Origin of the sequence: Glutamicibacter sp. NPDC087831, assembly GCF_044742845.1 — a bacterium.
In the GTDB taxonomy this organism is placed as follows: Bacteria; Actinomycetota; Actinomycetes; order Actinomycetales; family Micrococcaceae; genus Glutamicibacter.
On sequence record NZ_JBIUVH010000004.1, the window covers coordinates 167,775 to 281,040 of the forward strand.

The following is a 113,266-nucleotide window of genomic DNA, read 5'->3' on the forward strand; positions in this document are numbered from 1 at the left end:
GCTGGTTGATCGCCATCGCCAGCAGCGACATCGAGATGCGTTCGCCAGCGGAGAGCAGCATGTCCATCTCGCGGGCTGGTGCATCATCGGTAAGCTGGCCAGCCAGGTCCAGCAAGTCATCGGTGGTGTCGCCCATTGCGGAAACAACGACAACGACGTCATGGCCCTTGGACTTAGTATCAATAATTCGGCGCGCTACACGCTTGATGCCTTCGGCATCTGAAACGGAAGAACCGCCAAACTTTTGAACAATTAGGCCCATGGGCACTCACTCCACCTGTTGAAAGCTGTGCCTCGCCGCCGGTGGTTTTTGATGGAACTGTGGCGCGAGACATCTACCAGATAAATATTGTGACAGCTACGGGGCGACATGTCCTAGTTGTGAAGGTAACCATTGGTCATATTGCCTAGGAACCTCAATGCAGGTTGTTGAAAAACACTGGCTACCCCTTGAATTCAGCCAAAATTTGTCGCCAAAAGCTCTTCCATCCAGACACCTGTTCAGGTGTTCCAGCCTTAGTAATGTTTATGGCAACCGAGGATTTTCCACCTTTGAGGCCAATGTCTACCTGTGTCTTGGTTCCGTCGCTGAAATCAGCTCGCCAATAGCGCCATCGCTCTGAGCCGCTGGTGCGTGCAGGCTCGGAAAGCTGGTGGCCGTTGAACTCCTGGAGCCCCTGGACGCAGGCGATCCAGCGTTCCAGCGTGGTATCCAAATCAGCATCGATGGTGCTGCTCACCGAACCTTGGAAGGTGCCGTCTTGGGATTGGCCGGGCAGGCGTCGGCCAATATGCTGCTCATAGGCAACAGCCACGGATTGAGCCCACCAGCCCGGAGTATCCACGGTTGGGGGCATGTGGGTGAAAGCCAGTTCGGCTATCTGCTTGTGCGTAAGTTGATCGGCTCCGCCAGCGCGCAGTTTGGCGCACCACTGATCCCATTCAATGCCGGTGGCCTTGGCGATGGCCGGGAGGTTGCTGCTTTTTATTGCCATGAGGACAGTCTATGGCGGACTTGGAGCTGTCGGTATTCCGAAGCGATGCGCCGGGCCCGCAGGAGCCTGCCGCTTTTCTGCGGGTCCTGCAGCAGCGGAAGCAGCCTCTGAACCCGTTCGTTCTGCGTCATGTCGCGCAGGCCCGCGGCATCCATGATGCCTGCCCAATCCTCCACGCTTGAACCAGTGCGGATTTCGATTTTCCCTGATCTGCCCAGTGAAGTGCTCATGTGCCGAAACCTGACGCGCTCCAACAACAAGGTGGCCGCGGCGCCGCTGTCTGGCGCCGGGGAATGGGCCTTGAGCGAGGGCGCTGTGCGAAGCCGTGAACTGCCGGTGCATGTAGTGGGCTTTAAAAGCCCCTGGCCGGTCTTCTCGGTAATTCCGAGAAGAACGGCCAGGGATTGGACCGCTCTAGAGGGACTTGATTTCCAAATTCAATCGGCTCAGGAGGTCGATGAGTGCCGACAGATCCTCATTGTCCCAATTGGTCATGCGCGAGCGGAGCTCTGTACGCCACCCTTGGAAGCATTCATGCCACCTTTCAACCGCAAGCTCGGTAGGCAGGATGTGGAACACTCTCCGGTCTTCCGGGTCGACTTCACGCTTGACCAGCGCCAGCTGTTCCAGCTTGGTGATCATGCGCGATAGCGCAGCTTTATCGACCAGCAAGTGTTCGCAGATTTCAGACTGGGTGATGCGTTGGCTGCGCAGAATCATCCCGAGCACGGGCAGGTATCCCGGGGTGAGCCGGCTGTCGAGCCGAGTGGCCAGTTCCCGCTTGGCACGCGCCGTCAGCGCGATCAGTGAAAATAATTCCTGTTCGGCTGACGCATAGAGATCGGGGCGTTGAGCGGCGGGAACGTCTTCGGCTTTGCTTGAAACCTGCACCGGATCTCCTAGTTGCCAGCTGGCGTTTCTGCCTTGGCTGCGTCCTGGTCCTCAGCAGCCAGCTCCTGCATGCGTTCACTTGCAGTCTGGGTCTTCAGCGACTGGTTGGGGATCAGGCAGACAGCCACGACGATGAGCAGCGACAGCGGAGCGGCAATGGTGAACAGCGAAGGCACTGCGTCGCCGTAGATCGACTCGAAGATCACGCGGACCGGTTCAGGCATCGCGGCCACTGAAGGCAAGGTGCCCGATCCCAATGCTGCGGTCAGCTCCTTGGCTTGGTCGCCCAGGGAAGCCAGGGCTGCGGCCAAATCGGATTGCCGGTCGGCGATCATGTTCGGCACAGTGGTCGCCAGTATGGCGCCCAGGCCTGCGGTACCTGCAGTGCCGCCCAAGGTGCGGAAGAAGTTCACGGCCGAGGAGGCTACACCTAGTTCCTTGACGTGGACCGAGTTCTGCACCACCAGCACCATGTTCTGCATGACAAGGCCCATGCCGGCGCCGAGGATGAACATGTAGGCGGCGACCAACGCGTAGTTGGTGTCGTAGTGGATGGTTCCCAGCAGGAACAGCCCAACGACGATCAGCACCGAACCGGTGACTACCAGTGCCTTCCACTTGCCGGTGCGCGAGATCATCGCACCGCCGATGGTGGAGATGACCAGCAGGCCGCCCATCAGCGGGAAGGTCATCAGGCCGGCCATGGTGGCTGATGCGCCACGGGCCATGATCATGTACTGGCTGAGGAACACCGAGGTGCCGAACATCGAAACGCCAACGGCCAGCGAGGCGATGACCGCGAAGGTGAAGGTGCGGTTCTTGAACAGGCCCAGGCTCAGCAGCGGCTCGGAGGACTTGGCTTCGACCAGAATGAACAGCGCCAGCAGGATTACCGCACCGGCAATCATCAGGTAGCTGGTCGTCGAGGCCCACTCGAACTGCGAGCCTCCCAGCGACATCCAGATCAGCAGCAGCGAGACGCCGGAGGAAAGCAGGACGATGCCCCAGTAGTCGATCTTGACCTTGCGCTTGGCCATGGCTGGAAGGTGCAAGGTGCGCTGGATCAGGATGACCGCAGCGATGGCGAAAGGCAGGGCGATGAAGAAGTTCCAGCGCCAGTTGATGGTGTCAGTAACGAAGCCGCCGATCAGCGGGCCGCCCACGGTTCCAACGGCCATGACAGCGCCGAACAGGCCCATGTACTTTCCGCGTTCGCGAGGGGAGAGGAAATCGGCCATGACGATCTGCGCCAAGGCGCCAACGCCGCCACCGGCCAGTCCCTGGACAACGCGCATGGTGATCAGGAAGCTGGTGTCCTGCGAGAAACCTGCGGCGGCCGAGGCCAGCACGAAGATGCCGAGCGAGATCTGCAGCAGCAGTTTGCGGTTGCCCAGGTCGGCGAGCTTGCCCCAGATCGGAGTGGAGATGGTGGTCGCCAACAAGGTGGCGGTGACCACCCAGGTGTAGGCGGTCTGGCTGCCGTTGAGATCGGAGACGATCACTGGCAGCGAGCTGGAAACGACGGTGCTGGCCAAGATGGAGACGAACATGCCCATCAAAATGCCCGTGAGGGCAGTGAGGATTTCGCGGTGAGTCATCTTGGGCTTGGCGACCGGTGCGGTTGCGGTCATGGAAGCTCCAAAATTTAGGGTCAGGCATAGAGGGCCTGAATGGTTGATTGATATCAACTATACGGCGATAGTTGACTATTATCAACTAAGCGTGTTTCACCACACATCACCGTGCGGGCATAGAAAAACGCCCTGCGCTCAAGCCGGCGAACCGGAAGAGTGCAGAGCGTTCCAAGGCAACCAGAACTACTGGCTGCGACGGTTATCCATCTCGGGAACTACCGGATGCGAAGGCCCTTCGCCAGCGTTGCTGGAAGGAACCGGCGCACCGCCAACGTGCAGCAGGCGAGGTTCGGATAGCTGGGCTTTTGGCTTCTCTGCAGGTTCTCCGGACTGATCTTGCGGCGCCTGCTCCTCGGATCCCTGCTTCTGGGCCTTGGCGCGGGCCGGACCCGGCGCGGTGCGGCCGGCAGCGCGACGTCCCTCGAAGGCGCGGGCCAGGGTCACTTCATCGGCGTATTCCAGATCGCCGCCCACCGGCAGGCCGGAGGCCAACCGGGTGATGTGGATGCCCAAAGGGGCTAGCGCGCGCACCAGGTACACGGCGGTGGCTTCGCCTTCGAGATTCGGGTCGGTGGCCAGGATCAGTTCGGTGATCGAGTCATCGGCCAAGCGGGTTACCAGCTCGCGGATGTGCAGCTGTTCCGGGCCAATGCCTGCCAGCGGATTAATGGAACCGCCGAGCACGTGGTACTTGCCGGAGAACGCCCGGGTGCGCTCAATGGCCAGGACGTCCTTGGACTCCTCCACGATGCAGATCTTGGTGCCATCGCGGCGTTCATCGCGGCAAATGGCGCAGGTTTCCTGCTCCGAGATGTTGAAGCAGATCTCGCAGAACTTCACCTTTTCCTTGACCAGCTGGATCGAGGCGGCGAGCCGGGTCATGTCCTCGGCATCGGCGTCAAGAATGTGGAAAGCAATGCGCTGAGCCGACTTCGGGCCGATGCCAGGCAAGCGACCGAGCTCGTCGATCAGTTCCTGTACAGCACCTTCGTACACGTGCGCCTACTTTCTAGCTTGCTTCAATACCGTGAAATTGTTCCGTGGTACACCCTAGTGTCTCACTCCGACAGTTCGCCGTGGTGCCGGCTACAAGCTTCGTTTGATTTCCACTACATTCCCGTTGACGTCGCGCTGCTCGATGACCATGCCGCCGAGCAGGCGTTCCACGGCTGGAACACCGATCAGTGCCGAATCCTCGACCTCGATATCATCGTCGCTCGGGACAAATTCCTCGGGCTCTTGCACCGGAGCAGGCGCGGGAGCCGAAGCAGGACCGCCCCAGCCGCGCGCCGCCTGGGCAGGCGCCGGCGCACTGGGTGCGTTCTTCGCCTGGTCCATCAGCTGCTGGTATCGGCTCATGCGGCCTGAGGCCGCCGGTGCCGAGTCCGCAGGATCTGGTGCCGGTTCAGCCTGTGGAGCGCCCCATCCCGGAGCGGATTCAGGGGCCGGCTGCGGGGCTGCCGGGGGTTGCAGCGGTGCGGCCGGCTCCTGGCGAGGCTGTTCCTGATGCTGGGGGCGGACCTGCGGCTGCGTTTGGGCAGTCCGCGGCGCCGGGGCTTCCGGAACCGATGGAGCTGATGGCGCCATAGATTGTGGAGCCTGCTGCTCGGATTCACCAACCGCTAGATTCCCGAAGGAATCGGTGGTGCTTTCCGGGTGCAACGGGGTCGAAGAAACCGGACGTGCAATGTTCGGAACACCGCCCTCAGCCTGGCGCGCCGTCATGCCAGCAGTCATCCGGGGCTTGGGAGCCACCGGAGGCCCACCGAAACTCCGTGGTGCACTAGCCGCCGGCGCTGGCGCTGCCGGGGTCGGCTGCGGAGCCACGGCCGGGACCGGAGCCTGTTGCTGCGGCTGCACCTGCTGCGCTTCCGGAACAGAACCAGCTGGCACGTAGTACGGGTCATCTGGGAACGGTGGCTCGTCGAAGTAGGGTTCATCCGCTGGAGGCGGGACGTCATCGTAGGAGCTGTCGTACCCGTCATGGGCGCGTGGTGCAGGCGCGACTGGTGCCGAGCTTGGCACAGCGGATACCGGACGCTGCTGCGGTGCCGGAGCGGCAGCTTGGGCCCGTGCCGCAGCGCGCGCAGCCGCCCCAGCAGAACTTACAGCCTTGGTGAACTTAGTTGGTGCTGGGGTTGGCGCCGGGATTGGCCGGCGCTCACCTTTTGGGGAACCACCACCGTTGGGGTTGGAGCCGCCTTCGGTGAGGACCACTTCGATCGGTGCACCGGTGACCTGGGACAGAACCCCGGTCAGCGTATTCATCAGATCCGGCCGGTTGCGCAGATTCACGATTGGACCAGTATTGCTGAACGCCAAGGTGAGGGTGCGGCCATCGAAGCCTGCCACAGAGCCATAGGTGGCAACCATGGAATGCAGGACGCGCGAGCTGCCCTGCAACTGCTGCAAGATCGTTGGCCACGCTTGCTGGAACATCGCCACCGGTGAGCCGGTGTCCTGTGGTGCTGGCTGGCTCTGCGGCATCCCGCTAGGGGCACCATGTTGAGGTTGCTGAGCACCCTGTTGTTGCTGTTGCTGTTGCGGTGCTTGAGCGCGTTGGGCTTGTTCTTGTGCGGCGCGCTGTTGTGCTTCGCGTTCAGCTTGTTCGCGTTGGGCTTGTTCTTGTGCGGCGCGCTGTTGTGCTTCGCGTTCAGCTTGTTCGCGTTGGGCTTGTTCTTGCGCCTGGTGGGCAGCATGGCGCTGAGCATCCACGCCAGCCTGGCTAGCTTCTGGTGCCTGTTGCGGCTGTGCCGACTGCGGCGCCTGCTGTGGCTGTGCCGACTGCGGTGCTTGTGGTGTTCGGTTGGCAGCTGCACGACGTGCGAATTCGGCCATGGCAGGATTTTGCTTCACGTCATCAATGGAGACCCCGGTGCCGAATGACAGGTCTTCACCGCTGGAAGGATCGGGAACCAAGCTGAATGGTGCCACGCCTTCCGGACGAGCTGCCGGAATACTCGGACCAGGCTGCACCTCGGTGGTCACCGAGTAGTTTTCGCCCTTTGGACCCCAAGTTGCGCCCCAGTCAGCGGCTTCACCAGTGTTCAGCGACGCTGCCGCGCCTGGATCCAGCGGAGCATTTGGATCATCATCATGTGGCTGTGGCTGTGGCTGTGGCTGTGGCTGTGGCTGTGGCTGTGGCTGTGGCTGTGATGGCGCGGACTGCTGAGGATGCGTTTCCTGCGGGGCAGGAACTGGCTGCGGAGTCTCTTGAGGCTGCTCGGTGCGCTGAGCTTGAACTGGTTCTGCGTGCTGCACGGGCTGCTGCATTTGCGCTGGAGCCTCGGGAGCCTGCGGTTGCGGCTGGGCATGATTTGGCTGAACCTGTGGGGCCTGTTCGCCAGCCACTGGTTCGCCCTGCGCTTCAGCCGGTTCGGGTGCACCCTCACGACGGGATTTGGCGGCGGCCAAGGCTTCGCGTACTGCGGCAGCACCCTGACGCGCGGCGCCCGGGTTAGGAGTGGCGTTCATTGAGGCACCAGCACTTGCAGCGTCGTCCTCATCAAGCGCAGGCAGCACTCCACCGGTCATCGCATGGCGCTCCAACCGATCCAGCCGAGCGGCAAAAGCGCTGTCGGAATTCTGCGAACCGGGCAGCATCAAGCGCGCGGCCAGCAATTCCAGGTGCAGACGAGGCGAGGTTGCGCCGGTCATCTCGCTCAGGGCCTTGTTGGTTACATCGGCCCAGCGCGATAGTTCGCCTGCGCCGACCAGGCCAGCCTGCAAGCGAAGGGATTCAAGCTGGTCTTCGGGTACGCCGCGCAAGATCTTCTCAAGGCCTTCTGGCATGGCCTTGGCGATGATCAGATCGCGGAAGCGCTCCAGCACGTCTTCAACGAAGCGCCGGGGATCCAGACCGGTCTGGATGATGCGGTCAATCGCACCGAACAGACCAGCGCCATCGGATTCGTGCAGCGACAAGGTGACCTCATCGAGCAGTGTCGAGTGGGTGTAGCCCAGCAGTGCAATGGCCGTCTCGTAATCCAGGTTGCCATCGCGGGCACCAGCGATCAGCTGATCCAGCACCGAAAGAGTGTCGCGGACCGAACCGCCGCCAGCACGGATCACCAGTGGCAGTACACCTTCGGCTACCGCGACGCTTTCGCGTTCGCAGAGCACTTGCAGGTACGCCAGCAATGCCTCTGGCGGAACCAGGCGGAATGGGTAGTGGTGGGTACGCGAGCGGATGGTGCCGATGACCTTTTCCGGCTCGGTAGTCGCGAAGATGAATTTGATGTGCGCCGGTGGCTCTTCAACGATCTTCAGCAAGGCATTGAAGCCTGCCGCCGTGACCATGTGGGCCTCATCGATGATGAAGATCTTGTAGCGGTCGCGAGTTGGCGCGAAGGTTGCGCGCTCGCGCAGATCGCGGGCATCATCGACGCCACCATGGCTGGCCGCGTCAATCTCGATGACGTCCAGCGAACCCGGGCCACCATTGGCAAGGTCCACGCAGCTTGGGCAGGTGCCGCAAGGAACGGGCGTAGGGCCCTGCTCGCAGTTCAAGCAACGGGCCAAAATGCGGGCAGAAGTCGTCTTGCCGCAACCGCGCGGACCGGAGAATAGGTAGGCGTGGTTGACGCGGTTCTTCTCCAGCGCCGTCATCAAGGGCGCGGTAACGTGCTCCTGGCCGATAACGTCGCCAAACGTATCGGGACGATATCTGCGATATAGCGCTGTACTCACACCGGTTCCCTATCAGTTGCCTGATGCTTTAGGCATCAGCTGTTGGACAATATTCAATGGTTCGACGGTCCACGGTTCACGTGGCAGATTCGCCGGATCGAAAGCTTCCAGGGCTGCCTGCAAACTTGTGCTGGGCAAGCCCAATGACTCTAGCAAAATCGCCACAACGTTGGCTGGATGCACACCTTGTTCGGTGATCTCTTCGAGTGTTACTGCACCGTCGCGTTTAGCCAAGCGCTGGCCCTTGGTGTTCAGTGCCAGCGGTACGTGCGCGTAGGCCGGGACCGTGTAGCCCAGTAGCGTTGCCAGGTAGGCCTGCCGCGGCGCAGAAGAGAGCAAATCATCTCCGCGCACGACCTGGTCGATGCCTGAGAACGCATCGTCGACGACAACCGCAAGGTTGTAGGCGGGAGCTCCATCGTTGCGGATCAGGACGAAATCATCTACCGCACCGGTGTAATCGCCGAATAGTTCGTCATGAACAGAAAATTCGTTTACTTCTGAACGTAGTCGCAAGGCGGCTGGACGGTTCTGTGCTTTAGCCGAGCGTTCGCTGGCGCTCAGATCGCGGCAGGTTCCCGGGTAGGCGCCGGGCGCAGCATGCGGAGCACTTCCGGCTTCGGCGATGTCCTTGCGCGAGCAGAAGCATTCATAGACCAAGCCGCGGGCCTTGAGCCGCTCAACGGCCTGGAGATAAATCGGAAGGCGGTCGGACTGTCGGAGAATTTCGCCGTCGAAATCAAGGCCCAAGGACGATAATTCAGCAATTTGGGTGGCTTCGGCGCCGGAACGAACACGATCCGAGTCTTCAATGCGCAGTAGGAATTTGCGTTGCGAGGAGCGGGCGAAAAGCCAAGCGAGGATGGCCGTGCGCAAATTGCCAAGGTGGAGTGGCCCCGAAGGGCTAGGGGCGAAACGGCCAGCGCCCACGTGGACTCCATTCGGCTTGCGTAAGAAAGTAAAAGACCCCTCATGCACCTGCCAGAGCCCATCTACCCTTGCTACCTTCCGGTCCTGGGGGAGTTCAACAGGATGACACCACACGAGGGGTCACCAAAAATACTACCCGAGGTTGGCGCTTGGATGAAAATCGGCAGGCGTGCGCTTGCTCTCAGCTTGCAAATCATGGCTCAGAGATCTTGACCAAAAATGCTGTTCGTCCTCAGCCGGTCGCTTCTTCAGGCGGTTCTAGCCACCCAAGTACGCGTCGAACGCGGTCATTGAGCTGGACGGTAGGCAACATGGGCGTCTGCTCCTTCTCGAAGTCGAAGTTCTGGACGCTGGTGACGCTGCCGGGAAGCTCAACACAAATCATGCCGTTGGGGGAGCGCCAGTTCACTGAACCGTCCGGAAGATAGGTGGCTTGCCATCCCAGCACGTGCTTGAACATCTGATGCCGCTTGCACAATAAATGCGTATTGCTGCGCGTGGTGTGCCCGCCCTTTGCCCATGCATCGATGTGGTCAATCTCGGATGCTTCGGCGGGCCGATTGCACCCGGGGAAGCGGCAGACGATATCCCGATTTCGCAGCAGATCACGCAGCGCCTTGGACGGACGGTACTTTTCGCGGCCAACGTCTATAGCTGCCCCCGACCAAGGATCGGTGAGCACCTTGATGAAAGACGGGGCGTCTTTTGCGATTAGCAGCGCTGTCCCTACTGGGATCGGCCCGTAGCCCTCAAGGTCAGCTAGTGCGCGTTTAGGGTTGGCCAGCATTTCCAGCGCAGGAATCGTGACAGCTACACGAGCTTTGAGCGGGGTCCCTTCGGTTGCGGGCCAACCATCGAGCAACGCATCGCAAACAATGTCCAGCCGTCGTTGCTGTTCGGTCCGGTTATCAGCTGGATCAACATTGCGTACGGCATGCCAATTGACCGTATTGATAATGCCCAACGCCTTTTCCACCGGCAGATGCAGCTGAATCACGCTCATTCCATTGGCCTCGTGCCAATAGGTGATCTTGCGGTCCTCCGCACCTTTCTTGTGGCGTTCTTCAATGGGCTTTGGATGCAATCGCTCACGCATTTTCCTGGCACGTAGGGCTATCGCGGAGTCAGCGGCCTGCCGCGCTATCGGCAGCAAGGTTCGTTGCATTAGTGCCACGTCCTCGGGTGCCAGATCCTGAGAGTGCTTGACGATATCCTGCGCGGATCTGGTCGTGATCTCACCGACGCTCAGGGCGTCCAAAGTGTCTGCGCAAAGATGGCGCAGTCCTTCGGCGAAGAACAACTTGTCCTGGACTTTCTTTTCCGAGGAGCGCATTGCCACCGATGCCTCGGCAACAAAGGAAGAACGGATCAGCGACTCGTCGGAGCGATTGACACCGTAGAAGTAGGCAGAATGAGTTTCAGCTGTTTCTTCCGTTGTGCCGGGGTCATCCAGCAGCGGCTCTTGGGTTCCATGGCTGATCGTCTCGGCGATCGAATATTCGTAGCTATCGGCCAACACCGCTGCCTCGGCAGCATCCAGCATGCTGTGCAGCCGGGCAATGGTCTTCAGCCGCTCCAGGCCCTGGGCGGATGCAGTGACCGGCGACTGGTCATAAAGGTTTATGGCGGTAGCGGCGATCTGGGTAAAGAGATTGTCTTTGTCCAGATTCGCGGCCCAAAGACCATCGATTCCGGGGATACTCCTTGTCCCGGGCGGGCTGATAGGCAGTCGGCGAGGGTCGTCTTGGCTGTGAAATACCTCTCTTTTACTCATGTTTACAGTATTGATCTGTTCAAACGACAGCCTTTGGAGAAAAGATCGGGATGGTGAAAAGGTGCAAAATGACCGAATTTCAGGGGTTTGACGCCTCAAGAATGAGCTGGGAAGCAACGTGGAAACGTCCGATTCGTGATTGAGCGAGAATTTAGATATGCTGGATCCTGCTCCACGGAGCAAACTGAGGAGGATTCGCCTAGCGGCCTATGGCGCACGCCTGGAACGCGTGTTGGGTTAACGCCCTCAGGGGTTCAAATCCCCTATCCTCCGCCGAATGTAATGTCCCGGATCATCGTGAAAACGATGAGCCGGGACATTATTTTTTTGCGCTTACCGGCATTGCCAGAAACTGGCAGGTAGTATCCGTGGCAACTGTTCAGCAATCTTTCGGCAAGGTAAGACTATGGCAAGTGTATTAAGCGAAATCGCCGTCGACTGCGCGAACCCGATGCTGGTGGCGAGGTTCTGGTGCGAAGCGCTGAATTATGACGTATTGGAAGAAGAAGCCGGCTTGGTCAGTATTGGGTCCAAATCCCAAGGCCAGGGCGGGCTGAAATTGACGTTCGCGCAAGTGCCCGAAACCAAGAGCATCAAGAATCGCCTCCATCTGGACCTGCGTCCTCAAAACGCCCAGCAGCTAGAAGAAGCTGATCGCCTGATCTCTTTGGGGGCCAGCTACGCCGATGTGGGCCAGCGGGAGGACGAGAGCTGGATCGTGATGGCTGATCCTGAAGGCAACGAATTCTGCGTGCTTTCCGGCGTCGAATAAGCGAGGCGCTTTAAATGCCTATTGGCGCCGGGCCGGTAATCTCTCACCAGCTCGACGCCAACAGGTTTTGCGTGTGCAGCTCCTGATCCCTGCAGAAGCTCACGGCCTAGGCGCTTTTGCGCCCCTTGGCCAGCTCTGGGTAGTGGATGGCCGCGGTCTGCGGGTGGGCTCGCAGCCATCCCTTGAGCACATTGGCGCCGTAGGAAGCCAGCATTGGGTTTTCCGGATCATCGGAGACGCCGCGAGCTTCGGCAGCCAGCTCGGCTGGCAGTTCGACCTTGTCGATCACTGCATCCAGTCGAGGGGAGTAGAAGAACGGCACCGAGTAGCGGTCAACGCCAGCTGGTGGCGCAATGACGCGGTGGATGGTGGCCATCAGGTAGCCGTTGGTCGCGACTTCGAGCATCTCCCCGAGGTTCACTACCAATGCACCCGGGGTCGGCGGCACCTCGATCCACTCTTCCTGGCCGTAGGGTTGCACCTGCAGCCCTCCAACCTGGTCCTGCAGCAGCAGGGTGACGAAGCCGTAGTCGGCGTGCAGGCCAACGCCCTGGTTGCCCGACTCTGGTACGACGTCGCCCGAAACGTAGTGCACCAACTTGCCCATCCATGACGGGGTGTTGGCGAATGGCTCGTCGAAGTGGCCTTCGGGCAAGCCCAGCCCCACACCGATGGCCGAAAGCAGCTCGTGGCCGGTTTTGTTCATCAGCTCGGCCCACGCCATGGCGCGCTCTTCGAGCTGGGGGAAATCGGCAGGGAACTGGTTCGGGCCCTGCAGGTTCAAGTACGGCTTGTCCTCGGGAACGACCGCCAACGTCTCGCGTTCCGGTCCGTAGTCGATCTGTTCGCGGGCATCGGCGCGGCCGCGGGTGATTTCGGTGCCCATCCGGGTGTAGCCGCGGAACTGGGCGCTATTGCGGTTATCGAGCTTGATTTTCTGCTCAACGGGCTTCTGGAAGAATTCTGCGATGGTGTCGAGCAGTTCCTGGTCCTGCCCGGCATATGCGCTGTATCCGACGATCTGGAAGAAGCCGACGCGGTGTGCGGCGTCGCGAATCGCGGCAACGAAATCCTTGTTGAAGGAGCCGTCAGCATTGCGTGCGGTAGAAATATCGAGCAGTGGGATCTCGGTGACTACGTTGTTCATAAACCCAGAGTGCACCTTATGACGCGATTGTTACCAGCTAAAGTTACGCCCGGTTCCTCCAAGTTTCCCTTGGCGTAACAATCCTTGCTTTTTCGCATTGCGTGTCTGATTATTCGCATTCGCGTGTAGCATTCGCCCGGCAACTGCGCGGCGAGTCCGGCTGCCACCCGGCTCAATCGGCGCCGTCTCGGGAGGTGGCCTTCCTGCGGCCTGCCAACTAGCGCCTGATCTGCAGGTCTGTGGGTCTGGAGAGTTTGTCCGTATGCTTGAATAGTGATTTTTCGAGCGGTAGGTGAAGGCCGTCCATACCCGGACCACGGCTATTCTTCGGCGCGTGATTGGAGCGGACTTCCCCCGCAGCAAGTGAAACTAGCTGACTTGGTCACCACCAAAGCCACCTTGGATCTTGAAACATTGCTCTCTGAGGATTCCACCTTCTATGGCGACTTGTTCCCGCATGTAGTGCGCTATCGGGGCGTGTTGTATCTGGAGGATGGGATGCACCGCGCGCTGCGCTCGGCGCTTCATCATCGCTCGGTAATACACGCACGCATATTGGATCTGGACGCTAGTTAGATAAGCTAGCGCCACGAGGATGACGATGACGTCGCCTTCAGGCCAGCAGCTGCCGAAGGCTGACCAGAGCAAGGTGGAATGATGCGTGATCGCGATGACCCGGGGCAATGGCACGGTGCGCATATTGTCGACGAGCAAGAATTAAGTTTCAGCTCGGACGGCCAGGCTAAGCGGCGTGCCCGCAAACGCCAGAACATTGTTTTCTCCGTGATGGCCCTGCTGGTGATCGCGGTTTTGGCCGGCGCCGTACTCGTTTTCAATGGAACGCTGAAGTTGGGTGGCGAGCCTGCCGCCGTTGCGAGCCCGAAGCCAAGCGAGACGAAAATCGAAAACCCCAAGTGCCCGGCCATCGATTTCAAGTACCAAAAACCTTCAGATGTCGAAATACGCGTGCTGAACACTACCGATATTTCGGGTCTTGCGGGTGACACTGCCGAGGCACTGGAAAAGCGCGGCTTCAAGATTTCGTCGCTGACTTCCGGGTGGAAGTCGCTCTCCGAAACCACTGGCGCGGTCATTGCCGGGCCTGATGGCTATGCCCAGGCTTTCACCGTGCAGCGCCAGATCCCCGGCATCGTTTTCATCTACGACGAAAAGAAGTGGGGCAGCCGGGTGGACCTGGCGCTGGGGGAGAAGTTCGACGGCCTGGAAAAAGAACGCAAGCTCGATACTTCTGAAGGCAAGCTGGTCTGCAGCAAATAGCTGGCTATGGGGTCTGCATATCTCCGGAATGCACTTGGGCCAGCGCATTTGCGAAGACCTCGGCTGGCTGGGCGCCGGAAATGCCGTACCTTCCATCAATGATGAAGAAAGGAACACCGCTGATGCCCAGCTCGCGTGCCTGGACGATATCTGCGTTGACTTCCTCAACGTAGGATCCGGACGAGAGCTTCGCACGCAGTTCCCAGGTATCCAGCCCCAGCGTTCCGGCCAGTTCGAGCAGCGTTTCTAGGTCTCCGGTGTTCAGGCCCTTCTCGAAGTGGGCAGAAAGCAGCGCTTCCTTCATCTCGTTTCCGGCACCATGCTTCTTGGCGTATTCCAGTACGCGTAGTGCAGTGAAGGAATTAGCGACCTTCAAGTTGGCGAAGTCGTAGTTCAATCCTTCGGCAGCAGCCTGGGCGGTGACATGGTCAAGCATTTGGGCGACCTGTTCCTGGCCCAGTCCCTTCATCTTGGAGAGGTATTCGGCCTCGCTGCCGTCATAGTTCTCAGGCAGGCTCGGGTCCAGCTGGTACGAGTGCCAGTAGACATCCACGTTCTGGGAGTATTCGAACGCCTCGACACCCCGCTCAAAGCGGCGCTTGCCGATGAAGCACCAAGGGCAGGCAATATCGGAGAAGATATCCACGCGGATGCGCTTGTCTTCCGGGGACTGGACAGCAGTATTTTCGCTCATGCTTGAGGTAACAACTTTTGCTCACCGGGCATTCCTTATTCGCAGCTGCTGATTTCGGGGGAGATAATGGCAGGGCTCCTACGGAAACCGGATGGTGCTGATGGCGAGAGAAAGCAGGGCAAGTGGCAAAGAACCTTCGATGGCGCGGAATCCTCTTCGCCGGAACGATTACGGCGATGGCAGGCTTTGTTGATGGCGTCGGATTCGTGCACTTCGGCGGCTACTTCCTCTCCTTCATGTCGGGAAACTCCACACGTTCCTCCGTGGCGCTGATGACAGGGGACCTTGCCGGATGGGCGATGGCGATGTCCTTGGTGGGCTGCTTTGTCGCAGGTGTCATCCTCGCAACGCTGGTTACCTTCCGGCTCGATAGGCTGCGCCGGCCAGTGGCCATGTATTCCAGTGCGGCACTGCTGCTCGCTGCGGCCATCTCCGGGAATTTCTTGCCGCAGCTGACGGCTCTGCTGCTGGCCGCCGCGATGGGCGTGGTCAATGTTTCCTACACTCGTTCGGGAGAGGTTTCCCTGGGCCTGACGTATATGACCGGCACGTTGGTCAAGCTCGGGCAGGCACTCGGTGGAGCAATCATCGGGTTGGCCACCGGGTCGGACCGCGGCGGCTACCGGATGCTATGGATGCGCTACGCAGTGCTTTGGCTGATGATCACCATGGGTTCCCTGGGTGGCGTCTTGGCCTACCTGCGGCTGGGGCTCGGCAGCTTGTGGATCGTCGCAGGCGGCATGCTCGCGTGGGCCAGCCTGGCGTTGTTCCAGGAGCTGCGCACACCCCATGGCCTGGAGCCGCCCTCGGAGCCTCAGGCCGGAACCTCCACCGGGATCAAGTAGAAAGACATAAAAAATATGCCTGGCTTCGCTTTATGCGAAACCAGGCATATTTTAGTGCGCGGTGGCTAGCTCAGCAAGGAGTCGCTGTCCTGCTTGATCGGCGCCGCTGGGCGTACCAGCAGCTTGAAGAGCACGGCCAGAAGCACGAGCCATGCGATTCCGGTGTACAGGGCTACACGCGTCGTCGGGCTCAGGGCCAAGAGCACGACAACGAAGACCATGAAGGCCAAGGCGATCCATACGGCAACGGTGCCGCCGGGCACAGCGTATTCGCGGGCGACGGCCGGTCCGCGGCCGGCTGCGGCTTCCTTGCGTCGCATGGCCAGGTACGAAGTCAGAATCATGATCCACACCCAGACGGTGGCGAAGGTAGCGATGGAAGCGATGATGGTGAACAGCGACTCCGGGAGCAGGGCGTTGAGCACCACGCCGACCAGCAGCACGATGGCCATGATGACCACGGTCATCCACGGCACGCCGTTACGCGAGATGCGGCCAAAGGACTTCGGAGCATGGCCGATCTCGGACATGGCGTAGAGCATGCGGCCAGCCCCAAAAGTATCGGCGTTGATCGCCGAAACGGCTGCGGTGATCACCACGGCGTTGAGCACGTGGGCGGCGGCCGGGATGCCCAGGCCGTCGAAAATCTGCACGAATGGCGAAGCTGAGCCGTCGATCTGGCGCCAGTCAAAGAGCATCATGACTATGGCCAGCGAAGCTACGTAGAAGAGCAGGATGCGCCATGGCACGGTATTGATGGCGGCTGGAACCGACTTGGCAGGATCAGCTGCTTCACCAGCGGTGATGCCGATGGTTTCGATGCCGCCGAAGGCGAACATCACGACGGAGAACGAGAGCAGCAGGCCCACGAAGCCGTTGGGGAACAGGGTGCCAGCGCTCATCAGGGTAGCGATGCCGGTTGCGGTTTCGGTCTCAGGGGCGTTGAAGCCGAAGATGATCAGGGCGGCGCCGCCAATGATCATGGCGATAATTGCGGTCACCTTGATGATAGCCAGCCAGAATTCGGTTTCACCGAAGACCTTGACCTTCATCAGGTTGATCGAAGCGATCAGCAGGACGACCGCCAGCACCCAGATCCACTGCGCCACCTGCGGGAACCAGAAGCCCATGTAGATGCCGAACGCGGTCACATCGGCGATCGCGACAATGGCCATTTCGAAGGCAAAAGTCCAGCCGGTGACGAAGCCGGCGAAGCGGCCCAGGTAGCGCGAAGCGTAGTGAGCGAAGGATCCGGAAACCGGATGCTTGACAGCCATCTCGCCCATGGCACGCATGACGATGAAGACGGCAGCGCCGCCAATCATGTATGCGAAGAGGACGGCAGGGCCAGCAGCCTGGATAGCAGAAGAGGAGCCGTAGAAAAGGCCCGTTCCGATAGCTGAGCCGAGGGCCATGAAGCGGATGTGGCGGGCAGTCAGCCCGCGGGCGAGAGACGCCTTTATTTCGTTCACGATAGTAATGCTCGGATCCTATAAGGGGTGCGTTCGATGGGGACGGGCCCGCGCCAAAGGCAGGGCACAGCCGTGAAAATCTTATGCGCTCCAGGCATCCATGGCGCGCTTAAGTGTTGCAGATCTATCGTGAGCTTGGCCACCAGCGGTTGCTGTTGGCCACCTGCCGGGTGGGAGAATGGGCTTATGAAACTAGGATTCGTCCGCCACGGACAGACGCAATGGAACCTCGAAGGCCGCTTGCAGGGTTCCAGCGACATCCCCCTGAACGATACCGGGCGAGCCCAAGCCCGCGAGGCTGTCTCGGTGCTGGACGGCGGCCAATGGGACGCTATCGTTTCCTCGCCGCTCTCGCGGGCACGCGAGACGGCACAGATCATTGCCGACGGGCTGGGACTGGAACTTGGTCCTAGCTACGACCTGCTGATCGAGCGCGACTACGCCCAGGGCGAGGGCATGGTTGAGACCGAAGCGCTGGCGCTATGGCCGGACAAGAACGGTGGTGGAATTGAACCACTGGAATCTGTAGTTGACCGTGGCCTGCGCGCAATCAACCAGATTGCAGCAGACTACCCGGGCAAGAACGTCGCGGTAATCTGCCACGGCACCATTATCCGCTACACGCTCTCGCACTTCGCCGGCTACAAGCTGGACACCATCCGCAATGGCTCGGTTGCCATTATCGGCAATGAGCCCGGCGATTGGCAGCTGGAACTGGTCAATGACCAGGTGCCCAGCAAGGTCGCGGGCTAGGCCGCACTAGATGCCGGAAGGAACAATCCGGCGGATGCTGGAGGCCACCAGCGAATCACGCTGCCGGTTCTTGACGACCGCAAGCCATGAGCCCAACGCCATGTAGGCCTTGGAGCGGATCTTTGGCGAGGAGAGGAACACGTCGTGCAGTGCGCCGGGCAGGCGCATCAAATGCAGTTCCCGACCCAGGTCGATGCTGCGCTGGGCGACGACCTGCACATTCAAGGCCACGTCGGCGCGGGTGGCGGTGTCGTGCCAGCGAGGCAGCAAATAGTCTTCCGCCGAAAGCATCACCAGGGTGGGCATCTGGAGATCCAGCCCCTTCTTCACCTTGGCTTGCGCATTGAAGACTGCAGAGATGAAACCCGCGGTGAGCTTGAAGCCGTTGACCGGGCGCCAACCCAGATCGTAATCCCATTCGCCGGAAAACTGGCTGGAGACCGTGCGGGTGTAGAACCCTGGATCCACCGTCGGCAAGAAGCGGTGGGGGTTGCGGCTGCTGGCCGCCTGGACGATCCTCGCCAAGGCGGTGCGCCCGATCTCGCTGGCCTGGAATTCCAGCCACGGGCTGTTCAGCGCCAGCGCATCAACTTTCTGCGGGTTGGCTGCCGCATACAGCGAAGCGCTGAGCCCGCCAGTGGAGTGGGCGAGCAGGACAAAGCGGGTGCCCGGATGCGCGCTGGAAATGATGCGGTGGGCCGCGTCGAATTCCTCGAAGTACTCCTCCAGATCGGTGGTGAAGCCCGGGCTTCTGTGCTCGGCGATTTTGGTGGCCTGGTCTACCGGCAAGTTCCGTCCATAATGGCGCAGGTCCAGTGCGTAGAAATCCGCTCCGGCTTCGGAGAGGAATCCAGCCAACTCGGCCTGGAAGAAGTAGTCCGACCAGCCATGCACATAAAGCACCGCGATCCCGCGCAATGGCGGCGGCAGGCGCAGCGTTCTGCGCGGACGGTGCCTGATCAACGTCGCGGTCGAACCGTCCGACATCGGCAGCGGCCGTTGCGAGAAATCCTCGCCCAGCAGATCGGGCTGCCACAGGTCCTCGGCCGGGTTCTTGAACTGGAAAGCCATGGCTACAGCCTAGCCACCGCACACGCAAAACGGCATCCACCCGCTGGACTGGTTACCAACGGATGAATGCCGCTTTGCGTGGCCGACGTTCAGGGACGACTGTTTTCTATCGGCCGGGTCTCGGGTACTGCCTAACCTGCCATTTCCAGGGTGCGGGCTGGCGCATCCAGGTAGCGCAGGTAGGCGTTCTTGGTCAGGAAGGTCGGGAAGTCATCGCGCAGGGCGCAAGCTTCGAAGATTTCCACGGCTTCCTCGAAGCGATCGCCCTCGAAGCGCTCCAAGCCCTCCATGGTCTCCTCGGCCAGTTCCTGGACCCAGCGACGGGTGATGATCTCGCCCTCATCGGTGATCGCCGACTGGTGGATCCACTGCCACAGCTGCGAACGGGAGATCTCGGCGGTAGCAGCATCTTCCATCAGGTTGCGCAGCGCCACAGCACCGTTGCCGCGCAGCCAGGACTCGATGTAGCGGATGCCGATCTCGATGTTGTCGCGGATGCCGCGTTCGGTGATCTTGCCGGTGACACTCTCGATGTTCAGCAGGGCCGGGCCGGAAACCTCGACATCTTCGCGGGTGCGCTGCAACTGGTTGGGGTTCTCGCCGAGCACCTCGTCGTACACCTCCCGGGCAACCGAAACCAGGTCGGGATGGGCAACCCAGGAGCCGTCGAAGCCATCAGCTGCTTCGCGGGCCTTGTCCTCGCGGACCTTGCCGAAGGCCAGCTCGTTGATCGAGGCGTCCTTGCGGTTGGGAACGAATGCGCTCATCCCGCCGATGGCCGAAGCCCCGCGGCGGTGGCAGGCACGCACCAGCTGCTCGGTGTAGGCCCGCATGAACGGGGCGGTCATGGTCACGGTGTCGCGATCCGGGAAGACGAAGCGCGGTCCGCGGGAACGGAAGTTCTTGATAATCGAGAAGATGTAATCCCAGCGGCCAGCATTCAGCCCCGAGGAATGCTCGCGCAGCTCGTAGAGGATCTCTTCCATCTCGAATGCGGCGGTGATGGTCTCGATCAGCACGGTGGCACGGATGGTGCCGCGCTCGATATCCATCAGATCCTGGGCCATGTTGAACACGTCGTTCCACAACCGTGCTTCCAGATGGTTCTCCAGCTTCGGCAGGTAGTAGTACGGGCCGCGTCCGGCTGCCAGCAGGCGCTTGGCGTTGTGGAAGAAGTGCAGTCCGAAGTCCACCAGCGCACCGGACATCGGGGTGCCGGCAACCAGCAGGTGCTTCTCCGGCAGGTGCCAGCCGCGGGGACGAACCACGATGGTTGGCAGCTGCTGCAGATCGTAGCTGTTCAGCTTGTACTCGCGGCCATCCGGTGCGGTGAAGTCCAGGTCCTGATCCAGCACCCGGATCAGGTTGACCTGGTTCTTGATGACGTTCTGCCAGGTTGGCGAGGATGCATCCTCCATGTCGGCCAGCCAGACCTTGGCCCCGGAATTCAGCGCATTGATAGCCATCTTGCGTTCGATCGGGCCAGTGATTTCCACCCGGCGATCTTCCAGCCCCGGAGCGATCGGGGCGACCTGCCATGAATCGTCTTCGCGAATAGCGCGGGTCTCGTCCAGGAACTTCGGATCGCGGCCATTGGCAATGCGCGCCCGGTTGACCTGGCGGCGCTGCATCAACTCGGCACGGCGCGGTTCGAATGCGGTGTGCAGGGCCGAAAGGAAGTCCAGGGCCTCGCTGGTCAGGATCTGCTCCTGGTAGCGAACGGGGGTAGCGGTAATGGTGATGTTGTTCAGGGTGATGGGGGAGTTCATGGCAGCGTCCTTAAAAATCTTGGAAATGGTGCTGGTGCTAGCCGGCGCCTTTGCCGGCTAGCACCATCGACCCATCAGGGTCTAATGGAATTGGCCTTCTTCGGTGGATCCCACCAAGGCCAGGGTTGAGGCGTTAGGGTTCAGCGCCGTGGAGATCGCATCGAAGTAGCCGGTGCCGACTTCGCGCTGGTGCCTGGTGGCGGTGTAGCCGGCGGCCTCGGAAGCGAATTCGCGTTCCTGCAATTCGACGTAGGCGCTCATGCCGTCCTTCGCGTAGCCGGAGGCCAGGTCGAACATCGAGTGGTTCAATGCGTGGAATCCGGCCAGGGTGATGAACTGGAAGCTGAAGCCCATGGCGCCCAATTCGCGCTGGAACTTGGCGATGGTCGCATCGTCCAGGTGCTTCTTCCAGTTGAACGACGGCGAGCAGTTGTAGGAAAGCATCTGGTCCGGGAAGTCCTTTTTGACCGCTTCGGCGAACTTGCGGGCCAGCTCCAGGTCAGGGGTGCCGGTTTCCATCCAGATCAGGTCCGAGTACGGTGCGTAGGCCTTGGCCCGGGCGATGCATGGCTCGATGCCGTTGGTGACCTTGTAGAAGCCTTCCGGGGTGCGCTCGCCGGTGATGAACTGCTGATCGCGTTCATCGACATCCGAGGTGATCAGCGTTGCCGCTTCAGCGTCGGTGCGGGCGATAACTACGGAAGGGGTGCCAGCCACGTCGGCGGCCAGGCGGGCCGCGTTCAGGGTGCGGATGTGCTGCTGGGTCGGGATCAGCACCTTGCCGCCGAGGTGGCCGCACTTCTTTTCGCTGGCCAGCTGGTCTTCCCAGTGGACGCCCGATGCGCCAGCGGTGATCATGGACTTCATCAGTTCGTAGGCGTTCAGCGGGCCGCCGAAGCCGGCTTCTGCATCAGCGACGATGGGGACCATCCAGTCTTCGACGGTCTGGATGCCTTCGGAGAACTCGATCTGGTCTGCACGCTGCAATGCGTTGTTGATGCGGCGCACGACCTGGGGAACCGAATTGGCCGGGTACAGCGACTGGTCCGGGTAGGTCTGGCCTGAAAGGTTGGCATCTGCTGCTACCTGCCAGCCCGAAAGATAGATGGCTCGAAGGCCGGCCTTGACTTGCTGCACTGCCTGGTTGCCGGTCAGTGCGCCCAACGCGTTGGTGTAGCCGCCGGTGGGGGTTTCCTCGGTGAGCTGCTTCCACAGCTTCTCGGATCCGCGTTTGGCCAAGGTGTGCTCTTCCTGGACCCGGCCCTGGAGCTTCACGACGTCGGCAGCGCTGTAGTCGCGGGTTACGCCGTTCCAGCGGGGGTTGTTTTCCCAGTCGCTCTCGATGGCTGCGATGCGGTTGTCGATCGAGGTTTCGTTGGTGTTTTCAGTAGTCATTGCTTCGGCTCCTTCGCACAAGCTGCGGGTTCATGTCGATCGGAAGGTGATCTTGTGAACTTCTTCGTGACAACTACTTTTCCGCAGGTGCGAGGGCTTCAACAGAGGTTTTTTGAATTAAGATTTCCATTTCTTCACAAAAATGGAAATTTATCGCTTCTTGCGCTGAATGTGAGTCAAGGCATGGAAATTTGCCGATATTGAATCAATCCCTAGCGAAGAAGAGTGAAATTTAACAGCAAGCCTGGATAAGGGCGAAGCCAAAGCAGACCGATTCCGGGGTCTGCGAGAATCGGCGAATCACTGATGAACTGGGATTTTATGGAAACCGCAGGTGCTGATTCGCCACGGCAGGCGTTGTGTATCGGGCCAGGAAACGTGAAGTATCAGAGCCTGGACTGGTAGCTGGCTTTTGCCAGATGGGGGCCTGGACTTGTCGCTATGGCCGATATTCTTGGCCGGCAGTGCAGTTTCTGAGTGCGAAGATTTATGGATCTTGCGACCATGGCTGATTGAGCCGGAACGGGCTAGGGCTGGTCGAAAGAAACCACAGCCATGAAACCGCGGCCGGAGATGCGTGGTTCACCGGCGTCAGAGCCAACGACGGTGTCACGCAGGTTCAGCGACTGTTCGCTGTCGCCGAGCAAGAGCTTGGCGGAGCCCTGGACCAAAAGGCCCAGTTGCCCATCAAAGAGGTATTGCTCGCGCTTTTTGGACAGCTCGACAATGCGAACGGTGGCTCGTACCTGCTCTGGAACGGCGGCCACGTGCACGATGAGCAGTTCTTCGGCGGGCTGGCTCGCCCGGACAGAATTTCTCGTTTCGAATTTCAACGGGCGCAGCGGTTCCAATCCGTGCTCTTGCCCGTCTACATCCAGCTGCACGAAATCGCCGGCGATCAACGTAAAGACTTGAGCCGAAGGCGACGGAGTGAAGGCTGCAGATTTCTCGATAGAGCGAATCGACAGTTGCCAGGTTGATTCCCGCAGTTCGCTGGACCACAACGTTCCGTCCTGCGCCAGAATGCCGCTCGCAATGAGCCGGACCTGCCCTAGCTCCCATTGCTTCTTGGTGCTTTGCGCCAATTCGAGAATGGAACCCGGTGCAAAAGATGCTTGTGCTTCGCTCATGGGACGAGTCTACTTGCCGATGACCAAGCGAAGTTGTTCAACCAGCTGGGATGTGGGCAGCGAGGCATCAAGAGTTATCCAACCGTGCACTTGCGCAAGACGCAGATACTCATTTCGACTGTCCCTGAGATACTCCATGCTTTCGTCGTCTTTGCCACGGGAATTGATCCGCTCAAAGGCAAGGATGGGGTCGATGTCGAGCAAGACAATTCTCGCGTGCTCGGTACTTTTCGCCGCAAGCCAGGGGAGAAGCAGTCCCGGAGGATGGCCACGTAAGCGCCGCAGCACTAATTGGCAATACAGGTGCCGGTCCATCACGCTGAGTCCGGGAGAGCGGGCCGCGAAAAGCATATTGCGGGCAACATTGAAGCTGCGAATGGAAGTTTCGAAGAAATCCTGGGTGAAAGTCGGGAACGTCATTCCCAGGGCGCGAGAGAATTTGGTAAGCCAGCTCCGCGCGGCGACGTTTGCGAGCCTACGAGCCTGAATGCAATCGTTGCGCAGCTGCTGTACTAAAGCTTCAATAGTGGTGCTTTTGCCTGCGCCATCGGTGCCGACGATGACCAAAGTCCGGGGTGGATCGTGGGCATGGCGCGGGGCCGGTAGGGGGCGGGTGGAGACTGCGTGCATGGTGCTCCTTGCTGGATCTCTTTGTAGTTTCAACGTTTGCGCTTCGCTGAAGATTCCGCAGAAAGGCTGTGCATTTGTTGAGAGTAGCTCGCCGGGGAAGCAAGGAAAGAACCGTGAATATTTGCTTCCGCGTCACTGCTGGGCGATTGAATTACGGGTTGAATCCGGAAGATCTAGAAATTTTCACGATCCTTGGCATAACCTTGTCATGTGACTGCAACCACATGGAATCGCTCAGTGAACTCAGCCGGCAATGGCGCTGGCAGCGAAGATACAGAACTCGACGCCATTGCTCTCGGCCGCAGAATCCGCTTTCTGCGCAAGGGCAAGCAACTGACCTTGGATGATGTCTCGGCGCTCGTTGACACCGCGCCGAGCCAGTTGTCGCTGATTGAAAACGGCAAGCGCGAACCGAAGCTATCGCTGCTTAAGTCCCTGGCTGGAGCCATGGGGGTTGGCGTCGACGATCTGCTGGGCACCGAACCGCCATCGCGCCGTGCTGCTTTGGAGATCGAATTGGAACGTGCCCAACGCGGTCCACTGTACGAGTCCTTGGGATTGCCTACCGTTCGTGTTGGCACGCGTCTGCCCATGGACGTCCTGGAATCCCTGGTGGGACTGCAGCATGAATTGGAACGCCGCCTGAACGAGCAGGCCGCGACCCCTGAAGAAGCCCGTCGGGCCAATACCGCGTTGCGCCATGAGATGCGCCAACGCAACAACTACTACAAGGATATCGAGCAGGAAGCCGCCAAAGTCCTCTCTGCAGTTGGCCACGATTCAGGGCCGCTCTCGCATCATCGTGCAGCAGATATCGCCGAGCATCTGGGATTCAGCCTGCGCTTTGTGGGCAATCTTCCGCATTCCACGCGTTCGGTGACTGACCAGAAGAACAAGCGTATCTATCTGACGCAGGCGAACCGCTCGGAACATGATCCTCGTTCGGTGTTGCTGCAGGCGCTAGGGCATCACGTATTGGGTCATAGGACTCCAACCGATTATTTCGATTTCCTCTCGCAGAGGGTCGCGACCAACTACTTTGCCGCGGCGTTGATGATGCCGGAAAAGTCCACGGTGGACTACTTGCGGCGAGCTAAGAACAACCGTGAGTTGGCCATCGAGGATCTGCGCGATGCTTTCGCCGTGTCCTATGAGTCCGCAGCCCACCGGTTCACCAACCTTGCCACCGAGCATCTGGGGATGACCTGCCACTTCCAGAAGGTCCACGAATCGGGCATCTTGCACAAGGCTTATGAGAATGACCGAGTGAACTTTCCAGCCGATCACACCGGTGCCATTGAAGGACAAACCATTTGCCGGTATTGGACAAGTCGCGTGGTCTTCGAGCAGATGGATAAGTTCCGTTCCTTCGAGCAGTACACCGATACCGTCAATGGGACCTTCTGGTGCACGGCGCGCACCGAGCGCCATTCCTCGGGACTGTATTCCTTGTCCATTGGCGTGCCTTTTGAGCATGTGAAGTGGTTCCGCGGGCGGGATACCAAGGAGCGCTGCCAATCCACCTGCCCGGACGAGAACTGCTGCCGCCGTCCACCTGCTGACCTATCCAGCCAGTGGTTCGGCAATGCGTGGCCGGCTACGCGCGCCAATACCCACTTGCTGGCGGCCATGCCAACCGGAGCCTTTCCCGGAGTAGATGAAACCGAGGTCTACCGATTCCTGGAAAAGCAGGTGGACTAGGACCGTTGGACTATGCGATGTGCTTGGAGATGAAGGCAAGAGCAGTTTCCGCCAGCCACGCGCCATCCTGGGCAACGGTGCGGCCGGAGCGGGCTACCTTGAAGGAATGGTTGCCACCTTCGAACCAGGAAAGTTCGCTGTGCTCGTTCAGCTTGCTGGCGACTTCTTCCATCTTTTCGGGGTTGGCAAAGGGATCTCGGGTGCCTTCGAGGAAAAGCATCGGCACCGCAATCGGGTAGAGATGCTCATCGCGTAGCTTCTCTTCCTTCTTAGGCGCGTGCAACGGGTACCCCAGGAAGATCAACCCTGCCGAGGGCATGCCCTCGGCAACTGACAGGGAAGCGATGCGCCCGCCAAAGGACTTTCCTGCCGTGAAGATTGGCAGGCCTTCAGCCAAGTGTTCTTCAACCCAACGGCGGACCTGGTGCCACACTGCGACCGCAGCTGGCGCTTTGTCGGGAAACTTCTTTCCAGCATCCATGTAGGGGAAATTAAAACGCAGGACGCTGGCACCCAGATTCGCAGCGGCTAGCGCAAAGCCGGCCATGAAGTCATGATCCTTTCCAGCACCTGAACCGTGTGCGAGCACGATGACGGCCTTCGCCGCCTTTGCTCGGTCCCAGAGCGCGCTGAGTTCCAGGTCTTCGTATGGAATGGAGAGTTCTTGGGTCATAGGTACCACCCTAGGGGCTGAGGGCCCATCAACTGATCATGAAAGGAAATGAACTACATTTCCCAGTCCTTGCGGAGTGCCGTATCGGTGTCATCGCCATTTCTGGCCAGTACCGTCAGCTTTTCAACTTTTTCGCCGGTTGCCGCACGCTCGTTGATCTTGAGCATCATATTTCCCGAGACGAAGATCGATGCGGGCATGTCGTATTCGCCGTCGATCCATGGACCGTCTGCGAGGGTGACGACGAGTTCGCCAAGCGCAGGCGACTCGACTTTCTCAACGTAGGCGTGGGGGTCAGCGGGCAGGCATGTGCGGTAGATTTCCAGCTCAGTGATTTCAGCGCCGCATAGGGATTTGTAGGTATCGTTCATGGCGGACAGCCACTGCGTGTACTTTTCCGAGGCCCAGGCTTTGCGGTCCTCGGGATCGGCACCAGTACGAGCCCGGGTGAAAGTTCCTGAGTTATTGCCGTCTTCAGTAGCGAAGGTGACAGATTCCAATTCCGGCGAGGCCTCGCCTACGCTTTCGAACATGATTCGGCCCATCATGCGCAGCTCATCCTCGTTGGTTTCGTAGCTTTCCCGCATCTGGGTTCCAAACTTCATGCTGTTATCCAAGAAGATATTGATGGCACCAGGTGCTGGAGATTCCCAAGAAGTCATTAGGTTGTAGGGATACAAGAAGCCTTTGGTGGACTTGATGCCAGAGTTTTCTTTCCACATCTCAATTTTGGAATCTGCCCAGGCCTGTCCCGAATTGGCGTTGGCGTCCAACTCCGCGGGTCCAGGCTCGGGGGCGGTTTCACCGGGTTCACCGGTTTCGGCCGCGGGCTGTGCCGCCGGAGTGGAGCCAGCGACGGAAGCCGCCGTCGAATCGGCTGGCGCTGCTTGTTCGGGAGCTGCATTGCACCCTGCTAGAAGCAAAGCCAACGATGACAGGGCAATGACCGAACGGGTGCGCAAGAATAACTCCTCATTATCGATGAATGGTCAGTCTATACAGGCCAGGCAGCGAAGGGAGAGCTGTTACGAGAATTTGGCAAAGGTCCGGATCGCACCGGGACGGAAATCCGACGCTTCCGTGAGCCCCATGGATTCGTAGAAGGCACGTTGCCCGGGTTCATCATCGGTGATCAGGACCAGCTGACGCACATGCTCATATTTCACTAGTACGGCAGAGAACAAAGCACGGCCTACGCCGGTGCGATGCGTAGATGGACGCACCAGGATGTCCTGGACGTAGCAGATGGTGGCATTATCCGAGACCACGCGCACAAGGCCGATTAACTGGTGGTCTACGTCGTAGGCGTAGATTACGCATGCTGAATTCTTCAGGCCCTCAAATAGTACGTCTGGGTTGTCTGTATAGGCGCTCCAGCCCACCGCGTTGTAGAGCGAGAGTATTTGTTCCTCGGAAGGCACCTTAGTGGTGGAGAGTTCCATCGAGTCCTTTTACTGTTGCGGGGAAACCGAAAGGATCTCTGCGTTGCCCAGCAACGGATGCTTCACCAGTTCTGTTTCCAATGTGTGGATGATGGCTTGGGCGGAGTCGCCGTTGTAAACGAACACCGGGCCATCATGCCGGTAGTAGACATCCTCATGCCATCCGATTTCGCCGTCACCCAATGCATGCTGCAGGGCCCTGACTGTTGGCTCCAGATCCGATTCCGATTCGGCCCCAAGCCTGGTTCGAAGCAAAACGTACTCGCTGCCGCCTACTTCGGTGCGTTGTCCATCAATAATCAGCCAGGAACCATGCCCCAGTCCTCCATCGATGAGCGAAGAGAGCAATTCGGAAAACAGCTTCTTCGGTTCGGGGGTGGCCACTTCAAGGTTAATGTCGCTGGAGATCGGCTCCTCAGCCGCGTCCAATGTGGTCTTGGCGCTGATGATGGTTCCGGAAGACTTGTATTTGGGCAACAATGTATCGAGCAGGCCCGCCTCATGATCTTTGCGCAGGCGTTCGGTCATCGGCTGGGCAAAATGGATCTGCACCCGGTGAGTCGAAGCCTCCGATGATTTCCTGGCGAACAGCGACATGTCCTCAGTCCTCGTGTGGGTCGGAAATGCAAAAGACGATTCCGTAAGGATCGCGCATAATGGTCCAGCCAAAAGTGGGATCTTCGGTGTGGTCCTCAACGCGTGTTGCGCCAGCAGCCATGCAACGGGTGACTTCCTGCTCGCGGCTGGTGCTTGCTTCCAAGTCGAGATGAACCCGGTTCTTGCCGGCAGTGATCTCATCAACTTTTTGGAACCCCAACCGAGCGCTGAAGCCAGGGACGCTGATCATGGTGAACCCCGGGTACTGGCCCAGATATTTCCCGCCCAGAACAGCCCTCCACCAAGCCGAGGCAGCTTTCTCGTCAAGGGCATCAAGGGTGATCATTCCAATGTTCGCCATGCAGTCAAAGGTACCGGGAGTCTTCCTGCTTAGCTAGAGGTTGACTGCATTTCTGCCGCTGACTAGCGCACTTTCTAAGTGAAGAAAAGGGGCTTGCTTGGCCGGGACGGAAGTCCCGACCGAGCAAGCCCCTTTATGGGCTATGCCGGCCTAGCTATCGAAGTAGTTTGGCGCGTGCTCGTTGTGAGCAGGTGGAGTCGGCATCTCGACTTTCTTCTGCACCTTCAGCATGCCAGCGGCGTAGTCCACCGAAACGGTGTCACCAGCGGCAAGCGAATCACAGATCAGCAGGTCGGCAATGGCATCCTGTACCTTCCGCTGTACCAGCCGGCGCAGCGGGCGAGCACCGAACTCGGGGTCGTAGCCTTCGTTTGCCAGCCACTGTACGGCAGCGTCGCTCACCTCCAGCTTCAGCTCCTGGTCCACCAAGCGAGCTTCGGTCTCGGCGATGACCAGCTTGACGATCTGGCCAATCTCGGACTGCGAGAGCTTGGAGAACAGCAGTACCTCGTCCAGCCGGTTCAGGAACTCTGGGCGCATGAACTCGCGTACCTTGCCCATGACCTTGGCCCGGATTTCTCCAGCCTCACTGGTGGCATTGGCGGAGGTGAAACCGAAGTTTCCGGCCTTGTTGGCCAAGTACTCGCCGCCGAGGTTGCTGGTCATCAGGATCAGCGTGTTGGAGAAATCGACAGTGCGCCCGGCTGAGTCGGTCAACCGGCCGTCATCGAGTACCTGCAGCAGCACGTTGAACACGTCCGGGTGGGCCTTCTCGATTTCATCGAGCAGCACGACCGAATACGGGTTGCGGCGGATCTTCTCGGTCAGCTGGCCGGGCTCGTCATGGCCGATGTACCCCGGAGGTGCTCCGATCAGGCGCGCCACGGTGTGCTTCTCACCGTATTCGCTCATATCGACGCGAACCAGCGATTCGGCCGAACCGAAGAGGTTTGCAGCCAGGGCCTTGGCCAGTTCGGTCTTTCCGACGCCGGTGGGACCCAGGAAAAGGAACGAGCCGATGGGGCGACCTGCTGGCGACATTCCGGTACGGTTGCGACGCACGGCGCGTGCCACAGCGGCAACGGCATCGTGCTGGCCGATGACCGAAGCATGCAGGGAATCTTCCAGCGAAGCCAAGCGTGCCTTGTCATCTCCCGAGATGCGCGAGGTGGGGATGCCGGTGGATCGGGAGATCACTTCCGAAATCTGCTTCTCATCCACTACCCGGGTGACCCCTGCATCGCCGGCCTCCTCAGCAGCCTTGATGCGCGCGGTCATCTCCACGATGTGGTCACGCCATGCGCCAGCTTCTTCGAATCGTTCCTCGCCGATAGCGCGTGACTTCTCGCGCTCGGCGTCTACCAATTCGGCACGCAGGGACTGCACATCCTCGGCATCTCCGGCAGCGATGGACCGCCGGGCACCGGCGATATCGATCAAGTCGATGGCCTTGTCAGGAAGCTGGCGGTCGTTCAGGTAGCGGGCAGAGAGCGTCACCGCGGCCTTGAGCGCTTCGGGGGTGTACTGCACCTGGTGGTGATCCTCGTAGGATTCGCGCAGGCCGTCCAAAATGGCCAGTGCAGTTTCCTCCGACGGCTCGGCGACAGTAACCTTGCCGAAGCGCCGAGCCAGCGCGCTGTCCTTCTCCACCTTGCGGAACTCATCGAGCGTAGTGGCGCCGATCATGTGCAGCTCGCCACGCGCCAAACGCGGCTTGAGGATATTTGCGGCGTCCATATTGCCGGACTCGCCAGAGCCTGCACCGACCAGCAGATGCATCTCATCGATGAATATCAGCACCTGCCCCTCGGCTGCGGCTACCTCGTCGAGCAGGCCGGTGAGCCGCTGCTCGAAATCTCCGCGGTAGCGGGTTCCGGCGAGCATGCCCGGAAGATCAATGGAGATCAAGGCCGCATTGCGCAGTTGGGCTGGTACCTGGTCATCGATGATGGCGCGGGCCAGGCCTTCGGCAATGGCGGTCTTGCCCACGCCGGCCTCGCCAATCAGCACAGGGTTGTTCTTGGTGCGACGGGCCAGGATTTCAATAACCTGATCCAGTTCCTCCTTGCGTCCGATCACCGGATCAATCTGGCCGTCGGAGGCCAGCAGGGTCAGATCGGTTCCGTAGCGTTCGAGCATGGACACGTCGGACTCGGAATCGGACTGGTTCTGGGCATCGTTTTGGCCACGCTGGGCCTGCTCCATGGCGGCTTGCTGCAAGGACTGGCCGGTGATGCCGTGCTGCGCCAGGAGCTGGCTGACCGGAGATTCCGGGTTGAAAACGAAGGCCAGGAAAAGATGATCAGGGTCGATGTAGGTCGAACCGTAGTTACGAGCAACCTGATAGGCGTCAAAGAGGCTGCGCTGAGCTGCCGACGATAGGTGGGATGGTTTCTCGCCCTTCTCCTGGGACTTGGGCATGCGCGCGATGGCATCTGCACTCAAAGCCTCGATGTCGATACCCATGGCGGTCAGGTGCTCGCCGACTGGTTCGGTGCGCAGCAGGGCCATCAGGAGGTGCAGCGAATCAATCTCGTCGTGGCCATGCTCCTGGGAAATCGCTGCCGCGGTGGCTACCGCTTCGTGGGTGCGGGCGGAAAGCAGGCGCGTGAGGTCGATGGGACGTGCTGCCTGGGCACGTGAAGACAGGAATCGAGAGAGGAATTCCTCAAACGAGCCATCTGACGGTGCGCCGAAAAATGCTGGCAAGTGAGCCTCCTAATAGAAACTTGAGCGGTCTATGCTCATGTTCAACGCATATGGCGCGCAGATATTCCCGAACCAGCCGGGCAAGGTGTCAAAGAGGTTGACTTCACACTAATAGCTGGAAAGCAGGCGCTAGTCTTTCGGGATTTCGATAAGGCCCATACGCGCGGCCGCAACCAGGGCCTGGACCCGATCGCGAACATTCAGCTTAACGAAAATCTTCGCCATATGGGTTTTAACCGTGGTTTCGGAAATAGTCAGAGTTCTTGAAATCTCGGTATTGTTTAGCCCGCGTGCGAGCAGTTTTAGAATCTCGAATTCCCGATTGGTAATTCCCAAGTCATAGGCCAGTTCTTGAATGTCTTGGGAATTATCCCGGTAAGCTTCGCGAACCGCAGAAACTAGATCAGAAGAAACCGACGGGGAAATGGCTGCAGTTCCTTGGTGAACGGCATGGATCGCATGAATAATTTCATCTGGTTCAGAGTCTTTTACCAAGTATCCGCTGGCCCCAGCGGTCAGTACCGGAACCAGATAGTCGTCCGAAGAAAAGGCGGTAATGGCAAGCACTGAGGGGCTGTCTTCGGCAGATTTGATTGCTTTAGTAGCGCTAACCCCGTCCATTATCGGCATCTGCAAATCCATGAGCACAACGTCCACTTGATTGCCGCTGCAATACTCGACGGCGGCCTGTCCATTTTCAACAGAATTAACCGTTACAATTCCGGGGTCTGTTGCTAGGATTGTGCCCAACGCATGCCGAATTAGAGGTTCATCATCGACAATAAGGACCTTTATTTGTTCCATCTGATTCCTCTGATTCGATGTGGGTGGCCTCATGTTGGCCTGTTCACCTGAAAGTATATAAGTTGATCTGATGTGGAGTTTGTTATGAAGGGTTTGAAAATGCTGGCCGTAGCAGCATTAGTTCTGGCACCATTGACCGCCGTGGCAGCTCCTGCATCTGCTGCGAGCTCTCCAGCCTCCAGCAGTGGCAACGTTGCTACTCCTGCTGGCTTTGGCTCAGCCTTCTCGGAGTGGTTCTGCAAACGCTACGGCGTCGCCTGCCCATAACGCGGTTTATTTGACTTGATCATCTGAGCCGGGAATTATTCGGCATATGAATGGACGACTAAAGGACACCCTGACCAAGCTCTTCGCTGGTCGGGGTGTCATTGTTTGGACTGGTATTGCGGTTCTGATCGCGGTTTCCAGTAGTGAGTTCGTGACTCTGCTGGAAGACGGATTTAGTGGTTCGTCGGATATTTCGGTTCGAGGCGCGTTGCTCGGCGTAGGACTGTGCGCAATTCTTGCGCTTGGTCTTCGCTGGGTTGCCGTATCCGTCGGATTGTTTGTGGCAGTTGCCTATTTCTTCCTCACGGACGGCGCCTTGTTCTTCTGGACTGTCGTTTCATTCATGATTTTTTCGGCGCTGGCAGCTACGGCCAGTGCCATGAGTGTTAGGGCCTTATTCCTAACCTTGTCCGCAGCGTGGATGGTGCAGTTCGGCATCCAGTCCGGGCAAGACGCGGTTCTGCTTGTCGGGATTGCCCCGTTGACGGCGATGGCGTTCTTCTTAACGAGGAATATTTACTTGCTGCGCGAGAAGAACGAGCTCGCTCTTCGGCAAATGCATACGGTCAAAGAGCAGACTCGTCTTGCTGTCGACCGGGAGCGAAAGAACATTGCCCGGGATCTGCACGATATTGTCGCGCATGACATCACGGTCGTGGCCATGCAGTCGAAGGCCGCGAAATTCGCAAACGATGGGCAGAAGGCCCTCGAAGCTCTGGATGTCATCGCCAAACTGAGTACTGAGACTTTGCACGATTTACGCCTGATGCTCAATGTCCTGAGGGCTGATGGGACCATGGCAGATCCCTCGTCCCAGGGCATTGATAAGCCGGCCGCTACTACTGTTTACGCGCTTCAGGGTGCAGAACTTTTCGTTCAGAGGCTAAAAGAGGCAAATTTCGAGGTGAGCTCCACCACTGACGAGAAAATTTCCGAATTGCCCCGTTCTGCACAGACTGCGATTTATCGGGTCATGCAAGAAGGTACAACAAATGTGATAAAGCACGGTGCCTTGGGCGGGAAGTGCACCTTCGAACTCACGGTCCAAGGGGCAGAGGGCATCCTGGAAATTACTAATCAGATAGGGAATTTCGACAAGAAGGCGAGTGGGTTGCCCGAAGGCGGGACAGGCCTGATTGGCATGGGTGACAGGATGCGTGCATTTGGTGGAAAGTTTGCAACCAGTTCCGAAAACGGTGTTTGGGCACTGCGCGCAAGCATCCCGTTCTGACCCCTGCCCTCCTACTAAAGTATGATTTCGGATTTTCGCAGGACGCGATAAGTTAGACATGTATCGGTGAAGACCGATCACCGGGAAGGTACTTGGTGGTGTTTTGCGAGTGGCATCACTAAGGATCCGAGGGTGATTAAAAGGTACGTTGCATTGCGTAAACGGACTGATCTTTCATCGGCGCTGTGCCCCCATCGCACGCCGTTGTCTGTCAGTAATGCAACGTACCTTTTATAACTTAAACCCAGCCCGTGTTTCTGCGTTCTGCCTCACACCTCAGGCCGGAATGGGCCTGCGTGGCGGGGTGTTGCGCCTATGGAGAGCATTTCCTGTCTGGGAAGCGAGAGCGCATGAGTACCCAGGCGGATACGGTTGTTTGGCAACAATAAGGCCTGGCCGTGGAGCCTAAGGGCGGCTTTGATAGCAAGACGGCAGATGCTGCGATCAACGCAGAAGCAACCGCAGATTCTTTGGCCGTGAAGGCCGGCGAACCAAGCGGGGCCCATGGTTCGATCGCCTGCCGTGGCACGACGCCGAGCTGGCCACGCGCAGCGCCTAATCGATGAATCAACGGCAAAGGGTGCGAGAACTCGAATTAGCTCTCGCACCCTTTGCCGTTGCTGGTGGTCTAAACCTCGGAGGCCTCTGCCTCTTGGGTGTCTTTCAAAACGTGATCAGAAACCTTGGCCAGCGCTCGTTCCAGTGAAGAACGCAAGACCACAGGAATCGTGATCTCGTCATTAATCTCGACAAGGCCTTCGCGTTCGAAGACGCGCAGCAGGGACTCGACCTGGGGGACAACCTCCTCAAGGCTGGCAATCAGGTGATGCTGCTCGGCGGGAAGGTCATCTTCGGTCGGAACTTGCAACGCGAACTCGGCACGTGGCGGTGTCGATGATGCGGCATTGCTCAACACGCCGGCCAACATCTCGGCGATCTGCGCCTTGCCCGGCTGCTCCAAGGTGTTGATCAGGATGTGCGAGTAGAGAACCTCTGCAATCAGCTCCTTGACCAAGCGGGCGCCTTGTCCGCTGGATGCCAGCAGCGCATCGCTGAGCGACTCGGTTGGGGTTGCGTTCGGTTCCTGGTAGCGCAGCATGGCCGTGCCGATCAGGGCGTCCCAGTATGCCGATAGGCGTGGAATGTCGGCCAGCGAAGAAACGGCAGTGCCGTCTTCCGGCTCCCACTGGGCATCTTCTGGAACGCCGGCGGATTCATCGACCTTGACGAACAGGCCCAGCGCGCTGGCCGCATCCTGCAGCGTATCGCCGGTGAGTACGCCAGCTGGGGTGGTCGGCTTGCCTTCGCCAACCCAGCTGATCAACTCGCGAGCCGCAAAAACGAAGGGCATCGCTTCGAGGCTGCCGTTGGCCTCATCATCTTCGAGATAGGGCGCCACGATGGGTGAATCGCCAGCCATGCGGGAGAGGAACTCGAAAGTCTGCTTGAAGTCATCCACGCTTCCGCCGAAATTAGCGGTCGTGCCCAGGAAAGTCAGGTAATGCTTGAGGATCGCAGCGCTGGCTTCCGAAACTTCCTTGCCCAGCGACGTCAAGTGGCCCAACTGTTCACCCAGAATCGTCGGATCCAGGGTTTTGACGTCAACGCTCTGGCGCAACTGGGCATGCACGGTCAGCAGGGTAGTGAGCCCTTCGAGCGCTGCGCGGGTCTCGCTAGCTGCCTGGCCCTCTTCGTGGAAGTGGCGGAAGAGCGAGGACTTGAACGGCTGAAGAGCTTGGCGCACTTCGGATTCAAAAGGCACGCTGCTGGCGCCGGAACGGCGGGCTGGATGACCCTGGGCAGGCTTCTTCTTGGCTGGTTTACGTGAGGCCATGAGTGTGGTGCAGTTCCTTAGAAATGGCTGATCGGCGGGATTGGTAATTCGCTTCTCTCCAGTCTACGCAGGACGCGCTGGGGGCGAAGTTCCCGATGGGCGATAGTGATGCAGCCTCTGGGGAAAGTGCCCGTACGGGAGGAAGTACTTGTTGAAAGTTCGGAATAGGCAATCATTTACCGCAAGAAACACGAACCTCCTGCCGGTGTGGTGGCGCTCACCGTCGAATCGTCAGGACGCGTTGATTTTCCCTGAGGATCGCGCGACAGTGAAGACATGCGGGCTCGTGTGGAGAGGCCGTCGAAATGCTAGGAGAGTGGATCATGGCTGGAGTAGGCGTGCCAGATCATGTCGTTGTTGTAGGCGCTGGCTTTGTTGGCCTGTCGACCGCTTGGTACCTGCAGGAAGCGGGCATTAAGGTCACCGTCGTGGATCGCGGCGGCGTCGCGTCCGGTTCCTCTTGGGGTAACGCCGGCTGGTTGACCCCGGCCCTGACCCTGCCCATCGCGGAGCCTGCAATTTTCAAGAACGGCCTGAAGATGATGCTCGACCCGGCATCCCCGCTGTACATTCCGCTGAAGGCCGATGCCAAGTTGCTCCGCTTCCTGATCGGTTTTGCCTGGCACTCGACCCCGAAGAAGTGGGAAGAAGCCATGCGGGTCTACTCGGAAATCGGCGCAACCGGTTTGGATGCCTTCGACGAAATCGCGCAGGCGACTTCGGCAGGGCCGGGCGTGCAGGAGCCGACCAAGCCGGCAAATCCATTCTTGACCGGATTCACCTCGCTCAGCGACCGCGATGCGCTGCTGCATGAATTCGAGATGATCGAGAAGACCGGCGGCGAAGTTGATTACGAATTGCTCACCGGCGACGAGTTGCGCGGCATCGAGCCGACCCTGTCCAATAAGGTCGCTGCGGGCGTAGCCATCAAGAACCAGCGCTACATCAACCCGCCGAAGTTCATGGATTCACTGGCCGAATCCGTCATCGCCCGCGGCGGCGACATCATCGGAGCCTTCAACGTCACCGATGTGCGCGACAATCGCGGCTCGGTCACCGTCATCGGTTCCGAAGGCCGTTCAATCACCGCGGATCACGTGGTGCTGGCTACCGGTGCTTGGATGACCGACATGGCCAGCAAGTTCGGTGTGAACGTTGTGGTTCAGGCAGGCCGCGGCTACTCGTTCACCGTGGAGCCGGAACACATGCCAACGCACCCGATCTACTTCCCGACCCAGCGCGTTGCCTGCACCCCGCTGGGCGATCGTTTCCGCATCGCCGGCACCATGGAATTCCGCGACGCCAACCACAAGCTGGAGCCGAAGCGCATTGAGGCCATCGTTGCCGCTGCGACCCCGGTCTACCAGGGGATTAACTGGGAGAACCGCAAAGAAGAATGGGTGGGTGGACGCCCATGCACCGCGGACGGCATGCCACTCATTGGCCAGACCGGATCCTCGCGCGTGTCGGTTGGCGGCGGCCACGGCATGTGGGGCGTTGCGCTGGGACCGCTGACTGGCAAGATCCTGGCTGCCCAGATTGCTGGCCAGCAGGTTCCAGGCATCGCCCGGCACTTCAACCCCTTGCGCAAGGGGTTCTAAGCGTTTCGGTCCACACCCGGAACGAAATAAAACAACCGGCTTGCGGTGCATCATGGCGATGCGCTGCAAGCCGGTTTTCCTTTAAGGCTGTCTTTTACGCGCTTTAGGCATGGCGGGTTGATGTCCCGGCAAGGATCGCGCGGTAGCCTTCGGCAAATCCTGGATACTGCAGTTCAAGCCCGCTGGCTAGCAGCTTGGAATTATCGAGCCGGCGGTCGGCAGCACGTCGTGCCGGGGCTTGTCCTGCCTCTTCCGGCGCAGGCAAACCAAGTTCCTTGGCCAAAAACTGGTAGACCTCGCCTAGCTGGGCTGGGGTGCTGTCACTGGCCAGGTAGAGGCCAGCGGCTTGCTCTCCCAGCGCCGCAACGTGAACGATGGCCGCGGCCAGGTCATCGCGGTGGATGCGGTTGGTCCAATGCGAGCCCGCGGGAATCTGTGCGGCTCCGGCAGTGACGTGATCGATGAGCCGGGTGCGGCCCGGGCCGTAGATTCCCGACGCCCGCAGGATTGTTACCGGCAGGCCGCTGCCGGCGAGCGCTGCCTCGGTGTGCGCAAGGACCTGCGCGGCGGGGCTAGCTGGGGCAAGCGGTGCTGATTCGTCGACGAGTTCTCCGTTGGCGCCGCCCATCACTGCGGTGGAGGAGATGTAGATAAGCCGGCGAAGATTGGGGCATTGGGCTGCCAGCCGTGAAGCCAGTTCTTTGGCGACCTGCAGATAGCCGCGCGTGTAGCCATCGGCATCGCGGGTGGCTGGCACGGGAGTGAGCACGACGATTTCGGTCTGCGGATCGATGCTTGGCCACTGGGCGGCATCGAGCAGGTCTACGGCGTGGCCGGTAAATCCTGCGGGCAGCTTCTGGCTGTTGCGCCGCCAGCCGGTGACGCGATGGCCCTCCTGCTGGAGCCGCAGTCCTGCCTCGGTGGCGACATCTCCGCAGCTGACCAGTAATACTTTCACGAGACTCCTTTGGTGCGATATGTCCTCGGAGGCGAATCCCCCTACCCATAGACTAGAACCTTTAGGCCAGCGTGGCATGCGCGCGGAGGAAGGGGGCCAGGTGCAGTCTTCGGTGCGTTGTGTCCTGTTCTGCGTGGTTGCATTGCTCTCCATGCTCGGCGAGGGCATGGCGGTCTTTGCCTTGACCCTGGAATCCGCGGATCAGTTGGGGTCCTGGGGCGTAACCGCGTTGTTCCTCGCCGGCTTGGTTCCGCCGACCCTTGCCGCCCCGGCTATAGGGCGTTGGGTGGACGGGGCAGCCCTTTTCAGGGTGTGGATCCTGAACCTGTGCGTGCATGTGGCGATTTTCGCGGTGATGGCCATTGCCTCCAATATCTTCGCGAGCCTCGCCTTGATGCCTGTGGCCAGTATTTGCGCGGTGGTTAACGGAGCGGTCATTTTCAAGATCATTCCGCGCATCCGCGGAGGCTTCAGCATTGCTCGTGCCAGCAGTTTCCTTGTCGTAGCGACGTCCCTGGCGGGAATCATCGCGCCGGCGATAGCTTCACTCGTCTTCGCGAAAGCGGGGATCGGCGCGGTGCTTTGGTACGCGGCGGCAGGATTCCTGGCACTGGCCCTGGCGGCCATCTTCCTGTCCCGCTCGCAAGCCGCCAACGGGAAAGGAGCAGACGCAGGGAACGAGCCGGATCCGGGTGGACCGGTATCGCCCGGTGGAGCTGCCTTGACGCGCAATCCACAATTGCGGATCTTGCTGCTCCCGGTGGCAGCGATCGTGCTGTTTACCGCAGCAGAAGGCGTTTCGGGGGTGTTCTACCTGCGCGGGATCACCGATAACGACACTGGATACGCGGTATTGCTCGGTGCCTGGTCCGTGGGCGCAGTGTTCGGTTCCCTGCTGGGAGGCAATCGCCGCTTCGGTACCCGAAGCGCCTTGCCGATTCTGCTCGGTGGAGGGCTGGTGGGCGCCGCGATCCTCACGGAAGGGCTCTGGTCCAACGCGGCTGGCCTGGCCTTGGTGTTCCTTGCCGGCGGGCTGGGCAATGGACTGCACAATACTGGAGTGCGAACAGCCATTTACGAATACGTGCCGGAATCCCGCCATGGTGCTGCTTGGGCGCAGCTGCGGATGCTCATCAACATCATGGTCGCATTGGGCTATCTCATCGGCACCCCGGGATTGCTGATTGGCCCGGCCAGGGCAATTATCGTGGTCTCCGGTGCCGCGACGCTGCTGGTTATCGTTGTATCCGCCGCGCTGTACAGCTGGAAAGCACAGGCCAGGGTCCATGGGAGGACCTCTGCCACGGAATCCCGGGGCTAGCGCGCTCGCCGGAAACATGAAGGTTGCTGGATAACACGCTACAATTCAAGTATTCGAATATTTGTACTAGAAAGTGGTGGGGTGTGGCTGAAGAGCAGGAGCTGATGCCTCCGGGAGCAACCCAAGGGCCGGTCCAAGCGGTATCCGCGATGGGTTTCCCCTCGCCAGCACGCGATTATTTTGACGGCGGACTGGACCTGAACCGGTTGCTGGTCCGTGACCGTGTCTCCACTTTCATCATGCGCGTCTCGGGCCACGCCATGCGGTCAGCTGGTATCTTCGACGGCGATGAAGTGATCGTGGACCGATCGCTGGCCGTGCGCCACGGCTCTGTGGTCATCGTCAACCTCAACGGGCAGATGCTGGTGCGCCGCTGGCAGATTGACGGCCACGAGGTTGGGCTGCTCAGCGATGAATCGCCCCTGCCCGTAGTACTGGCCGAAGGCGATGAGGTCAGTGTCTTCGGCGTCATTACCAGGTGCCTGCATCATGTCCGCTGACCACGTATCCCTGGTGGACGTCAACAATTTCTACGTCTCCTGCGAGCGGGCCTTCGACTATTCGCTGCGCAATCGTCCCGTGGTGGTGCTGTCGAACAATGACGGCTGCGTGGTGGCCCGTTCCCAGGAAGCCAAGGATCTGGGCATTCCTACTGGAGAACCCTTCTTCAAGGTCCAACGCTATATGGACTCCCACAACCTTGCGGTGCGGTCAAGCAACTATGAACTGTACGGGGACATTTCTGCCCGGGTCATGGAATTGCTCGGACGCTTCGGGACCTGGCACGAGGTGTATTCCATCGATGAATCTTTCGTCGGCCTGGAAGGCAACCTGGAGCAGGTGCGCAGCACCGCGGCCCAGATCCGTGCCGCCATTGACAAGACTATCGGGGTGCCAGTCTGCGTGGGTGTCTCATCCACCAAGACCCTGGCGAAGCTGTCCAACCATATTGCCAAGCACAATCCGGGACTGGGCGGAGTCTGCGTCCAGCAGCTCATGGATCCCGAGGTCCTGGGCAGTATCCTGAACCGGGTTCCAGTCACCGATGTCTGGGGCGTGGGCCGCAAAACCGGTGCCAAGCTGGCAGCCATGGGCATTGAATCCATCGCGGACCTGCAAGCAGCTGACCCTTTGGCGATCCGCAAGAAGTTTTCTGTCGTCTTGCAGCGCACGGTCTTCGAACTCAACGGGCAACGTTGCATCGGTCCGGTGGAGGAGCGCGCGGACCGCGGCCAGGTCATGTTCACCCGTTCCTTCTCCACGCCGGTGCGCACCTATGAAGCGATGGAAGAAGTCATGTCCATCTATGCGCAGAAGGCTGCCGGCCGCTTGGCGCGCGAAGGCCTGTACGCTTCATTGCTTACCGTCACCGCGGGCACCAGCCGCTTCGCCCGGGGAGAAGCCTCATTCCCCAGTGCCCAGGTGCGCCTGTCGCGTCCGACGCGGGATCCCATCGTGCTCAGCAAGCTGGCAATTGCCGCGATGCGGGATCTGATGAAACCGGGGATGGACTATGTTCGCGGGGGAGTGATCCTCTCCGGGCTCAGCGATTCTCCGGGCGAGCAACAGCTGGACCTCTTTGGCCAGAGTCCCGATCCGGCTGCCGAGGAACAAGAAAACGTCTCGTCGGTAGTCCAGGACATCTCCCTGCGATTCGGTGCCAAATCCATTGGACTGGGGCATGCCGGAATGGCCAAAATCCCTGAATGGTCGATGAAACGAGAGCATATTTCGCAGCGCTACACCACCGACTGGGATGAACTGCTGGTGGTGCGTGCCTAGCGTTCTGCCAACGGCAAAAGGTTCTCGGCTCTTCGGCAACTTCGCAGTTTACGGTGGGAGGATGATCTCATGACTACCCGTGCCAAGCAGCTCATGTCAGTCGGAATCCTGATGACGGTGATGCTCGCTAGCTGCAGTGCGCCGAATGCCCAAGAAGCAGCTTCGAGCACGTCCGCTGGCAGTTCCAGCAGCCCGAGCAGTACGAGGACTCCTGCGCAGCAGGCAACTCCCAGCCCGTCCGGCAACTCCGGGGCTGAAGAAAGCCCATCGCCTAGCCGCAGCCAGGAACCCTCGCTGCGCCAGCAAGCAGAAGCGCTGGCCGACGAGCTGAGCGCCAGCGAACAGGCAGCGAGCCTCGTGATGGCCGGTGTCCCGGCAACAGGAGCAACCGCTGCGGAAATTTCTGCGATGAAGAAGCAGGGAATTTCCAATGTCTTCCTGCGTGGCCGTTCGCAACTGCCGGTGAAGCAGACCGCCGCCCAGGTCCAGGAAATTACCCAGGGCTTGGAGTCCGGCATTCCCGGGCAATTGCCGGCCTGGGTGGCCACCGATCAGGAAGGGGGCTTTGTCCGGGTGCTCCAGGGCCCCGGTTTCACCGAACTGCCGACTGCGTTGACGCAGGGAGGGTGGCCTGTATCGAAGCTGGAGCGTGAAGTGGGCGCCGCCGGGAAAGAACTGGCTGAAGCCGGCATCAACGTGAATCTGGCTCCGGTGGCGGACGTTGTTCCGGCCAGTATCGGCACCGGCAACGCACCCATCGGCTACTTTGGCCGCGAATACGCGCATGACGCCGCGGGGGTCTCCAAGGCCATTTCGACGGTGAACGAAGCGCTGCGCTCCGAAGGCGTGCAACCGGTAGTCAAGCACTTCCCCGGATTGGGCCGGGTCGCTGGGAACACCGATACCAGTACCAAAGTGACCGATACGAAGATCGATGCGGACTCCAGCGATCTGCAGCCATTCGAGCAGGCTATCGAGCAGGGCAAGTCCTGGGTCATGGTCTCCAACGCCCGCTACTCCCGGCTCGATGGAAAGAACGATGCACCGTTCTCTTCGAAGATCATCACCGGATTGCTGCGTGAGCAAATGGGGTATGGGGGAATCGTGATTTCCGATGATCTCTGTGAAGCCAAGCAGGTCGGCTACCTGCCGGTGGGCGAGCGCGCAGTGAAGTTCGTGGCCGCCGGCGGAACTGTTCCGCTATGCGTTAAATCGGCTCCGGCCATCACCATGGCGAAGGCCCTGGCCGCCGAGGCCAAGGCCGATGGGAAATTCGCGGCCCAGGTCAGAGAAGCCGCAGTACTGGTTCTCGAAGAGAAGCTGCGCATGCAATAAGCTGCACGGCTGGATCTTAAAGGTGTAGGCCCGGGGCTCTTCCTTACTCGCTAGGAAGTGCCCCGGGCCTGCTCTTGGGAGGTGGAAGGCCTACTTCTTGCCCTTCTTCTTTCCGTCAGTTACTTCCAGAACCTGTGCACGGTCATCATTGCCGTTGTGCAGGTGAAGCAACAGTGCCTTCGATGCCTTGGTGCTGTCGGCAACGGTCACCGGGATCTGGGTACCGGACAGATCGGTGAACAAGGTGCCTTCTGCACCGAAATCAACCTGTGGCGCTGCCACGTTGAAGTCGATCCAGTCGGTCTGGTCAACGGGGATCATTGAGCCGTTCTCATCGGTGTTGTACCAGGAGTAGCCCAGCACACGGTAGGAGATCTCCGACGAATCCTCATCGAGCCCCAGGGCTGACAGGGAGATCGGGAAGACCGCTGCATTGGTGTCGAAGGTGTTGGTATCGACATCGCCGAGCATGCCGTTCACTGGCTGCAGATCAACTTGCTCGCCGGTGGCGAGGTTGAAGGTTGCTGCCAGGTCAAGGTCAACTTCGTCGAATGCGGCGTTGAAGGTAACGAAGTCGGCTTCGCCGTCGCCATTGGTATCGATCTCGACATCCAGCTCGGTGCCGCCAGCCAGGTGGGCCCAGTTGGCCCAGGTGGAGATGCCGACGTTCAGCAGGCCGTCAGCCACACCGGTGCGGGCAGCGGTGCTCGATGCGCCAACGTGCTGCAGGTCCACGGAACGGGCCGCCGGGATGCTGTCCAGCGAATCGTCGCCGCGTTCACTCGAAGCGCCCAGTTCGAAGGCGCCGAGCAGGGAGGTGACCGAAGTAGCGCCCTCGCCAGCAGTGATGTCCTTGCCCTTCAGGCTCAGGGTGGTGGTATCCGCGCCCTTCTTCATCTTCTTGAGCTTGCCCTCCATGTCAGCAGCCAGCTTGGGTGCTGCCTGGACTGGAATGCGCAGGGTCGGAGCATTGCTGGCAGTCAGCTCGACGCGACCGCTGGCATCGGCAACCCAGGCACGAGCCAGACCGGACTGGCTGGTAGCCATGGTTGGATCGATGGTCTTGGCCCACTGCTGCGGGTCAACGCTCAGGGTGACGTTCAGCTTGGCGCTGCCGCCGGCCGGCACGGTGACACTGCTGCGATCCAAGGTGAAGCTTGCGCCTGGGATCTCGGTAGCGGCCACGTAGTTGGCGTCGTAGCTCTGCGCCTTGCCGCTGGTGTTCTCAATGGTGATTTCGCGCTGCGCGCTGAACGGCTTCTTGCCTCCCAGCTCGATAACGCCGAAGACCACGCTGGTCAGATCCGCTGCCTCGGAATCGTAGGCGAAAGCAGGGCTCTGGAGTGCTGCATCGGCCATCACGCGACCGGAACCAACACGGTTCGGACCGTAGGCTTCGCCATTGGCGGCCTTGATGTCGGTGGCCGCGGTGTTCATGATGATGCTCTTGGCTTCATATGGGGTGTAGTCGCTGTCTTCCAGAACCAGCGCGGCGATACCAGCAACCAATGGAGTGGCCATCGAGGTACCGGTCATCACGGCGGTGCCGGTACCGGTGCCCACGCCAACCGAGCCGATCTGGGTACCTGGGGCAGCCACATCCGGCTTGACCACGCCGTTGGAACCGTGGACGCCACGCGATGAAGAGGAATTCAGCGTGTCTGCAACGCCGGACTCGCTGGAGGAACCGCCAACGAATTCGGGGGACAGGGTAACCTGCAGCGTGCCAGCTTCAGCTGCTGGGCGCAGCTTGTTCGACTCGTCCAAGGTGAACTGCGCACCTGGGATGGTCGCGTTGCCGGCGATGCCTGCATCGAACAGGTTGCTTTCTGCATCCAAGAGGACGCCGGTGGCACCGGCGGCTTCAGCGTTGTTGAAGCGGGCGCCGGAACCGCAAGGGAACTCGCCGTTCTCGCTCCACTGCAGCCAAACCCACTTGCCTTCCAGTGAACCTTCTTCGAAAGCGTCGCAACCGAATGCGTTATCGGCCGGAGCCATCACTGCTTCTCCGGACAGGGCGGCCGGATCAGCATTGGTGTAGTTGAAGTTCGCCGAGTACTGGCCCGAGGCCGAACCGGCGACATTGTCGGGACCATCGACCTGGATCTTGTCCAGGGTGACGTGCGAGCCAACGGAGTTGGCTACGGTCAGCGAGGAACGCGAGTTGCCCGGCGAACCGCCCACGTCGGTGACATCGCCGGCATTGCCGGAAGCGACAACCGAGAGGATGCCGGCTGCGCTCAGGGCGTCGACAATGTCATTTTCAGGGTCGTTGGCCGGGGAATGATCCGAACCAAGGGACATGTTGACCACGTCGGCGCGGTCCGAGAAGTCGCCGTCGCCGTTCGGATCAAGTACGTAGTCCAGTGCTTGGCCAACCACGGAGGAGGAGCCGCCGCAACCGAAGACGCGGATGCCGATGAGCTGTGCGTCAGGGGCCGAGCCCGGGCCGACCTTCATCTGCGCCAGCGCGTCGGCGTCCAGCGAGGAATAGTCCCCGGTGAAGGTCGAGCCATCGGCGTTGACGCCATAGCCTGCGGTGGTTCCGGCAACGTGGGAGCCGTGTCCGGCAGCTTGGCAGTCAAGCGGGTTAGGGTCCGGATGCGGAATTGGCTGGTAGGTGGGATCGTCGGAGTCGGCGTTGTAGTCATCGCCAACCAAGTCCCAACCGCCAATGAACTTGTTGGTGTCGATCAGGCCCGAATCTGCACCGGGCAGCTCATCGGAGGCCTGGGCTTCCTTGTAGCCTTCCAAGGTGCCCGGGCCGCCGAAGCTGGCATGGGTGTAGTCCACGCCGGTATCCAGTACAGCCACCTTGACGCCGTCACCGGTCTTGTCCAGGGACTTCCACGATTCCAGGGCGCCGGTGTCAACGACCGAGCTGCGGTTGGAGGGCTTCTTGGGAACGATGGAGCTGATCTTGGCAACGTCGCTACGCTGTGCAAGCTTGCGCAGATCAGCGGCATCACCGGTCAGTGCGACACCCTGCAGTGCGTTGTGCGTGGTGTAGATGACCTTCGAGTTGGCCTCGGCTGCCAGCTGCTTGCCCTTGGCCTTGACCTCCTTGCCGATCTTCTTGACCTTGGCAGTGTCCTTCTTCTTGCCGGACTTCTTCACCGTCTCGAAGGCGCCATCACCCTGGAACTGAACGAAAACAGACACTTCACCAGTTGATTTGGCAAGAGGTCCGGAGACTTTCAGGTTGGACAGCGCTGATGAACTGGTGATTGGCAGGGGCGCGGCATTTTCGCCGTCGCCTGGTTGGGGGATTCCTGCTGCGCTTGCCGGTCCTGACAAGGTAACAGCCAGTGCAAGCGCAGTGGCTGATCCCAAAATCAGGCGCGGCACTCTCTGCGTGCGGCGAGTGACCATGATTCTCCTAGCTGGGCTGGATAGCGGTGCTGCTCCCGTCATGGGCGGGCGACATAAAAGCGGTGCGAGCCTTGATGATCGTCCGAGGTAAACGTCCGCTAGTGCGTATACCCATAGCTGGAATCTTAGGTGACGTAGCTCATATATCAAGGGGTTATTGAATAGTAACCTTTGGCTGGATATTGTGCTGGCTTGGGAATTTCACAATAAAATCCGCGAACCACTGCGACAAACCCGCCCAGCAAGGCCTGATGGGCCCGTCCATTTTTGAGAAAATTTGGACGCTTTGTTACTCATCAGTTCGCTACTTGCTGGGCGGGCGGCGCCGGAATCGGCTTAAAGGCTGCGGTTGCCTAGAGGCGGTTCAGGAAGCTATGCACGCGCTCGTCGAGCAGCTGGATGCGCTCGGCAACGACAACCATTGGGTCCGGGTAGATCGGATTCTTCGGAGGCGGGATCCGCACATTGCGGGAGCACTCGAAGTTCAGGCAGATCAAGGTTCCCAAGGTGTTGCCATCACGTCCGGCCTGGCCAGCGCGTTTGGTCGTCCACATGCCTACCGCGCAGGGGATGTTCACATCGCGGCACATCTCGCACATCGTGGCGTTGGTCGGCTTGCGGCCACCGTCGGTGGGGCGCAAGAGGATGCCGCGGGTCTGCCCCGCTTCGTCGGTGTGGAGCAGGTAGCCGCGCTGCATCATTTTCGGGTCGCGCCAACCCAGGTACTCCAGCGAATCCCACTCGAGGGAGGCAAAGTTTTCGGGAAGGGTCAATTTCTTCGCTTCTTGGCGGCTGGCGTTGATGAAGGAAGAACGGATGGTTTTTTCGGTCAATGGCTGCATGGGAAATCCTCAAATAGTCCGCACGCGCTTCATGGGCGCGCGGAATCACGAATCGTCAAGGTGTTGAGGTCTGCAAGGGAACGAAAAATTGGGGGCACTGGAACATTGCCTAAGGCAGGAGCCTTAAGCGGAAAATGTGTTGCCAACCCCGTTCGATACGCAGACGAACGGGCAGAGCGTCAAAGTGGCTTGCATAGCCGACCGCTCCTTCCTGTGGTTCTCCACGCATTGATTCTGAGCACTTCCGGAATAACCATAACAAGTGCGGTTGGCTTAGGCCAATGACTGGGATCACGGTTAAAGCAGTTTGCTGGCCACCGCCGTGAACGGCAGTGGCCAGCAAACACTCCAGCAGCCAGGGCCTAGCGGCGGCCGCCCTGCCAGAGTGCGTCAAACGGGGTGTTGCCAGAAACGCGGTTGCGGATGCCTTCGGTGACAAACGCCTTGGCTGTGCGGGCTGCCTCCAGCGGGGTAGCGCCCTTGGCCAGCTCTGCAGTTACGGCTGCGGCCAGCGAGCAGCCCGCGCCGGAGACCGCAACTTCGCCGATCTTCTTCTCGCGCAAGACCTCGAGGGTCGTGCCATCGTAGAAAACGTCCACGGCGTCTTCGCCAGCGATGCGGACTCCACCCTTGGCCAGGACCGCCGCGCCGGAGACCTCGTGGATCTTCTTGGCAGCTTCGATCAGATCATCTTCAGTGGTGATCTTGATTCCCGAGAGCTGTTCAGCCTCGAAGTGGTTCGGGGTGACGAACGTAGCCAAGGGCAGCAAGGCAGCCTTGAGGGCTTCGTCGGTGTCCAGTGCGTGGCCTGGTTCCTGGCCCTTGCAAATCAGCACCGGGTCGAGCAGTACGTTGTCCCACTGCTGGGACTTCAACGCGGTGGCAACGGTGTTGATCGTTGCTGGCGAGCCCATCATGCCCAGCTTGACCGTGCTGAGCTTGTCCTCGTAGCAGGCCTGGATGGCTTCGAGCTGATCGGCAATTACCTGCTGGTCAACGGGCACGAAGCGGTGGTTCCAGGAGTCCTTGGGATCGAAGGAGACGATGCAGGTCAAAGCCACGATGCCGAAGGTTCCCAGTTCCTGGAAGGTCTTTAGATCGGCCTGGGCGCCTGCGCCGCCAGTGGCTTCGGAACCAGCGATGGTCAGGGTCAGGGCTGGAGAGGCAGTGTTTGTATTAGTCATAGTCTCAATTGCGGGTAGTGCGGGTAGGGAATGGGATTAGCCGTGCTGCCAGAAGCTGAGCGTGGTCGCTTTGGACCAGCCTTCGGGAAGCTGCTGGGCGTGTTCTGCGGTGGCTACCAGCAGCAGCCAGGGCAGCCCGTGGCCGAAGGCTGCGCCTGCAAAGTTAGCCAGTACCGCGCGGCGAGCCGCATCGGGATCAGTGGGGGAGAAAAGGTCCGGGTCGGTAAGCAGGCCGTAGTTTTCGCCGTAGCGCATGCGTCCTCGGGCGACCGGACGGTCGAAGTCGGTCACCTCAACGACGTCATAGTTCTCCATTGGAGCCTCGAAAAGCCCGGACGTATCGGCGAGCTTGACTACCTGCTCGACGTCGTCGGGCTTGCCGGCCAGCAGATGCATGGTCGTGCTTGGCTGCCAACCCGAAGTGGCGAGTTCTGCAGCGGTGCTGTCGTTGGGAGTGCCCAAGAGGATCAAGCGCTGCGCGTCCTTTGGCGCGGACCAGGAAGCATCAGGCCAGTAGCGGAGGATTTCCACGTCTTCACCGTCTTGATTCACCGAACGAATCTCGTGCTGGTTCGGGAAGGAAGCAATGCGATCACGCAGCGTGGCGTAGTCGTGGGTCCAGCTTGGCAGTGCTCGTGCCATTGCGCTCATAGTGCTGCATTCTCCTTTGGTTCGCTAGGGATCACCTATCGGCATGTTTGACTTTACGCCTTAAGGCGCGGTGATACGGAACTCTGTGTCAGGGTGTTTGCCGGCTCGCGCAATCCGCAGCTTTTCAGGAGGCTTTCGGCCGTCTCAGCGGTGAAGGATCTGCCATGGCCACTTCATCAATCCCTGCTGGCCCTGGATCCATCAGTGCCAGCACATCTTCAAAGAGCGAGCGCACCACAGGCAAGCGGCAGAGCACCGCGAACTTGGCGGCAACCGGTGCCATGTTCTTCATCAGAAGCCTGGATCGGCGCTGCTGCGGTGACTGGTCGAAAGCCCACGCCGAGAAGATCTGGCGGGAAACCAGCAGTAAGAACTTCGGCAGATCGCGTCGTATGCCCAATGGGGGCAACGGGCGGGATCCGGAAACGACCTTCTCCCATATCTCCAATTCAATGCTGGAAATCTCGTCGTTGCCCATATCGCGCGCGAGCATCAGACGCAGGAACGCAGGCCCGAAATCGTGATAGGGAGCCAACGCTTCGACGCCCGTGTCGAGTACTGCGCGGATGTTGGCTTCGAGGGTATTTCCCTCTGCGAGCATCCCCGCGCAAAGATCATATTGTTCCCTGCGCAGGTTCAGCAGGAGCTGGGCAACGATCTCCTCTTTGGACTTGAAGTAGTAGTACGCATGCGACAGGGAAACCCCTGCGTTCGAAGCAATGGCACGCATGCTCGAGGCTTTATATCCGTCCGTGGCAAAGCACTCCAAGGCAGTTGCCAAGAGCTTGGCTTGGGTCTGCTGGCCTTTTTCGGTGCGTGGTTGCGTTGTCATGGAGCCTTTGGATGGAAGTGGGTGGATCCGATTCTACCAATTATTTGAACGCGTTCAAAAAAGGAAAATTTTCATGCTGATGTACGGGAGGACGGTCACTGCACTATTTGTTTCCTCGAATTTATAATTCGAAGACATTCAAGTGAGATATGAATTTTGGAATTCTTTGATTTCTGAAACATGGTTGGTCTTCAATAGGTGAGAACGTGGCCGCAGTTATGCATGGGATACTTGTTGCGTAAGTGCTAATACAGCGGGACAGCGCGCAGGCATGGAACCTCCACCCTTTTGATTCGTGGGCAGGGCCGCGCCTTTTAGCGATGTTCTGGCGAACCACTTTGACAAGGAAAATTTCATGGGCGATTCCAACGCCAGCAACAATCTGATTCGAACCAAGAACGCGGTTTTCGCTTCTTCGGGTTCTCCCTACTTCTCCACGGTGCTCACCTTGATGGGCGCGGTCGTGATTCTTTCGAACATCGGCGCCTCCAAAGGTGTCAGCTTCGGTCCGCTGATCACCGATGGCGGTTTCTTCCTCTTCCCGCTGGCCTACATTCTGGGCGACGTCATTGCGGAAGTCTACGGATTGAAGGCGGCTCGCCGTTCAATCCTGGTGACTTTCGCCTTGGCGTTCTTCGCAGTGTTCTGCTTCTGGGTCATGATCCAATTGCCATCAGCCGAGTTCTACGACGGGCAAGACGCATTTGAGCGCACCCTTGGCCCGATCTGGCAGATCGTCGTCGCCTCCGCTTGCGGCTTCCTGGTGGGGCAGCTGGCCAACTCATGGGTGCTGGTCAAGCTCAAGGAACGTACCGGCGAGCGCGGGCTGATTCTCCGCTTGATCGGCTCCAGCGGTGTTGGGGAGTTCCTGGATACCCTGATCTTCTGTGCCATTGCAGCGCCAGTTATCGGCATCGCCGATGCACCGACATTCATCAACTACGTGGTGGTGGGCTTCATCTACAAGACTGCCGTGGAGGTCCTGTTTGTTCCGGTGACCTCGATGGTCATCAAATGGTTCAAGAAGCGCGAACCTGGCTACAGCCAAGCGGCCGTCGCAAGCTAGTGATCCTGTGGGCATCATCCGTGAGGGCGATGCCCACAGCTGTATCCGGACACTAGAATCGATGGCATGCAGACAGGTCAAAGCGCTGAAGTTCAGCTAGAAGCACGCGACTTGACCATTGGCTATCCCAATCGCGTGATCTGCGGGCCGATCAACCTGCAGCTGGCTCCCGGTGCTGGCTTAGGAATTATCGGTGCCAATGGCAGCGGAAAATCAACACTGATCCGCACCATCCTGGGACATCTCATTCCGGTGGAAGGCACCGTCGAGTTCCAAAGCCTTCCCGTGAATGAAAGCTCGGAGCATTTTCGCCGTACCGTCGCAGTACAGGTCACCGACGGCGCCTTCTTCGAAGAACTCACCGTGCGCGAACATCTGGAAATGGTCGCTCGTGGACACGGACTGGATGATTGGGCCCAGTTAGTCCAAGCAGAACTCGACTTCTTCGAAATCACTGCTGCTGCCGATCACCTTCCCGGCGAGCTGTCTTCTGGCCAGCGCCGTAAGCTGCTGCTCGCCGCGGCCTTGATCCGTCCGGCAGAAATGCTGATTCTTGACGAACCGGAACAACGCCTGGACCTGCGTATCAGGCAGAAGCTGTACCAGCGGCTTGCCGGGGTACGCGCCAGGGGAACAACTTTGCTAGCGGTGACCCATGATCCGCTGATGGTGCGAAGCTGCGTGGACCAAGTGCTGCTTCTGGATGAAGACGAGGGTGAACTGCTTGATCCGCAGGCAGGGGCGCAGTGGCTTGAGCGCTAGCCGGGTTGCAAGCCATGCCGTTGATTTCAATCCTCGAGAACTGGTCAATAGAGCCAAGAAGCGGCGGAATTTCTCCGAGAAATTCGACAGCTTTTCCGATGCCTATGTCTGGGTGCTGGCCGCGCTGGTGGCGTTGGCCTACCTCTTCAGCGCACTCTTTGGCATGCTGTTTGTGCTCTTGGGCGAGGGCGTAGCGCACCAAGAGCTGCCCAGCGCCGTCTGGCGCTTGCAGGACCTCTCTTTCGTGCTATTGGCCTTGGCCGGCTTGGCAACCTTTCGGCTCATGCTCTACCTGGGGCCTTGCGGGCTCAGTGCGGTCAAGGCCGACTGGTGGCTGCCGCTACCGGTCAAGCTCCGGGCTATCCGCCAGCCGACTTGGCGAAATGCGGTGCTCATCGGTCTTTTCGCGAGCAGCTTTGCCGGTGCGTTGTGGCTGATCGTGATGCTGGGGCTGGCCGGATCGCTCCCGGTACCCGTTGCAGTCCTTGGGCTCGCCTGCTTCGCAGTGGCCGGTGTCGGGCTTGCCAACGCGGCCACGGCGATCCAGGGGAAGAACCACCAAATAGCTGCGCGACGGATCTGCGACTGGGTGGGCCTCGGGCTGCTCATCGCCTTGGCCGTGCTGTGGATGCTCTTGATGTTCCAGATTCCTTGGGCCCAAAGCCTGGTTGGCGCTATGGCTGCGGCCACCTTGAAGCCGGCTGCCTGGGTGCTCGCCTTGCTCGTTATCCTGGTACTTAGCGGCGCGAGTACGTACGGTGCGTTTCGCCATTTTGACCAGATTCCGGGCCAGGCGTTGCGTTTTGCCGGAGAGCACCAGCAATTCGCCGTGGGGGCTTTGATGCAGGGCGACTCGCGAGGCCTCTCGGCTCCGGCGACATCCGCTATTAGCCGCAGGCGCGCACGCGGTGGCAAGCTCACCGCCAAGTTGCCGGTGGCGTGGCGCATTCTCTGCCTCCGTTTGCTGAGGGGAGGCCGTTGGCATTCGGTGGCCGGGTTCCTGCTCCTGGCTTTCGCGTTGGCCGCCACGGTTCAGCGAATTGCCAACCCGCTGAGCGCAGCGGCCTTTTACCTGGTGCTCTGCCTGGTTCTCACCTTGAGCTTTTCCGCGACCATTGCACCGCTCGTTTCCGAACGGCAGCTCACCCAGCTTCTAGGGATTTCGGAACAGCGCCTGATGCGGGCAGCAACGCTGTATGCAATGCTCTTTTCAGCCACCGCCTTGCTGTTCTTGACCGGCGGGCTGGGAATGCTGGGCATGATCCAGCTGGATCGCATTTGGCTTTGGATCGCCGCAGGCCTGGTCGCCGCGTTGGGGTGTGCTGCGGCAAGCAGTGCCCACGCCAGCAGGGAAGAACGGGACTGGGATGCATTACTCGGGGGAGCCACCAGCGAGTCGGCCGTGGCCACGTATCTTTTCCTGGAAACAGCGACTTTCCTTCGGGCAGCTGCCACGTTCTCGCCAATTTTCTTCTTGGTGCTCAGCCCCGGTACTCCCATTCCCTTGTTGCTGTGGATCGCGGCAATGCTCTTTGGTGCAAGTGCCCTGGTTCAAGTTTCCGGCAGGAAGCTGGGCGCGGGGGCGTAGGTAGTCTTGGAGGATGAACGATTTGATTTCCATCCACGAGCCCGATGGGCTTTCCGCAGAATTGCTCTACTCAATACTGAAACTGCGTGCCGAGGTATTCATCGTCGAGCAGCGATCGTGCTACCCGGACATCGATGGCCGCGATCTGGATGCCGGCACTGTGCATCTGGTGGCCACCGAGAACGGGAAAGTGCTGTGTACTGTGCGAATCATGGACAGCGCAAGCGGCACTCCGCGCATTGGGCGGGTTGCAACGGCCGCAGAAGCCCGAGGCCGGGGCCTGGCCGGGGAACTCATGCAGCGTGCCGTGGCGCTTTGCGCTCCGGAGGCGGAGATCCAGCTCAGCGCCCAGACCCAGCTGGAGGGCTGGTACGGAAAGTTCGGTTTCCTCCGCTCCGGAGAAGACTATGACGACGACGGGATCATGCATTTGCCGATGACCCGCGCAGGGCAGAGGGCTTCGGCTTAGAAAAGCCAGAGGCATCGATTCTCCTTGCACTGCCCAGTGCGTGGAGAATCGATGCCTCGACTGCTTTGCGGCCCTTGGCTACAGGGCGGCCGGCTGGCCCTGCGGATCCGGTTCGCCAGCGTAGTAGCTGGAGAGCACCTTGTCCTTGAGCTCGAAGAAGGTTCCATCTTCGATCGCCTGGCGCGCGGATTCAACCAGCGAAACAGTGAACTGCTCGTTGTGGATGGAAATCAACGTGTGGCTGAGCAGTTCCTTGGCCTTGTACAGGTGGTGAATGTACGCACGGGTGAAGTTCTTGCAGGCATAGCACTCGCAGCCTTCCACCAGCGGAGTGAAATCCCGCTTGTAGCGTGCGCCGGAAAGATTGAAACGGCCCCAGGGGGTATAGAACGCCGAGTTGCGCGCAACGCGAGTGGGCGAGACGCAGTCGAAAGTATCGGCACCATTCTCAATCGCGGTGAAGACGTCATCCGGCTCGGAAATGCCCAGCAGGTGGCGCGGCTTGTTCTCTGGAAGCTCTTCGGCGCACCAGCCGACGATGGTTCCCAGATTTTCCTTCTCCAAGGCGCCGCCGATGCCGAAGCCATCGAAGGCCATGGCCCCCAGGTCCTGGCAGGCCTTGCGGCGCAGGTCCTCGTACTGGGCGCCCTGGATGACGCCGAACAAGGCTTGGTATTCCTTGCCTTCGCGGGAGTCGGTCAATGCAAAGTGCTCGGCAATGCAGCGCTCGGCCCAGCGCCGGGTGCGCTCCAGGGACTCGACCTGGTAGCCGCGGGAATTCTGCAAGGTGGTCAGCTCGTCGAAGGCGAACATGATGTCCGCGCCGATCCGGTGCTGCACGCCCATGGAGATCTCAGGGGAGAAGCGGTGCTTGGTGCCGTCGAGATGGGACTTGAACCAGACGCCGTCCTCGTCCACATTGGCCAGGCGTTCCTTGCCCGGGGCCACGGCGTCGTCCGGACCAGACTGGTCTACGGACTTCATGTCGATGACCTTCTTGAAGCCCGAGCCCAGGCTCATGACCTGGAATCCGCCGGAGTCGGTGAAGGTCGGCCCCTGCCAGCCCATGAACTTGCCTAGTCCGCCAGCTTCATCGAGGATATCCGCGCCCGGCTGAAGATACAGGTGGTAGGCGTTTGACAGCACAGCCTGCGCGCCAAGCTCCTGAACCTGCACCGGGGTGACTGCCTTGACGGTAGCTTTGGTGCCTACCGCAATGAACGCGGGCGTCTTGACGTCGCCGTGCGGGGTACGGATAACGCCGGTACGTCCCAACATCGGGGAACCGTCCGGAGCGGTCAGCCGGGTTCCGACTTCAAAGCCGAATTCATCCTGGCGGGCATGCGGGGCACTGGGGTCAAAGTTCTTTTCGGACACGTACCAAGTGTGCCGTATTAACCGCGCGGTGAGGAAAACGACAGGGGCAATGTGCGCCAAAACCTAACGCTTCACAAGGCAAAGCGCGAATAATGGAGCGTACGTGTTGTGTCCAACGCGACGGAAGGAAGATGTGGGTCTGGAGAATCTGAAGGAATCCGCCAAGGCGCTCATTACGCTGGGGCCTGCCCGCAAGGACCATTGGATCGGCCTGCGCACCGGCATCGGTGTTTTTGCGCCTCTGATCACCCTCTTCGCGATTGAACGGCTGGACCTTGTGGTCTTTGCCGTGTTCGGCGCCTTTACCGGCGTGTATGGGCGCGTGGACGGCTACTGGAACCGGTTGCGGATGCAGGTGCGTTCCGGGGCCTTGTTCTTCGCGGTAATCGCCCTGGCGCTGGCCGCTTCGCACTGGTGGATCGACCATTCGGACCCTGGAATCAAGCAGTGGCAAGTAGTTGGCGCGACGACTTTCGTGGCCGGTGCCTGCTCGGTGCTGGTGGGTTTCATGCGGCTGCGGCCCGGCGGTTCGCTGTTCCACATCTTCGCATTCGCGGCAATTGCCTCGATCCCCGTCCCCGCGCCAATCGGCGAAGCCCTGCTCGTGTCGGCCCTGACGATCTTGTTGTCGGTAGCCATCGGTGCGGCCGGTGCACTCGGGCAGTGGACCAGCTTGTGGAAGCGCACCCCGCTGCCGCCACTATCGGATAACGTCCGCAAGGCCATCTGGTGGGAAGGGCTGTTCTACATCCTGACAGCCGGTGTGGCCGGCGCCTTGGCCAATACCGTGGGCAGCAGCCTGGAAGCCGGGCACAACTACTGGGCGATGGTGGCCGCGGTGGTTCCCCTGGTCGGGCACACCACGACCTTGCGCATCCGGCGCGGCGTGCACCGAATGCTCGGCACCCTGGCAGGCATGGTCCTGATGGCGGTCTTGATCTTCCTGAACCCGCAGGTCTGGATCCTGCTCGCCTTCATCGCCATATGCCAATTCATGGCCGAGCTGCTGGTCATGCGCAACTATTTCCTGGCGCAGGTTTTCATTACCCCGATGGCGCTCGTGGGCGTCTCGCTGGTGACGGGCCTGAGCGGCTCGGTGATGTACGACCGCGTGGTCGAGACCCTGATCGGCTGCACCGTGGGCATGCTCGGGGTGCTCTTGGGAAGCTGGGTTGGATCAATCATCAAGCGCCGGCAGGGAATCATTCCAAATAGCGGGCAGCAGGGCTAGATATTCACTCCGACATGGGCTAATGCCTGACGGAGAATATTTTCTCGACCGCCAGCGAACTCGCCCTGGATGTCCGAGCTGAGCGCTTCGCTGGGCGAAAGCCAGGTCAGCTCCAACGCATCGGAGCGAGGGCTGGTCTCGCCGCGAACCGGCACGATGTAGCACATGGATACGGCATGCTGCCGATCATCGGTCAGGCCGGTTTCGCTCGGCGCCGGGAAGTATTCTGCAACGGTGAAGGGCACCGGTGAAGCAGGAAGCTGCGGAAGCACCATGGTGCCCAGGTCCTTTTCGATGTGGCGGATCAACGCGGCGCGTATGGTCTCGCGGTACATCACTCGCCCCGAAACGAAGGTGCGCAGCATGCGCCCGTCATCATCGCCGGTGAGCAGCAGGCCCACCTCGTTGACGTAGCCCAGCGGGTCCAGGCGCACGGGAATGGCCTCGACGTAGAGCATGGGCAGGCGCTGCCGTGCCTCGTAGAGGTCTTCTTCGGAGAGCCATCCAGGGTATGGGTCAGGAGTGCGCACGTTCATGGTTCTATCTTCGTACACAAACCCTCGACATTCCGTGAAGCTGGATCTGTGTTGCCGAACTCACCTATAAGGTTTCCTGCACCCCTAGTGCACCGCAATCCCAAGCGATAAAATCGATAGAGCTATTTGAACTTCCTTGCCCGGCGAAGCAGCCGCAAGCGTCAGATAGCGTTTCCTTTTCCGAATCCTCGTGGAAGCAGATTCCTGCCGTGACGAACGCTCCAGAACGACTGAGCAAACAGAACTTCACCACGATTGCGGTGCTGATTGTTTCCAGCTTCGTGGTCATCCTGAACGAGACCATCATGAACGTGGCCCTGCCTGTTCTGATGGATGAATTCAATGTCACCGCTGACGCGATTCAGTGGCTGTCAACCATCTTCATGCTGACTATGGCCGTGGTCATTCCAATGACCGGCTTCCTGCTTCAGCGGATGAGCATCCGCAATGTCTTCGTCTTGGCCATGGGCCTGTTCACTCTGGGCACCCTGCTGGCTGCCCTCGCGCCGGGCCTGAGCGTCCTGCTGGTGGCCCGCGTGATCCAGGCCAGCGGCACCGCCATCATGATGCCGCTGCTGATGACCACCATCTTGCATCTGGTCCCGGCTGAGCGCCGCGGCGTGCTGATGGGCAATGTCTCCATCGTGATCTCCGTAGCCCCGGCCATCGGCCCGACGGTATCCGGACTGATCTTGCAGTACCTGTCGTGGCGATTCATGTTCATCGTGATCATCCCGATCGCGGTTGCGGCTCTGCTGATCGGCACCCCTCGACTGTCCAAGGACGTTGACGGCGCCTCGACGCCGCTGTCCATTCCTTCGCTGATTCTGGCCATCCCGGGTTTCGGTGGCCTGGTCTACGGCCTCAGCGGCTTGTCGGTTGGCGTCACCCCGCTGAACCTGGGCATCCTTGTTGGCGCGATTCTGTGCCTGCTCGCTTTCGTTTTCCTGCAGCTGAACCTGCAGAAGGAAGACAAGGCGCTGCTGGATCTGCGTCCGCTGAACTACAGGGCTTTCACCCTTTCGCTGGTGCTGATGATGTTCTCGATGATTTCGCTGTTCGGCGTGATCATCCTGCTGCCGATGTTCTTCACCAACGTGTTGGGCATTGAAACCCTGACCACCGGTTTGATCATGCTCCCGGGCGGTCTGCTGATGGGTGTCCTGGCGCCATTGGTCGGAAAGCTCTACGACAAGGTCGGCGCCCGTCCGCTGATCGTTCCCGGCGCCCTGGTGCTGCTGGTTTCGCTGCTGGGCTACGCGGTGGTCCTGGATGTGGACACTCCGATCTGGCTGCTGGTTGTCATGCACCTGGTGATGAGCTTGGGCCTGGCCTTCATCTTCACCCCGGCCTTCACCACTGCGCTGAACCCGCTGCCGCACAGCCTGCACTCGCACGGTTCGGCCCTGCTCTCGACCTTGCAGCAGTTGGCGGGCGCCATGGGCACCGCCCTGCTGGTTGGCGTTGTCGCCTCATCCACCGCCGCGAAGATCGCAGCTGGCGGCGATCCGCTGACCGCTTCGGTCGAAGGCTTCCAACCTGGCTTCCTGATCGGTGCCGGCTGCAGCATCGGCATCGTGGTGATCGGCTTCCTGCTTGGCGGCAAGAAGAAATCGGCTGGAGTCGAAGCCGAGCCTGCGACGGTTCCGAGCCACTAGGCTGCAGGACAGTGCAAGAGCCGCTGGATCCCATCGCGGGGTCCAGCGGTTTTTCCATGCCCGCGGGCAAGATTCTTCGCCTCCACGCAACTGGCCAGTAATGTAGATCACAGGACCACTGTCTACAAAGGGGTAAACATGCAGTTGCAGGATTCAGTCGCTCTGGTCACCGGCGGCCTATCGGGATTGGGACGCGCCACGGCGCAGAAGCTGGCCACCGCCGCCAGGCATGTGGTGGTACTCGACCTGCCGCGTGAGGATGGCGATGAAATCGCCGCCGAGATCGGCGCGAATGTCCGCTTCGTGCCAGCTGATGTCACTGACGCGCAGCAGGTGGCTGCCGGCATCGAACGTGCCAAGGAACTTGGCACCCTGCGGGTGCTGGTCAATTGCGCCGGTGTGGCAACACCGGGCAAGGTGCTGGGCCGCGACGGAGTGCTGCCGCTGGAGCGCTTCGCCAAGGTGCTGGACATCAATGTCAACGGCACCTTCAACGTGATCCGCCTGGCCGCAGAAGCCATGGCGCATAGCGAAGCGCTGAGCGATGAGCAGGGAACCACCGAACGCGGGGTCATCATCAACACCGCGTCGGTGGCGGCCTTTGACGGCCAGATCGGGCAGCCGGCCTATGCGGCCTCCAAGGGAGCAGTAGCGGCCATGACCCTGCCGCTGGCTCGCGAGCTGGCGAACCACCAGATCCGCGTCATGACCATCGCACCGGGCATTTTCCACACGCCGATGATGGCCGGCCTGCCGCAGGCTGCCCAGGACTCGCTCGGAGCCCAGGTGCCGCATCCTTCGCGTCTTGGACGTCCGGAAGAATACGCGGAATTGGTGGAGCACATCGTGGCCAACCCGATGCTCAACGGCGAAACCATTCGCCTTGATGGAGCCATCCGCATGGCGCCACGCTAGGCACCCGTGGCGGGCGCGGCCAGTCCTAGAACTCTATGGGCTTGCCGCGCTGCGCACGGTGCTCGGCATGGCTGATCTGGAACCGGCGGTTCTCGGCCATCAGGAAGACCAGCAAGGCCATGAAGATCCAGACTGCGCAGACCCACAGCGGTGCGGACTCATTGAGCCAGCCCTGGATGGCAGCGGCGATCATGCAGATTCCGAAGCCGCTGGCAAAGGCGTGGCGGCCGCGCTCCGAGTGGGCGAAGGCGGCGGCAACCACTGAAATTCCGGCCGCCACCACCACAGCAGGAAGTCCCTGCCCACCGTCATTCCATCCGGCGGCGGCAAACCAGAGTTGCAGGGCATAGACCAGGCTGGAACCGGCAAAGAAGCTTACCGGGGCATCCGTTGCCCAGCGCTCCAAGCGGTTTCGCGCAGTATTCCTGTTCAGCTGGAGCACGCCGTACAGGGACAGCAGCGAAGCGATGGTTGCCAGGATGGCAGCGCTGATGGCCAAGAACCCGGAGGCCAGGGTGATGGCGCAGGCCATCATCGCTGTGGCCGGGATCGAATAAACGGAAATGATTCGTTGGCGTCGCGCCGAAAGCTGATCGCGGCGCAGCGAAAACGCGGCGCTCAGGACCAGCGCGATGGCAGTTGCCGGCCACAACACCGAATGCACCAGGCTGGTATCCAGCAGGCTGGACGGCGCGCGTCCATGCAGGCCGGAAGACAACGCCAACGAGGTCAGTAGCAGCAATAAGCCCGACGCGCCCAAGAGGTATCCGCGGACCGTGTCGAAAGGTTCCACTGCAGGGTTGGGGCGCTGATCTGGCGCCGTGTAGGGCAACACGAAGGAGGACCGTTCTGCCGCCGAAGCAATGGCAGACTGGGCCGACTCCACCAGGGAATCGAGTTGCGGGGTCCGCTGGTGTTCGGCCATCTTGCCTTCATCCTTACGGGTCACGGGATAATAGGCACCAGCCTAGGGCAATTCTTCCCCCGTGAGAAGGGGTTATGGGACCGACGGCGCTTCCAGTAACCGCTGTTGCGAGCTGAAGCTGCGCGCGTGGCCGGTCAGCGGATCGGTGAAGGAAATGGTGTGCGCCAGCAATTGCAGCGGGCGCCGGTAGTCATCCGGGGCCAGATCCCACAGCCGCGGATAGAACGCGTCATTGATGATGCCCAGGCCCAAGGAAGCCAGGTGCACTCGCAGCTGATGGGTCTTGCCCGATCGCGGTTCCAGATCCATCAAGGCGACCTCCAGCCCGGCATGGAAACCGGTGCTCGTTCCGATCGCCTCGAGCTTGACGAGGGTCTGGGCGTTCGGCTCGCCTTCTTCCACAATGGAACGCAGCTGGCCCTTGACCTTGGCCATCCGGTTCTCGAAGAGCAACGGCATCCGCTGCAGCAGGTCACGCAGCTCGGATTCCGGTTTGACCTGCGAATGCTCCCCATTTGGATGCAGCACCCGTCCAGTTTCCAGGCCTTCGCCCGGCTGAAGGGCGACCACCGCCTTGTAGCGCTTGGCGATCTCGCGGCGTTCGAAGAGCATCTGGTAATCGCCGCGGGTCGCCGGATTCACCGCGAAAAGAATGACCCCGGCGGTGGCCCGGTCCAGCCGGTGCATCGGCACCAAATCATCGATGCCGGTCTGGTTGCGCAGGCGCACCAGCGCGGATTCCTGGATGAAGCGTCCGCCGGGTGTGGTGGGGAGGAAATGCGGCTTGTCCACGACCAGCAGATGCTCGTCTTGGTGCAGGATCCTGGCTTCAAAGGGAATGGGAGTTTCTACCGGCAGGGAACGGTAGTACCAAATGAATTCGTGCTCGCCCAGGGGCGTCTGGCGGGTGAGCGGAGTGCCGCCCAAGCCAACGATCTGCTGATCATCGAAGCGGCGCAGGATGCCCTCTGGATCCACATGGCCGAAGCGCTCAAGCAAATAATCTGCGACAGTTGCCCACGAACCGGTCCGCGGGAGGCGAAGACGAGTTGCATTGACGCCGTTGCGCACGGGAAGCGGGGATTCCATAGCCATAGGGGCTATTGTCCCATCTTTGCCAGGACCGCGCAGGCCGCGGTCTGCTAGGTTGGTTCGATGGCCATGCGTAAATACAGCGAAGTCGACGTCTTTTCTCCCACTGCATATCTGGGCAACCCCTTGGCTGTGGTCCACGATGCAGAAGGCCTGGCCAGCGGGCAGATGCAAGGATTTGCCAAGTGGACCAATCTGGCCGAGACCACGTTCCTGATGCAACCGGAGGATCCGGCCGCCGACTACCGGGTGCGGATCTTCTCTGCCACCCAGGAATTCCCCTTCGCCGGCCACCCGACGCTGGGCTCGGCCTTTGCCTGGCTGAAGGCCGGCGGGGTTCCCAAGAAGAAGGGACGGGTCATCCAGGAATGCGCCGCCGGGCTGGTGGAGGTGCGCGTTGAGCCGCAACGGCTATGGTTCGCTGCCCCGCCGCTGACCCGCTACGAACCGGTTGCCGAATTGCTGGTGCAGCGCATCGCCGAGGTACTGGCGATTCCCCGGGAGCAGATCCAGGATGCCTCATGGCTGGTCAACGGCCCGGAATGGATCGGTGTGAGGCTCTCCAGTGCGCAGCAGGTACTGGCCTTGGACCCGGATCCCAACGCCCTGGGGACGCTGGCCATCGGGGTTGCAGGTCCGCAGGAGCCAGGGGCCGGCACGCAGTTCGAAGTGCGTGCTTTCGTCGGCGGGGACCCAGTGTGGGAAGACCCGGCCACCGGCAGCCTCAATGCGGGCCTGGCCCGGTGGCTGGCCGATTCCGGGTTGGCTCCCGAACGCTACATCGCCGCCCAAGGCACCGCGATCGGGTACCAGGGCCGGGTGCATCTGCGCGTGGAGGACGGCGTGGTCTGGGTGGGAGGCGACGTGAGCAGCTGCGTGCAGGGCGAAGTCGACCTCTAGGCTTGCAGCCGCGCCCCGCCGCCTAGGCCGCTGGCTGGCAGGAAGGGCACAGGTAGCAGTCCCGTTCGGCACCGGTGGAAGCCGAGGGAATGCGCAGCAGCCCGATGCGGGTTCCGCAGCGCAGGCAGGGCTTTGACGCCCGGCCGTAGACCCACAGCGGGTCGCGGGTGCGCGGCTGCCCGGTAGTCACCCGCCGCGACCGGTCCTTGTTCACCACCAGCAAGCGGTGGGCCAGTTCGATTAATGCCGGCAGGCCGGCCACCTCGCCCACCGCGGTGAGCGGATGCACGCGCCGCAGGAACAGGATCTCGCTGCGGTAGACATTTCCCACCCCGGCCATGATCCGCTGGTCCAGCAGCGCTTGGCCGATGCCTAGCTGCGGATCGGCGCGCAGGTTGTCCAGCGCCCGTTGCGCATCCCAGTCCGACCCGAGCAGGTCGGGTCCCAGATGGCCGACCACCTCGGATTCCTGTTCGGTTGGCAGCAGTTTCACCTGGGCGATCTCGAAGCCCACGGCCTTGGCGTTTGCTGTTTCCAGCACCACCCGGGCGGTATGCGCCGGGCGCCTCCAGCGTTCGCCTGGCGCATAGAGATCCCAGCGCCCTTCCATGAGCAGATGCGAATGCAAGGTCAGCGCAGGCTGGGCGAAGGCCGGGTTCGCAGTAGCCGGCGGCTGCAGGCGCATCAGCAGGTGCTTGCCCCGGGGGACGACCTCGCGCACCGTGTACCCGGCGACGTCCACGGTGGCCAGGGCCGGGACGCGGAAATCGGAGGCCAGCAGGATTTCGCCGGCCAGCGCCTGGTGCAGGCGGGCGGTGGCGCGGTAGACGGTATCGCCTTCGGGCATGGGCAGCGCTCCTTCGATAGCGGGTCAGCGGCGGAAGCGGATGCCTTGGGGCGTCGCATAGAAACCGGCGCCCAGCAGGGCGGCGCCGACCGGATGGTCCTGCACCGGCTGCCCGTCGACCGTGGCGATGGCGATCTTGTCGACCTGGGCGGTGCGCAGCGCGGCGACCATCGCCGTGGCGAGGATGCGCCAGGACGGCTCGGGCAGCTGCCCGAAGGTCAGCACCGTGCGCCCGCCGCGCTCCAGATAGAGGCTCAGCGCCCCGTCGAGCAGCCCGACGATTGCGCCGGCCTTGCGCCCGGGGCGGTGCCCGGTTTCGGTCGCAGGCCAAGCCAGCGCCGCTCCATAGGGGTTCGCCGGATCGGTGGAAGCCAGCACCGTGGCCACCGGCTGGCGGCGCGGGTCGTCGGCCAGCTGGAATCCGCGCAGCCGGTCAATGGTGGTGGAGGTGGAGAACTGGGCGGCGCCGAGCTTCTCGACGAAGTAGCCGCGCCGGGCATGGCCAGCTTCTTCCAACTTCGAGAGCACCCGGTAGAGCTGGCCGAAGCCGCCGGGCACCGACTCGGCGGCCACCGAGCCGCGGGTGAGCACCCCGTAGCGTTCCAGCATGATTTCCGCGGTGGCGTGGGCGCTGATCGTGGGGTCCGCTACCGGTGCGGGCAGCAGCGACCAGCGGGCCGCGCCGCGCGAGCCGCGCGCCGGCCCGCCGGCTTGCTCCCGGGCCAGCCGGTTCAGCCCGGAGAGCCGGTTCAATCGTGCGGCGCGGGCCCGCGGGGCGGGCTTGGCGATTTTGTGCGCGGTGCTTCCGCCGGCCAGGTAGCCGCGGATCGGCGCCATGGTATCCGGTGAAATGTACCCGGCCCAGAACAGCCTCCAGCAGGATTCGGCGACCTCGTGGCTGCTGGCCGCCGGCTCATCGCTGCGGTGGATGCGCCCGGCCAGCTCCTCGGCGAAGTAGGCGCCGGTGGACTCGAAGGCCTGGAGCACGCGCAGGTCCAGGGCTTGCAGCGCGCTGGCATCGGGCTGGGGAAGGCTCAGCGCTGCATGCTCGGCGGTGTGCAGCGACAGCCAGCCGTCCTTGCCGCCGGCGGCTCCGGCGCCGCAGATCAGGATATCCCCGGAGCTGCACAGCTCATCCAGCCAGGAATTCTGGTAGCCCCTCAGCCGGGCCGGGAGCACGAAGGATTCCAGGGCGGAGGCGGGGACCTCGGCACCGGCGAGCTGGGCAACGATTTCATAGGCGCCGTCGGCTCCCTGCAGCGAAGAACCGATCTGCTGCCAGGCCGGCAGGAAGCGCCCGTAGGTGTCCTGGTCCACCGGCTCCACCTCGGCACGCAGTGCCGCCAGGGATCGGGTGCGGATGGTGCGCAGCACCGACACGTCGCAGTATTCGTCGCCGGCCACGCCTTCGGGGACGAGCTCCAGCGGGCGGAAGGCCCCCAGTGACAAGCGGCCGGCGGCCACCAGCTGGTCGAGGACGGGGCGCAGCACCGCGACGCCCAGTCCCAGCTGCGCGGCCAGCTCCCCGAGGGTGAACGGGGCGTGGGTGCGGGCGAAGCGCGAGACCAGGTCCTGGATCGGAGCGGTGGCAGGCTCCAGGAAGGCCGCCGGGATGCCGGTGGGCAGCGGGGTGCCCAGCGCATCGCGCAGCTTGCCGGCATCCTCGATGGCCGCGTACACCAGCTGGCCGGAGCGGCGCAAGGTGAAAGCCCGGCGCGTGGAAACCAGGGCCTCGGCGTGGGCCCGGGCGCTGGCAGGATCCAGCGCCGCCTCGTCATCGGCCGGATCGCGCAGCCTGGCGGCCAGCTGCCCGGCATCCAGCGGACCCAGCAGGCGCAGCAGGTCCGCGGCGCCTTCCATGCCCGCCAACCGGCGGTTGGCTGCCAGATGCTGCAGCTGCTCCTGCAAGGCCGCGATGACCTGCGGGTCCAGCACCTCGCGCACGTCGTTGCGCCCGAGCAATTCGCCCAGCAACACCGGATCCAGGCTCAGGGCGGCGGCGCGGCGTTCGGCCAGCGGCGCGTCGGATTCGTAGAGGAACTGCGCCACGTAGCCGAAAAGCAGGGATTGGGCGAAGGGCGAAGGCAGCTCGGTGGTCACTTCCACCAGGCGGATGGCCCGCGAGGAGATGCTGGAGAGGATCCTGGACAGCGCCGGCAGATCATAGACATCATTCAGGCATTCGCGCACGGTTTCCAGGATGATCGGGAAATCCGGGTAGTTGCGGGCCACATCCAGCAGCTGGCTGGCACGCTGGCGCTGCTGCCACAGCGGGGTGCGCTTGGTCGGGTTGATCCGCGGCAGCAGCAGCGCGCGGGCGGCGCATTCGCGGAAGCGGGAGGCAAACAACGCGGAATTGGCCACCTGCGAGGTGACCACCTCGATGATCTCGTCGGCTTCGAAGGCGAAGAGGTCCGCCCCGGGCGGCTCATCGTCCATGGCGGGGATGCGCAGCACGATCCCGTCGTCGGCGGCCATCGCCGAGGCGTCCAGCCCCCAGCGTTCGCGGACCCGCGCGCCGACGGCCAGCGCCCACGGGGCGTGCACGGCCAAGCCGAACGGGGAGTGCAGGATGACCCGCCAGTCGCCCAGTTCGTCGTGGAAGCGCTCGATCACGAAATTCTGGTGGTTGGGCACCTGGCCGGTGGCCCGGCGCTGCTCGTCCAGGTAGTTGAGCAGATTGTTCGCGGCGAACGGATCCAGCCCGCTGCCGTGCAGCACTTCGGCCGCTTCGGTGCGTTCGCTGGCCAGCAGCTTCGTGGTGAATTCGCCCAGCGCCGCCCCGAGTTCCACCGGGCGTCCCAGCCCGTCGCCGTGCCAGAAGGGCAGCTTTCCGGGCTGGCCGAAGGCCGGGGTGACCAGCACCCGGTCGTGGGTGATGTCCTCGATGCGCCAGCTGGTCGCCCCGAGGGCGAAAATGTCCCCGACGCGCGATTCGTAGACCATTTCCTCGTCCAGCTCGCCCACGCGCTTGGGCGCCTTGTCATCCTCGGATCCGGCCAGGAAAACCCCGAACAGCCCGCGGTCCGGGATGGTGCCGCCGGAAATCACGGCCAGGCGCTGCGCCCCGGGCCGGGCGGTGAGGGTGCCGGCATCCCGGTCCCAGATCAGCCGCGGCTTGAGCGTGGCGAATTCATCCGAAGGGTACTTGCCCGAGAGCATGTCCAAGGTGGCCAGATAGGCGCTGCGCGGCAGCTGCTGGTAGGGGGCGGCGCGGCGCACGGTGTCGAACCATTGCTCTACGTCCAAGTCGTCCATGGCCACCGCGGCCAGGGTCTGCTGCGCCAGCACATCCAGCGGGTTGGCGGGGATCACCATCTTCTCGATGGCTCCTTGGCGCATGCGGGTGACCACCAGGGCGGTGGAGAGCAGGTCCGCCCGGTGCTTGGGGAAGAAAGCGCCCCGGGAGACCGAGCCGACCTGGTGCCCGGCACGGCCCACGCGCTGCAGCCCCGAGGAGACCGAGTTCGGGGATTCGACCTGGATCACCAGATCCACCAGCCCCATGTCGATGCCGAGTTCCAGGGAGCTGGTAGCCACCACGGCGCGCAGCTTGCCCAGCTTCAGGTCTTCCTCGATCTGGGCGCGCGAATCCTTGGACACCGAGCCGTGGTGGGCACGGGCCAATAACGGAGCTTCCGGGTGCGCGGCAGCGGTGGAGCCGGCCTGGGCCATCAGCGCTGCAGGGGTGGAGGTGGATGCATCCTCGGCGCTGAATCCCTCGCGTTCGGCGTAGATTTCGTTCAGCCGCCCGGTCAGCCGCTCGGCCAGCCGGCGGGAGTTGGCGAAGATGATGGTCGAATGGTTGTCCAGCACCAGATCCACCAGCTGGTTCTCCACATGCGGCCAGATGCTCGCCGATGCCGCGGGGGAGGAACCCGGACCCAGATCATGCGCTCCGGCCGCGGAAGGCAGGTCGGTCATGTCTTCCACCGGGACGCGCACCGCCAACTCCCATTTCTTGGTGGACGGCGGGCGCACGATGTTCACCGGGGCGGAGCCAGCCAGGAAGCGGGCCACTTCTTCGGGCGGCTCGACGGTGGCAGAGAGCCCGATGCGCTGGGCCGGGGCGGGCAGCAGCGCGTCGAGCCGTTCCAGGGACAGGGCCAAATGGGTTCCGCGCTTGGTATTGGCAATCGCGTGGACCTCATCGATGATTACGGTGTGCACCTCGGCAAGGGTCTTGCGTGCTTGGCTGGTGAGCATCAGGTACAGCGACTCGGGCGTGGTGATCAGGATTTCGGGCGGGTCCTTGAGCAGCTTGCGCCGGTCATTGGCCGGGGTGTCTCCCGAGCGCACTCCCACCGACACCGACGGCTGGGACAAGCCCATTTCGTGCGCGGTGGCGCGGATGCCAGCGAGCGGAGAACGCAGGTTGCGCTCCACGTCGACTCCGAGGGCCTTCAGCGGAGAAATGTAGAGCACCTTGGTGCCATTGCCCGTTGGATGATCGGCATCGGAGTCCATCCCCGGCAATGCTGGAGCGTCAAGTTCCGCGTGGTGCAGCCGGTCCAGTGCCCAGAGGAACGCGGCCAGGGTCTTGCCAGAGCCGGTTGGCGCGATGACCAGGGTGTGCTTCCCGTCCGAGATGGATTCCCAGGCGCCACTCTGGGCAACGGTGGGCGCGGAGAAGACGTCGGTGAACCACTTGCGGGTGGCTGCGCCGAACCGGGACAGGACATCGCTCATGGAATCGATACTACGGTCTGCGAACGACAAGATCGGCCATTATCCGCCCGCCGTGATCTCCCGCAGGGCCGCCACATGGCTGACATAGGCCCGGCGTCCGGATTTGGTCAGCGAAACGCGCATATGGCTGCGCCCCAGCTTGGTGAACCGCTCGATGCCGATATACCCGGCATCGGCGAGCTGCTTGAGGTGCTTGCTCAAGACGGAGTCGGCGACATCGAGGATGCCGCGAAGGTGCGCGAATTCTGCCCACTGCACCGGGGCGAGGCTGGCGCAAATGCGCAGGCGGATGGGTGCATGGATCAGCTCGTCGAATTGCGCATTGCTAGATGGCTTGTTCATTTCCATCCTTGATGCGGGATTTGATGGTTTCGCGGCGCATGATCCACAGGGCACCGGTGAAGACGGCGACCAATGCAAGGAATTTGAGTATCGCGAACAACCATGTCTGGGGCATCCAGAAGTTGCTGAACTGCAGGGCGAGCATCATGAGCAGCATGACCGCAATGTATTTGCCCGAGTGCTTCAATGCAGGACGGCGCTTGGGCCGCTGGCGCGCCCAGAGGGCGTACCAGGCGATCAAGGGCGCAAAGAGCACCGGCGACCAGTGCCAAAGGGCGGTGTCGATGACTCCGTAGAGCGAAATGATAGCCGCCGAGACGATACCCAAGACAATCATGAACGCCCTAGGAGCTGCGGTGGAGTGGACACTGTCGGCTGATGACCGCTCAGCCTGCGACAGTAGTTCTGCCGCCTCATCGGGCAGCGGATTCTGCGAATGGCTCACCTGCTACACCGCCATTTCCTGGGCATCTTGCACACGGTCTTTGTCCCATGCCGCTTGCGCGGAGGAAAGCAAATGCCATAAGGCGGTGCAGGAGACGACTAGTTTCGCACCGATGCTCCAAGGGTCCTCGGCGACCCAAAAGCGCAGGCACATCACGATCATTGACGCCAGGAACGCGTACCAGCCGTAGGTTGCCGAGCTGCTGAGCAAAGGGCGCATCTTGGCGCGGCTGCGCATAATCACGTAGTGCACGAGGGCTGCAACGACAGCCACCGCGAATAACGCCAGAGCCATCTTTGGCGAAAGGACATGTTCAAGACTCATCGCGGTGCTCCCGAGCACCACGTACACGAAGAGGGTGGCCCGGGAAGAAGTGCCGGCAGCGATCATCTTGTTCGAGGCCTGGTCCGCGGAGGCCAGGCGCTCCGCGGCGGTCAGCTTGTCGATTCGTTCTTGCCCCTCAGCCATGATTTCCCCACTTTCCGTTATGGAAAGTCTTGTCTTTCCAAGTTGGAAAGTCAAGGGAATGGCTTAAACGTGATGGTACTTCCCGCCTGCCAGGATGTCCTGCGCGCGGTACAGCTGCTCGGTGAGGATCAAGCGCACCAGCTGGTGCGGGAAGACCAGCTTCGAAAGCGACCAGGTGAAATTGGCCCGCGCATGCACGGATGCGTCCACTCCGTAGGCACCGCCGATGATGATCACGACATTGCGCGAAGCATCGATCGGCGTGCGCAGGGTGTTGGCCAGCGCAGGGGAGTCCACGTTCTTTCCGCGCTCATCGAGCAGAACCACGAAGTCGCGGTCATCGATTTTCGCCAAGATGCGGGCCGACTCCTCGGTGCGGGCCGCGTCGTTCTCGCGCGAGGAGTGGCTCAGCAGCTGCCAGGTGAGGTCGAAGGGCTTCTTCAGCCGCTTCCCGTAGCGGGAAATACCCTCGTCCACCCAGGATTCGTGTTTCTTGCCAACTGCCAGCACCTTGATCGTCATGCTTCCATTGTTCCGCATCGATCGAGTTCAGCGCTTCGCTCCCGCCCCGATACGATGGAAGCCATGCGATCCTCATGGTATTTCCGGCAAGGCCAACGTTCCCGCGGCGCACAGGTGCTGTGGATCATTTTCGGGCTGGTTGTCGCCATGTTCTACTTCACCCGCAGGGTGCTGGTCTCCCTGCACGCGGGCGGATGGGCCAGGGATCTGGATGCCCCTGCCTACCAATGGGCACTGGAGCACCAGTCGCCGTTCCTGTTTGCGGTCTCCGACTTCTTGTACTTCTGGGGATCCACACCGGGAATGACCATGATCATGCTGGTGATCACCTCATTGCTGTGCTGGAAAACCCGCAGTGCGTGGCCGTTGGCGGCCATCGCGTTCACTGCACTGGTCTCGGTCCTGCTGACCGTTATTCTCAAGACAAGCCTCCAGGTGCCGCGTCCCCAAGGCGTTCCCGGAGGCCCGGCGCCGCCGCAGACCTTTTCGTTCCCCAGCGGGCACACGCTGAACTCGGCCGCGCTGATCGGCATCGCCAGCTACCTGGCGATCATCTACGGGCTGCGCCGCTACGCGTACCTGATCTCCATCGTCGCGGCGCTATTCGTCCTGGCGATGGGAGCTTCCCGAATCTACATCGGGCACCACTGGGTCTCTGACGTGCTGGTGGGGTTGCTGATCGGGGCCGCATGGGCCGCCGTCGTGGCGATCCTGCACTACTACTTCGTGCCGCGGCCGCAGGTCCCTAGGCCAGCACCCGGATCGGTGCGCCGCTAGCCCACGCGCGGATGTCTTCCACCGCGTCGCGGTAGAACATCTCGAACTGCTCGATGGTCACATAGCCGATATGCGGGGTGGCAATCACGCCCCGGGTAGCGGCCAGCCGGTCCTTGGCCGGCAGCGGTTCCACGTCGAAGACATCCACCGCGGCCAGGTGCAGCTGCCGGCTGTCCAGCGCGTCGATGAGCGCGTCGGTCTGCACGATCCTGCTGCGCGAGGTGTTGACCAGGATGGAATCGGGACGCATCCACGCCAGCTGCTTGGGTCCGATGACCCCGGTGCTGCGCTCCGAGAGCTTCAGGTGCACGGTGACGATGTCGCTGGTGGAGAACAGCTCGGCTTCGGAGACCAGCTCCACGCCCACTTCGGTGGCGCGGGCCTTGGTGAGATTCTGGCTGTAGGCGATGACCCGCATGCCGAAGGCCAAGCCGACCTTCGCAACCTTCGCTCCCAGATTTCCCAGGCCGTAGACGCCCAGGGTCTTGCCGGACAGGCCCAGTCCGAAAGTGGTCTGCCAGCCCGAGCCAGCCGCCAGCGGGCGGTCCGCGGAAAACAGCTCCACGTCCAGTCGGCGTGCGGCGCTGAGGATCAGCGCCCAGGTGTGCTCGGCGGCATCGGTAGCCACGTAGCCGGTGTGGCTGACCACGATGCCCTGGTTCTTGGCAGCCTGCAGGTCGATGGATCCGTTGCGGCGGCCGGTGGTGACCAGCAGCTTCAGGTCGGGCAGCGCAGCCAGCCGGGCGGCCGGGAAAGGCGTGCGTTCGCGCATGGCGACGATGGCGTCGAAGGGCTGCAGCGCCTGGACGACGGTACTGTCCTCGTGGCCCAGGTGCTCGGTGAAGACCGTGACTTCGGCGTCCAGGGCGACGGCGAGGCCGTCGAAATCGGCCAGCGAGCGGGCCACGTTGTGGTAATCATCCAGGATTGCAATGCGCATGGATTCATCCTAGGCACCTGCAGCCGATGCTGTCCCACTGCGGGCGTAACAAAAAGCTGGTGCCTGCTCATTGAACTGCTCCCCAAAAGTTGGACTGAAAAAGTCACAACAACTTTTGGGGAGTTTTTCATGCACGCACGAAGGATGGCGCTACCCGATGACCGTGAAATCCAATTCCTCGGTGAAAGAACGCCCATGCACGTCGGTGGCAGTCACCGTGGCCGTGTGCGCCCCGACGGAGAGATCATCTGGCAGTTCCAAGCGCCACAAGTGGCTGGTCTTCTCGGCGAAGCCGCCGCCATGGACGAATTGCTCGGCGATGGCCGCCGGATCCGAGTACTCGGCGCCTGACAGCGGGCGTTCGCCGGCCATTTTCTGCGTCCGCTCGGCCGCAACCGGGTCCTGGCCGTCGATGGAGACCTCGACAGCGGAGCCGGTGCTGCCCATCCAGAAGTTCGTGGTCAGCCAGGTGTCCTCGGCCAGTCCCTGCCGGCTCACCGCCAACGGGTCATCCAGGGCCGGAACCGTGCCGCGCTCCTTTTCCAGATTCTCCTCGTACCACTGCCGGTACGCCGGGGTGTTCAAGCCCAGGGACATCTGCTTGCTGGCATCCCCGCCGGTCACGGTGAAGCGCTCGGTGATCTTGGTGTTCTTGATGTCCAAGGTGAGCACTCCCGGAGGGGTCCCGTCGCGCTGGATGGAAGTCGGGTAGCCGTTCCCGGTAACCCGCCCGTCATACCACTGCCCGGAAATGGCCGGGACAGTCAAGTGCGTGAACGGCAGGCCTGCCTCGCCGACCTCGTCGCGCCAGCCATCCATCAGGTCCCCGGCGCGCAGGTTCTCTGACATGTGGGTGTGCCCGCCCAGGGAAACGACCTCGCGTCCTTCCAGCAATTCGTAGATCTCCCGGACCTGCTTGGTGGAATGCTCGTCGCTGTAGAAGAACTCCAGCAGGGGGCTGTGCCCGGCCAGGACGATGGCCTTGTTCTTGGGTACCTCGGCCAGGTCCGCGCGCAGCCACTGCAGCTGGCGCTTGCCCAGATCGTAGGTGTAGTCGCTCTTCTTGGCCGGAACCGCAGTCGGGTAATCGATGGTGCTCAGGGCGATGACGTGAGTCTTGCCCGTGTCGTAGGAGTAGTACTCCGGACCGAACTGGGCGCGGAAGGAATCGTACTCGTGCTGCCCGTCCAGCGAGTCGTAGTCGATGTCGTGGTTGCCCGGCAGGAACCGGGCCGGACCGTTGAGCATGGAGGACAGTTCGCGGGTCTGGTGGAAGAAGTTCAGGTCATCGCCCACGAGGTCGCCGATGAACAAGGCGCCGCAGCCGGTGTAGTCGGTGCGGGCCGCCAGATCGGCGAAAGCGCCTTCCCTGGCGTACTCGACTTCCTGCTGGGTATAGGTCTGCACATCCGCACCGATGACGCAGCTCTGCTCGGGCGATTGCGTGGCGCTGCTGGCCACCAGCGGGAAGTTGACTGCCTCGGGCAGCGGCCCGGTCGGGGCGATGCCGTCGTACTTCAGGTCCGGGGAGCCTTCAGGCAGGTGGGTGTAGAAGAATTGGGCGACGTTGTCGTCGTCGACCGGAACCTGGAAGCCCCGGGGCTGGGTGACGAACGCGGTCATGTTGTTGTATGCCGGAAGTTCGTAGCGTCCCTGCCCATCGGTGGCCACGACGTCGCGGCCGTTGGAAACCGTGACGTTCGGTAGGCCAGGCTCGTTGGCATCCTGCGTGGAGTTCTTGTTGCGATCCTCGAAGACCACTCCGTCGAGCGTCTCTTGCGCGGTGCCGCTGCGGCCAGTTCCTGCCGGGATCACCTCGACTGACCCGCGGTAGGCCGAGGAGCTCCAGTCCGCGGCGGACTTGGCTGCCGGCACTGCCTCGAGTTCCGGGGTGGCGCCGATGAATGCGGTGGAAGCTGCAATGGCAACTAGGCTTCCGGCGGTGAGATGCAGTGGGGTGAGATGATTGGTTTTGCCGGGTCGAGCGAAGATTTTCACGAACGTTCCTCCGGGTGGGGACAATCTGCCGGCCCCTTGGCCGGCCGTCTTCCACGGTGCCAATGGCAGGTGAATTGCAACCCCTGCTCAGGTAATGTCTAATAATCGATCCCGTAAATAGTTATCGACTGTCTTGGCGGGATTTACTGTTTTCGAACCAGTGAAATGAAGTGGCGCGGATGGAACTAGTGCAGGCGCTCATGGCAGGCGCGCGCGGGCGCAGGATGCTGTGGGAGTTCGCCACTGCCAGCGAAGAGAAGCTGCTACCGGCGTTCGGGGAGCATCCGCTGCATGCGGCGATGTTCTACGCCGCGTATCGCGTAGCGGTAGAACGCGGCGAAAGCGTTGGCCTGTTTGGCGCGGATGAATCCAGCATGCCCGAAACCAGTGTCCAGCAGATCGCCCGGCGCCTGGACGGCACCACTTTGGTTCCGGCCACCGCAGCGCTGCTGCAGCAAGCGCTGGTCCGCTCGGTCGACAGTGCCCGCTATTGGCAGGAACCGGATGGGGAAGACACCCTGCTGGCGTTGCCGGAACTGGCCGCGCCGCTTGAGCGCGTGGCCCGGCACCTGGCGGACAGCGGGCTCGCGGCCGTGTGGCTGGATCCCGTGGATCTGCGCAACCAATTCCAGGTCGAATTCGACCAGCATGACCCGCAGGGCAGGACGCAGGCTCCCGGCAGCAATGCCCTGGGCCTACTGCAGGAGTGGAGGGCCGGCATCCTGGCGACCGAAGCCCGCGATGCCGCCGAAATGAGCAGCACCCCGCTGGGCAGCTTCAGCGGGGAATGGTGGTCCAAGCCCAGCAGCCGCCTGCCCTCCACTACCGGTGTGTTCCCAGACCGGGAGCCAGTGGGCCTGAGCTGCGTGGAAGACGGTTTCGGATGGGAGCAAGCCAGCGTCAGGTTCACGAGCGTGCCTCCCGCAGCCAAGGTGCTGGAGATCGCCACGGCCGAGGACTGGATCCGGCTCTGCCGCGAGCACGGCATCGAGGTCACCGCGCACAAGCGCCACGACTGGTACCTGTCCACCGGGCGCGACGGCGCATGGAAGATCCCCGACTGGCTGGCCGTGGCGCGCGATTACGACGGGGTGCATCTGGGTATCGGCGCCTATCTGGCGCTCGCCGGGCAATGCCTCGACATCGATGATAAATACGCCAGCGTGATCGCCGGGTGGGACCCGGACCAGACGTTCTGGTTCACCGATGAGCTGCGGTGCTACGGGCCTGCACAGGAATGGATCTGCCTGGACGCCAACAACGAGGATGCACGGTGGGTGCCTTCCGGCGATGGCCCAAGTTCATGAGCCGTCACGGGCGCAGTAGCCAGCCCGGGTTTCTGGTGCAATGGGTTCCATGAGTGAAACGACAAACGATGGACTGGCCGCGGCTACCGAAGTCATCTTGCAGCTGCGCTGGTCGGACCAGGATGCCCTGGGACATGTGAACAATGCGCGCATCGTGACCCTGATGGAAGAAGCCCGCATCCGCTGGACGCGCGAGGACGGGACAACAGGCCGTTTCGAATTCGGCACCGTGGTGGCATCCATCCAGATCGACTACCTGCGCCCGCTGTACTACCAGCCCGAGATGCTCATCCGCATGGGCATCAGCCGGCTGGGCAACAAGTCCTTCACCGTGCGGGGCATCGGCTACCAGGACGGGCAGCCGGTATTCGACTCGACCACGGTCATGGTGCCGCTGGCAGCCGATGGCGTCTCGTCACGCCCGCTCAACGAGCTGGAGCGCAGCTGGCTCGGCAAATCGCTGATCCCAGCACGCAGCTAGGCTTCGGGTGCCGGTCCCTGGCCGTTGAGCAGCGCGGCCAGATCGCGCAGCTTCGCTTCGGAGTCCGAGCCCGGGTCGGTGGTGTAGATGAACAGGGTCTGGTCTGGTGCCCCGGTCACGTCCAAGGCCTCGTAGTTGACCTCCAGATAGCCCACCTGGGGATGGTTGAACCGCTTGATCCCGTCCCGCCGCTCGACCACCCGGTGATCGGCCCACCAGGTGCGGAATTCTTCGCTGTTCATGGACAGCTCTCCGACCAGCTGCGCGAGCAGCGGATCATGCGGATGGCGCCCGGCATCCAGGCGCAAGGTGCCGACCATCGAGGCGGCGATCTGCTCCCAGTCGGCGTAGCGCTGCCTGGCTTCGGGATCCAGAAAGGCCCAGCGGATCAGGCTGCGGTGGCGCACCGGCTTGGCGAGGAAGTCGGTGAGCAGGCTGGCGGCCAGCGCATTCATGCCCAGCACCTCGGTACGCCGTCCGCGGATGAAGGCCGGATGCCCGGTGAAGGAATCCAGCAGCTGATGCAATGAGGGGCGTACCCGCTGGATGCTGCTCGACGGGATGTTGCGCCCGGAACCGGAGACCGAGCGGGCCAGATTGAACAAATGCCCGGCCGCCGTCTCATCCAGTTCCAGGGCCTTGGCCAACGCGCCGAGCACGGATTCGGAAGGGCGCTTGTGCCGGCCCTGTTCCAGCCGGGTGTAGTAGTCGGTGCTCACGCCGGCCAGGACCGCAACCTCTTCGCGGCGCAGGCCAGGCACGCGTCGCCGGGGACCGCCATCGCCTGCCGGGCTGATCAGGGCCCGCCGTGCCTTGAGGAATTCGCCGAGCTCGGTATTGGAATTCCTGCATTCCTTTCATCCGCGGGCCGCATCGCCCCGGTCTTATCCTAGCCCTGCGTGCAGTGGCAGCTAGCAGCCCGAACTATCCTAGGACTGCCATACCCCGGATCAATGCGCCACGTCCCACGGCCCCTGGAGCCGTGCAATGGTGGTGGACTATTAATGCCACTGCCACCATCGCCCAGGAGCGCACATGCCCAAACCCGCCGATAACCTGCCCACCCGCGAATCGGCTCCAGCAGCTGCGCGAGCACCACGCGAACCGCTGCTGGAGCGGGCCGCGCAACGGCCTGCCGGAATCCGCGACCTGCTGCGCGACGTGGGCGGGGTATATGCCAGCAATGGCGTGATCGGGCTGGTGTTCTCCGCCTCGGGCCCCATCGCGGTCACCCTTGCGGTGGGTGCCGCTGGCGGGCTGTCCCAGGCCGAGATGGCTTCCTGGGTCTGCGGGATCTTCCTCTCCGCCGGGTTGGCGACCATCGTGATGTCCCTGCTCTACCGCCAGCCGCTGGGATTCGCCTGGTCCATCCCCGGCACGGTGCTGCTGGGCCCTTCGCTGCAGCACCTGTCCTTCCCCGAAGTGGTCGGGGCGTTCTTCGTCTCCGGGGTATTGGTCCTGGCCTTGGGCGCTACCGGGGTGGTGCGCCGGATCATGGCGGCCATACCCATGCCGATTGTGATGGCCATGGTGGCCGCGGTTTTCTTGCGCTTCGGCACCGACATCGTCTCGTCCACCCAAGCCAACCCGGTGGTGGCCGGCCCCATGGTGCTGGTTTTCGTCCTGCTCGCTGCGGTGCCGGCGCTGGGCAGAAGAATTCCCCCGGTGCTGGGCACGCTGATCGCCGGGGTCATCGCGGTGGCCGCCAGCGGCCAGTTCGCGTTGGACGCAGCTGGCGGGCCCGTGCTGGCCACCCCGGTGTTCACCGCTCCGGAATTCAGCTGGGCTGCGCAGCTGGAACTGGTAGTGCCGTTGGCCATCACCGTGCTGATTGTGCAGAACGGCCAGGGTGTCGCGGTGCTGCGCTCTGCCGGGCACCGTCCCCCGGTCAATGCCTTTGCGCTGGCCTCGGGCGGGTTCTCGATCCTGAACGCATGCTTCGGTGCGGTGTCCGCCTGCGTCACCGGGCCAACCAACGCGTTGCTCACATCATCTGGCGAAAAGCACCGCCAGTACACCGCAGCGGTGGTCTATGGCCTCCTGTCCCTGCTCTTCGCCCTGTTCGCTCCAACGCTGACGCGTTTCATGCTGGCCACCCCAGAGGCTTTCGTGCTGGCCTTGGGAGGCATCGCCATGCTCAAGGCCCTGCAGCAGGCCTTTGTGACGGCCTTCGCCACCAAATTCACCCTGGGCGCCCTCGTGACGTTCGTGGTAACCATTTCCGGCCTGGACCTGTTCAACATCCATGCCGCCTTCTGGGGCATCCTCATCGGATATGGCGCCTCCCGGCTCATGGAACGCACGGACCATTCGACCGCTTCCCGGCACTAGCGGCAACGGCCCGCACCCTGGCCAGCTGGCAGTTCGTGCCGAGCCTGCGAGCTGGCCTAAGCTGGCGGTAGCTTACATCGATCTTTTCGGACAGGACGGGCATGGCCACGGGCAGCATGTATCGGGTGGGAATACTGGGCCACGGGGCGATCGGCTCCGTGGTGGCGGAGCAACTGGCAGCCGGGACGGTGCACGGTGCCCAGCTCGAAGGGGTGATCCTGCGCCGTCCGCAAACCGGGCTGGAGCATGAGCAGCTGAGCTGGGAGTCGGCCCTGGAGCGCTGCGACCTGGTGGTCGAATGCGCGGGCCAGCAAGCCCTGCGCGAGAATGCGGTGCGCATCCTGGCCTGTGGGGTTGACCTGCTGGCCAGTTCCATGGGAGCGCTGGCTGACCCGGAGTTCGCCGCGCAAGTGCAGGCCGCCGGACCTGGACGCTTTTCCAGCACTGCCGGGGCCATCGGCGGATTGGACCTGCTGGGCGCGGCTGCCCGGATGGGCGGCATCGACCAGGTGCTGGTGACGACGCGCAAGCTGCCGGCCACCTTGGTGCAGCCGTGGATGGATGCGCAGCGGCGCGGTGAATTGGAGCAGGCCGCCGGACCGGTAGAGGTATTTCGCGGTCCAGCCGCGGCAGCGGCCCAGGACTTCCCGAAGTCATTGAATGTGGCCGCGGCGGTGGCGTTGGCTGTGGGGGATTGGGATGCGGTGACAGCCAGATTGATCGCCGACCCGGAGGCAGGCCTGACCGAGCACCGAGTCGAGGCGCGCGGCCCAGCCGGCGAGTACAGCTTCTCGATCAAGAACCACCCCTCGCCACGCAACCCGCGCACCAGCGGCATCGTCCCGTGGGCTCTGCTGCACTCGATCCGGCAAGCCGCGGCGGCGCGCCGCTAGCGGCGCGGTGCCACCGCTAGTGGCCTTCGGCTGCCGCGTACTCCTCCAGCACCTTCTTGCCGACCTTGAACGCCACGTTCGCCGCCGGAACGGAACAGTAGATGGCGCACTGCAAGAAGACTTCCTTGATTTCTTCGGGAGCCATGCCATTGCGCAGGGCCGCGTGCACATGCATTTCCAGTTCTTCCCAGTAGCCGCCGGCGATCATTGCGGTCAGCGTGATGGCGCTGCGGGTAGTGCGCGGCAGGCCGTCGCGGGTCCAGATGGTGCCCCATGCGTAGCGGGTGATCATTTCCTGGAATTCGTCGGTGAACTCATTCGAGTTCCTGGTGGAACGCTCAACGTGCTCGTTGCCCAGCACCTGGCGGCGTACCTCCATGCCAGCATCATAGGTATCGCCGGGAAGGCGCGGTGAATCAGCCATTTCTGCAAGTCCTCGCTTCTAGTTGGCCAGCAAGAACTCGGCCAGCAAGGCCGCGGTCTCTTCGGGTGCTTCGGCCGGGGCCAGGTGGGCGGCCGAATCGATGACCGCCATGGTTCCGCGGGGTGCATTTTCGGCGATGAACTCCGCGTCTGCCGGAGGGCACACCTGGTCCTGTGCGCCGTTGATGGCAATGATCGGGTCGCTGGTTGAAGCCAGCTGCCCGCGCACGTCGAATCCTGCCAAGGCGCCGCAGGCGTGGGCGTAGGCGAAGCGGTCAGCGTTCTGCAGGCTGTGCAGCAGCTCGGTGCTGATCACCGGCTCCTTCTCGATGAATCCCGGTGCGAACCAGCGCTCGGCAGAACCGGCGACCATGGTCGGGGTGCCGGCCTTGGCGACCAGCTCGGCACGGTCGGTCCACCCGTCGGGGGTGCCGATCTTCGCCGCAGAGCAGATGGAGGACAACGCGTCGAAGAAGCCGGCGTGGTCCACGGCCAGCTGCAGGGCGGTGGCCCCGCCGACCGACACTCCGGCGTAGTACAGCTTGCTGCCCTCGGAGATGACGCCGTCGGCACGCAGCGCCTCGACGGCCTTGGTGACGCCGGTAGCCAGTTCGGCCAGCGAGAAGGCTTCGGTGGACGGCTTGCTTTCGCCGTGCCCCGGCAGGTCCCAGGCGATGACCTGGAACTTGTCCTTGAGGTAAGGCAAGGCCGGAGCCCACAGCGGCAGGGCCGCAGTGCCCAGCGAGGGGCCGACGATGAGGGTGGGAAGTGCCTTGTCGGTGTGCAGCAAGGAGGGGGTTAGTTGCGGGACTGCCATGATTCCTTCCGTGCCGAGTAATCGGCGAGTACGGTTTCGGTGAAGCGATCCGCGGCACCGAGGTAGCCAGCTGGATCAAATAATTCGTAGAGGTCCTGGTCGTTCAAGTCATGCACGGAGATTTCCAGGCGCAGCAGATCGCGCAGGGAAATGCCCTCGTCGAGGCTGCGGCGCACCAATGCCTGGATGGCCGGTTTTCCGCCGACCACCAGATCAGCTAGGGCGGCAGCGAGTCGTTCGGAGAGCACGGCATCTCCGCCCAGGGCGAGGTTCCGCTCGATGGCAGCGCGATCCACTCCCAGGCCGTTGGCCAGGAACGAAGCGTGGAATGCCGCCCCTGATGCCAGCCGGGCCAGTTCGCGCAGGGCACTCCATTCGGCGTGCCAGCCGCCATCGGGGCGTTCATCCACCGCGGTGCCGGCAGCAGTGAACAGGGTGGAGAGCAATCCGGGGGCGCTGAATGCCGCATTGCGCAGCAGTACCGAGCGCACCGGGTTCTGCTTCTGCGGCATGGCCGAGGAGCCGCCCTTGCCGGCCTCGCGAGGTTCGGACAGCTCGCCGATTTCCGGACGGGAGGCGGTGAGCACATCAGCGCCCAGGGTCCCCAGCGCGGCAATGGCCGCACCCAGTGCGGAGCCAAGCTGGAGAATCGGCATGCGGTTGGTGTGCCAGGGCGTTCCCGGATCCTCCAGGCCCAGCAGGGCCGCCAGATCCGAGGACAGCGACTGGCTTGTGGCCGTTGTCTCCGGCTGGCCGGAGAGCAGCTGCTCCAGGGAGGCGAGCGTGCCCACCGCACCGCCCCATTGCAAGCGCAGCTGCCGCGCCGCGGCATCCAGCTGCTGCTCGGCATCCAGCACGGCCGAGAGCCAGCTGGCCGCTTTCCAGCCCAATGTGGTGGGCAGCGCATGCTGGGTCAGCGAGCGGGCAATGCACACGGTCCCGCGGTGGGCCTGCGCCAGGGCAGCCAACCCGCCAGCGGTGCTGCGCAGATCTGCCAGCGTGAGCGTGAGCGTCTTGGACAGGACCAGCATCAGCGCTGTGTCGATGATGTCCTGGCTGGTGGCACCGCGGTGCAACGCGGTGCCCGCAGTTGCCGCGGCCCCGTCGTGCTTGAGCAGGTCGCGCATCATGCCCAGCAGCGGGATGAGCGCATTGGCCCCATCCGGTGTTCTGGAGGCCAGCAAGGCCAGGTCGTAGCGGTCCGCGCGGGCCACCTCGCGCACGGCCTGCGCATCCTGGACGCTGCACAGGCCGGCATCCGCCTGGACCTGCACCCATCCGGCTTCGGCATCCAGCATGGCTTGGACGAAAGACGCATCGCTGGCCAAGGCCGCGGCCGCAGTTCCTGCCCAGGCGGGGGCCAGCACGCCGTAGTCTGCGCCATCCATTCGGTGCCTCGATTCTTAGCTGTTGAGCGTATAAGCCGTCTATCTAGAACTGTAGTGCCCGGCAACGGGCAACACCCCGCCGGGCGCTCCAACGCCCGTAACAGTGCGGGCACTGGGGCAATCCAGCGGGGTGTCGCGGTGGCAACTAGCTCTCGCGCGGGTAGGAGAGGAACACCGTTTCGTTCTCGCCTTGCAGGCGGATATCAAAGCGCAGCGAGCCGTCGTCTTCGCGAGCAGCAATCAGCGTTGCGCGTTCTGCTTCGCCCAGCGATGACAGCAACGGGTCGCTAGCCAGCGCGTCGGTGTCCTCCGGCAGGTAGATGCGGGTGAACAGGCGATTGAGCAGGCCGCGGGCAAAAACCGCGAGCATGATGAACGGGGCCTTGCCCTCTTCGGTAGCGCCCGGGTTCACGGTGGTGAAGGTGTAGTGCCCGGCGTTATCCACCGCCACCCGTCCCCACCCGGTGAAGGTGTAGTCGTCGCGGACCAGCGAGCCATCGCGGGAAACGACATTGCCGTTCTCGTCGGCCTGCCAGATTTCCAGCAGGGCGTCCGGAATGGCCTCGCCGTTACCGTCATAGACCATCCCGTGCAGGCGCACCGAGCGGGGATGGGCCTGGCTGGCCAGCTCATTGCCTTTCTCATATGGCAATGCGTAGCCGTAGAACGGGCCGATGGTCTGCCCCGGTGTGGGGGCCAGCTTCAGTTCTGGTGCCTGAGCCATGCTAGTGGTCTCCCTCTTCATCTTCCATCCAGGTGCGGTTGGAGCCGGTGAGTACGATGTCCCAGTTGTAGCCGGTAGCCCATTCATGGGACGTCAGCGAATGGTCGTAGCTGGCGACCAGGCGGTCGCGCGCTTCCTTGTCGGTGATCGCCTGGTAGATCGGGTCGAGGCTGAACAGCGGGTCGCCCGGGAAGTACATCTGGGTAATCATGCGCTGGGTGAAGTCGGTGCCGAACAGCGAGAAGTGGATGTGCGCCGGGCGCCAGGCGTTGTGGTGGTTCTTCCACGGGTAGGGTGCCGGCTTGATGGTGGTGAAGGAGTATTCGCCGTTCGGGCCGGTGATGGCGCGTCCCACGCCGGTGAAGTTCGGATCGATCGGGGCCGGATGCTGGTCGCGCTTGTGGATGTAGCGTCCGGCGGCATTGGCCTGCCAGATTTCCACCAGCTGCCCGGCCACCGGGCGGCCGTCGCCATCGAGCACGCGGCCGGCGACCACGATGCGCTCGCCGATCGGCTCGCCGTTGTGCTGGATGGTCAGATCCGATTCCAGCGCGTGCACGTCGCGCTGGCCGAAGGCCGGGGAGTGCAGCTCAATGGTTTCCGGGTCCACATGGCGCAGGTTCTTGGTCGGGTGGCGCAGCAGCGAGGAACGGTAGGGCGCGAAGTCGATGCGCGGCTGGCTCTCGGCTTTCTTGCCCTCGACCACCGACTGGCGGTAGGCCGCATGGATATCGGCGATTTCCTGGCTGATGGATTCTTGCGAGAGCGTCGTGGCTGCGGGATCCAGCACGGGGGAATCGCTGAACGACTCGTTAGCTGTGGTTTCGGTGCTCACTGCGTGCTCCTTTCGAAGGGGGCGTACGGGCGTGGTGGAGGAAATGCTTGGCAAGGGCGAAGGCTAAGCGTGGGGCCAGCCGGTGTAGGACTCGGCCAGGTACTGCTGGCCGAAGCGCGAGGAGGTGACCGTTTCCAGTTCGCCCAGGGCGCGCTTGGCCATGAAAGGGTCCCCGCCTACCGGGGTGTGCAGCATGGAGGTCATCCAGTAGGAGAAGTTCTGCGCCTTCCAGACCCGCTTCAACGCCAGGTCCGAATAGCCGTCCAGCAGCTGTTCGCTGCCGGTGGAGAAGAAGGAATCCAGGGCCTCGAAGAGCACCTTCACATCGGCGAAGGCCAGGTTCAGGCCCTTGGCTCCGGTGGGCGGGACGGTGTGCCCGGCATCGCCGATCAGGAACATCCGCCCGTGGGAGAGGGGTTCGCGCACGAAGGAGCGGAAGCCCAGCACGGTCTTGTCGAAGATCTCGCCGGTTTTCAGCTGGAAATTATCCGGCCCGTCCACGCGCTTTTGCAGCTCGGCCCAGATGCGGTCGTCGCTCCAGGCATTCACGTCTTCGTTCGGGTCGCATTGGAAGTACATGCGCTGCACTGTTTCGCTGCGCTGGGAGATCAGCGCGAAGCCGTGCGGGGAGTTCGCATAGACCAGTTCCGGCGCGGACTTCGGCGCCTCGGTGAGGATGCCGAACCAGGCGAAGGGGTAGGCGACCTTGAAATCCTTGCGCAGCGTTTCGGGCATCTGGCGGCGGGCGAAGGAGCGCGAGCCGTCGGCGCCGACGATCACATCGGCGTGCACCTCGAAGAGGTTGCCCTGCTCATCGGTGAAGCGGAACTTCGGGGTGGAGGTCTCCATATCCAGGATCTCGGTGACTTCGCAGGAGTAGCGCACATCGCCCTGGTCGCGCTGGCGCGCCGCGGCCAGGTCAACGAAGACCTCGTTCTGCGCGTACAGGGTGACGGTGGCGTCGACCAGATCGCGGAAGTCCAGCGGGTGGGATTGACCGTTGAAGCGCAGGTCGATGCCGGCGTGCTCGTCGCCGTGGGTACGCACCCGTCCTTGCACGCCGGACTCGGTGAGCATCTTGACAGCCTGGGCTTCGAGGATGCCCGCGCGGTGGGTGTTGCGGATGGTCTCGTGGTCGCGCCTTTCCACGACGATGTTCTCAATGCCGGATGCGGCCAGCAGGTGGGAGAGCATGAGCCCTGCTGGACCGCCGCCGATGATGCCGACCTTGGTCTTGAGAATGCGCGGATTCTGAGCCATGGGACCTGCCTCGTTAGCGTCTGGACCAGAAGCCGCACTGCCGGCTGCGTTGCCGGACCGATGCATCTGGTCTAAGGAAGTAATATGAACTTCCCTCATGATGCGGCGCATGTGATCGGGCAGACAGCCGGGTTCTCAATGAATGAGAATAATTGGTTGCGCACCTATGCCGCACCGGCCAAGTGCAACAGGGCGCTGGCTTTGCTATTTCCGGTCGCTAGATGTTGTCGATGCGCAGTGCGCGAGCGATGCCCCGGGCTGCGGTGCGTAGCGCCAGGGCTGCGGACTGCAGTGTTCCGGAGTCGCGGGGAACAACCACCGAGATTACGGCAACCTGATAGCCCGCCTCGTCGAGGATCGGGGCGGCGGCACCGGTGGTTTCCGGGTCGATGAATCCGTCGAACGAGGCGAATCCGTTGCGTCGGATTTCCGCCATTTCTGCGCGGAGTTCAGGATGGGTGGCGGTCATCAGTTCGTGGTGGCGTTCCAGGAACCCGTGAATGGTTTCCGGCCGTGAAAAGGCCAAAAGTGCCATGCCCATCGAGGTTCGGTGCACAGGCATGCGTCCGGCGACATTCGCCTGATTGACAACGGAGCCCGGCCGCGAGAGACGCTCGATGATCAGCACCTCGTCCTGGTGCAGTACCGAGAGCTGGGTATTTTGCCCCAGCAGCTGGTTGATGTCCTCCATGAACGGCAATGCCGCGGTGCGAAGGTCCTGGGTGGCAGCGCTTCGATTGGCTAATTCCCAAAGGCGCAAACCCAGCCGCACCTGGCCAGACCCGTCTCGCGCCAGCAAGTCATGGGATACCAATTCATCGAGCAACCTGTACATGGTTGCTTTGGGGATGTCGGCACGCCGGGCCAGGCTGCTGACGCTGAGCGACTGATTGTTGAGATCAAAAGAATTCAGGATCCGAACCAAGCGGTCCAGCATAGAGTCCCCACTGGGCGAATTGGCCATGGAACTATTTTAGGGCAGTGGCTGCTTCGCTTCTCCTGCATCCAGGTGAGCGGCTCTGCGCTTTAGTGCAAGCAGGGTTCGCAATCGCGTCGAATTTCCCTTGTTCATCCAGAGTTAACATCGAATTTTTCCAGCGATTCACATTGAAAAGCGTATCCAAAACATTATTTGAATAGTGGTCGTATTATCGAAATGCTTGATGTAATGTCGTTTTCGAACGCGGAAAAAACTCCAAGAAGGTGGCGGCAATGGTTCGAAATCATCAAGTGAAGCTTGCAGCTTTGATGGCTGCATTGACGCTGGCAGCCAGCGGTTGCGTCAGTGCATCCCAGGGAGGAGCCGGCGATCCTTCTGCTGGCACCGTGTCGCCCACGCCGAGCTCCCCGGAGCAAAATGCCGAAGTTCCGCAGCGCCCGGCGGTCCTCAGCGAGAAAACCGAGGAAGGGCTGCAAGGTGCCATGGAGTACTGGGTACAGCTGCTGAATTATGCGGTGGCGAGCGGTGACACCGCCGCACTCAAGGGCTTCTCGGCAGCGGACTGCACCTTGTGCCAGGAGCTAATCGCCCAGACCGACCAGGCCTATGCCAATGGCGGAAGCGTTGACGAAGGCGAATTCAGGGTTATTGAAACCATGAGCACCCTGGACAAGTATCAAGCATCGCCGGGCGAGCCCAAGGTTGTGTTTGCCAGCTTTGGAATAGAGCGAGCCGCTGGCCAAGTCCTCGGTGCAGATGGAAAGGCGACCAGCGAAATTGAGCCGGTTTCCTGCATGGATTTTGAAGAAAATTGGGATGAGATCGCTTATGACGAGGATGGAAACTTCATTGGATCCATTTGCTCGCTAGCTGTGCAGGATCCGGCGTTCGACGAGTCTTCCGGATGGCAGCCGCTAAATGTCGCGATTAACGCGCAATAGCAATATGTGACTTGGAAAGTGCCCTGGCTGCTTCGGCAGCCGGGGCCTTTTGTGTGCGGGGAACCGGGTGGACCGCGAGGGAAATCTATTGAAGCTACGGGCATCAAATGCTAAAGTTCATTCTACGAACACAAGTTCACGATGTGAACATACCGCAGCGATGGAGCAGTGAGACGATGCAGCAGGCCTACCTATACGACGCAATCCGCACCCCCTTCGGCAAGATCGGCGGCGCGCTGTCCAGCCACCGCCCCGATGACCTTGCCGCCCACGTGGTGCGCGAGCTGGTCGCCCGGGCGCCGCAGCTGGATGTCGCGGATATCGACGAGTCGATCTTCGGCAACGCCAACGGCGCCGGCGAGGAAAACCGCAACGTGGCCCGCATGGCCACCCTGCTCGCCGGGTTGCCGACCTCGCTGCCGGGCACCACGATGAACCGCCTGTGCGGCTCCTCGCTGGATGCCTCGATCGCCGCCGGGCGCCAGATCGCCACCGGCGACGCGGACCTGGTCCTGGTTGGCGGCGTCGAATCGATGAGCCGTGCTCCATGGGTGCTTCCCAAGACCGAGCGTCCTTTCCCGATGAGCAATCTGGAACTGGCCAACACCACCCTGGGCTGGCGCCTGGTCAACCCGGCCATGCCGGGGGAATGGACGGTATCGCTGGGCGAGGCCACCGAGCAGCTGCGCGAGAAGCACGGCATCTCCCGCGAAGACCAGGATGAATTCTCCGCGGCATCGCACCAGCAGGCCGCGGCCGCCTGGGAGGCCGGAAAGTACGACAACTTGGTAGTTCCGGTTCCGCCGGCGAACAAGCGCGGCACCGAAGTCACCCGCGACGAAACCATCCGTGCCGATTCCACTGCCCAGACCCTCTCCAAGCTGCGCACCGTGTTCCGCACCGGGGAGAATGCCACGGTGACCGCGGGCAACGCCTCGCCGATGAGCGACGGCGCCTCGGCGGCCTTCATCGGCTCCGAGCGCGGCGGCGAATTGCTGGGCGCCGCCCCGATCGCCCGCATCGTCTCCAACGGCGCTGCCGCACTGGATCCGCAGTTCTTCGGCTTCGCCCCGGTGGAAGCCGCCAACAAGGCTCTGGCCAAGGCCGGCCTGAAGTGGTCGGATATCGCCGCGGTCGAGCTGAACGAGGCATTCGCGGCCCAGTCCCTGGCCTGCATCCGGGCCTGGGACATCGACCCGGCTATCGTCAATGCCTGGGGCGGGGCCATCTCCATCGGCCACCCGCTGGGAGCCTCGGGCCTGCGCATCCTGGGCACCGTCGCCCGCCGCCTGGCAGAATCCGGCGAGCGCTACGGGCTCGCCGCGATCTGCATCGGCGTCGGCCAGGGCCTGGCTGTCGTCGTCGAAAACGTGAACGCAACCAAGTAGCTTATAGAAAGGCAGCATCATGGCACCACGCATTGCCACCTCGGCCGCGGACGCCGTCGCCGAGATCACCGACGGCGCCACCGTCCTGATCGGCGGCTTCGGCAACGCCGGCCAGCCGATGGAACTGATCGACGCGCTCCTGGACTGCGGCGCGAAGGACCTGACGGTCGTGAACAACAACGCCGGGCAGGCCGACGCCGGCCTGGCCCTGCTGATCAAGGAACGCCGGGTCAAGAAGATCATCTGCTCCTTCCCGCGCCAGTCCGACTCCTGGCACTTCGATGAGGCCTACCGGGCCGGGGAAATCGAGCTGGAGCTGGTTCCGCAGGGCAACCTGGCCGAGCGCATCCGCGCCGCCGGCGCCGGCATCGGCGGGTTCTTCACCCCCACCGGCTACGGCACGCTGCTGGCCGAGGGCAAGGAAACCCGCGTGATCGATGGCAAGGGCTATGTGCTGGAAACCCCGATCCACGCCGATTTCGCGCTGATCAAGGCACTGAAGGCCGACACGCTGGGCAACCTGGTGTACCGCAAGACCGCGCGGAACTTCGGCCCGATCATGGCCACCGCGGCCAAGTCGGCCATCGTGCAGGTGGACGAGGTCGTCCAGGCCGGTTCCATCGATCCGGAAAACGTCATCACCCCGGGCATCTTCGTGGATACCGTGGTGGAACTGGGAGGGGAAAAGTAATGAGCGCAATGACCACCACCGAAGCAAAGCTCACCCGCGATGAAATGGCGCAGCTCGTTGCCGCGGACATCCCGGCCGGAGCATTCGTGAACCTGGGAATCGGCCAGCCGACCAACGTCTCGAACTACCTCACCAAGGAACAGGGCGTCACCCTGCACACCGAGAACGGCATGCTGGGCATGGGCCCGGTCGCCACCGGCGAGGACATCGACCCGGATCTGATCAATGCAGGCAAGATCCCGGTCACGCAGCTGCCGGGCGCCTCCTTCTTCCATCACGCGGATTCTTTCGCGATGATGCGCGGCGGCCACCTGGATGTATGCGTGCTCGGTGCCTTCCAGATCTCCAAGGATGGCGATTTGGCCAACTGGCACACCGGTGCCGAAGGTGCCATCCCTGCTGTGGGCGGCGCCATGGACCTGGCTATCGGCGCCAAGGCGACCTGGGTGATGATGAGCTTGTTCACCAAGGCCGGGGAATCCAAGCTGGTTGAAACGCTGAGCTATCCGGTCACCGGGCTGGGCTGCGTCTCGCGGATCTACACCGAAGTGGCCGTCTTCGAGCTGCGTGATGCCAAGGTCTTCGTGCGCTCCACCCATGGCATCAGCTTCGAGGAGCTGGCCGCCAAGGTCCCGGTGGAACTGACCCAGGCCTAGAAGACCCAGTAGATTAGTGGGGTGCGCATCCGAGTCTTGGAAGTGCGCCCCGCAATCATTTCCAGCGCGCAAGGAGCACGGTGAGCGAGCAGGCAGCAACAACCACATCGGTCCAGTCCCTGGCCCGCGGCTTGGCGGTCATCAGCAGCTTCGATGCCGATCACGCGTCGATGACCCTTTCCGAGGTTGCCGGACGGACTTCCCTGTCCCGGGCCACCGCCCGGCGATTCCTGCTGACCCTGGTGGAGCTGGGCTATGTGCGCACCGACGGCAAGCATTTCGAGCTGACCAGCAAGGTCCTGCAGCTGGGGTACTCGTACCTGTCCAGCGCCACCTTGCCGCAGCTGATCGAACCGGTGCTCGAGGAACTCTCGGCTGCTGTGCATGAATCGGCCTCCGCTTCCATCCTGGACGGATCGCAGATCGTCTACATCGCCCGGGTGCATACCCGTTCGATCATGCGCGTGGGCATTTCGGTGGGCACCCGCTTCCCGGCGGCCAATACCTCCATGGGCCGGGTGTTGCTGGCCTACCAGCCTGAAGAAATCAGCGAGGCGGTGATCGCCGCCGGCGTGCATTCAATGACCGGGCTGGGGATCGATGGCCCGGATCAGCTACGCGTTGAACTTCAACGGATCCGTACCCAGGGCTATGCCGTGGTAGACCAGGAATTGGAGATCGGCCTGCGCTCGGTGGCGGTGCCGGTATTCAGCGCCGATGGCACCGTGGTCGCCGCGATGAACGTGTCGATGAGCGTGCGCCCCGATACTACGCAGAGCGCCGAACAGGCAGCCGAGGTGGTTTTGCCGCAGCTGCTCGAAGCTGCCGCGCAGGTACGCGAAGCCCTCGCCGCCAGCCGCTAGTACCCGCCGGGATCAGGCGGTGGCCGGATCCCATTCGATGCCAGCACACGTGGTGATCGCGGCGAGCCGCGCAGGCCAGCACCAGTTGCTAGGGCTCGCGCACGTCCCGGCGGATCGGGTGCCCTTCGGGTACCTGCACCAGCACGATTCTGGTGCCGTCGGGATCCTGGATCCATGCTTCCATCAGGCCCCAGTCCTCCTTGCGCGCCTCGCGCTGCACCGTCGCACCGCGGGCCGTCAACTGTTCCAGCTCTGCCTGCACGTCGCGCACCTGCAGCCACAGCACCAGCGTGGACGGCTTCCCTGGCGGCCGGTGCCCGGAGACTTCTAGCAGGCCATTGCCCAGGAAGAACACCATTCCCGGCTGCTGTGCCGGACCGAATTCCCGGGCAACGGCTAGTTGCAGCACATCTCGATAGAACTGCTGGGTTGCGGCCAGGTCAATTGGCCGCAGCAGCACCCTGCTGGAAAGTACGTCCATGCCCACCAATCTAGTAGCTGGCTGGCGCTCTGCCTAGGTGCGAGCCAGGCGCATCCCGGCATCGGCGCGGACGCCGGGATGCGCCGATTCCCGCTTACAGGTAGCAGGAAGGGCGGTAGCCCGGATCGGCCGGACCATCCGTGGACAGTGCGTTGAGCACCCAGCGGTGGACTACAGGATCAACGGCCATGCTGGCGTGTCCCGAGGCATCCAGCGGGCACTTGTCCTGGCGCAGCACGTTGGTCACGTGCTCGCTGTCTCCCTGCAGGAACTGGGACTTGTACGGCATGACGACCTCGTCGTACTTGGTGGAAATGACCGTGTAATCCGGGCCTGCGACGGTGTCGCCGATCGAATTCAGCTCGGTCATGAACTCGCTGCCCGCCACCTGGTCGGCGCAGGCGTCGCAGATCCAGCCAGCGTAGCTGCCGGCAATCCTGACTCCGGTAGCGCTCGGCACCAGAATGCCCTGGGTGCCGTGGCTCGATGGGGCGATGGCCACCTATTCGTTGACATGTTTTGCTCCGCCCATGTGCCCCATGTACCAGCGGGGCATCATTCCGCCCTGGCTGTGCCCGACGATGTCCACCTTCTTGGCGCCGGTGGCCTGGCGGACGCGGTCAATGAAGTCGCGCAGTTCGGCTGCCGAGTCCGGGGCATGCGCCGCACCCGAGATGCCGTTTTCCAAGCCGTAGTTCAGTGCGAAAACGCAATAGCCGTTGCGCTTGAGCTTGGGGGGACAGTGAGATCCAGTTGAAGTCCATGGTGGCAAAGGTGCCGTGGACGAGGACTACGGGATAGGGATGTTCGGAATCGGGTGCGCAATCCCAATTATTAGCCCCGGCCGGGCTGATGTTCAGGGACGAAGCTGTTTCGGCTTGTGCGGTGCTTGCCGCGCTCGGTGCGATGGCCGGGGCGGTGAGTGTTGCAGCGGCCAGGCACAGCGCGCCCAGAACGGAAAGTATGCGTCGTTGCATGGTGGTCCGTCGAGTAAAAGATGGGAGGCACTTGCTACTGGCCGGCAGTAACACGAAATGATCACAGTAATTTTAGTTTCTGTCTAGGATTTTCTGGTGACAAGGTTTTGCGTGAAGTAGGATGCGTTCCCTCCAGATTGCGCGAATTTTCCCTGGAATGCCCGCAAGCCTTCGCACTAGCTTGAACCCTGCTTTATGTCGGAGTTATCCATCGTGACTAGCTGGTTTTTGGGGGGCGCTTGTGGTGGCCGGCAGAAGGGTAAGCGGGACTTGGGTGCGCTTCGCTTCAGATTTCCTGGGCGGGTGGCGCCCGGGGTACTGTGACGGATCGCGGTAATGGAATTTACTTGTATCTTCAATCAATTACGGTATGCTTGGCTTATTGAACCTTGTTGGGAACGCCGCCGGAAGGCTGTGATTCCACCATCGGGAACCGCCCGCAAACAACTTATGAGGAGTTGGCCTGCTATGAGCAACCTGTTGAGCGATGTGCGTTCCGCCAATTGGAGCAGTGCCCCGGAATCCGGTGCCGTGCTGGTCTTCCTGCATGGCTTCGGCTCCAATGAACACGACCTCGGCTCGCTCGCCGAACCGCTGGGATTGGATCTGCCTTGGGCTTCGCTGCGCGCTCCGCTGGAATTGGGCCACGGTGGGGCCGCCTGGTTCCAGATCACCACTCCGGGCGTCCCCGACGCGGCGCCGGTGCAAGCGGCCACCGCGGCGATCTGGGCCTGGATCGATGCAAATGTAGACACCGCCACCAAGATCATTCCAGTCGGTTTCTCCCAGGGCGGGCTGATGGCCAGCCAGCTGCTGCGCACCCGGCCCGAGCGGGTGCTGGCCACCACAATCCTGGGCGGATTCGTCTTAGGCGGCACCCAGTCAGCCGATGAAATCATCGCCGCGCAGCGTCCAGCAGTGTTCTGGGGCCGTGGCACCGAAGACCGGGTCATTGCCCCGGTCGCCATTGAACGCACCACCAAGTTCCTGCCCGAGCATTCGACCCTGACCGCCCGCACCTACTCGGGGTTGGCCCACGGGATCAACATGGATGAACTGAACGACGTCCGCAGCCATATCACCGCGCAACTTGACCTGATACCGCTGGGCAAGTCCTGAAGCGCGGCTGGCGGGCAGCAGGGCCCGCCGGCCGGGATAACCTTGTGCCATGGACAATGTTGAGCAAGCACTGGGCAGAATCCGCGCGGCTATCGAGAAGCTGCACCTCGCAGCGGCCCAGGACCATGACGCGCAACGCGCCCATGCGGCTCGCTGGATTGATGGCCTCTTCGAGGATATCGAAAGCCGAGAGCAACTGCGAGAGGCTTCCCGGAAGGCCTTGGAACTCTACCGCGGCGGCATGGGGTCCTTCCAGGATGTGGGAACCGCGGTCATGGATGACGCGGTGAGCGGACTGCGCCGAGCCTTGGGCTCCGCGCGCTCCTGGCTCTTGCGCAGCTAGGAGCGGCATCTGGCAGGGAGCAATCCCCGCGGCGCGTGCCGCTACGCGGCGACGGTTTCCTCGACGTCCCGGATCCTGGCATTTTCATCGGCCACGCGGGTTTTGCGCACGCTCCACGCGTGGGTCAGGATGACCAGCAGGATGCCGGGGATCAGCCAGAGGATTAGCCGCAGGAGATCCATGCCGATGGACTGCCCGGGGAAGTAGGCGAGGGTCTGCACTGCGTGCAGCCACCCGGCGCCATTCCAGAAGGTATTGAGTGCACCGTAGAATCCCGGCTGCATTTGCGGCTGGAAGATCCCGCCGGAACTGGTGAAATTCAGTGCGACGAAGCACAAGGTCAGCGTCGGGGTGGTCCAGTGGCGCAGCAGTGGATGCAGGCCCAGGCCCAGCAGGGTGATGCCGGCGGCGTAAACCCAGGAAATCAGCCAGATGCCCGCGTAATGATCCTCGATGATCCGGTAGACCGGGCCCGCGATCAGCACCGTGATTGTGGCAACCACCGCTGCGGCAACCGCCGCCATGGCGAAGCGCACGGGCAGCTTGACCTTGCCCATGAACCCGGCCAGCGGCACGGCGCTGGCGTAGCCGCCAATGCTCAAGGCGACCAGCAGGAAGAACAGCCCCTGCCCGGTGGTGTCCTGCTCGCCGGTGGGCACGACATCTTCGATGCGCAATGGCTGGCCTTGTTCGTAGGCCACCTCCAAGAAGACTTTCTGGGCGATATTCGCCGAGGTTTCCGACGCGGCGCTAGAGCTGTAGAGCGTTGCCGTGCCGCCGCTGGTTTCGTAGGCGGCCACGAGCTCGCGCTGCTCTACCAGTTTCCGGGCCTGGTCCGCATCGGCGACGGTGTGCACATTCAATGCACCGTCGGACCCATCCTGCAGGGTCTGGGCGAAAACCTTGGATTGCGCGGAATCGCCCACCACCGCCACCTGCACGTTGTGCGGACTGGGCGCGTGGAAGGCCCCCAGATAGAACAAGCCCATGATGGCGCACAGGAAGAACGGGATCAGCATGGTCAACACGAGCTTTCCCCAGCCCAGTGGTGCCGGCTTGGCTGCGGGGGACTTCTTCTTGGCCGGATTATCGGCATGCTTGGAAGCGGGGGATTGGCGCGGGGCGTTGTCGGTGAGAGTCATCAGCATTAAAGAATACGCTTAATGTTGCATGATGCAACATTGAGTGCCCGGCAAAGCCCTGCGTACTAGACTCGGAACATGGGCAAGGAACAGCGGGAAGCCGATATCCAATCGATCTTCCACCACATGCAAATGATTACCCGACGTGCCAATACGCGCTCACGCCAGTTGGCCGAGCCGCTGACACTCGTGGAGCATTCCCTGCTGCGCTTCATTGCCGATACGCCCGGAACCCGGGCCACCGACATTGCCGAGGCGTTCTCGCTGAACCGCTCGACAGTCTCCCGGCAGGTAGGCACGCTGCTGGACTTGGGATATATCGCCTATGATGATGCGGAATCCGGGCGCGGCCGCGTAGTGGAACTGACTGGCGTGGGCCGCGAGCGGCTTCAGGCTTCCGCCGCCGTGCACCGCGCTGCGGTAACCGATCGTCTGGAGGGCTGGAGCGAAGAGCAGATCTCGGCCTTTGCCAAAGCCTTGGAACGCTATAACGTTGCCGACTCGCAGTAGGTGCAGGGAAATCTGCAACTTGCCTTAGGCGATCCTGGCGAAACGCGGGCCGTTGTAGCCATCGCGTTCAACGTGCTCCGCAAACATCTCCAGTGGCCGAGCCCAGAAGCTGTAGTCATCGTAGAGCTTGCGGTAGAAGACCAGTGGCTCTTCGGTTTCGCTGTGCTTCCCCACGGCCAGCACCTCGTAGCGCTGACCCTTGAAGTGCTGGTAAATTCCGGGTTCGATGCTCAACCTGGTGGCCTTTCTGATCAATGATGGTGCTGGAAAACTTACCGCGGTCCGTGCCCGGTGCCGCCGCTGCGCTGGACCAGCAGGTGCTCCAGGATCGGATCCAGGACGGCCAGCCCGTCTTTCACTCCGCCGGTGGACCCGGGCAACGTGATGACGAAGCTGTTGCCGGAGAATCCTGCGACCCCGCGGGTAATGATGGACAGCGCGGTGGTCGCTTCTCCGCGCCGGCGGATGGCCTCGATGATTCCGGGCAGCTGGACGTCCAGCAGCGGGGCAACCATTTCGGGGGACTGGTCATCGGGTGAGACCCCGGTCCCGCCGGTCACGATCACGACCTGCGCGTCGTTGGCCAGCAGGTCATCCACGGCAAAACGCACCGGCTGCCCGTCGGCCACCACCGTCGGCTCGCCGGTCTCGAAGCCGCGCTCGGACAGCCACCGGGTGATCAGCGGACCGGTCTTGTCTTCGGCGGTGCCTGCTGCGGCACTGGTCGAAGCAACCACCACGGCCGCCATGCGGCTAGTCTCCACGAACCCAGTCACCGCTCTTGCCGCCGGACTTCGCCAAAACCTTCACCGAGCGGACCTCGGCGTGCTTGTCCACGGCCTTGACCATGTCGTAGAGGGTCAGGGCCGCAACGCTGGCCGCGGTCAACGCTTCCATCTCCACCCCGGTGACGCCCTTGGTGGTCACCTGGGCGGTGACGCGCACCGCGGATTCCTCGGCGGTGAAATCAATGGACACCTTGGAAATCGGCAGCGGGTGGCACAGCGGAATCAGTTCCCAGGTGCGCTTGGCCGCCATGATGCCAGCGACCCTTGCGGTGCCCAACGCCTCGCCCTTGGGCAACTGCCCGGTCATCAGCATCGGGACAACATCCGGGCGGGTGGCGAAGATGGCTTCTGCGGTGGCCACGCGCTTGGTGACGGCCTTGTCGCTGACATCGACCATATGGGCGCTGCCGTCTTCGCGCAGGTGGGTGAGTCTCTCAGACATTCATGCTCCAAATTTCGATGCTTTGGCCGGCAGCCAACTGGCTGACGCCTACCGGGATATGCACCAGCGCATCGGCGCGGGCCAGATCGTGGACTAGGTGGGATCCCGGATCCAGGATGGCGACCTGGCCATCGCGGATCAGCGCGCGGCGCACCTGGTGCTTGTGCTCGGGGGAACTGGCATCGGTTGCCAGCGGGTAGTGCCTGGGCAAGGGCTCTGGCAGGGCATTGAGCTGTCGCAGCAGCGGGGCCAGGAACAGTTCTGCCGACAGCAGGGCACTGACCGGGTTGCCCGGGAAGCACAGCACCGCTGCCTTGGCCAGTCGGGCGAAGCCTTGCGGACCGCCGGGCTGGATGGCCACATGGTGGAAAACCCCGCCTAGCGGCGACAGCGCTTGGCGGACCACCTCGTAAGCTCCGGCGCTGATACCGCCCACGGTTACGATCAGGTCAACCTGTTCCTGCAAGACATCGATGGCCAGGGCGAAGCGCTGCGGATCATCGGGCAGCTGCAAGGTGCGCACCTGCACCTGATAGCGGCGCAGCCAGGCTGCGAGCATAGGGGAATTCGAGTCCGGGATCTGGCCCTGGGAACGCTGTCCATCGCTGAGCTCATCGCCGGTAGTGCACACGGCCACCTTCAAGGCCCGGCGCACCGGTACTTCACGCAGCCCGCTGGAAACCAGTGCAGCAATCATGGTCGGGGTCAGCCGGGTTCCGGCCTTGGCCACCAAGGCGCCGGTTTCGAGATCACCGCCGGCGGGGCGGATGAAGCGGCCCGCGGCGCTGGGGGCCGAGAATTCCGCGTGGCCGCTGGGGGTGCCAAAGCCGGCACGAACCAATTCCGGGAAAGCGCCAGAGCCGCTTTCCTCGATGGGGATGACGGTGTCAGCACCCAGCGGGATCATCGCACCGGTCATCACCGGACTGACCGTGCCTTCAGCCAGGGATATTTGCCGATCGCCGGCAGCAGCCGTGAAACCCAATGGCAAAGAGATGGGGGAGCGGAGCGAGGCTGCTGCCAGATCCGCGCTGCGCGCAGCGTAGCCATCCATCTGCGAATTGGTGAACGCAGGGATGGGCAAAAGGGCGTACTGGTCCTCGCTGAGGATTCGATCGCTGGCCTCAGGGCTATCGATGGGCAGCACTTCATTGTCCAGGCAGGCGAAGACCGGGGACATCAGCTCTTCAAGTTCCGCGCGATGGCTTTCCAGAGTGCAGGACATGGACTATCCGCCTGCGAACGGCGGCAGGACATCCACGGTCAGATCGTCGGCAGTGCCCAGCTCGCCGGCATCGCGGCGCACCACGCCGTTGATCAGGAAACTTCCGGCGCGCAAAACCTGGGCCATTTCAGGTCCGTAGGAATCGATCAGTTCGCTACGCAGCCTGGCGAGTGTATCGGGGCGTTCCCAGCTCTCCTGCTCGCAGCCCGCTGCTGCCGCCGCGGCAGCGAAGTAGCGTATCGTAATCTTCGACATGACTTCATGCTATCGCGCCTAGGCGATAAGGAGCACGATGAAAAGCGAACGCGACTTTCCCGCGCTTGTGGCCCCCGGGCCGCCACTGAGCGGCGAACAGGCTGCTCGCGCTGCACGCCAACTCTCGTTGCCCGGATTTGATGACACTGCGCAGCGCAGGCTGGCTGCCGCCCGGGTACTGGTTATCGGCGCCGGAGGGCTGGGCAGCGCCAGTGTCCCGTATCTGGTCGGAGCGGGAGTAGGCTCCATCGGCATCGTGGATGATGACGTGGTGGAGCTATCCAACCTGCACCGCCAGGTCACGCACACCACCGCTAATATCGGCTTGGCCAAGACCGCTTCCCTGGCGCAGGCCGCCACGGCGCTGGACCCCAATGTGAAGATCATCGAGCACAACCTGCGCCTGGATTCATCGAATGCGCTTCAGATTTTTGCGAATTATGACCTCGTCATCGATGGCAGCGACAACTTCCCGACCCGGTACCTGTCCAATGACGCCGCGCAGCTCACCGGCATCCCGCTGATCTGGGGATCGATCCTGCAGCATCATGGACAAGTTTCCGTGGCCTGGCATGAGCATGGTCCGGGTTACCGCGACCTGTTCCCGGTCCCGCCTGCCCCGGGCACCGTGCCGGATTGCGCGGCCGGGGGAGTATTGCCTGGATTGTGCGGAACCGTCGGTTCGCTGCTGGCTACCGAAGCCTTGAAGCTGATCGCCGGAATCGGTGCCCCGCTGGTGGGCAAGGTGCTGATCTACGATGCGTTGGCGGCTAGCACCCGTACCCTCGAATTCTCCCGTGATCCCCAAGCAGGCGAAGTCACCGACCTGATCGATTATGTGCTTTTTTGCTCGGGAACGCTGCCCGAAGCTGAAGGCATCGGCGCCGAGGCGCTCGCCGAAGCACTAACTGGTGATGCAGCTCCGGTTTTATTGGACGTGCGCAATGATGACGAACGCGCGCAACAGCACATCACCGGGTCCCTGCACCTTCCGCTGCCCCAGCTGGAAGCAGCCATCGAATCCGGGGCCGAACTGGAACAGATCCCGGCACAGGTGACGGTTTACTGCGTCCGTGGCCCGCGCTCGCAACGCGCAGCATCCTTGCTCGCAGGACGAGGCATCAAAACAAACTATCTTGAAGGCGGGCTTCCCGCTCTGGCCGCCGTGGCCCCGCAGCTACTGACCGAACCCGCACATACCGAAGGAACCCGATCATGAGCTACGCGCTGATTACCGAAGAACCTATCGACGAGGCTGCCGTCCGCGATGCCGTGCAGTCTGATACCGCCGGTGCGCTGGTGATGTTCCACGGGATCATCCGCAATCACGATGGTGGCCAGTCGGTGAATTCCCTGGACTACTCGCATCACCCGCAGGCTCAAGAATTCTTGGAGAAGATTATTGCCGAAGAAGAACGCACCGGCCTGAAGCTCTCGGCTGTGCACCGCGTGGGTCCGCTAAAGATTGGCGATGCCGCGCTGGTGGCTGCCTCGGCGGCTGCGCACCGCAAGGAAGCCTTCGACGCAATTGAGAACCTGGTGGAGCGCATCAAGGCCGAGGTCCCGATCTGGAAGAAGCAGCACTTCACGTCCGGCAGCTCCGAATGGGTGGGGCTGTAATCGTCTTGAACCCGGTCAAGGACAGTTGGGTGGATCTCGATTTGTTGGATTGCACGACAGGCCTCTTGGCTCGTGAATGGTGGGTCTGCCTGGAGCTCTTGATTTCATGAAGACCGGGTTTTCGACTGAAGTTGGCGGGGCATGATGAGAGACCTGAAGAACTATTGACGCAACTATTGACGGTACGGGGCTGGATGATCATTGGTGAGCTAGTCAAAGGTGTCTTGCAACTGATAATGGGGTCATAATCCGAAGAGGTTGCTGATAACACATGGTTGCAAGAAAATTCGGGCGTCGAGTTTTCAAGGATTTTAAGCTGAAGAAGGGGTGGACGGCAAGACGTCTTACAACCCATTGGTTATAAGACGGTGCCCGATTCATCGTTCTTTATAGAATACGGATTTTTAGCTGGATTACGGACTCATCCAATGAAAAAGAGGAGCAGTTCATCATTCTTCAGTAGTCGGTCGTTTTCTGGCATCCGCATCTCTGGTTGTTTCAAACCATGCCCGCCCGTGCTGGTAGCGGATGGCATGCCCTCCTAGACCTGCCGGTCTTAGATCGATCCGGTCCACGGCTCCACTTAGTGGCGGTAAGGGCCGCTTCCACTGTGATTCGTTTATCTGCGGATTGCGCTCCTCAACGAAGTTATCTGTGTCGGGTTGGATTTCTGCTGTGTCATTAGAGAAGTGTGCCGGCAACCCGATAAAGGAAGTGCCCGCGTATCCGATGAGTAGAGTTCTGTCTTCTTCGGCCTGCGTGGATATTGGTAACAGGGAATCTTCGTCCCAGAACCAGGTATTGGTCGCTTTGGAACGAAAATGTTCGTGAGTTAGGGAATTGATGTGATCGATCCCGTGAACCGGGCAGTAAACGGATGCCGTAATGCTGATGTCACCGTATAGGTCCACTTCGTCAGGGTTACCGCGTTTAAAATCGTTGATACAGATACACCAAGGTAATGAACGAGCATGATCAAAAGACACCATGCCAGCGTCTTCGGAAAGCGATGACCATAGTCCCTCAACCGGGCCACCCACGATCGGGACATGCCACACCATGTTGCCTACGCGCCTGCGAGCTAGGGACCGCCAGCCGTAGCGATGCCACTGGGCTAGTGCCAAAATGCTCACGGTTGCAGCAGCTGTTCCCAGATAATCGGATAATGCCAGATCTTCGAGTTCTTGAAGGGTGCGTCCTACCGCAGTAGGTAGTGCCATTGCAGTAGCTAACCAGAAGAGGATTGCGATCGAGCTTAAAGTCGCCGCCCAGGAGAGGCTGCGGTTTTTGATGCGTTTCAGTGACATCTGTGCATCCGGGCCTAGCTCGAGGGTGGCGCCGGTGTTGGACTCTGTGGCGAGATTCCGGACGGCGTGAATTTGTTGGTGGGAGATTTTTGTCTGGACAAGCCACCAAAGTGCCGCGGCGATGGTCCCAGCCCACCAGATAGCGGAATCTTCGGTGGTGTCGAGTGAATATGGTATTGCCGCATAGAGCAAAATGATGGGTGCCATGGCAACAGCCAGACGCCCAAAAAACCAGCCGGTAAGAGAAAAGAATAAGGCAACGAGGGTGGCAGAGAAACCGAACATGTCCGCAATTTGGTACGGGTGTTGCCAGTATTCTGGCGGAGGATCTTCCCAGCCCCGAGCCTCGATGAATGAGGCAACTGTTGTTATCAGGATGATCGCACAAGCGACAAGCATTTGTCGCCACGGACGGGGGCACAGTGGAAGCGCGTCCCATCCCTCGGGATTAGGTCTGATCAAGAAGTAAGTTTTATTCATTTTGCAACCACGGCGTTCATAAAATCATTCTCGCACTGGAATGAGGAAGAGTTTCTTCCAGCGTACTCATTCCAAATGGTCTGCGGCTTCTGGTCTGATAATAGGCGGCAAAGGATCTACGACTGTCGTCTTTGAGGGGAGCAAGTCGGATGGTTCAGAGGTCCCGTAGGACATGGGATGCAAGACATGCCAAAGAATAACCAAAGCTTTCTTTGAAACCGTCGCGAGATAATACCGGAATACCAACTAATTCTTGCCAAGCAGATTTACAGATATGGTTTGACAGGCACAACGAAGAGAATCTTTATCGCTTGTGACCTTAGCTAGGCCCTCGCATTTGTTACACGCGAACTCCCTCATCAGGCGTCTCCAGGACGCAGCAACGAGAGCAAATTCCGAGGGAGTCTGGTTCTCCCATTCGTTGAAGTGAACGATTGTATTGATAGCCCATTCTGCCTGTTTTGCTTCCAGAGCGGCCGTTTGAACCCGAGTATCCCAAGCGTCTAACTGAGCAACAAGCTCCGGTCGACCCCAGGAGTTAGCAGAATTTTTCCCCTTCCTAATAGTGGATCGAAGTGTACTGATGCTGCTGTTGAAGAGTTCCCCGAGAGTGTTTTGGCCATCAAGCTTGTATGGGATGGGTGCGGCGAGATTACTGGCACATTCGCGTCCTACGTGCTCCAGATAGGAACGTAAGGACCCAGCGGCAGTTTTCCATGACCTGCCTCTAGGAAGGTTTCGATTTCACCCCATGGTTCATAGTGTGCCCAATCGACGGGTCCACTATCGACATTCCAGGTTCGAAATTGAAGCACGTTCCGCCCCTGAACGAAGCCCAGTGACTTCATCTGACGCATCCATTGCTCATCATGCGTGGTCACAACAAACTGTGTGTCAGAAAACTGTTGAATCAACAACGTTACGACGAAGCGGCGATGGCCAGAATCAACCGACATCAGTACGTCATCCAAAGCGCACAAGGTAAATCCGGTACCCAATGTAAATTGAGCCAACGCGAGATAGAGGCATAGCCCCATCGCATCCTGATGGCCCTCGCTGTGGTATGCCCCAGGGGGAAACTCTCCGCGGCCGTAGAAGTCAACATTCATATCCAAGCCAGCACCCGACTGAGTTAGAGTGGCCGAAAACTGGCTCTCGTCGTCGGCGTTGATAGCGGAGTAGAAGAGCGCAAACTTCGACTGAACGGCAGAATAAATTTCTATGAGGCTCGCAGCAGTTGAATACTCGAAGACTTCGCAAGCTGTAGTTGATCTTAACGACTTCTCGGAAAGGCTAGAAGTCAGGCGTTTCTGTTCCGCATATTCATGAAAACTATGCGACAAAGATCGTAAGCGACCTTTTTGCTCGTCGGCTTCGTTTGGCAGGGGGAGCTCACGAACTTTCTTTTCGAGTTCGCAGGTCCACGACTTGATTGGAGCAATTTTCGACTTCGTCAGCGCCGCAAGTTCTGTCAGCTCCGAAGGGTTACTGATGCAACGAAGTGTCTTGGTTATTGCACGAATTACTTCAAGCTGTTTTTTTGTGTTGATTGCTTCCTGGCCAACCCCTTCAGCCACAGGAAGCGCAATTTCGATGGTTTGTTGTAAATCCGTGAAATGAGGGAGTAATCGGCTTGCTCTCAGTTTCAACGCAGCTATTTCTTCTCTTGCGGCGGCAGATTGAGCTTTTTTGCGTGCGATTACCTCCTCAAACTCGCCGAGTGGCCATGTGGTGGCGCAAACAGGACAGTCCGTGCCGTTGAACAGTTCCAACGCTGAATCTAGAAGAGCATCTGATTCTAATGCCGTCATGAACTCCGCTGAATTTGATCTATCAGCGGCATCCTCAACTAATTGGTCTAATAGACCATCGAGGTTAGTCGAAAGAGCAATTTCCACGGTGGAATGAAGCGCTGAGAGCCTTTGCAGCCATTCGTTTCGATTTGCTGATGGAGTGTAACTGCTCGGGGATGAATCGACCCCTTCGATGATCGCTTCGGGCGTTAGATCCTCTATTGGCGCAAGCCCTAGCTTTGTTCTGTTTGCGTTGATGGCTCTTGATAGCGTTTCAGGGTTAAAAGTTTCGATTCCCGAGGCATGAACCAATGCCCTCACTCGACTGGCGAGAACGGTTGCGGCACCTGCATAATCTCGTTTATCTGCATTTCGCACTCGAACTAGTAGCGCCCTCACTTGCCCAATGCGTTGAAGACCGAGCAAATCCGCGACACCGTCAGCTCGGCTTCTACCCTCAGCCAGCACGAAGCAGACAATCTCCCTTCGTGTTAGTGCAAACTCGGGATGCTTGAGCGTCCATTCGAGTGCCTCTTCCGCTTCGGGTGTTTTTGGGGAGATGGTTGGTTTTCGGGAAGTTGCAACGGACCTCCTAAGAATGTGGGATGAACCGGTTCCTACAACGGTGAATGTCATCTCGACCCAGGCATCTTTAGGAGTCTCGGCGATGTCGACATGGGGCGCATGGGACTTTACTGAAACCCCCGCCGTCCCGCTGCCTGTTAAGCGTGTGATAGATCCGGTGAGCGCAAACTCCAGTGCATCGATCACTCCGCTCTTTCCTGTCCCATTTCGTCCCGCAACTACGAAGGATTTTTGATTCATTTTGAACTCAAACGAGCGGATGCCCCGAAAGTTATTCACACGCAGTTTCTCAACCTTGATCATTTGTCGCTTCCTTCAAGCGCTGCGCGTATTTCAGCTTCATTCGGCACCTTGACGCGACTGAAAAGGGTAGCTAATTCTGAGCCTAGGCCTACGAAGCCGTCTTTTTCTTCCAAAGAGAGTCCAAAATCGATCATGATTCGATCTACAACGGAATGAACGGTCTCGTCCCCGGGTGCCTCATCAGGCGTAGTTTTCTCAGAATTGATCATGTGTTCATTCTGAAAGCTGGAGTCGTCAACCGCGGGCATTTCCATTTTCCGCGCGATTCATTACGTGGCTCTTCGCAGTTGAGGGTGCACATCTCTAATAGCAGTACTCAGTGTCCCGGGCGCGCCATAAAGGAACTAGTGCATTGTGTTGGAGTTGCGCGTCTTGGTCGCCGGTGGAGACTCTGGCGTATCAGAGGCGGTGTCCCATGGGATCAAATGTACCAATACTCGTGGAGTGGCCACTATAGCAACACATAGTTTGTGGTACTGGGTTTTGCGACGAAACATGCTTGAAAATCTGTTGTGTTTTCGAATGTCAGGAGTTTTGGTTGATCCCCACAGATCGGTGTGTCATTAACGACCGATATTGAGACCGCACAATTTATCTTGGAAATATTGTACTAGGCGTTGTTGCAATCTATGATACGGATCATTGAAATTGTCCAGACGGTGTCTGGACAATTTCAATGAGTCGCCACGTCGCCGTTTATGGCTAATGTGTCGGGCACCCATCAGTATCAAGTCGCCAATGTTGGCAACATGTTCAGCGGCGGCATGCAAACCATATGTCATCGCATCGGTATTCAGCGGTTCGATAAGCTGATTGCCGTAATCCCGGTGAACTAGCTTGTTGCTTGAAGATCTCCGCTATGGTAGGAACCCCGCTGCTCGGTTCACCATCCGTGAACTATTTTTGGCTGCTCAGCCATAGTATTCTTCCGCTCTGAGAAATGATTGGACTGGACTTGACCATTGCACTTCGCTTCCCATAAGTGCCTCGGACAACTCAATTTCAGACTCAAATAGCGGATCGTGATTGTCTCCTCCCTCCCCAAGAGGTTCTCTACCCGGTAAGAAACTCACATCCCAGAAAATTTCCGGCTCGTGACCGAGGATACAAACTATCACTTCGTAGTTTTTCCATACGCCACTGGTCATACACCCAACGAAGACGTCGACGCCTAGCCTAAAATTTTCAATACCGGGGTTCCAACTGTGCGATTGGGAGGACTCGTTTTCAATCATCTGTAACCGCCTCATCCGCGTCTGCAGTTCTTCTTTTACCACTAGTACTGCCCTCGATGCCCGTGGTTTTTCACGTGAGTTCGCCTATTTTTGACCTGAGTATTGAATGAATCTCATAGATTAATTAAGATGAGAAAATACACATGTTGCAGATTCTTCCACACCATACTTAGGTTTGGCTGGTTACGTGAAATATTCAATCATTTACAGTTCAATGTAATAGCCAAAGGAATCGATACCGAACATTGATGGAACAAACAATGCATTAATCCTGAAGTGTAATACCAGCGCTGGCCAAAATATGATAGTAGGTCTTCGGCGCGATTTGAGTTTCCAATAGTAATCAGAAGCTCAAGGGTCAAATTCCTTTCTTGGACTATCCATAAAGGGACCCAGTGGGTCAAATGGTGAAGCCAGAAGCCAGGATATATTGAGGCAGATGGTGTATGTTATCGCCAATTCAATAAACACTTGGGCCGCAGTGTAAGTAGCAATCGTCTTCATTTTGTATTCATTTTTCCAGCGAAAATCTTGAAAAATTATCACACTAAGAACCAAGGCAGGAACTGTGGCATGCATTACATATAGCAAATTATCCATTTTTATTACACTGAAATCCATTAGGGCCATGTTCCCGTCAACGCGTAGTCAGCGGCCAACCGCCGGCGCTGTGCAGGGTTCAAATCACGCCCAGCTGCAGCTGGCCTTCGACGCCCATGCCGGTCGCGTGATAGTCTCGCTGGCCCTGGATAACCTCACCAAGGGCACCGCCGGCGTCAATGCGTAGTGAGCGCTATCCAGTCGTACATTAGAGCTATTCGATACGCGCACAGGTGCCTCCAAATACGTCTGCTAATACACGATGGTTGGAGCCAGTGTTTAGCAGGAGTATTTGGTAGCACCTGTGTATCGAAACGGTAGCAGTAGTACGTGGACCGGATAGCACTCCGAAATCAGAGAAATCCACGCACCACCACCCGTTTACTGCTCTATGGTGTTCTAATGACTTGTGATGTACTCATACCGGCGCATGTTCGGCCCATCGAGCTGAATCATTTCACTCTTGGAAACCAACCGATTCAGAATCGACTCAGCAACCACCGCATCATACAACGACCGATACCAGTCCTCCGAATCAAACTCCAAAGTGACGATCGTCGACCCCCGATGCTCCCGAGCCGACAGAATATTCAACAGCTCACTGGCAATATGCCAGAATAATTACAGATATTAATTGTTGTGAAATGCGGGAGTATTTGTATTCGCACTTCATACTAATCAATAATGCTTTAAAGCTCATCGACAAAGAAATGATTTTCCAACTTGCGAATTGCGGACTGAATCGTGATCCCTCCTGAAGCTTTGATTACATTAGAGATCGCCAATCTAGCTTGCCGATCATCAAAGGAATCCAATTCGATGGCACGCTTGTCAATAAATCTTTTGTCATTTTCTGCAAACTGCGGCGACCGAACCCTGATGGAAAAAACATTCCCAATTTCTTCAGAGAAAATCTCCAGTCCTAGCTTCCGGTAACTTAATCGAAGCTCATACATAGTTGCCCAAGGCATTCCAGCAAGCCCGAAAAATTGATTCGGGGGATACCTTAGGTTCTCTTCCGGCTCATCGCCTGCGAAATTGCCATGAAAGGGTTCCTCCATAAAATCAATGGATATCCTGTGGAGAAAAGAAGAATTCGCCAATTTTACCACCTTCTGACTTTTACGTGATAATTTCCATACTTATTTGGGTATCCTGAAGTTTTTTTGGAAGAAGGGCGCTTGGAATACCTTTCGAGGTTTCCGTATTTTCCCCGCTTGCCTTGCTTTGCTGCGGGATTTCGATATCCGCGTAGACCACGCGAACTCATAATACTTCCACCCTTGCTGCCATAATTATTTACATAATGGCCTCTTCTTCCGGCATGTATTCTCGTTGCTTTTTTCCAAACTTTTCTACTTACGGATTTTCCGTAGGTTGCACTACCTCCATATCTCGAAGTACGGACTAATCTCGCCGCTTTGAAGGTAGATCTAGAGATTCGCGTTGATTTGTACAATTTATACCCATGATACGCAGCACGCGCAGCCCGTACTCCAGCGGAAATTCCTCGCAACGGAATTGCTACAGCGTTTACTCCAGGAATGAATGAAGCTGCAGTAAGCACAACATCAGCTGTGTCCCACCATCCCCATTCCCCAGATACGTCGTTAGCGTTTACTGGATTCTGCGGGTACACATACGATGTCGAGTTACCGCCTTCAACTGGGTCGCGGCTGGTAAACAGGCCAGTGACCGAGTTATAGAGTCGAGCTCCCATCAGGATCAGCCCGCTCATGTCGACTGCGCGTTCATCGGCTCCGTGCCATCCGTAAGTGGTGGCGCCGGTGTTCACTGGTTCGGTGAGCTGGTTGCCGTACTCATCGTACTGAGCCCATCCGGTGATACCTTGCCCTGCACCGGTACCGGTCAACGGTAAGGTCGCGACTACGTCCCCGTGGGGGTTGTTCACGGCCAGTTCGACGGTGTTCCCGGTAATGGTCAACGCCAGGTCTCCACCGATGGTGGATTCGTACCTGGTGGTGATGGTTTGGGTACCTTGCTTACGGGTGCTCCAGGCAGGGTTATCCGAATCATCGGCGTAGTGCTTGGTTTCGGTTCCTGCAGCCGCGGTTCCCGTAGAGGTCACCGTCAGGCGGCGACCTGACGGGTCCCGGGCGATGGTTGACGTGGTGCCGTTGCGGGTGATCGCTGCGGCCGCGTCATCGGCGAAGTACTTCACCGTGATCGCCCCAGCCCCGGCCTTCACTCCGTTGGCAGCTGCTGACGCATCCGCTGCAGGAACCGTGGTCTGCCGTCCCAACCCGTCATACACATACCCAGCGCCCACGCCGACGCGGTCTGCTGCGTCGTAGGCCCAGGTCCGCTTGGCGGTCTGGGTGCCGTTGACCGTGGTGGTCAGCGTGGTCCGATTGCCGTTCTTATCAAACGCATACTTCCGCACCGTCGTGGGGGTGACCGCACCTTCCTCGGAGTCTGTATTCAGTGTTTCACCAGGTTGGGCAGTGATGTCCTTGACTTCGGTGAGTCGTCCAGCTCGGTCGTAGGTGAACGCGCGATCGTAGGCTGCGCCGCGGTCTCCTGCGGTTGAGGTGCCTGCGAGCACGTCGCCTTCGGGGGTGGTTTCACCCATGATGCGTCCGGTGACGTCGCGGTTCAGTTCCCACGCGATCCAGGTCCCGTTCGAGGTGGTTCCGTCTTCGGCTTTCAACGGTCCGTCGTAGGCTAGACGGACTTGTTTGCCGGATTCGTCGTAGTCCATTTTCTGGGTGAAGCCCCCGGGGATGACCTGGGTGAGGACGTTGCCGTCCCCGTCATAGCTGGCCTTGTAAGTGGCGGTGCTGGTGCCGCCGTGCTTGGACACGGTCATGCTGGTGACCGCACCCTGATACTCGGTGGTCCCATCGTTGGACAGTGCCCCGTACTTGTACGTGGTGGTCGAGACAGGGGAGACCGTCTTGGAGACGTTGCCGAATCCGTCGTACTCGGTGGTGGTCGTTTCTCCTAGTGAGTTCGTGTAGGAGGTGGTGCGTCCCCACAAGTCCTGGGTCCACTTGATCTCGGATTGCGGCAGTGAGCCGGAAGCTACCGCGCGCACCCCGTTCTGTACGCCGGTGGCGTCGTAGAGCTTCTCTGCCGGTTGCACCGCAGTAGTGGTGATGCCGCTGGTGGTGACAGTGGTCTTCAGCTCTTGGCCGTCGGCTCGGTAGGTTTGGGTGGTGGTGCGTTTGGCGCCATCGGTCCCGGTCGAGGCTTCGGTGAACGTGGCCGGCTGGCCATAGATGTTGAATCCGGTCTGGTGCTTGGCTACCGACCCGGCGCCCTGCGGGGTGTTCTTGCACAAGTACCCTGCGTACTCCGGAGCATTGCCGCAGGTAGCATCGTCAGCATTCGCTGCGGCGGTGTAGTAGGTGCTCTTCGTCGTGCCAGCATCGGCTCCCGCGGATTTCGGCTGCCGGGACTCGATCACGCGGCCCTGGTCGTCGAACCGGGTTTCAGTGACGATATTATCCGCAGTTTTAGCCATGACCTGGGTGACCTTGGTCGGTGAACCAACCACCCAACCTGAGCGTAGGTTGTTCTTGTCTGTTGCGGCTTTCCCGTTCTTGTCGGTCGTGTAGGCGTTATAGCCGTTCTCCACGTGGGTGATGATAGGTTCCCCGGTGGCATCTGGTTCTGTTTTCCCGGAGCTGGCCTTTGAAGTCACTACCGTGGTTGGCAGCATGCGCGGCATGCCCCCGGCGTCCACATCCGTGATCGGCGTGTAGCTGGTTTTGGTATGGACACGGGAGGGCTCATCGTTTTCATCGGTGGTTACCGGTGAATAGGTGTCGGTGACGTAGCCGCGGAGGAACTCGGCGGTCGCCTCATTCTTGGCGATTTCTGCAGCTTTTTCCGTGGCATCGGTTTTGGTTGAGAGGCCGTTGCCTTCATTATCGACGAACTTCGCTAAGTCAGCGAAGTAGACGCTTATGGACGCATAGTCTTCATGGCTTTTGAGTACCCCGTCCTTGATATTGGATGAGTCTTTTGCCGCAGCCAAAATGAATCGAATGCCGCGGGCATCGTAATCACGAACGATATTGCCGTCCGCGTTAAACACGTTGGCTGTGATCTGCCAGGCGCCTGCCGCATAGGATGCGGTGTTGACGACGCGGTTCTGCGGATCCGTATAGTGCAGGTCTGCATACTTGAAATCAGCCGCGGTGACAGAGGATGCTTTGGAGGTTTTAACGTCTTTTCCTGGCCCGAATACTGCGTAACCCGTGACCGGTCGCTTAGTGCCTTCTTGCTCCCACAGCTTGACTTGGCCTTCGGAAAGGTTGGGGGTGTTCTTCCCATCGCCTACGACGTCAAGACCGTAGACGAAGCGCGCAGTCTGGACTTTTGTATTGCCGTCGGTCGCGTTGCCGCGTTCGACGAGCTCAAGCCAGTCGGAGCGGTCTGAGTCGTTGGCCTTGCCGTAGGTGTAGTAGGTGGGAGCATCCACGCGGGAGCCTGAGCTTGTTTTCTCTTCCGTGGAAGCCAGCAATGGTACCCCGGCTTTGGAGTCAGTGCTGTAGGTGTAGGTGGTGGTGTCTCTGGTGCGATTATCTTTCACACTGATCAGTCGTGCGTCCAGGCTGGTTCCGTCATACCCGTATTCGGCAATACCTACGGTGTCCATCGCCTTCTTGGCTGGGTCCCAGGCGGTGTAGGTGACCTTGGTGATTTTGCCTGACGTGTCGTAGGACAGGTTGATGCGTCGGCATCCCTTCACCGGAGTTGCCTCAGTGTGTACGAGGGTCGCCGTGTCGCAGATGAGGTTGGTTTCGGTGCCGGCGATGACCATGGTGGTTTGGCCGGCCGTGTTCGAGACGAATTTGCTGGTCCCGGTGCCGTTGCCGCCGGTGACGGTCTCGGTGATCCATTCCCAAATCTTGGGGTTACCCTCCAAATTGGCACCGCGCTTGAACGTAGTCACCGTTCCGTCTTCTTCGGTGACCTTGATCCGCGCGTTGGTTCCGGAGCCGGACAGGGCGAGCTTCCAGCCCGAAGCGGTGGCGTCTTCGTTGGCCGGCGTGTAGGTTCCGGTCTTCAACGACACACGGCCGTTGCCTGGCTGGCGGAAGACGGCTGCGGTTTCATCGTCACTGACCAGGGTGATGGAGCCGTCCACTGCGGTGGATTCGGCGACCAATAATCCTGCCAGCCCTTCGTCGGGGCCTTCGATGTTGGCGCGCCATCCTTTGCCGAAGATGCGGGAATTGGCTCCGATCCCGGAATAGGAGGAGTAGGAGCGGCTCACCGACAGGCCGGTATTGCCGGCGTTGACCTCGACGTCGGTTTCGGAAAGGTTCAGTTCGCCGGTGGTCAGTGCGACCTGGCCGTCGCCGGCCTCGGCGACGGGGTAGTTGTCTCCGAAGGCGTGCGGCAGCTTGGTGACCTGGACTGGTTTTTTGGACTTGTTCGTGGTGCACTGCAGCTTAGAAGTTGATGGTGCTCCGGCGTAGTCGAAGCAGACCTGTACTTCTACGAGTGCTGCAATCCGGTCTTTGCCCAGCTCCTTGAGTTTGCCTGCCGGAGCTGCTGCGACATCGATCATGGTGTCGATTTTGACGGGCTGGCCCGCTGCGATCTCTGCCAGTGTTGCCGCTTCGTACCAGCCTGCAGTTGCGCCGTATGTTGAGGTATCTGCCGTTGCGCTGTTGGCTTCGCGCCAATATACCTTTGGCGTGACCGCACCGGTGGAGGAGGTGGGCCCTTGACCGGTGACCTTGAATGAATCCGAGGTCGTGGAACCGGCAGCGGGAGAGCTGAGGGAAGCGACGCCGTTGCCGAAGGTCCACGTGGTGGTTCCTGAGGTGTTGTTGGCCAAATCTGTGGCTTTCACCCGCAGCACGTTCGCCCCCACCGGGTTCAGTGCCACCTTGGCTTCGTTGGCCGTGGGCTTGAGCGCCTTCCAGGGGGCGTCGTTCAGTTGGTAGGAGATCGTGGCGGCATCTGCGTTGGACTTGAACGTGAAGGTGTTCGAAGCGGGCTTCGCAGGCAGCCACCCGTTGTTAGCGATTCCGCCGGTGGAGGTGATCGTTGGGGCGGATGGTGCGACAGTGTCAACGGTGAACGTCGTGGCAGGTCCGGCAGCCTTGGACCTCAGCGTGCCGTCATTGGCCCAGGCCTTGACGGTGTAGGTGCCGTCTTTCAGTGCGGCCTTGTATATGGAGACCTGTTTGGAAGCGACTGATGAGCCAGCTTGCTTGCTCAGGGTGCTGGTGCCGGTCATGTCGAACTCGGCATTGACTTTTCCTCCGTCCGGGTCAGTGACCGTGGAACGGAGTGTTTGGGATTTCTTGTTCACCCAGAGCTTTCCGGTGGAGTCTTTGACGGACTCGCCTGCGCCGAAGGACACTGCTGAAGGTGTGCTGGGGTAGGAGTTGTAGGTGACGATGAACTGCGGTTCGATTGGATCATTGGCACCAGCAATGTAGTTTGCTGAGCGGTACCGCTTCCAGGTGTAGTTGTTTGTCTCATCGGCTGCGATCAACCGGACCCCGTAGTTCTTGGTGGGGTTATCTGCCCAGTACTGGGCGATCGGGGTGATCGGGTAGTAGACGTATCCTGCAGCGCAGCTCGAAGAGTAGCCCTTGGAGACGTTGTTCGTCCCTTCACCACTGGTCGTGGCGGTGGGCTGCTTGGTCCAGCGGACATCGGAGGAAATCCAGTCGCTGGTCAGTCTTTGGACTTTCACTGGGGCGGAGGTGCACGAGTAGGAATGGTAGTTATGCATCTTCAGTTCGGCTTTGGTGATCTTCTTCCCATCCAAGGCCGAGGAAGCGAACTGCAGGAACGAACGTGACTTCAATGCGCCGGCGTTGAACGTGCCTACACGCAGTTCCGGGTCGCCGGCCTTGGAGCCCGGGACATCGGCCTGAACCCACGTATCAGAGACACCCGACGACCAAGTCGGATCAATGGTGACCGGGTACTGACGCTGTGGATCTTGCAACCAGGCGGCATCAGCGTTCAAGGTGAGCACCGGGACACCATCTTCTTCGGTGAGCGTGGTGTCCACGGTGCGTTCGGCAGGATGCAGTCCGGATGCTTCATCGATTTTGGCATCCCACATCGTTGGCGCCGGGGCGAAGAACACAGTCTCGCCCTTACCGTTGATGGCGCGAAGGTCCCCGGTGTCCTTGTCCCTTGTGAGCTTCAAACCTTTAGAGAGCTTGATGGGGAACCGTAGCGACACGTCCCCTTCGGGGGCTTGTTCCAGGACGGTGCGGTGTGAGAAGCCCGACCGCAGCGGCTCGACAACCACGCTGGCGTCCACCGACTGGGGTCCGGCAGGCATCTCGAGTGACGGTTCCGCTGATTCGGTGGCCGGCTCTGAAGAAGTGCTTGCGGGTTCAGAAGGCTCCGGAGTTGAATCTGAGGATTTTGCATCCTCATCCTCTTCGGGCTGCTCTTCATTGACCTCGGGAGTTTCCGTTTCGGTGGGAGACTCTGAAGGAGCGTCCGAAGGGACTGGGTCCACTGTGGAGGTTTGTGGCATGACGTCGCCGGATGGATCTTCGATGATGGGCACCTGCACTTGTTCGGTGTAGGTGGCTTGGTTCTCACTGATCTGCGGGGCAGGTAGTTCACCTTCCCAGCCCAGCTTCAAGGTGGAGCCTTCGTGCTCACCGGTGGACTCCAGCTGAGCGAGGATTACCGAATCCTGGGTGGGGCCATCGCCGATGTCGTCGGTTCCGTCCGCGATGGTGAGCTCGGTACCATCACCTACGACCGGGGATGCGGTGTCGGTCAGTTCCCCGTCGGCGCCTAGGGGAACGAAGCTGTCTTTTCCTTCTTTGAAGCGGGCCGCTGAGGTCGTTTCGGACGTCCAGGTTCCATCCGGGTTGGCGAACACCTGTTCGGTGGCCGTGCGGAGGGACAAGTCTTCGACGCGCTGACCGGTGGCCTTGGCCGTAATTTGGGCTGAAACCCCATCGGGGCGTTCAGTGACGTCCTCGACGGTTTGCTCGGTACCCTGCGGTTCCTCGTCTGCGAAAGCAGAGGGAACGAAAAGGCTCGATGCCAGCAATGCTGAAGTGCTGCCTATCGCGATGGCAGACAGGATTCTCCTCTTGCGCACTGTGAAATCTGTCCACAAGCGTGCAGAGGTATCCCCAAGTAAGTGGTGCACCATGACCCCGTTTTCGATAAGAAATTAAGCTGGCACATAGCCAACACATAGATTCTGCTATAGGGGCACGTCACATAATGCAATTTTTGATGGAGAAATGAAATTGTAGCCAAACTGTGACTAAATCTTGCTTGGCTAACTAACAGCTAAGGGACCGTCTGCATTCATGAAGGGATCGGGCGTCCGCTGGCGCGGCCGGCTGTTGGCCCGGACTTCGTCCGGTCTTTTCCTGTTTTTTGCTGCTGTCCTTCGGAGTGTACGGGCCACCTCCAAACCCACAAGCCACTCGCTGCGCTTCGGGCGTGCTCCACCCAGAAATTCTCGGGCCGCGCTCTTTCGTCGCTTCTTCCGGCCCAAGATTTTCGTGGGTTGCGCAGCCCTGGCGGGTTGATGGATTTTCCGGCTGGCCCCGCTTCATTGCATTTGGCCGGCAGAAAAATAACCGGGGGACGATTTTGGCCGGCTGGCCCGCGCGTAGGCAAGCATACGAGCGGAGGTTGCCCGATAACGGGTACCGGGTTTCGTGTTGCGTGGAGGATAGCGATCTCCCCGCGTTGGGCGAATCGTCAGGGACCGTCCTTTCAAAGTTCCTGCCGTGGCGAGGTCGGACGCCACCGGCAGCGTCTAATATAGTGCGACCCGTACGCCTGCTGGTAGTGATCGGAACCACGGCATCGGTGATGAAATCACCAGCCTGCATCCCCGCCGAGAGACCTGCAGCAGATCCGGACGGAAAAGGACCAAGTACATCGCCATGTCACCACTCATCCATTAAGCGCTGCAATCACCGCAAGAACCCAAGAAACCGTGTCTGCATCTTATGAAACAGCATTGGCCAGTCACTGGTCTTTTCGGAAAATTTCCACGATATGTATACCGGATGATCGATGCCGTTGGAAGCAAGGATTTCGGCTATTAAACCTGTCATCCACCCAATAGAAGGTAATGAATGAAGACCAGAAGAGAAGGAGAGCAGAGCAGAAGAAACCCCTGGTCCATTCCAAATACCATCAGAAATCGGTGGAGATTCCTTCGAGAAGGTACAACGGGAATCAACTTCGATCGCCAGGGCAGTAGAGATCCGC

General features: G+C 60.9%; 101 protein-coding genes, 1 tRNA gene, 1 other RNA gene and 4 pseudogenes (2 of these 107 only partly in view). 37 read left to right on the top strand and 70 right to left on the bottom strand.

Translation table 11 applies throughout. From position 1 onward, the window contains the following. The 10 genes and pseudogenes from ACIOJF_RS13760 to ACIOJF_RS13805 form a co-directional block, all read right to left on the bottom strand. Nucleotides 1-262, bottom strand: the beginning of a protein-coding gene (locus ACIOJF_RS13760) for an aspartate kinase (RefSeq protein WP_105657993.1). It extends 1,025 nt beyond the left edge of the window; only the first 262 of its 1,287 coding nucleotides appear in the window; its start codon is at nucleotides 260-262; its stop codon lies beyond the left edge, outside the window. A 181-nt stretch (nucleotides 263-443) separates the two neighbouring features. Then, a complete protein-coding gene (locus tag ACIOJF_RS13765; protein ID WP_402741755.1) occupies nucleotides 444-995 on the bottom strand; it encodes a hypothetical protein in 552 nt (183 codons plus the stop codon). Next, the gene (locus tag ACIOJF_RS13770; RefSeq protein ID WP_402741756.1) at nucleotides 986-1,225 is read right to left on the bottom strand and encodes a hypothetical protein; all 240 of its coding nucleotides are present in this window, start codon (nucleotides 1,223-1,225) and stop codon (nucleotides 986-988) included. The genes ACIOJF_RS13765 and ACIOJF_RS13770 overlap by 10 nt, the downstream gene beginning before the upstream one ends. Nucleotides 1,226-1,409: 184 nt before the next feature. After that, on the bottom strand, nucleotides 1,410-1,886 hold the full coding sequence (locus ACIOJF_RS13775; RefSeq protein WP_105657995.1) for a MarR family winged helix-turn-helix transcriptional regulator: 477 nt from the start codon (nucleotides 1,884-1,886) through the stop codon (nucleotides 1,410-1,412). Nucleotides 1,887-1,894: 8 nt separating this feature from the next. Further along, nucleotides 1,895-3,517 (bottom strand): MFS transporter, encoded by a 1,623-nt coding sequence (locus ACIOJF_RS13780; RefSeq protein WP_105657996.1) that lies wholly within the window; start codon nucleotides 3,515-3,517, stop codon nucleotides 1,895-1,897. A 408-nt stretch (nucleotides 3,518-3,925) separates the two neighbouring features. Continuing rightward, nucleotides 3,926-4,516, bottom strand: a pseudogene (gene recR, locus ACIOJF_RS13785) (recombination mediator RecR); the annotation flags it as partial. 90 nt (nucleotides 4,517-4,606) lie between these two features. Further along, entirely contained in the window at nucleotides 4,607-8,209 is a 3,603-nt protein-coding gene (locus ACIOJF_RS13790; RefSeq protein WP_402741757.1) for a DNA polymerase III subunit gamma and tau, read from the bottom strand. A 12-nt stretch (nucleotides 8,210-8,221) separates the two neighbouring features. Beyond that, on the bottom strand, nucleotides 8,222-9,139 hold the full coding sequence (gene gluQRS, locus ACIOJF_RS13795) for a tRNA glutamyl-Q(34) synthetase GluQRS (RefSeq protein ID WP_402741758.1): 918 nt from the start codon (nucleotides 9,137-9,139) through the stop codon (nucleotides 8,222-8,224). A gap of 28 nt (nucleotides 9,140-9,167) precedes the next feature. Further along, an RNA gene (gene ffs / locus ACIOJF_RS13800) (signal recognition particle sRNA small type) lies at nucleotides 9,168-9,264 on the bottom strand. A 107-nt stretch (nucleotides 9,265-9,371) separates the two neighbouring features. Beyond that, the gene (locus tag ACIOJF_RS13805; protein ID WP_402741759.1) at nucleotides 9,372-11,012 is read right to left on the bottom strand and encodes a DUF222 domain-containing protein; all 1,641 of its coding nucleotides are present in this window, start codon (nucleotides 11,010-11,012) and stop codon (nucleotides 9,372-9,374) included. Between the two features lie 89 nt (nucleotides 11,013-11,101). Here ACIOJF_RS13805 and ACIOJF_RS13810 point away from each other — a divergent pair. Next, a tRNA-Ser gene (locus ACIOJF_RS13810) sits at nucleotides 11,102-11,186 on the top strand. A gap of 133 nt (nucleotides 11,187-11,319) precedes the next feature. Continuing rightward, entirely contained in the window at nucleotides 11,320-11,685 is a 366-nt protein-coding gene (locus ACIOJF_RS13815; RefSeq protein ID WP_402741760.1) for a VOC family protein, read from the top strand. 106 nt (nucleotides 11,686-11,791) lie between these two features. Here ACIOJF_RS13815 and ACIOJF_RS13820 read toward each other — a convergent pair whose 3' ends face one another. After that, a complete protein-coding gene (locus tag ACIOJF_RS13820; protein WP_402741761.1) occupies nucleotides 11,792-12,832 on the bottom strand; it encodes an isopenicillin N synthase family dioxygenase in 1,041 nt (346 codons plus the stop codon). A gap of 273 nt (nucleotides 12,833-13,105) precedes the next feature. Here ACIOJF_RS13820 and ACIOJF_RS13825 point away from each other — a divergent pair, with 273 nt between their 5' ends. Together ACIOJF_RS13825 and ACIOJF_RS13830 are read left to right on the top strand one after the other, a co-directional pair. Continuing rightward, nucleotides 13,106-13,408 (top strand): type II toxin-antitoxin system VapB family antitoxin, encoded by a 303-nt coding sequence (locus tag ACIOJF_RS13825; protein ID WP_105659188.1) that lies wholly within the window; start codon nucleotides 13,106-13,108, stop codon nucleotides 13,406-13,408. Nucleotides 13,409-13,486: 78 nt separating this feature from the next. Continuing rightward, nucleotides 13,487-14,110, top strand: a complete 624-nt coding sequence (locus ACIOJF_RS13830) for a LytR C-terminal domain-containing protein (RefSeq protein WP_105662411.1) — start codon at nucleotides 13,487-13,489, stop codon at nucleotides 14,108-14,110. Nucleotides 14,111-14,114: 4 nt separating this feature from the next. Here ACIOJF_RS13830 and ACIOJF_RS13835 read toward each other — a convergent pair whose 3' ends face one another. After that, nucleotides 14,115-14,804, bottom strand: a complete 690-nt coding sequence (locus tag ACIOJF_RS13835; RefSeq protein ID WP_402741762.1) for a DsbA family protein — start codon at nucleotides 14,802-14,804, stop codon at nucleotides 14,115-14,117. A 122-nt stretch (nucleotides 14,805-14,926) separates the two neighbouring features. Between ACIOJF_RS13835 and ACIOJF_RS13840 the strand changes: the two genes are divergently transcribed. Beyond that, nucleotides 14,927-15,649 (top strand): YoaK family protein, encoded by a 723-nt coding sequence (locus tag ACIOJF_RS13840; protein WP_402741763.1) that lies wholly within the window; start codon nucleotides 14,927-14,929, stop codon nucleotides 15,647-15,649. 65 nt (nucleotides 15,650-15,714) lie between these two features. Here ACIOJF_RS13840 and ACIOJF_RS13845 read toward each other — a convergent pair whose 3' ends face one another. After that, complete coding sequence (locus tag ACIOJF_RS13845) at nucleotides 15,715-17,121, bottom strand: amino acid permease (protein WP_402741764.1); 1,407 nt, start codon at nucleotides 17,119-17,121, stop codon at nucleotides 15,715-15,717. Nucleotides 17,122-17,307: 186 nt separating this feature from the next. On the opposite strand from ACIOJF_RS13845, the gene ACIOJF_RS13850 reads away from it, so the two are divergent. Then, nucleotides 17,308-17,874, top strand: a complete 567-nt coding sequence (locus ACIOJF_RS13850) for a histidine phosphatase family protein (protein ID WP_332594869.1) — start codon at nucleotides 17,308-17,310, stop codon at nucleotides 17,872-17,874. A gap of 6 nt (nucleotides 17,875-17,880) precedes the next feature. On the opposite strand, the gene ACIOJF_RS13855 is transcribed toward ACIOJF_RS13850, so the two are convergent. From ACIOJF_RS13855 to ACIOJF_RS13875, 5 genes are all read right to left on the bottom strand, one after another. Beyond that, on the bottom strand, nucleotides 17,881-18,945 hold the full coding sequence (locus ACIOJF_RS13855) for an alpha/beta hydrolase (RefSeq protein ID WP_402741765.1): 1,065 nt from the start codon (nucleotides 18,943-18,945) through the stop codon (nucleotides 17,881-17,883). 131 nt (nucleotides 18,946-19,076) lie between these two features. Continuing rightward, the gene (aceB, locus tag ACIOJF_RS13860) at nucleotides 19,077-20,714 is read right to left on the bottom strand and encodes a malate synthase A (protein ID WP_105659181.1); all 1,638 of its coding nucleotides are present in this window, start codon (nucleotides 20,712-20,714) and stop codon (nucleotides 19,077-19,079) included. 81 nt (nucleotides 20,715-20,795) lie between these two features. Beyond that, nucleotides 20,796-22,109: an isocitrate lyase gene (gene aceA / locus ACIOJF_RS13865; RefSeq protein ID WP_105659180.1), complete on the bottom strand. Its 1,314-nt coding sequence runs from the start codon at nucleotides 22,107-22,109 to the stop codon at nucleotides 20,796-20,798. A gap of 527 nt (nucleotides 22,110-22,636) precedes the next feature. Then, complete coding sequence (locus ACIOJF_RS13870) at nucleotides 22,637-23,239, bottom strand: HutD family protein (RefSeq protein WP_402741766.1); 603 nt, start codon at nucleotides 23,237-23,239, stop codon at nucleotides 22,637-22,639. Nucleotides 23,240-23,248: 9 nt separating this feature from the next. Continuing rightward, the gene (locus ACIOJF_RS13875) at nucleotides 23,249-23,869 is read right to left on the bottom strand and encodes a thymidylate kinase (RefSeq protein ID WP_402741767.1); all 621 of its coding nucleotides are present in this window, start codon (nucleotides 23,867-23,869) and stop codon (nucleotides 23,249-23,251) included. A 210-nt stretch (nucleotides 23,870-24,079) separates the two neighbouring features. On the opposite strand from ACIOJF_RS13875, the gene ACIOJF_RS13880 reads away from it, so the two are divergent. Then, complete coding sequence (locus tag ACIOJF_RS13880; RefSeq protein ID WP_105658616.1) at nucleotides 24,080-25,570, top strand: helix-turn-helix transcriptional regulator; 1,491 nt, start codon at nucleotides 24,080-24,082, stop codon at nucleotides 25,568-25,570. Between the two features lie 10 nt (nucleotides 25,571-25,580). Here ACIOJF_RS13880 and ACIOJF_RS13885 read toward each other — a convergent pair whose 3' ends face one another. From ACIOJF_RS13885 to ACIOJF_RS13915, 7 genes are all read right to left on the bottom strand, one after another. Next, the gene (locus tag ACIOJF_RS13885; RefSeq protein WP_105658615.1) at nucleotides 25,581-26,243 is read right to left on the bottom strand and encodes an alpha/beta family hydrolase; all 663 of its coding nucleotides are present in this window, start codon (nucleotides 26,241-26,243) and stop codon (nucleotides 25,581-25,583) included. A 53-nt stretch (nucleotides 26,244-26,296) separates the two neighbouring features. Beyond that, a complete protein-coding gene (locus ACIOJF_RS13890; RefSeq protein WP_286134682.1) occupies nucleotides 26,297-27,016 on the bottom strand; it encodes a hypothetical protein in 720 nt (239 codons plus the stop codon). 252 nt (nucleotides 27,017-27,268) lie between these two features. Continuing rightward, the gene (locus ACIOJF_RS13895) at nucleotides 27,269-27,685 is read right to left on the bottom strand and encodes a GNAT family N-acetyltransferase (RefSeq protein WP_105658613.1); all 417 of its coding nucleotides are present in this window, start codon (nucleotides 27,683-27,685) and stop codon (nucleotides 27,269-27,271) included. A gap of 9 nt (nucleotides 27,686-27,694) precedes the next feature. Continuing rightward, nucleotides 27,695-28,282, bottom strand: a complete 588-nt coding sequence (locus ACIOJF_RS13900; protein ID WP_146112328.1) for a hypothetical protein — start codon at nucleotides 28,280-28,282, stop codon at nucleotides 27,695-27,697. A 4-nt stretch (nucleotides 28,283-28,286) separates the two neighbouring features. Further along, the gene (locus tag ACIOJF_RS13905; protein WP_105658611.1) at nucleotides 28,287-28,643 is read right to left on the bottom strand and encodes a VOC family protein; all 357 of its coding nucleotides are present in this window, start codon (nucleotides 28,641-28,643) and stop codon (nucleotides 28,287-28,289) included. A 150-nt stretch (nucleotides 28,644-28,793) separates the two neighbouring features. Beyond that, nucleotides 28,794-31,352, bottom strand: coding sequence for an ATP-dependent Clp protease ATP-binding subunit (locus ACIOJF_RS13910; RefSeq protein WP_402741768.1), 2,559 nt, complete (start codon nucleotides 31,350-31,352; stop codon nucleotides 28,794-28,796). Nucleotides 31,353-31,481: 129 nt separating this feature from the next. Next, nucleotides 31,482-32,156 carry a response regulator transcription factor gene (locus ACIOJF_RS13915; protein ID WP_105658609.1) on the bottom strand — a complete coding sequence of 225 codons (675 nt, stop codon included), beginning with the start codon at nucleotides 32,154-32,156 and terminating at the stop codon, nucleotides 31,482-31,484. A gap of 313 nt (nucleotides 32,157-32,469) precedes the next feature. Between ACIOJF_RS13915 and ACIOJF_RS13920 the strand changes: the two genes are divergently transcribed. Further along, a complete protein-coding gene (locus ACIOJF_RS13920) occupies nucleotides 32,470-33,654 on the top strand; it encodes a sensor histidine kinase (RefSeq protein WP_133834357.1) in 1,185 nt (394 codons plus the stop codon). A 628-nt stretch (nucleotides 33,655-34,282) separates the two neighbouring features. Here the strand turns inward: ACIOJF_RS13920 and ACIOJF_RS13925 are convergent. After that, nucleotides 34,283-35,488, bottom strand: coding sequence for a hypothetical protein (locus tag ACIOJF_RS13925; RefSeq protein WP_133834358.1), 1,206 nt, complete (start codon nucleotides 35,486-35,488; stop codon nucleotides 34,283-34,285). A 323-nt stretch (nucleotides 35,489-35,811) separates the two neighbouring features. Between ACIOJF_RS13925 and ACIOJF_RS13930 the strand changes: the two genes are divergently transcribed. After that, nucleotides 35,812-37,089 carry an FAD-binding oxidoreductase gene (locus tag ACIOJF_RS13930; RefSeq protein WP_133834359.1) on the top strand — a complete coding sequence of 426 codons (1,278 nt, stop codon included), beginning with the start codon at nucleotides 35,812-35,814 and terminating at the stop codon, nucleotides 37,087-37,089. 103 nt (nucleotides 37,090-37,192) lie between these two features. On the opposite strand, the gene ACIOJF_RS13935 is transcribed toward ACIOJF_RS13930, so the two are convergent. Further along, nucleotides 37,193-38,047, bottom strand: a complete 855-nt coding sequence (locus tag ACIOJF_RS13935) for an NAD-dependent epimerase/dehydratase family protein (protein ID WP_402741769.1) — start codon at nucleotides 38,045-38,047, stop codon at nucleotides 37,193-37,195. 76 nt (nucleotides 38,048-38,123) lie between these two features. Between ACIOJF_RS13935 and ACIOJF_RS13940 the strand changes: the two genes are divergently transcribed. From ACIOJF_RS13940 to ACIOJF_RS13955, 4 genes are all read left to right on the top strand, one after another. Next, nucleotides 38,124-39,368, top strand: coding sequence for a hypothetical protein (locus ACIOJF_RS13940; RefSeq protein WP_402741770.1), 1,245 nt, complete (start codon nucleotides 38,124-38,126; stop codon nucleotides 39,366-39,368). Nucleotides 39,369-39,451: 83 nt separating this feature from the next. After that, a complete protein-coding gene (locus tag ACIOJF_RS13945; protein WP_105658603.1) occupies nucleotides 39,452-39,868 on the top strand; it encodes a LexA family transcriptional regulator in 417 nt (138 codons plus the stop codon). After that, nucleotides 39,858-41,150 (top strand): Y-family DNA polymerase, encoded by a 1,293-nt coding sequence (locus ACIOJF_RS13950; RefSeq protein ID WP_332594866.1) that lies wholly within the window; start codon nucleotides 39,858-39,860, stop codon nucleotides 41,148-41,150. Before ACIOJF_RS13945 ends, ACIOJF_RS13950 begins: the two co-directional genes overlap by 11 nt. A gap of 69 nt (nucleotides 41,151-41,219) precedes the next feature. Continuing rightward, nucleotides 41,220-42,485, top strand: a complete 1,266-nt coding sequence (locus ACIOJF_RS13955; RefSeq protein ID WP_332487398.1) for a glycoside hydrolase family 3 N-terminal domain-containing protein — start codon at nucleotides 41,220-41,222, stop codon at nucleotides 42,483-42,485. Nucleotides 42,486-42,575: 90 nt separating this feature from the next. On the opposite strand, the gene ACIOJF_RS13960 is transcribed toward ACIOJF_RS13955, so the two are convergent. From ACIOJF_RS13960 to ACIOJF_RS13980, 5 genes are all read right to left on the bottom strand, one after another. Continuing rightward, complete coding sequence (locus ACIOJF_RS13960; protein WP_286172251.1) at nucleotides 42,576-45,647, bottom strand: S8 family serine peptidase; 3,072 nt, start codon at nucleotides 45,645-45,647, stop codon at nucleotides 42,576-42,578. A 563-nt stretch (nucleotides 45,648-46,210) separates the two neighbouring features. Beyond that, entirely contained in the window at nucleotides 46,211-46,699 is a 489-nt protein-coding gene (locus tag ACIOJF_RS13965; RefSeq protein WP_105658599.1) for an FBP domain-containing protein, read from the bottom strand. Between the two features lie 362 nt (nucleotides 46,700-47,061). Next, nucleotides 47,062-47,883, bottom strand: coding sequence for a hydroxymethylpyrimidine/phosphomethylpyrimidine kinase (locus ACIOJF_RS13970; RefSeq protein WP_105658598.1), 822 nt, complete (start codon nucleotides 47,881-47,883; stop codon nucleotides 47,062-47,064). A gap of 36 nt (nucleotides 47,884-47,919) precedes the next feature. Further along, nucleotides 47,920-48,534: a hypothetical protein gene (locus ACIOJF_RS13975; RefSeq protein ID WP_105658597.1), complete on the bottom strand. Its 615-nt coding sequence runs from the start codon at nucleotides 48,532-48,534 to the stop codon at nucleotides 47,920-47,922. Between the two features lie 124 nt (nucleotides 48,535-48,658). Beyond that, nucleotides 48,659-49,366 carry a TetR/AcrR family transcriptional regulator gene (locus ACIOJF_RS13980; RefSeq protein ID WP_105658596.1) on the bottom strand — a complete coding sequence of 236 codons (708 nt, stop codon included), beginning with the start codon at nucleotides 49,364-49,366 and terminating at the stop codon, nucleotides 48,659-48,661. A 355-nt stretch (nucleotides 49,367-49,721) separates the two neighbouring features. Between ACIOJF_RS13980 and ACIOJF_RS13985 the strand changes: the two genes are divergently transcribed. The 4 genes from ACIOJF_RS13985 to ACIOJF_RS14000 all read left to right on the top strand — a co-directional run bounded on the left by ACIOJF_RS13985 (nucleotide 49,722) and on the right by ACIOJF_RS14000 (nucleotide 53,251). After that, nucleotides 49,722-50,432, top strand: a complete 711-nt coding sequence (locus ACIOJF_RS13985; protein ID WP_105658595.1) for a queuosine precursor transporter — start codon at nucleotides 49,722-49,724, stop codon at nucleotides 50,430-50,432. Between the two features lie 66 nt (nucleotides 50,433-50,498). Further along, nucleotides 50,499-51,194, top strand: coding sequence for an ATP-binding cassette domain-containing protein (locus tag ACIOJF_RS13990; RefSeq protein WP_402741771.1), 696 nt, complete (start codon nucleotides 50,499-50,501; stop codon nucleotides 51,192-51,194). Then, a complete protein-coding gene (locus ACIOJF_RS13995; RefSeq protein WP_402741772.1) occupies nucleotides 51,184-52,782 on the top strand; it encodes a hypothetical protein in 1,599 nt (532 codons plus the stop codon). Before ACIOJF_RS13990 ends, ACIOJF_RS13995 begins: the two co-directional genes overlap by 11 nt. A 13-nt stretch (nucleotides 52,783-52,795) precedes the next feature. Beyond that, complete coding sequence (locus ACIOJF_RS14000; RefSeq protein ID WP_105658592.1) at nucleotides 52,796-53,251, top strand: GNAT family N-acetyltransferase; 456 nt, start codon at nucleotides 52,796-52,798, stop codon at nucleotides 53,249-53,251. A 78-nt stretch (nucleotides 53,252-53,329) separates the two neighbouring features. On the opposite strand, the gene tgt is transcribed toward ACIOJF_RS14000, so the two are convergent. Then, nucleotides 53,330-54,628 carry a tRNA guanosine(34) transglycosylase Tgt gene (tgt, locus tag ACIOJF_RS14005; RefSeq protein WP_105658591.1) on the bottom strand — a complete coding sequence of 433 codons (1,299 nt, stop codon included), beginning with the start codon at nucleotides 54,626-54,628 and terminating at the stop codon, nucleotides 53,330-53,332. Between the two features lie 133 nt (nucleotides 54,629-54,761). On the opposite strand from tgt, the gene ACIOJF_RS14010 reads away from it, so the two are divergent. Continuing rightward, nucleotides 54,762-55,859, top strand: coding sequence for an FUSC family protein (locus ACIOJF_RS14010; protein WP_402741773.1), 1,098 nt, complete (start codon nucleotides 54,762-54,764; stop codon nucleotides 55,857-55,859). Here the strand turns inward: ACIOJF_RS14010 and ACIOJF_RS14015 are convergent. Then, nucleotides 55,856-56,395: an NUDIX hydrolase family protein gene (locus ACIOJF_RS14015; protein ID WP_105658590.1), complete on the bottom strand. Its 540-nt coding sequence runs from the start codon at nucleotides 56,393-56,395 to the stop codon at nucleotides 55,856-55,858. The two genes, ACIOJF_RS14010 and ACIOJF_RS14015, sit on opposite strands and share 4 nt — an antisense overlap. Before the next feature lie 209 nt (nucleotides 56,396-56,604). Here ACIOJF_RS14015 and ACIOJF_RS14020 point away from each other — a divergent pair, with 209 nt between their 5' ends. Both ACIOJF_RS14020 and ACIOJF_RS14025 read left to right on the top strand, forming a co-directional pair. Further along, nucleotides 56,605-58,053 (top strand): MDR family MFS transporter, encoded by a 1,449-nt coding sequence (locus ACIOJF_RS14020; RefSeq protein ID WP_105658589.1) that lies wholly within the window; start codon nucleotides 56,605-56,607, stop codon nucleotides 58,051-58,053. A 138-nt stretch (nucleotides 58,054-58,191) separates the two neighbouring features. Next, nucleotides 58,192-58,968, top strand: a complete 777-nt coding sequence (locus tag ACIOJF_RS14025; RefSeq protein ID WP_402741774.1) for a 3-hydroxyacyl-CoA dehydrogenase — start codon at nucleotides 58,192-58,194, stop codon at nucleotides 58,966-58,968. 25 nt (nucleotides 58,969-58,993) lie between these two features. Here ACIOJF_RS14025 and ACIOJF_RS14030 read toward each other — a convergent pair whose 3' ends face one another. Together ACIOJF_RS14030 and ACIOJF_RS14035 are read right to left on the bottom strand one after the other, a co-directional pair. Further along, nucleotides 58,994-59,893 carry a hypothetical protein gene (locus ACIOJF_RS14030; protein WP_402741775.1) on the bottom strand — a complete coding sequence of 300 codons (900 nt, stop codon included), beginning with the start codon at nucleotides 59,891-59,893 and terminating at the stop codon, nucleotides 58,994-58,996. Nucleotides 59,894-59,965: 72 nt separating this feature from the next. Continuing rightward, on the bottom strand, nucleotides 59,966-60,988 hold the full coding sequence (locus ACIOJF_RS14035; protein WP_332487417.1) for a pseudouridine synthase: 1,023 nt from the start codon (nucleotides 60,986-60,988) through the stop codon (nucleotides 59,966-59,968). A 60-nt stretch (nucleotides 60,989-61,048) separates the two neighbouring features. Between ACIOJF_RS14035 and ACIOJF_RS14040 the strand changes: the two genes are divergently transcribed. Beyond that, nucleotides 61,049-61,885, top strand: a complete 837-nt coding sequence (locus tag ACIOJF_RS14040) for a PhzF family phenazine biosynthesis protein (RefSeq protein ID WP_332487419.1) — start codon at nucleotides 61,049-61,051, stop codon at nucleotides 61,883-61,885. Nucleotides 61,886-61,907: 22 nt separating this feature from the next. Here the strand turns inward: ACIOJF_RS14040 and ACIOJF_RS14045 are convergent, their stop codons facing one another. The 6 genes from ACIOJF_RS14045 to ACIOJF_RS14070 all read right to left on the bottom strand — a co-directional run bounded on the left by ACIOJF_RS14045 (nucleotide 61,908) and on the right by ACIOJF_RS14070 (nucleotide 69,198). Next, nucleotides 61,908-62,732: a DNA-formamidopyrimidine glycosylase family protein gene (locus ACIOJF_RS14045; RefSeq protein WP_402741776.1), complete on the bottom strand. Its 825-nt coding sequence runs from the start codon at nucleotides 62,730-62,732 to the stop codon at nucleotides 61,908-61,910. Between the two features lie 24 nt (nucleotides 62,733-62,756). Beyond that, nucleotides 62,757-67,421 (bottom strand): ATP-dependent helicase, encoded by a 4,665-nt coding sequence (locus tag ACIOJF_RS14050; protein ID WP_402741777.1) that lies wholly within the window; start codon nucleotides 67,419-67,421, stop codon nucleotides 62,757-62,759. Nucleotides 67,422-67,460: 39 nt separating this feature from the next. Further along, entirely contained in the window at nucleotides 67,461-67,763 is a 303-nt protein-coding gene (locus ACIOJF_RS14055) for a transcriptional regulator (protein WP_105658582.1), read from the bottom strand. Beyond that, nucleotides 67,747-68,208 carry a hypothetical protein gene (locus ACIOJF_RS14060; protein ID WP_402741778.1) on the bottom strand — a complete coding sequence of 154 codons (462 nt, stop codon included), beginning with the start codon at nucleotides 68,206-68,208 and terminating at the stop codon, nucleotides 67,747-67,749. The genes ACIOJF_RS14055 and ACIOJF_RS14060 overlap by 17 nt, the downstream gene beginning before the upstream one ends. A gap of 3 nt (nucleotides 68,209-68,211) precedes the next feature. Beyond that, a complete protein-coding gene (locus ACIOJF_RS14065) occupies nucleotides 68,212-68,676 on the bottom strand; it encodes a hypothetical protein (protein ID WP_133834374.1) in 465 nt (154 codons plus the stop codon). Between the two features lie 63 nt (nucleotides 68,677-68,739). Continuing rightward, nucleotides 68,740-69,198, bottom strand: coding sequence for a 23S rRNA (pseudouridine(1915)-N(3))-methyltransferase RlmH (locus ACIOJF_RS14070; RefSeq protein ID WP_208294271.1), 459 nt, complete (start codon nucleotides 69,196-69,198; stop codon nucleotides 68,740-68,742). 63 nt (nucleotides 69,199-69,261) lie between these two features. Between ACIOJF_RS14070 and ACIOJF_RS14075 the strand changes: the two genes are divergently transcribed. Continuing rightward, nucleotides 69,262-69,975: a phosphatase PAP2 family protein gene (locus ACIOJF_RS14075; RefSeq protein ID WP_181148921.1), complete on the top strand. Its 714-nt coding sequence runs from the start codon at nucleotides 69,262-69,264 to the stop codon at nucleotides 69,973-69,975. Here the strand turns inward: ACIOJF_RS14075 and ACIOJF_RS14080 are convergent. Together ACIOJF_RS14080 and ACIOJF_RS14085 are read right to left on the bottom strand one after the other, a co-directional pair. Then, complete coding sequence (locus ACIOJF_RS14080; RefSeq protein ID WP_402697324.1) at nucleotides 69,944-70,915, bottom strand: D-2-hydroxyacid dehydrogenase family protein; 972 nt, start codon at nucleotides 70,913-70,915, stop codon at nucleotides 69,944-69,946. The two genes, ACIOJF_RS14075 and ACIOJF_RS14080, sit on opposite strands and share 32 nt — an antisense overlap. A 150-nt stretch (nucleotides 70,916-71,065) precedes the next feature. Further along, a complete protein-coding gene (locus tag ACIOJF_RS14085; protein WP_402697326.1) occupies nucleotides 71,066-72,913 on the bottom strand; it encodes a calcineurin-like phosphoesterase C-terminal domain-containing protein in 1,848 nt (615 codons plus the stop codon). 179 nt (nucleotides 72,914-73,092) lie between these two features. Between ACIOJF_RS14085 and ACIOJF_RS14090 the strand changes: the two genes are divergently transcribed. Together ACIOJF_RS14090 and ACIOJF_RS14095 are read left to right on the top strand one after the other, a co-directional pair. Further along, nucleotides 73,093-74,220, top strand: coding sequence for a hypothetical protein (locus tag ACIOJF_RS14090; RefSeq protein ID WP_402741779.1), 1,128 nt, complete (start codon nucleotides 73,093-73,095; stop codon nucleotides 74,218-74,220). Nucleotides 74,221-74,269: 49 nt separating this feature from the next. After that, complete coding sequence (locus ACIOJF_RS14095) at nucleotides 74,270-74,701, top strand: acyl-CoA thioesterase (RefSeq protein ID WP_388024474.1); 432 nt, start codon at nucleotides 74,270-74,272, stop codon at nucleotides 74,699-74,701. Here the strand turns inward: ACIOJF_RS14095 and ACIOJF_RS14100 are convergent. Continuing rightward, on the bottom strand, nucleotides 74,698-75,348 hold the full coding sequence (locus ACIOJF_RS14100) for a transcriptional regulator (protein ID WP_402741805.1): 651 nt from the start codon (nucleotides 75,346-75,348) through the stop codon (nucleotides 74,698-74,700). The two genes, ACIOJF_RS14095 and ACIOJF_RS14100, sit on opposite strands and share 4 nt — an antisense overlap. Next, nucleotides 75,322-75,522 (bottom strand): annotated as a pseudogene (locus tag ACIOJF_RS14105) (helix-turn-helix domain-containing protein); the annotation flags it as partial. The pseudogene ACIOJF_RS14105 and the gene ACIOJF_RS14100, both read right to left, overlap by 27 nt. A gap of 214 nt (nucleotides 75,523-75,736) precedes the next feature. Between ACIOJF_RS14105 and ACIOJF_RS14110 the strand changes: the two are divergent. Both ACIOJF_RS14110 and ACIOJF_RS14115 read left to right on the top strand, forming a co-directional pair. Further along, nucleotides 75,737-77,032 carry a benzoate/H(+) symporter BenE family transporter gene (locus tag ACIOJF_RS14110; protein ID WP_105658573.1) on the top strand — a complete coding sequence of 432 codons (1,296 nt, stop codon included), beginning with the start codon at nucleotides 75,737-75,739 and terminating at the stop codon, nucleotides 77,030-77,032. Between the two features lie 101 nt (nucleotides 77,033-77,133). Next, entirely contained in the window at nucleotides 77,134-77,925 is a 792-nt protein-coding gene (locus ACIOJF_RS14115; RefSeq protein WP_105658572.1) for an aspartate dehydrogenase domain-containing protein, read from the top strand. Between the two features lie 16 nt (nucleotides 77,926-77,941). Here ACIOJF_RS14115 and pcaC read toward each other — a convergent pair whose 3' ends face one another. The 7 genes from pcaC to ACIOJF_RS14150 form a co-directional block, all read right to left on the bottom strand. After that, on the bottom strand, nucleotides 77,942-78,349 hold the full coding sequence (pcaC, locus tag ACIOJF_RS14120; protein ID WP_105658571.1) for a 4-carboxymuconolactone decarboxylase: 408 nt from the start codon (nucleotides 78,347-78,349) through the stop codon (nucleotides 77,942-77,944). An 18-nt stretch (nucleotides 78,350-78,367) separates the two neighbouring features. Continuing rightward, nucleotides 78,368-79,165, bottom strand: coding sequence for an alpha/beta fold hydrolase (locus tag ACIOJF_RS14125; RefSeq protein WP_166650807.1), 798 nt, complete (start codon nucleotides 79,163-79,165; stop codon nucleotides 78,368-78,370). Then, nucleotides 79,147-80,553 (bottom strand): lyase family protein, encoded by a 1,407-nt coding sequence (locus tag ACIOJF_RS14130; protein ID WP_105658570.1) that lies wholly within the window; start codon nucleotides 80,551-80,553, stop codon nucleotides 79,147-79,149. Before ACIOJF_RS14130 ends, ACIOJF_RS14125 begins: the two co-directional genes overlap by 19 nt. Before the next feature lie 145 nt (nucleotides 80,554-80,698). Further along, the gene (gene pcaG, locus ACIOJF_RS14135; RefSeq protein WP_402741780.1) at nucleotides 80,699-81,277 is read right to left on the bottom strand and encodes a protocatechuate 3,4-dioxygenase subunit alpha; all 579 of its coding nucleotides are present in this window, start codon (nucleotides 81,275-81,277) and stop codon (nucleotides 80,699-80,701) included. A 1-nt stretch (nucleotide 81,278) separates the two neighbouring features. After that, nucleotides 81,279-82,112, bottom strand: a complete 834-nt coding sequence (gene pcaH / locus ACIOJF_RS14140) for a protocatechuate 3,4-dioxygenase subunit beta (protein WP_105658568.1) — start codon at nucleotides 82,110-82,112, stop codon at nucleotides 81,279-81,281. A gap of 63 nt (nucleotides 82,113-82,175) precedes the next feature. Continuing rightward, nucleotides 82,176-83,372 carry a 4-hydroxybenzoate 3-monooxygenase gene (locus tag ACIOJF_RS14145; protein WP_105658567.1) on the bottom strand — a complete coding sequence of 399 codons (1,197 nt, stop codon included), beginning with the start codon at nucleotides 83,370-83,372 and terminating at the stop codon, nucleotides 82,176-82,178. A gap of 217 nt (nucleotides 83,373-83,589) precedes the next feature. Further along, on the bottom strand, nucleotides 83,590-84,336 hold the full coding sequence (locus tag ACIOJF_RS14150) for an IclR family transcriptional regulator (RefSeq protein ID WP_105658566.1): 747 nt from the start codon (nucleotides 84,334-84,336) through the stop codon (nucleotides 83,590-83,592). A gap of 266 nt (nucleotides 84,337-84,602) precedes the next feature. On the opposite strand from ACIOJF_RS14150, the gene ACIOJF_RS14155 reads away from it, so the two are divergent. From ACIOJF_RS14155 to ACIOJF_RS14175, 5 genes are all read left to right on the top strand, one after another. After that, nucleotides 84,603-85,253, top strand: coding sequence for a DUF6318 family protein (locus ACIOJF_RS14155; protein WP_105658565.1), 651 nt, complete (start codon nucleotides 84,603-84,605; stop codon nucleotides 85,251-85,253). Between the two features lie 176 nt (nucleotides 85,254-85,429). Further along, a complete protein-coding gene (locus ACIOJF_RS14160; RefSeq protein ID WP_105658564.1) occupies nucleotides 85,430-86,641 on the top strand; it encodes a thiolase family protein in 1,212 nt (403 codons plus the stop codon). Between the two features lie 19 nt (nucleotides 86,642-86,660). Further along, the gene (locus tag ACIOJF_RS14165; RefSeq protein ID WP_105658563.1) at nucleotides 86,661-87,332 is read left to right on the top strand and encodes a 3-oxoacid CoA-transferase subunit A; all 672 of its coding nucleotides are present in this window, start codon (nucleotides 86,661-86,663) and stop codon (nucleotides 87,330-87,332) included. Then, nucleotides 87,332-87,988, top strand: coding sequence for a 3-oxoacid CoA-transferase subunit B (locus tag ACIOJF_RS14170; protein WP_105658562.1), 657 nt, complete (start codon nucleotides 87,332-87,334; stop codon nucleotides 87,986-87,988). Before ACIOJF_RS14165 ends, ACIOJF_RS14170 begins: the two co-directional genes overlap by 1 nt. An 80-nt stretch (nucleotides 87,989-88,068) precedes the next feature. Further along, nucleotides 88,069-88,851, top strand: coding sequence for an IclR family transcriptional regulator C-terminal domain-containing protein (locus tag ACIOJF_RS14175; protein ID WP_105658561.1), 783 nt, complete (start codon nucleotides 88,069-88,071; stop codon nucleotides 88,849-88,851). A gap of 88 nt (nucleotides 88,852-88,939) precedes the next feature. On the opposite strand, the gene ACIOJF_RS14180 is transcribed toward ACIOJF_RS14175, so the two are convergent. Together ACIOJF_RS14180 and ACIOJF_RS14185 are read right to left on the bottom strand one after the other, a co-directional pair. Next, nucleotides 88,940-89,332: a VOC family protein gene (locus ACIOJF_RS14180; protein ID WP_102598610.1), complete on the bottom strand. Its 393-nt coding sequence runs from the start codon at nucleotides 89,330-89,332 to the stop codon at nucleotides 88,940-88,942. A 94-nt stretch (nucleotides 89,333-89,426) separates the two neighbouring features. After that, nucleotides 89,427-90,104: pseudogene (locus ACIOJF_RS14185) on the bottom strand (lipase family alpha/beta hydrolase). A 673-nt stretch (nucleotides 90,105-90,777) separates the two neighbouring features. On the opposite strand from ACIOJF_RS14185, the gene ACIOJF_RS14190 reads away from it, so the two are divergent. Together ACIOJF_RS14190 and ACIOJF_RS14195 are read left to right on the top strand one after the other, a co-directional pair. Then, a complete protein-coding gene (locus ACIOJF_RS14190) occupies nucleotides 90,778-91,428 on the top strand; it encodes an alpha/beta hydrolase (protein WP_181148920.1) in 651 nt (216 codons plus the stop codon). Between the two features lie 49 nt (nucleotides 91,429-91,477). Continuing rightward, nucleotides 91,478-91,771, top strand: coding sequence for a DUF6966 domain-containing protein (locus tag ACIOJF_RS14195; protein WP_402741781.1), 294 nt, complete (start codon nucleotides 91,478-91,480; stop codon nucleotides 91,769-91,771). A 41-nt stretch (nucleotides 91,772-91,812) separates the two neighbouring features. Here the strand turns inward: ACIOJF_RS14195 and ACIOJF_RS14200 are convergent, their stop codons facing one another. Next, entirely contained in the window at nucleotides 91,813-92,913 is a 1,101-nt protein-coding gene (locus ACIOJF_RS14200) for a hypothetical protein (protein ID WP_105658558.1), read from the bottom strand. A gap of 78 nt (nucleotides 92,914-92,991) precedes the next feature. On the opposite strand from ACIOJF_RS14200, the gene ACIOJF_RS14205 reads away from it, so the two are divergent. Beyond that, a complete protein-coding gene (locus tag ACIOJF_RS14205; RefSeq protein ID WP_105662461.1) occupies nucleotides 92,992-93,423 on the top strand; it encodes a MarR family winged helix-turn-helix transcriptional regulator in 432 nt (143 codons plus the stop codon). 24 nt (nucleotides 93,424-93,447) lie between these two features. Here ACIOJF_RS14205 and ACIOJF_RS14210 read toward each other — a convergent pair whose 3' ends face one another. Genes ACIOJF_RS14210 through ACIOJF_RS14230 form a run of 5 tightly spaced genes read right to left on the bottom strand, consistent with a single transcriptional unit; the run spans nucleotide 93,448 to nucleotide 96,133 of the window. Continuing rightward, on the bottom strand, nucleotides 93,448-93,657 hold the full coding sequence (locus ACIOJF_RS14210) for a DUF1653 domain-containing protein (RefSeq protein WP_013347838.1): 210 nt from the start codon (nucleotides 93,655-93,657) through the stop codon (nucleotides 93,448-93,450). Nucleotides 93,658-93,695: 38 nt separating this feature from the next. Further along, nucleotides 93,696-94,187, bottom strand: coding sequence for a molybdenum cofactor biosynthesis protein B (locus ACIOJF_RS14215; RefSeq protein ID WP_105658556.1), 492 nt, complete (start codon nucleotides 94,185-94,187; stop codon nucleotides 93,696-93,698). Then, nucleotides 94,177-94,653 (bottom strand): cyclic pyranopterin monophosphate synthase MoaC, encoded by a 477-nt coding sequence (gene moaC / locus ACIOJF_RS14220; protein ID WP_105658555.1) that lies wholly within the window; start codon nucleotides 94,651-94,653, stop codon nucleotides 94,177-94,179. Before moaC ends, ACIOJF_RS14215 begins: the two co-directional genes overlap by 11 nt. After that, a complete protein-coding gene (locus tag ACIOJF_RS14225) occupies nucleotides 94,646-95,878 on the bottom strand; it encodes a molybdopterin molybdotransferase MoeA (protein WP_105658554.1) in 1,233 nt (410 codons plus the stop codon). The genes moaC and ACIOJF_RS14225 overlap by 8 nt, the downstream gene beginning before the upstream one ends. 3 nt (nucleotides 95,879-95,881) lie before the next feature. After that, on the bottom strand, nucleotides 95,882-96,133 hold the full coding sequence (locus ACIOJF_RS14230; RefSeq protein WP_105658553.1) for a MoaD/ThiS family protein: 252 nt from the start codon (nucleotides 96,131-96,133) through the stop codon (nucleotides 95,882-95,884). A gap of 37 nt (nucleotides 96,134-96,170) precedes the next feature. On the opposite strand from ACIOJF_RS14230, the gene ACIOJF_RS14235 reads away from it, so the two are divergent. Next, nucleotides 96,171-97,352 (top strand): ThiF family adenylyltransferase, encoded by a 1,182-nt coding sequence (locus tag ACIOJF_RS14235; RefSeq protein ID WP_105658552.1) that lies wholly within the window; start codon nucleotides 96,171-96,173, stop codon nucleotides 97,350-97,352. Beyond that, nucleotides 97,349-97,753, top strand: coding sequence for a molybdenum cofactor biosynthesis protein MoaE (locus ACIOJF_RS14240; RefSeq protein ID WP_105658551.1), 405 nt, complete (start codon nucleotides 97,349-97,351; stop codon nucleotides 97,751-97,753). The genes ACIOJF_RS14235 and ACIOJF_RS14240 overlap by 4 nt, the downstream gene beginning before the upstream one ends. Nucleotides 97,754-98,202: 449 nt before the next feature. Here the strand turns inward: ACIOJF_RS14240 and ACIOJF_RS14245 are convergent, their stop codons facing one another. From ACIOJF_RS14245 to ACIOJF_RS14265, 5 genes are all read right to left on the bottom strand, one after another. After that, the gene (locus ACIOJF_RS14245) at nucleotides 98,203-99,540 is read right to left on the bottom strand and encodes a hypothetical protein (protein WP_402741782.1); all 1,338 of its coding nucleotides are present in this window, start codon (nucleotides 99,538-99,540) and stop codon (nucleotides 98,203-98,205) included. 671 nt (nucleotides 99,541-100,211) lie between these two features. Further along, a complete protein-coding gene (locus ACIOJF_RS14250) occupies nucleotides 100,212-102,221 on the bottom strand; it encodes an ATP-binding protein (protein WP_105662465.1) in 2,010 nt (669 codons plus the stop codon). Further along, a complete protein-coding gene (locus tag ACIOJF_RS14255; protein ID WP_146112323.1) occupies nucleotides 102,218-102,430 on the bottom strand; it encodes a hypothetical protein in 213 nt (70 codons plus the stop codon). The genes ACIOJF_RS14250 and ACIOJF_RS14255 overlap by 4 nt, the downstream gene beginning before the upstream one ends. A gap of 702 nt (nucleotides 102,431-103,132) precedes the next feature. Then, complete coding sequence (locus ACIOJF_RS14260; RefSeq protein WP_146112322.1) at nucleotides 103,133-103,456, bottom strand: hypothetical protein; 324 nt, start codon at nucleotides 103,454-103,456, stop codon at nucleotides 103,133-103,135. A gap of 351 nt (nucleotides 103,457-103,807) precedes the next feature. Further along, the gene (locus ACIOJF_RS14265; protein WP_146112321.1) at nucleotides 103,808-104,077 is read right to left on the bottom strand and encodes a hypothetical protein; all 270 of its coding nucleotides are present in this window, start codon (nucleotides 104,075-104,077) and stop codon (nucleotides 103,808-103,810) included. Nucleotides 104,078-104,105: 28 nt separating this feature from the next. On the opposite strand from ACIOJF_RS14265, the pseudogene ACIOJF_RS14270 reads away from it, so the two are divergent. Further along, nucleotides 104,106-104,231: pseudogene (locus ACIOJF_RS14270) on the top strand (N-acetyl-gamma-glutamyl-phosphate reductase); the annotation flags it as partial. Nucleotides 104,232-104,455: 224 nt separating this feature from the next. Here the strand turns inward: ACIOJF_RS14270 and ACIOJF_RS14275 are convergent. From ACIOJF_RS14275 to ACIOJF_RS14290, 4 genes are all read right to left on the bottom strand, one after another. Then, nucleotides 104,456-104,650, bottom strand: a complete 195-nt coding sequence (locus tag ACIOJF_RS14275; protein ID WP_286134333.1) for an ATP-binding protein — start codon at nucleotides 104,648-104,650, stop codon at nucleotides 104,456-104,458. A 95-nt stretch (nucleotides 104,651-104,745) separates the two neighbouring features. Then, complete coding sequence (locus ACIOJF_RS14280; protein WP_105658543.1) at nucleotides 104,746-105,159, bottom strand: hypothetical protein; 414 nt, start codon at nucleotides 105,157-105,159, stop codon at nucleotides 104,746-104,748. A gap of 2 nt (nucleotides 105,160-105,161) precedes the next feature. Then, nucleotides 105,162-112,130 (bottom strand): DNRLRE domain-containing protein, encoded by a 6,969-nt coding sequence (locus ACIOJF_RS14285; protein WP_181148918.1) that lies wholly within the window; start codon nucleotides 112,128-112,130, stop codon nucleotides 105,162-105,164. Nucleotides 112,131-112,965: 835 nt separating this feature from the next. Continuing rightward, a protein-coding gene (locus ACIOJF_RS14290) for a hypothetical protein (protein WP_146112969.1) crosses the window boundary here: on the bottom strand, nucleotides 112,966-113,266 show its 3' portion. 482 nt of this gene lie beyond the right edge of the window; only the last 301 of its 783 coding nucleotides appear in the window; its start codon lies beyond the right edge, outside the window — the gene reads right to left on this strand; it ends in the stop codon at nucleotides 112,966-112,968.

Excerpts from the sequence above, each read along its gene's own strand:
- ACIOJF_RS13820 (WP_402741761.1), bottom strand. The coding sequence starts at position 12,832 with ATGAACAACGTAGTCACCGAGATCCCACTGCTCGATATTTCTACCGCA.
- ACIOJF_RS13930 (WP_133834359.1), top strand. The coding sequence starts at position 35,812 with ATGGCTGGAGTAGGCGTGCCAGATCATGTCGTTGTTGTAGGCGCTGGC.
- ACIOJF_RS14195 (WP_402741781.1), top strand. The coding sequence starts at position 91,478 with ATGGACAATGTTGAGCAAGCACTGGGCAGAATCCGCGCGGCTATCGAG.
- ACIOJF_RS14245 (WP_402741782.1), bottom strand. The coding sequence starts at position 99,540 with ATGAATAAAACTTACTTCTTGATCAGACCTAATCCCGAGGGATGGGAC.
- ACIOJF_RS14170 (WP_105658562.1), top strand. The coding sequence starts at position 87,332 with ATGAGCGCAATGACCACCACCGAAGCAAAGCTCACCCGCGATGAAATG.
- ACIOJF_RS14165 (WP_105658563.1), top strand. The coding sequence starts at position 86,661 with ATGGCACCACGCATTGCCACCTCGGCCGCGGACGCCGTCGCCGAGATC.
- ACIOJF_RS14180 (WP_102598610.1), bottom strand. The coding sequence starts at position 89,332 with ATGGACGTACTTTCCAGCAGGGTGCTGCTGCGGCCAATTGACCTGGCC.
- ACIOJF_RS14040 (WP_332487419.1), top strand. The coding sequence starts at position 61,049 with ATGGCCATGCGTAAATACAGCGAAGTCGACGTCTTTTCTCCCACTGCA.
- ACIOJF_RS14070 (WP_208294271.1), bottom strand. The coding sequence starts at position 69,198 with ATGACGATCAAGGTGCTGGCAGTTGGCAAGAAACACGAATCCTGGGTG.
- ACIOJF_RS14145 (WP_105658567.1), bottom strand. The coding sequence starts at position 83,372 with ATGGCTCAGAATCCGCGCATTCTCAAGACCAAGGTCGGCATCATCGGC.
- ACIOJF_RS14025 (WP_402741774.1), top strand. The coding sequence starts at position 58,192 with ATGCAGTTGCAGGATTCAGTCGCTCTGGTCACCGGCGGCCTATCGGGA.
- ACIOJF_RS13875 (WP_402741767.1), bottom strand. The coding sequence starts at position 23,869 with ATGCACGCAGTCTCCACCCGCCCCCTACCGGCCCCGCGCCATGCCCAC.
- ACIOJF_RS13895 (WP_105658613.1), bottom strand. The coding sequence starts at position 27,685 with ATGGAACTCTCCACCACTAAGGTGCCTTCCGAGGAACAAATACTCTCG.
- ACIOJF_RS14260 (WP_146112322.1), bottom strand. The coding sequence starts at position 103,456 with ATGATTGAAAACGAGTCCTCCCAATCGCACAGTTGGAACCCCGGTATT.
- ACIOJF_RS13980 (WP_105658596.1), bottom strand. The coding sequence starts at position 49,366 with ATGACAACGCAACCACGCACCGAAAAAGGCCAGCAGACCCAAGCCAAG.
- ACIOJF_RS13965 (WP_105658599.1), bottom strand. The coding sequence starts at position 46,699 with ATGCAGCCATTGACCGAAAAAACCATCCGTTCTTCCTTCATCAACGCC.
- ACIOJF_RS14110 (WP_105658573.1), top strand. The coding sequence starts at position 75,737 with ATGCCCAAACCCGCCGATAACCTGCCCACCCGCGAATCGGCTCCAGCA.
- ACIOJF_RS13955 (WP_332487398.1), top strand. The coding sequence starts at position 41,220 with ATGACTACCCGTGCCAAGCAGCTCATGTCAGTCGGAATCCTGATGACG.
- ACIOJF_RS14265 (WP_146112321.1), bottom strand. The coding sequence starts at position 104,077 with ATGGATTTCAGTGTAATAAAAATGGATAATTTGCTATATGTAATGCAT.
- ACIOJF_RS13770 (WP_402741756.1), bottom strand. The coding sequence starts at position 1,225 with ATGAGCACTTCACTGGGCAGATCAGGGAAAATCGAAATCCGCACTGGT.
- ACIOJF_RS14050 (WP_402741777.1), bottom strand. The coding sequence starts at position 67,421 with ATGAGCGATGTCCTGTCCCGGTTCGGCGCAGCCACCCGCAAGTGGTTC.
- ACIOJF_RS13950 (WP_332594866.1), top strand. The coding sequence starts at position 39,858 with ATGTCCGCTGACCACGTATCCCTGGTGGACGTCAACAATTTCTACGTC.
- ACIOJF_RS13905 (WP_105658611.1), bottom strand. The coding sequence starts at position 28,643 with ATGGCGAACATTGGAATGATCACCCTTGATGCCCTTGACGAGAAAGCT.
- ACIOJF_RS13885 (WP_105658615.1), bottom strand. The coding sequence starts at position 26,243 with ATGACCCAAGAACTCTCCATTCCATACGAAGACCTGGAACTCAGCGCG.
- ACIOJF_RS13815 (WP_402741760.1), top strand. The coding sequence starts at position 11,320 with ATGGCAAGTGTATTAAGCGAAATCGCCGTCGACTGCGCGAACCCGATG.
- ACIOJF_RS13920 (WP_133834357.1), top strand. The coding sequence starts at position 32,470 with ATGAATGGACGACTAAAGGACACCCTGACCAAGCTCTTCGCTGGTCGG.
- ACIOJF_RS14035 (WP_332487417.1), bottom strand. The coding sequence starts at position 60,988 with ATGGCTATGGAATCCCCGCTTCCCGTGCGCAACGGCGTCAATGCAACT.
- ACIOJF_RS14255 (WP_146112323.1), bottom strand. The coding sequence starts at position 102,430 with ATGATCAATTCTGAGAAAACTACGCCTGATGAGGCACCCGGGGACGAG.
- ACIOJF_RS14225 (WP_105658554.1), bottom strand. The coding sequence starts at position 95,878 with ATGTCCTGCACTCTGGAAAGCCATCGCGCGGAACTTGAAGAGCTGATG.
- ACIOJF_RS14045 (WP_402741776.1), bottom strand. The coding sequence starts at position 62,732 with ATGCCCGAAGGCGATACCGTCTACCGCGCCACCGCCCGCCTGCACCAG.
- ACIOJF_RS14150 (WP_105658566.1), bottom strand. The coding sequence starts at position 84,336 with ATGGCCAATTCGCCCAGTGGGGACTCTATGCTGGACCGCTTGGTTCGG.
- ACIOJF_RS13975 (WP_105658597.1), bottom strand. The coding sequence starts at position 48,534 with ATGAGCGCAATGGCACGAGCACTGCCAAGCTGGACCCACGACTACGCC.
- moaC (WP_105658555.1), bottom strand. The coding sequence starts at position 94,653 with ATGTCTGAGAGACTCACCCACCTGCGCGAAGACGGCAGCGCCCATATG.
- ACIOJF_RS14235 (WP_105658552.1), top strand. The coding sequence starts at position 96,171 with ATGAAAAGCGAACGCGACTTTCCCGCGCTTGTGGCCCCCGGGCCGCCA.
- ACIOJF_RS14160 (WP_105658564.1), top strand. The coding sequence starts at position 85,430 with ATGCAGCAGGCCTACCTATACGACGCAATCCGCACCCCCTTCGGCAAG.
- ACIOJF_RS13830 (WP_105662411.1), top strand. The coding sequence starts at position 13,487 with ATGATGCGTGATCGCGATGACCCGGGGCAATGGCACGGTGCGCATATT.
- ACIOJF_RS14075 (WP_181148921.1), top strand. The coding sequence starts at position 69,262 with ATGCGATCCTCATGGTATTTCCGGCAAGGCCAACGTTCCCGCGGCGCA.
- ACIOJF_RS13900 (WP_146112328.1), bottom strand. The coding sequence starts at position 28,282 with ATGTCGCTGTTCGCCAGGAAATCATCGGAGGCTTCGACTCACCGGGTG.
- ACIOJF_RS14065 (WP_133834374.1), bottom strand. The coding sequence starts at position 68,676 with ATGGCTGAGGGGCAAGAACGAATCGACAAGCTGACCGCCGCGGAGCGC.
- ACIOJF_RS13925 (WP_133834358.1), bottom strand. The coding sequence starts at position 35,488 with ATGGCCTCACGTAAACCAGCCAAGAAGAAGCCTGCCCAGGGTCATCCA.
- ACIOJF_RS14250 (WP_105662465.1), bottom strand. The coding sequence starts at position 102,221 with ATGATCAAGGTTGAGAAACTGCGTGTGAATAACTTTCGGGGCATCCGC.
- pcaC (WP_105658571.1), bottom strand. The coding sequence starts at position 78,349 with ATGGCTGATTCACCGCGCCTTCCCGGCGATACCTATGATGCTGGCATG.
- ACIOJF_RS13780 (WP_105657996.1), bottom strand. The coding sequence starts at position 3,517 with ATGACCGCAACCGCACCGGTCGCCAAGCCCAAGATGACTCACCGCGAA.
- ACIOJF_RS14015 (WP_105658590.1), bottom strand. The coding sequence starts at position 56,395 with ATGAACGTGCGCACTCCTGACCCATACCCTGGATGGCTCTCCGAAGAA.
- aceA (WP_105659180.1), bottom strand. The coding sequence starts at position 22,109 with ATGACTACTGAAAACACCAACGAAACCTCGATCGACAACCGCATCGCA.
- ACIOJF_RS13765 (WP_402741755.1), bottom strand. The coding sequence starts at position 995 with ATGGCAATAAAAAGCAGCAACCTCCCGGCCATCGCCAAGGCCACCGGC.
- ACIOJF_RS13855 (WP_402741765.1), bottom strand. The coding sequence starts at position 18,945 with ATGGCTTTCCAGTTCAAGAACCCGGCCGAGGACCTGTGGCAGCCCGAT.
- aceB (WP_105659181.1), bottom strand. The coding sequence starts at position 20,714 with ATGAACTCCCCCATCACCCTGAACAACATCACCATTACCGCTACCCCC.
- ACIOJF_RS13985 (WP_105658595.1), top strand. The coding sequence starts at position 49,722 with ATGGGCGATTCCAACGCCAGCAACAATCTGATTCGAACCAAGAACGCG.
- ACIOJF_RS13940 (WP_402741770.1), top strand. The coding sequence starts at position 38,124 with ATGCGCGCGGAGGAAGGGGGCCAGGTGCAGTCTTCGGTGCGTTGTGTC.
- ACIOJF_RS14095 (WP_388024474.1), top strand. The coding sequence starts at position 74,270 with ATGAGTGAAACGACAAACGATGGACTGGCCGCGGCTACCGAAGTCATC.
- ACIOJF_RS13970 (WP_105658598.1), bottom strand. The coding sequence starts at position 47,883 with ATGACTAATACAAACACTGCCTCTCCAGCCCTGACCCTGACCATCGCT.
- ACIOJF_RS13850 (WP_332594869.1), top strand. The coding sequence starts at position 17,308 with ATGAAACTAGGATTCGTCCGCCACGGACAGACGCAATGGAACCTCGAA.
- ACIOJF_RS14080 (WP_402697324.1), bottom strand. The coding sequence starts at position 70,915 with ATGCGCATTGCAATCCTGGATGATTACCACAACGTGGCCCGCTCGCTG.
- ACIOJF_RS14000 (WP_105658592.1), top strand. The coding sequence starts at position 52,796 with ATGAACGATTTGATTTCCATCCACGAGCCCGATGGGCTTTCCGCAGAA.
- ACIOJF_RS14115 (WP_105658572.1), top strand. The coding sequence starts at position 77,134 with ATGGCCACGGGCAGCATGTATCGGGTGGGAATACTGGGCCACGGGGCG.
- ACIOJF_RS14205 (WP_105662461.1), top strand. The coding sequence starts at position 92,992 with ATGGGCAAGGAACAGCGGGAAGCCGATATCCAATCGATCTTCCACCAC.
- ACIOJF_RS14125 (WP_166650807.1), bottom strand. The coding sequence starts at position 79,165 with ATGGCAGTCCCGCAACTAACCCCCTCCTTGCTGCACACCGACAAGGCA.
- ACIOJF_RS14030 (WP_402741775.1), bottom strand. The coding sequence starts at position 59,893 with ATGGCCGAACACCAGCGGACCCCGCAACTCGATTCCCTGGTGGAGTCG.
- ACIOJF_RS14230 (WP_105658553.1), bottom strand. The coding sequence starts at position 96,133 with ATGTCGAAGATTACGATACGCTACTTCGCTGCCGCGGCGGCAGCAGCG.
- pcaG (WP_402741780.1), bottom strand. The coding sequence starts at position 81,277 with ATGGCTCAGGCACCAGAACTGAAGCTGGCCCCCACACCGGGGCAGACC.
- ACIOJF_RS14055 (WP_105658582.1), bottom strand. The coding sequence starts at position 67,763 with ATGAACAAGCCATCTAGCAATGCGCAATTCGACGAGCTGATCCATGCA.
- ACIOJF_RS14090 (WP_402741779.1), top strand. The coding sequence starts at position 73,093 with ATGGAACTAGTGCAGGCGCTCATGGCAGGCGCGCGCGGGCGCAGGATG.
- ACIOJF_RS14190 (WP_181148920.1), top strand. The coding sequence starts at position 90,778 with ATGAGCAACCTGTTGAGCGATGTGCGTTCCGCCAATTGGAGCAGTGCC.
- ACIOJF_RS14240 (WP_105658551.1), top strand. The coding sequence starts at position 97,349 with ATGAGCTACGCGCTGATTACCGAAGAACCTATCGACGAGGCTGCCGTC.
- ACIOJF_RS13990 (WP_402741771.1), top strand. The coding sequence starts at position 50,499 with ATGCAGACAGGTCAAAGCGCTGAAGTTCAGCTAGAAGCACGCGACTTG.
- ACIOJF_RS13870 (WP_402741766.1), bottom strand. The coding sequence starts at position 23,239 with ATGAGCGAAGCACAAGCATCTTTTGCACCGGGTTCCATTCTCGAATTG.
- ACIOJF_RS14200 (WP_105658558.1), bottom strand. The coding sequence starts at position 92,913 with ATGACTCTCACCGACAACGCCCCGCGCCAATCCCCCGCTTCCAAGCAT.
- ACIOJF_RS13915 (WP_105658609.1), bottom strand. The coding sequence starts at position 32,156 with ATGGAACAAATAAAGGTCCTTATTGTCGATGATGAACCTCTAATTCGG.
- ACIOJF_RS14130 (WP_105658570.1), bottom strand. The coding sequence starts at position 80,553 with ATGGATGGCGCAGACTACGGCGTGCTGGCCCCCGCCTGGGCAGGAACT.
- ACIOJF_RS13835 (WP_402741762.1), bottom strand. The coding sequence starts at position 14,804 with ATGAGCGAAAATACTGCTGTCCAGTCCCCGGAAGACAAGCGCATCCGC.